General features: G+C 53.7%; 107 protein-coding genes, 1 tRNA gene and 1 other RNA gene (1 of these 109 cut by a window edge). 82 read left to right on the top strand and 27 right to left on the bottom strand.

The features are described from left to right. Nucleotides 1-295 precede the first annotated feature (295 nt). Nucleotides 296-1,576, bottom strand: a complete 1,281-nt coding sequence (locus MKY96_RS17870) for a histidine--tRNA ligase (RefSeq protein WP_340942040.1) — start codon at nt 1,574-1,576, stop codon at nt 296-298. 289 nt (nt 1,577-1,865) lie between these two features. On the opposite strand from MKY96_RS17870, the gene MKY96_RS17865 reads away from it, so the two are divergent. The 3 genes from MKY96_RS17865 (at nt 1,866) to catA (ending at nt 4,826) form a co-directional block, all read left to right on the top strand. Beyond that, nucleotides 1,866-2,519, top strand: a complete 654-nt coding sequence (locus tag MKY96_RS17865; protein ID WP_340942038.1) for an HD domain-containing protein — start codon at nt 1,866-1,868, stop codon at nt 2,517-2,519. Between the two features lie 90 nt (nt 2,520-2,609). Continuing rightward, entirely contained in the window at nt 2,610-4,061 is a 1,452-nt protein-coding gene (locus MKY96_RS17860; protein WP_340942037.1) for a DEAD/DEAH box helicase, read from the top strand. A 105-nt stretch (nt 4,062-4,166) separates the two neighbouring features. After that, complete coding sequence (gene catA, locus MKY96_RS17855) at nt 4,167-4,826, top strand: type A chloramphenicol O-acetyltransferase (protein ID WP_340942036.1); 660 nt, start codon at nt 4,167-4,169, stop codon at nt 4,824-4,826. A gap of 104 nt (nt 4,827-4,930) precedes the next feature. On the opposite strand, the gene MKY96_RS17850 is transcribed toward catA, so the two are convergent. Beyond that, nucleotides 4,931-6,646, bottom strand: coding sequence for an ABC transporter ATP-binding protein (locus MKY96_RS17850; protein WP_340942035.1), 1,716 nt, complete (start codon nt 6,644-6,646; stop codon nt 4,931-4,933). Nucleotides 6,647-6,866: 220 nt separating this feature from the next. Here MKY96_RS17850 and MKY96_RS17845 point away from each other — a divergent pair, with 220 nt between their 5' ends. The 20 genes from MKY96_RS17845 (at nt 6,867) to MKY96_RS17750 (ending at nt 27,876) form a co-directional block, all read left to right on the top strand. Beyond that, a complete protein-coding gene (locus MKY96_RS17845) occupies nt 6,867-6,971 on the top strand; it encodes a YjcZ family sporulation protein (RefSeq protein ID WP_340942033.1) in 105 nt (34 codons plus the stop codon). 192 nt (nt 6,972-7,163) lie between these two features. Beyond that, nucleotides 7,164-8,396 carry a CynX/NimT family MFS transporter gene (locus MKY96_RS17840; protein ID WP_340942031.1) on the top strand — a complete coding sequence of 411 codons (1,233 nt, stop codon included), beginning with the start codon at nt 7,164-7,166 and terminating at the stop codon, nt 8,394-8,396. A 157-nt stretch (nt 8,397-8,553) separates the two neighbouring features. Continuing rightward, complete coding sequence (locus MKY96_RS17835) at nt 8,554-9,564, top strand: ABC transporter substrate-binding protein (protein WP_340942030.1); 1,011 nt, start codon at nt 8,554-8,556, stop codon at nt 9,562-9,564. Nucleotides 9,565-9,688: 124 nt separating this feature from the next. Next, nucleotides 9,689-11,299, top strand: coding sequence for a helix-turn-helix domain-containing protein (locus MKY96_RS17830; RefSeq protein WP_340942028.1), 1,611 nt, complete (start codon nt 9,689-9,691; stop codon nt 11,297-11,299). Between the two features lie 99 nt (nt 11,300-11,398). Next, nucleotides 11,399-11,482: transfer RNA gene (locus tag MKY96_RS17825), tRNA-Leu, on the top strand. A 290-nt stretch (nt 11,483-11,772) separates the two neighbouring features. Continuing rightward, the gene (locus tag MKY96_RS17820; RefSeq protein ID WP_042238312.1) at nt 11,773-12,018 is read left to right on the top strand and encodes an acyl carrier protein; all 246 of its coding nucleotides are present in this window, start codon (nt 11,773-11,775) and stop codon (nt 12,016-12,018) included. A gap of 12 nt (nt 12,019-12,030) precedes the next feature. After that, nucleotides 12,031-13,359: a hypothetical protein gene (locus MKY96_RS17815; RefSeq protein ID WP_340942026.1), complete on the top strand. Its 1,329-nt coding sequence runs from the start codon at nt 12,031-12,033 to the stop codon at nt 13,357-13,359. A gap of 33 nt (nt 13,360-13,392) precedes the next feature. Beyond that, nucleotides 13,393-14,502, top strand: a complete 1,110-nt coding sequence (locus MKY96_RS17810) for a hypothetical protein (RefSeq protein WP_340942025.1) — start codon at nt 13,393-13,395, stop codon at nt 14,500-14,502. Next, the gene (locus MKY96_RS17805; RefSeq protein WP_340942023.1) at nt 14,456-15,634 is read left to right on the top strand and encodes a radical SAM protein; all 1,179 of its coding nucleotides are present in this window, start codon (nt 14,456-14,458) and stop codon (nt 15,632-15,634) included. Before MKY96_RS17810 ends, MKY96_RS17805 begins: the two co-directional genes overlap by 47 nt. Before the next feature lie 26 nt (nt 15,635-15,660). Next, nucleotides 15,661-16,521, top strand: a complete 861-nt coding sequence (locus tag MKY96_RS17800; protein ID WP_340942022.1) for a hypothetical protein — start codon at nt 15,661-15,663, stop codon at nt 16,519-16,521. Further along, complete coding sequence (locus MKY96_RS17795; protein ID WP_340942019.1) at nt 16,521-17,429, top strand: FkbM family methyltransferase; 909 nt, start codon at nt 16,521-16,523, stop codon at nt 17,427-17,429. Before MKY96_RS17800 ends, MKY96_RS17795 begins: the two co-directional genes overlap by 1 nt. A gap of 10 nt (nt 17,430-17,439) precedes the next feature. Continuing rightward, complete coding sequence (locus MKY96_RS17790; protein WP_340942018.1) at nt 17,440-18,423, top strand: ABC transporter ATP-binding protein; 984 nt, start codon at nt 17,440-17,442, stop codon at nt 18,421-18,423. Next, nucleotides 18,420-19,223, top strand: a complete 804-nt coding sequence (locus tag MKY96_RS17785) for an ABC transporter permease (protein WP_340942017.1) — start codon at nt 18,420-18,422, stop codon at nt 19,221-19,223. Before MKY96_RS17790 ends, MKY96_RS17785 begins: the two co-directional genes overlap by 4 nt. 90 nt (nt 19,224-19,313) lie before the next feature. Then, nucleotides 19,314-20,036, top strand: coding sequence for an ABC transporter permease (locus MKY96_RS17780; protein WP_340942016.1), 723 nt, complete (start codon nt 19,314-19,316; stop codon nt 20,034-20,036). Nucleotides 20,037-20,063: 27 nt separating this feature from the next. Then, nucleotides 20,064-21,122, top strand: coding sequence for a Gfo/Idh/MocA family protein (locus tag MKY96_RS17775; protein ID WP_340942015.1), 1,059 nt, complete (start codon nt 20,064-20,066; stop codon nt 21,120-21,122). Then, nucleotides 21,112-21,366 (top strand): acyl carrier protein, encoded by a 255-nt coding sequence (locus tag MKY96_RS17770; protein WP_340942014.1) that lies wholly within the window; start codon nt 21,112-21,114, stop codon nt 21,364-21,366. Before MKY96_RS17775 ends, MKY96_RS17770 begins: the two co-directional genes overlap by 11 nt. After that, on the top strand, nt 21,360-22,850 hold the full coding sequence (locus MKY96_RS17765) for a discoidin domain-containing protein (protein ID WP_340942012.1): 1,491 nt from the start codon (nt 21,360-21,362) through the stop codon (nt 22,848-22,850). The genes MKY96_RS17770 and MKY96_RS17765 overlap by 7 nt, the downstream gene beginning before the upstream one ends. A 116-nt stretch (nt 22,851-22,966) precedes the next feature. Further along, nucleotides 22,967-25,411: a glycoside hydrolase family 38 N-terminal domain-containing protein gene (locus MKY96_RS17760; protein ID WP_340942010.1), complete on the top strand. Its 2,445-nt coding sequence runs from the start codon at nt 22,967-22,969 to the stop codon at nt 25,409-25,411. Nucleotides 25,412-25,805: 394 nt separating this feature from the next. Then, a complete protein-coding gene (locus MKY96_RS17755; RefSeq protein WP_340942009.1) occupies nt 25,806-27,359 on the top strand; it encodes a response regulator transcription factor in 1,554 nt (517 codons plus the stop codon). A gap of 295 nt (nt 27,360-27,654) precedes the next feature. Then, nucleotides 27,655-27,876, top strand: coding sequence for a hypothetical protein (locus tag MKY96_RS17750; protein ID WP_340942007.1), 222 nt, complete (start codon nt 27,655-27,657; stop codon nt 27,874-27,876). 69 nt (nt 27,877-27,945) lie between these two features. Here the strand turns inward: MKY96_RS17750 and MKY96_RS17745 are convergent, their stop codons facing one another. From MKY96_RS17745 to MKY96_RS17735, 3 genes are all read right to left on the bottom strand, one after another. Next, nucleotides 27,946-28,899 (bottom strand): ROK family protein, encoded by a 954-nt coding sequence (locus MKY96_RS17745; protein ID WP_340942005.1) that lies wholly within the window; start codon nt 28,897-28,899, stop codon nt 27,946-27,948. After that, on the bottom strand, nt 28,889-30,715 hold the full coding sequence (locus MKY96_RS17740) for a class I mannose-6-phosphate isomerase (protein ID WP_340942004.1): 1,827 nt from the start codon (nt 30,713-30,715) through the stop codon (nt 28,889-28,891). Before MKY96_RS17740 ends, MKY96_RS17745 begins: the two co-directional genes overlap by 11 nt. Before the next feature lie 109 nt (nt 30,716-30,824). Further along, nucleotides 30,825-31,724: an AraC family transcriptional regulator gene (locus tag MKY96_RS17735; RefSeq protein WP_340942002.1), complete on the bottom strand. Its 900-nt coding sequence runs from the start codon at nt 31,722-31,724 to the stop codon at nt 30,825-30,827. Nucleotides 31,725-31,805: 81 nt separating this feature from the next. Here MKY96_RS17735 and MKY96_RS17730 point away from each other — a divergent pair, with 81 nt between their 5' ends. From MKY96_RS17730 to MKY96_RS17700, 7 genes are all read left to right on the top strand, one after another. Then, a complete protein-coding gene (locus tag MKY96_RS17730) occupies nt 31,806-33,338 on the top strand; it encodes a response regulator transcription factor (protein ID WP_340942000.1) in 1,533 nt (510 codons plus the stop codon). A gap of 156 nt (nt 33,339-33,494) precedes the next feature. Next, nucleotides 33,495-35,192 carry an extracellular solute-binding protein gene (locus MKY96_RS17725; RefSeq protein WP_340941997.1) on the top strand — a complete coding sequence of 566 codons (1,698 nt, stop codon included), beginning with the start codon at nt 33,495-33,497 and terminating at the stop codon, nt 35,190-35,192. Further along, nucleotides 35,189-36,079 carry an ABC transporter permease gene (locus MKY96_RS17720; RefSeq protein WP_340941995.1) on the top strand — a complete coding sequence of 297 codons (891 nt, stop codon included), beginning with the start codon at nt 35,189-35,191 and terminating at the stop codon, nt 36,077-36,079. Before MKY96_RS17725 ends, MKY96_RS17720 begins: the two co-directional genes overlap by 4 nt. Before the next feature lie 15 nt (nt 36,080-36,094). After that, nucleotides 36,095-36,976 (top strand): carbohydrate ABC transporter permease, encoded by an 882-nt coding sequence (locus MKY96_RS17715; protein WP_340941993.1) that lies wholly within the window; start codon nt 36,095-36,097, stop codon nt 36,974-36,976. A 64-nt stretch (nt 36,977-37,040) separates the two neighbouring features. Further along, a complete protein-coding gene (locus MKY96_RS17710) occupies nt 37,041-38,825 on the top strand; it encodes a sensor histidine kinase (protein ID WP_340941991.1) in 1,785 nt (594 codons plus the stop codon). Nucleotides 38,826-39,038: 213 nt separating this feature from the next. Further along, the gene (locus MKY96_RS17705; RefSeq protein WP_340941989.1) at nt 39,039-42,122 is read left to right on the top strand and encodes a PAS domain S-box protein; all 3,084 of its coding nucleotides are present in this window, start codon (nt 39,039-39,041) and stop codon (nt 42,120-42,122) included. Nucleotides 42,123-42,268: 146 nt separating this feature from the next. Further along, nucleotides 42,269-42,664, top strand: a complete 396-nt coding sequence (locus tag MKY96_RS17700; protein ID WP_340944619.1) for a NusG domain II-containing protein — start codon at nt 42,269-42,271, stop codon at nt 42,662-42,664. Here MKY96_RS17700 and MKY96_RS17695 read toward each other — a convergent pair whose 3' ends face one another. The 3 genes from MKY96_RS17695 to MKY96_RS17685 are packed head-to-tail and all read right to left on the bottom strand — an operon-like array spanning nt 42,665 to nt 45,618. After that, nucleotides 42,665-43,522: a TIGR03943 family putative permease subunit gene (locus MKY96_RS17695; RefSeq protein WP_340941986.1), complete on the bottom strand. Its 858-nt coding sequence runs from the start codon at nt 43,520-43,522 to the stop codon at nt 42,665-42,667. Between the two features lie 37 nt (nt 43,523-43,559). Continuing rightward, nucleotides 43,560-44,549: a permease gene (locus MKY96_RS17690; protein ID WP_340941984.1), complete on the bottom strand. Its 990-nt coding sequence runs from the start codon at nt 44,547-44,549 to the stop codon at nt 43,560-43,562. A 31-nt stretch (nt 44,550-44,580) separates the two neighbouring features. After that, nucleotides 44,581-45,618, bottom strand: coding sequence for a CobW family GTP-binding protein (locus MKY96_RS17685; protein ID WP_340941982.1), 1,038 nt, complete (start codon nt 45,616-45,618; stop codon nt 44,581-44,583). A 215-nt stretch (nt 45,619-45,833) separates the two neighbouring features. Between MKY96_RS17685 and rpmG the strand changes: the two genes are divergently transcribed. The 7 genes from rpmG (at nt 45,834) to MKY96_RS17650 (ending at nt 51,435) form a co-directional block, all read left to right on the top strand. Continuing rightward, the gene (rpmG, locus tag MKY96_RS17680) at nt 45,834-45,983 is read left to right on the top strand and encodes a 50S ribosomal protein L33 (RefSeq protein WP_036725285.1); all 150 of its coding nucleotides are present in this window, start codon (nt 45,834-45,836) and stop codon (nt 45,981-45,983) included. A gap of 48 nt (nt 45,984-46,031) precedes the next feature. Beyond that, the gene (locus MKY96_RS17675; protein WP_340941981.1) at nt 46,032-47,240 is read left to right on the top strand and encodes a GTP-binding protein; all 1,209 of its coding nucleotides are present in this window, start codon (nt 46,032-46,034) and stop codon (nt 47,238-47,240) included. 408 nt (nt 47,241-47,648) lie between these two features. Continuing rightward, complete coding sequence (locus tag MKY96_RS17670; RefSeq protein WP_340941980.1) at nt 47,649-48,356, top strand: metal ABC transporter ATP-binding protein; 708 nt, start codon at nt 47,649-47,651, stop codon at nt 48,354-48,356. Beyond that, entirely contained in the window at nt 48,308-49,168 is an 861-nt protein-coding gene (locus MKY96_RS17665) for a metal ABC transporter permease (RefSeq protein ID WP_445321994.1), read from the top strand. Before MKY96_RS17670 ends, MKY96_RS17665 begins: the two co-directional genes overlap by 49 nt. Continuing rightward, nucleotides 49,162-50,349: a metal ABC transporter substrate-binding protein gene (locus tag MKY96_RS17660; RefSeq protein ID WP_340941978.1), complete on the top strand. Its 1,188-nt coding sequence runs from the start codon at nt 49,162-49,164 to the stop codon at nt 50,347-50,349. The genes MKY96_RS17665 and MKY96_RS17660 overlap by 7 nt, the downstream gene beginning before the upstream one ends. Before the next feature lie 21 nt (nt 50,350-50,370). Beyond that, on the top strand, nt 50,371-50,640 hold the full coding sequence (gene rpsN / locus MKY96_RS17655) for a 30S ribosomal protein S14 (RefSeq protein ID WP_340941977.1): 270 nt from the start codon (nt 50,371-50,373) through the stop codon (nt 50,638-50,640). 171 nt (nt 50,641-50,811) lie between these two features. After that, complete coding sequence (locus tag MKY96_RS17650; RefSeq protein WP_340941975.1) at nt 50,812-51,435, top strand: class I SAM-dependent methyltransferase; 624 nt, start codon at nt 50,812-50,814, stop codon at nt 51,433-51,435. 115 nt (nt 51,436-51,550) lie between these two features. On the opposite strand, the gene MKY96_RS17645 is transcribed toward MKY96_RS17650, so the two are convergent. Next, on the bottom strand, nt 51,551-52,135 hold the full coding sequence (locus MKY96_RS17645; RefSeq protein ID WP_036702276.1) for a helix-turn-helix domain-containing protein: 585 nt from the start codon (nt 52,133-52,135) through the stop codon (nt 51,551-51,553). 199 nt (nt 52,136-52,334) lie between these two features. On the opposite strand from MKY96_RS17645, the gene MKY96_RS17640 reads away from it, so the two are divergent. The 6 genes from MKY96_RS17640 to MKY96_RS17615 all read left to right on the top strand — a co-directional run bounded on the left by MKY96_RS17640 (nt 52,335) and on the right by MKY96_RS17615 (nt 57,053). After that, nucleotides 52,335-52,622 carry a Dabb family protein gene (locus tag MKY96_RS17640; RefSeq protein ID WP_340941973.1) on the top strand — a complete coding sequence of 96 codons (288 nt, stop codon included), beginning with the start codon at nt 52,335-52,337 and terminating at the stop codon, nt 52,620-52,622. A 219-nt stretch (nt 52,623-52,841) separates the two neighbouring features. Further along, nucleotides 52,842-53,282: a DUF86 domain-containing protein gene (locus MKY96_RS17635; protein WP_340941971.1), complete on the top strand. Its 441-nt coding sequence runs from the start codon at nt 52,842-52,844 to the stop codon at nt 53,280-53,282. 43 nt (nt 53,283-53,325) lie between these two features. After that, nucleotides 53,326-53,991: a helix-turn-helix transcriptional regulator gene (locus MKY96_RS17630; RefSeq protein WP_340941969.1), complete on the top strand. Its 666-nt coding sequence runs from the start codon at nt 53,326-53,328 to the stop codon at nt 53,989-53,991. Between the two features lie 99 nt (nt 53,992-54,090). Beyond that, nucleotides 54,091-54,570 carry a YtxH domain-containing protein gene (locus tag MKY96_RS17625; RefSeq protein WP_340941967.1) on the top strand — a complete coding sequence of 160 codons (480 nt, stop codon included), beginning with the start codon at nt 54,091-54,093 and terminating at the stop codon, nt 54,568-54,570. A gap of 202 nt (nt 54,571-54,772) precedes the next feature. Beyond that, a complete protein-coding gene (gene racE, locus MKY96_RS17620; protein ID WP_340941965.1) occupies nt 54,773-55,579 on the top strand; it encodes a glutamate racemase in 807 nt (268 codons plus the stop codon). 265 nt (nt 55,580-55,844) lie between these two features. Beyond that, nucleotides 55,845-57,053, top strand: coding sequence for a M14 family metallopeptidase (locus MKY96_RS17615; RefSeq protein ID WP_340941964.1), 1,209 nt, complete (start codon nt 55,845-55,847; stop codon nt 57,051-57,053). Nucleotides 57,054-57,580: 527 nt separating this feature from the next. Here MKY96_RS17615 and MKY96_RS17610 read toward each other — a convergent pair. Then, nucleotides 57,581-57,919: a hypothetical protein gene (locus MKY96_RS17610; RefSeq protein WP_340941962.1), complete on the bottom strand. Its 339-nt coding sequence runs from the start codon at nt 57,917-57,919 to the stop codon at nt 57,581-57,583. A 259-nt stretch (nt 57,920-58,178) separates the two neighbouring features. Here MKY96_RS17610 and MKY96_RS17605 point away from each other — a divergent pair, with 259 nt between their 5' ends. The 11 genes from MKY96_RS17605 to MKY96_RS17555 all read left to right on the top strand — a co-directional run bounded on the left by MKY96_RS17605 (nt 58,179) and on the right by MKY96_RS17555 (nt 70,968). Beyond that, nucleotides 58,179-59,537: an FAD-dependent oxidoreductase gene (locus MKY96_RS17605; RefSeq protein ID WP_340941959.1), complete on the top strand. Its 1,359-nt coding sequence runs from the start codon at nt 58,179-58,181 to the stop codon at nt 59,535-59,537. Further along, nucleotides 59,534-60,472 (top strand): carbohydrate ABC transporter permease, encoded by a 939-nt coding sequence (locus MKY96_RS17600; RefSeq protein WP_340754807.1) that lies wholly within the window; start codon nt 59,534-59,536, stop codon nt 60,470-60,472. The genes MKY96_RS17605 and MKY96_RS17600 overlap by 4 nt, the downstream gene beginning before the upstream one ends. A 25-nt stretch (nt 60,473-60,497) precedes the next feature. Next, on the top strand, nt 60,498-61,334 hold the full coding sequence (locus tag MKY96_RS17595; RefSeq protein ID WP_036702263.1) for a carbohydrate ABC transporter permease: 837 nt from the start codon (nt 60,498-60,500) through the stop codon (nt 61,332-61,334). Between the two features lie 102 nt (nt 61,335-61,436). Then, nucleotides 61,437-62,801 (top strand): ABC transporter substrate-binding protein, encoded by a 1,365-nt coding sequence (locus tag MKY96_RS17590; RefSeq protein ID WP_340941957.1) that lies wholly within the window; start codon nt 61,437-61,439, stop codon nt 62,799-62,801. 82 nt (nt 62,802-62,883) lie between these two features. Further along, nucleotides 62,884-64,632 carry a sensor histidine kinase gene (locus MKY96_RS17585; protein WP_340941956.1) on the top strand — a complete coding sequence of 583 codons (1,749 nt, stop codon included), beginning with the start codon at nt 62,884-62,886 and terminating at the stop codon, nt 64,630-64,632. Further along, nucleotides 64,613-66,235, top strand: a complete 1,623-nt coding sequence (locus tag MKY96_RS17580) for a response regulator transcription factor (RefSeq protein ID WP_340944615.1) — start codon at nt 64,613-64,615, stop codon at nt 66,233-66,235. The genes MKY96_RS17585 and MKY96_RS17580 overlap by 20 nt, the downstream gene beginning before the upstream one ends. A 107-nt stretch (nt 66,236-66,342) precedes the next feature. After that, complete coding sequence (locus tag MKY96_RS17575; RefSeq protein WP_340941953.1) at nt 66,343-67,695, top strand: FAD-dependent oxidoreductase; 1,353 nt, start codon at nt 66,343-66,345, stop codon at nt 67,693-67,695. Nucleotides 67,696-67,719: 24 nt separating this feature from the next. Further along, nucleotides 67,720-69,840 (top strand): family 16 glycoside hydrolase, encoded by a 2,121-nt coding sequence (locus MKY96_RS17570; RefSeq protein WP_340941952.1) that lies wholly within the window; start codon nt 67,720-67,722, stop codon nt 69,838-69,840. A gap of 166 nt (nt 69,841-70,006) precedes the next feature. Beyond that, nucleotides 70,007-70,258, top strand: a complete 252-nt coding sequence (locus MKY96_RS17565; RefSeq protein ID WP_340941951.1) for a hypothetical protein — start codon at nt 70,007-70,009, stop codon at nt 70,256-70,258. Nucleotides 70,259-70,383: 125 nt separating this feature from the next. Next, entirely contained in the window at nt 70,384-70,686 is a 303-nt protein-coding gene (locus tag MKY96_RS17560) for a HesB/IscA family protein (protein ID WP_036702251.1), read from the top strand. A gap of 42 nt (nt 70,687-70,728) precedes the next feature. Further along, nucleotides 70,729-70,968: a DUF1450 domain-containing protein gene (locus MKY96_RS17555; protein ID WP_036725257.1), complete on the top strand. Its 240-nt coding sequence runs from the start codon at nt 70,729-70,731 to the stop codon at nt 70,966-70,968. Nucleotides 70,969-71,405: 437 nt separating this feature from the next. Here MKY96_RS17555 and MKY96_RS17550 read toward each other — a convergent pair whose 3' ends face one another. Beyond that, the gene (locus MKY96_RS17550; RefSeq protein WP_209874315.1) at nt 71,406-72,539 is read right to left on the bottom strand and encodes a THUMP domain-containing class I SAM-dependent RNA methyltransferase; all 1,134 of its coding nucleotides are present in this window, start codon (nt 72,537-72,539) and stop codon (nt 71,406-71,408) included. Between the two features lie 170 nt (nt 72,540-72,709). Here MKY96_RS17550 and MKY96_RS17545 point away from each other — a divergent pair, with 170 nt between their 5' ends. Then, the gene (locus tag MKY96_RS17545; RefSeq protein WP_036725254.1) at nt 72,710-73,339 is read left to right on the top strand and encodes an O-methyltransferase; all 630 of its coding nucleotides are present in this window, start codon (nt 72,710-72,712) and stop codon (nt 73,337-73,339) included. An 88-nt stretch (nt 73,340-73,427) separates the two neighbouring features. Here the strand turns inward: MKY96_RS17545 and MKY96_RS17540 are convergent, their stop codons facing one another. Beyond that, complete coding sequence (locus MKY96_RS17540; protein ID WP_036725253.1) at nt 73,428-74,648, bottom strand: MFS transporter; 1,221 nt, start codon at nt 74,646-74,648, stop codon at nt 73,428-73,430. A 229-nt stretch (nt 74,649-74,877) separates the two neighbouring features. On the opposite strand from MKY96_RS17540, the gene hemE reads away from it, so the two are divergent. The 11 genes from hemE to MKY96_RS17485 all read left to right on the top strand — a co-directional run bounded on the left by hemE (nt 74,878) and on the right by MKY96_RS17485 (nt 85,803). Continuing rightward, the gene (gene hemE, locus MKY96_RS17535; RefSeq protein WP_340941947.1) at nt 74,878-75,939 is read left to right on the top strand and encodes a uroporphyrinogen decarboxylase; all 1,062 of its coding nucleotides are present in this window, start codon (nt 74,878-74,880) and stop codon (nt 75,937-75,939) included. Nucleotides 75,940-76,025: 86 nt separating this feature from the next. Further along, a complete protein-coding gene (gene hemH, locus MKY96_RS17530) occupies nt 76,026-76,970 on the top strand; it encodes a ferrochelatase (protein ID WP_340941946.1) in 945 nt (314 codons plus the stop codon). After that, nucleotides 76,967-78,427: a protoporphyrinogen oxidase gene (hemG, locus tag MKY96_RS17525; protein WP_340941945.1), complete on the top strand. Its 1,461-nt coding sequence runs from the start codon at nt 76,967-76,969 to the stop codon at nt 78,425-78,427. The genes hemH and hemG overlap by 4 nt, the downstream gene beginning before the upstream one ends. A gap of 296 nt (nt 78,428-78,723) precedes the next feature. After that, nucleotides 78,724-80,046: a CapA family protein gene (locus tag MKY96_RS17520; RefSeq protein WP_340941943.1), complete on the top strand. Its 1,323-nt coding sequence runs from the start codon at nt 78,724-78,726 to the stop codon at nt 80,044-80,046. Between the two features lie 18 nt (nt 80,047-80,064). Then, nucleotides 80,065-80,796 (top strand): glycerophosphodiester phosphodiesterase, encoded by a 732-nt coding sequence (locus tag MKY96_RS17515; RefSeq protein WP_340944614.1) that lies wholly within the window; start codon nt 80,065-80,067, stop codon nt 80,794-80,796. A gap of 60 nt (nt 80,797-80,856) precedes the next feature. Then, nucleotides 80,857-81,480 (top strand): fumarylacetoacetate hydrolase family protein, encoded by a 624-nt coding sequence (locus MKY96_RS17510; RefSeq protein WP_340941942.1) that lies wholly within the window; start codon nt 80,857-80,859, stop codon nt 81,478-81,480. A gap of 25 nt (nt 81,481-81,505) precedes the next feature. After that, entirely contained in the window at nt 81,506-82,318 is an 813-nt protein-coding gene (locus tag MKY96_RS17505; protein WP_340944612.1) for a DUF92 domain-containing protein, read from the top strand. Between the two features lie 76 nt (nt 82,319-82,394). Then, nucleotides 82,395-83,006 (top strand): TetR/AcrR family transcriptional regulator, encoded by a 612-nt coding sequence (locus tag MKY96_RS17500; RefSeq protein ID WP_340941940.1) that lies wholly within the window; start codon nt 82,395-82,397, stop codon nt 83,004-83,006. 51 nt (nt 83,007-83,057) lie between these two features. Continuing rightward, nucleotides 83,058-85,010 carry an ABC-F family ATP-binding cassette domain-containing protein gene (locus MKY96_RS17495; protein WP_340941939.1) on the top strand — a complete coding sequence of 651 codons (1,953 nt, stop codon included), beginning with the start codon at nt 83,058-83,060 and terminating at the stop codon, nt 85,008-85,010. Between the two features lie 36 nt (nt 85,011-85,046). Then, nucleotides 85,047-85,541, top strand: a complete 495-nt coding sequence (locus MKY96_RS17490; RefSeq protein WP_340941938.1) for a tetratricopeptide repeat protein — start codon at nt 85,047-85,049, stop codon at nt 85,539-85,541. Between the two features lie 7 nt (nt 85,542-85,548). After that, nucleotides 85,549-85,803 carry a hypothetical protein gene (locus tag MKY96_RS17485; RefSeq protein WP_340941937.1) on the top strand — a complete coding sequence of 85 codons (255 nt, stop codon included), beginning with the start codon at nt 85,549-85,551 and terminating at the stop codon, nt 85,801-85,803. Between the two features lie 122 nt (nt 85,804-85,925). Here MKY96_RS17485 and MKY96_RS17480 read toward each other — a convergent pair whose 3' ends face one another. The 5 genes from MKY96_RS17480 to MKY96_RS17460 form a co-directional block, all read right to left on the bottom strand. Further along, nucleotides 85,926-86,969 carry a M42 family metallopeptidase gene (locus tag MKY96_RS17480; RefSeq protein WP_340941936.1) on the bottom strand — a complete coding sequence of 348 codons (1,044 nt, stop codon included), beginning with the start codon at nt 86,967-86,969 and terminating at the stop codon, nt 85,926-85,928. A gap of 27 nt (nt 86,970-86,996) precedes the next feature. Further along, nucleotides 86,997-87,320 (bottom strand): LapA family protein, encoded by a 324-nt coding sequence (locus MKY96_RS17475; RefSeq protein ID WP_340941935.1) that lies wholly within the window; start codon nt 87,318-87,320, stop codon nt 86,997-86,999. 84 nt (nt 87,321-87,404) lie between these two features. Then, nucleotides 87,405-89,195, bottom strand: a complete 1,791-nt coding sequence (pepF, locus tag MKY96_RS17470) for an oligoendopeptidase F (protein WP_340941933.1) — start codon at nt 89,193-89,195, stop codon at nt 87,405-87,407. Between the two features lie 206 nt (nt 89,196-89,401). Further along, on the bottom strand, nt 89,402-89,572 hold the full coding sequence (locus tag MKY96_RS17465) for a hypothetical protein (protein WP_209874284.1): 171 nt from the start codon (nt 89,570-89,572) through the stop codon (nt 89,402-89,404). Between the two features lie 6 nt (nt 89,573-89,578). Continuing rightward, the gene (locus MKY96_RS17460) at nt 89,579-89,812 is read right to left on the bottom strand and encodes a hypothetical protein (RefSeq protein WP_036702226.1); all 234 of its coding nucleotides are present in this window, start codon (nt 89,810-89,812) and stop codon (nt 89,579-89,581) included. A gap of 172 nt (nt 89,813-89,984) precedes the next feature. On the opposite strand from MKY96_RS17460, the gene MKY96_RS17455 reads away from it, so the two are divergent. After that, the gene (locus MKY96_RS17455) at nt 89,985-90,182 is read left to right on the top strand and encodes a cold shock domain-containing protein (RefSeq protein ID WP_036725228.1); all 198 of its coding nucleotides are present in this window, start codon (nt 89,985-89,987) and stop codon (nt 90,180-90,182) included. A gap of 185 nt (nt 90,183-90,367) precedes the next feature. On the opposite strand, the gene MKY96_RS17450 is transcribed toward MKY96_RS17455, so the two are convergent. Further along, nucleotides 90,368-91,612 carry an MFS transporter gene (locus MKY96_RS17450; RefSeq protein ID WP_340941932.1) on the bottom strand — a complete coding sequence of 415 codons (1,245 nt, stop codon included), beginning with the start codon at nt 91,610-91,612 and terminating at the stop codon, nt 90,368-90,370. Nucleotides 91,613-91,805: 193 nt separating this feature from the next. Between MKY96_RS17450 and MKY96_RS17445 the strand changes: the two genes are divergently transcribed. From MKY96_RS17445 to MKY96_RS17430, 4 genes are all read left to right on the top strand, one after another. Further along, complete coding sequence (locus MKY96_RS17445; protein ID WP_340941930.1) at nt 91,806-92,888, top strand: tetraprenyl-beta-curcumene synthase family protein; 1,083 nt, start codon at nt 91,806-91,808, stop codon at nt 92,886-92,888. A gap of 64 nt (nt 92,889-92,952) precedes the next feature. Continuing rightward, complete coding sequence (pfkA, locus tag MKY96_RS17440) at nt 92,953-93,924, top strand: 6-phosphofructokinase (protein ID WP_036725223.1); 972 nt, start codon at nt 92,953-92,955, stop codon at nt 93,922-93,924. Between the two features lie 147 nt (nt 93,925-94,071). Beyond that, on the top strand, nt 94,072-96,558 hold the full coding sequence (locus MKY96_RS17435; protein WP_340941927.1) for a CoA-disulfide reductase: 2,487 nt from the start codon (nt 94,072-94,074) through the stop codon (nt 96,556-96,558). Between the two features lie 16 nt (nt 96,559-96,574). Beyond that, nucleotides 96,575-96,835 carry a metal-sensitive transcriptional regulator gene (locus MKY96_RS17430; RefSeq protein ID WP_340941926.1) on the top strand — a complete coding sequence of 87 codons (261 nt, stop codon included), beginning with the start codon at nt 96,575-96,577 and terminating at the stop codon, nt 96,833-96,835. A gap of 57 nt (nt 96,836-96,892) precedes the next feature. Here MKY96_RS17430 and MKY96_RS17425 read toward each other — a convergent pair whose 3' ends face one another. The 4 genes from MKY96_RS17425 to MKY96_RS17410 all read right to left on the bottom strand — a co-directional run bounded on the left by MKY96_RS17425 (nt 96,893) and on the right by MKY96_RS17410 (nt 101,045). Beyond that, nucleotides 96,893-98,248, bottom strand: coding sequence for an MATE family efflux transporter (locus tag MKY96_RS17425; RefSeq protein ID WP_340941925.1), 1,356 nt, complete (start codon nt 98,246-98,248; stop codon nt 96,893-96,895). A gap of 134 nt (nt 98,249-98,382) precedes the next feature. After that, entirely contained in the window at nt 98,383-99,612 is a 1,230-nt protein-coding gene (locus tag MKY96_RS17420) for a putative glycoside hydrolase (RefSeq protein ID WP_340941924.1), read from the bottom strand. A gap of 241 nt (nt 99,613-99,853) precedes the next feature. Beyond that, nucleotides 99,854-100,042, bottom strand: a complete 189-nt coding sequence (locus MKY96_RS17415; protein WP_171718441.1) for a hypothetical protein — start codon at nt 100,040-100,042, stop codon at nt 99,854-99,856. 175 nt (nt 100,043-100,217) lie between these two features. After that, complete coding sequence (locus MKY96_RS17410; RefSeq protein WP_340941923.1) at nt 100,218-101,045, bottom strand: YitT family protein; 828 nt, start codon at nt 101,043-101,045, stop codon at nt 100,218-100,220. Between the two features lie 326 nt (nt 101,046-101,371). On the opposite strand from MKY96_RS17410, the gene MKY96_RS17405 reads away from it, so the two are divergent. Next, nucleotides 101,372-103,039 (top strand): DEAD/DEAH box helicase, encoded by a 1,668-nt coding sequence (locus MKY96_RS17405; RefSeq protein ID WP_036725212.1) that lies wholly within the window; start codon nt 101,372-101,374, stop codon nt 103,037-103,039. Between the two features lie 74 nt (nt 103,040-103,113). On the opposite strand, the gene MKY96_RS17400 is transcribed toward MKY96_RS17405, so the two are convergent. After that, entirely contained in the window at nt 103,114-103,209 is a 96-nt protein-coding gene (locus MKY96_RS17400; RefSeq protein ID WP_036702210.1) for a hypothetical protein, read from the bottom strand. Nucleotides 103,210-103,388: 179 nt separating this feature from the next. Here MKY96_RS17400 and MKY96_RS17395 point away from each other — a divergent pair, with 179 nt between their 5' ends. The 3 genes from MKY96_RS17395 (at nt 103,389) to MKY96_RS17385 (ending at nt 105,072) form a co-directional block, all read left to right on the top strand. Further along, nucleotides 103,389-104,237: a YesL family protein gene (locus MKY96_RS17395; protein WP_340941922.1), complete on the top strand. Its 849-nt coding sequence runs from the start codon at nt 103,389-103,391 to the stop codon at nt 104,235-104,237. Between the two features lie 104 nt (nt 104,238-104,341). Next, a non-coding RNA gene (gene ssrS, locus MKY96_RS17390) (6S RNA) lies at nt 104,342-104,533 on the top strand. A gap of 149 nt (nt 104,534-104,682) precedes the next feature. Then, nucleotides 104,683-105,072 (top strand): DUF1499 domain-containing protein, encoded by a 390-nt coding sequence (locus tag MKY96_RS17385; protein ID WP_036725209.1) that lies wholly within the window; start codon nt 104,683-104,685, stop codon nt 105,070-105,072. 194 nt (nt 105,073-105,266) lie between these two features. On the opposite strand, the gene tpx is transcribed toward MKY96_RS17385, so the two are convergent. Continuing rightward, the gene (gene tpx, locus MKY96_RS17380) at nt 105,267-105,785 is read right to left on the bottom strand and encodes a thiol peroxidase (RefSeq protein WP_036725207.1); all 519 of its coding nucleotides are present in this window, start codon (nt 105,783-105,785) and stop codon (nt 105,267-105,269) included. 112 nt (nt 105,786-105,897) lie between these two features. On the opposite strand from tpx, the gene MKY96_RS17375 reads away from it, so the two are divergent. Both MKY96_RS17375 and MKY96_RS17370 read left to right on the top strand, forming a co-directional pair. Then, the gene (locus MKY96_RS17375; protein ID WP_340941921.1) at nt 105,898-106,524 is read left to right on the top strand and encodes a rhomboid family intramembrane serine protease; all 627 of its coding nucleotides are present in this window, start codon (nt 105,898-105,900) and stop codon (nt 106,522-106,524) included. A gap of 14 nt (nt 106,525-106,538) precedes the next feature. Beyond that, complete coding sequence (locus MKY96_RS17370; RefSeq protein ID WP_340941920.1) at nt 106,539-107,456, top strand: LysR family transcriptional regulator; 918 nt, start codon at nt 106,539-106,541, stop codon at nt 107,454-107,456. A gap of 35 nt (nt 107,457-107,491) precedes the next feature. Here MKY96_RS17370 and MKY96_RS17365 read toward each other — a convergent pair whose 3' ends face one another. Then, a complete protein-coding gene (locus MKY96_RS17365) occupies nt 107,492-108,169 on the bottom strand; it encodes a zinc metallopeptidase (RefSeq protein ID WP_445321996.1) in 678 nt (225 codons plus the stop codon). A gap of 34 nt (nt 108,170-108,203) precedes the next feature. Next, entirely contained in the window at nt 108,204-108,635 is a 432-nt protein-coding gene (locus tag MKY96_RS17360; RefSeq protein ID WP_036725200.1) for a MerR family transcriptional regulator, read from the bottom strand. Between the two features lie 563 nt (nt 108,636-109,198). Between MKY96_RS17360 and MKY96_RS17355 the strand changes: the two genes are divergently transcribed. The 4 genes from MKY96_RS17355 (at nt 109,199) to MKY96_RS17340 (ending at nt 113,387) form a co-directional block, all read left to right on the top strand. Further along, entirely contained in the window at nt 109,199-110,593 is a 1,395-nt protein-coding gene (locus tag MKY96_RS17355; protein ID WP_036725199.1) for an ammonium transporter, read from the top strand. Nucleotides 110,594-110,632: 39 nt separating this feature from the next. Then, entirely contained in the window at nt 110,633-111,706 is a 1,074-nt protein-coding gene (locus MKY96_RS17350) for a DUF294 nucleotidyltransferase-like domain-containing protein (RefSeq protein ID WP_340944609.1), read from the top strand. Continuing rightward, on the top strand, nt 111,703-112,452 hold the full coding sequence (locus MKY96_RS17345) for an exonuclease domain-containing protein (protein ID WP_036725197.1): 750 nt from the start codon (nt 111,703-111,705) through the stop codon (nt 112,450-112,452). Before MKY96_RS17350 ends, MKY96_RS17345 begins: the two co-directional genes overlap by 4 nt. Before the next feature lie 374 nt (nt 112,453-112,826). Further along, nucleotides 112,827-113,387 (top strand): TlpA family protein disulfide reductase, encoded by a 561-nt coding sequence (locus tag MKY96_RS17340; RefSeq protein ID WP_036725194.1) that lies wholly within the window; start codon nt 112,827-112,829, stop codon nt 113,385-113,387. 95 nt (nt 113,388-113,482) lie between these two features. On the opposite strand, the gene cimA is transcribed toward MKY96_RS17340, so the two are convergent. Beyond that, nucleotides 113,483-115,102: a citramalate synthase gene (gene cimA, locus MKY96_RS17335; RefSeq protein ID WP_340941917.1), complete on the bottom strand. Its 1,620-nt coding sequence runs from the start codon at nt 115,100-115,102 to the stop codon at nt 113,483-113,485. 195 nt (nt 115,103-115,297) lie between these two features. Between cimA and MKY96_RS17330 the strand changes: the two genes are divergently transcribed. Then, nucleotides 115,298-115,343, top strand: partial view of a DNA polymerase IV gene (locus MKY96_RS17330; RefSeq protein ID WP_340941915.1) — the 5' portion only. The gene runs 1,253 nt beyond the window's last position; 46 of the gene's 1,299 nt are visible here — the first part of the coding sequence; the start codon lies at nt 115,298-115,300; its stop codon lies off the right edge, out of view.

Here is a 115,343-nt window from a genome sequence, read left to right as displayed (position 1 = left end):
ATGGTGCATAAATTGCAACAATGTGTGTTAACCTGGGGCCTAGCTGACAGAAATCCTGCACAATTTACAACAATGTGCGCTCAGCAGGAGCTAATTTGAGAGGAATCCTGCAATAAATGCAACAATCCGCGTTATCTGGAGCCGGACTGACGGGAATCCTGCAATTAATACAACAATCAGCTATCGGTATCCGTAATCCGAAACTGGCGAGGGAGCATGCATGACCACACTCGCCTGTCCGGTGAGAAGCCGGGCCTGGAGCCAGTGTGTTAGCCCGGGGCTGTCTCATCCAGAATCACAACGCAATCGAACGAACCGCCTCCTCCGTTGTAACCAGCTGCTCGCTCCCCAGCTCCATATCCTTCAGCCGCAGCTTACCCTCCGCCGCCTCGCTCTCACCGACCATAATGACATACCGGATGCCTTTGGCGCTGGCTGTTGCCAGCGTTTTTTTGAGCTTGCGCGTGCCCGTGTCCACCGTGGTCCGGATACCTGCGGACCGCAGGCTAGCTGCGGCAACCAGAGCCTGAGGCAAATACCCGCCAATGGGAATGATCAGCACGCCGGAACGCTCCGCCGCTGCCTGCTCCCGGCGTTCGCCGAGCAGGGCCATGATCGATTCCATCCCGAAGGATATGCCGACGGTTGGATACTCTATATCGTCGCGCCCCACGAGCTTGCCGATGATCGCGTCATATCGCCCGCCGCCGCCGAGACTTGAGGGATAGCCGCCGGAAGCATCGAAGATTTCATAGACTGTCCCCGTATAGAATGACAGCCCGCGTGACAGAAATGGATCGAAGACGCACATGTCCGCAAGTCCAACCGCATCAATCAGCTGCTGCAAGGCCTGCACTTCGAGCGTCCCCGGCAGTCCTTCAAGCTTATACCGCTCCACCAGTTCCTCGAATCCCGGGTTCGTCAGCTCCAGGAGCTCCGAGATCAGTGTAACCGTCTGAGCGGTTAGCTGCTTGTTCGTCAGCTCGGCCAGCACCCCGCCGCTGCCGATCTTAGCCAGCTTGTCGAGGGTCAGCATGACGGAGAGCTGTTCCTCCGGCGGAACAAAGGCCGCCCCCAGAATCTCGCCCAGGAAACGGCGGTTGTTCCACTTCAGCACCACCGGAATATCCAGTCGGCGGAAGGCTTCCGCTGCCAGCTGCATCAGCTCCGCTTCTGCCTGCGGTCCGGCAATGCCGGCGACATCGGCGTCACATTGCAGGAATTCGCGCAGGCGGCCTTTTTTGACCGGACCATCGCGGAACACCTTGCCGATCTCATACCGCCGGTAGGGGAATTCAATTCCCGGATTTAAGGCAATCACCTTGGCAAAAGGGATCGTCAGATCGTAACGCAGCCCCAGCCTGCGCCCGCCCTGATCGGCCAGCTGGTACATCTCGCGCAGAATCTCATCGCCCCCGGCGTATTTGGAGGTCAGCAGCTCCAGCTCATTCAGCAGGGTCGTATCCATCGGCTCGAAGCCGTACAGCTCAAACAGCTCCTGAAGCGTAGTCCGCACCTTCTGGCGGATGGCCTGCTCCCGGCCGAAATAATCATAAGTTCCTTTAATATTCTGCATCCTTGTCAGCTCCTTTGTTCAATAGTTTGCAGTAAAATAAAAAACGCGCCGGACCCCGTGGTCCCGCGCGCTTATCTATGCCGCAGGGAGGTCAAACGCGAAATGCGTTAGCCCTCCCTGAATGAATTCAGGTGTGTGCTAACGCTGCTTGTGATGATGAAGTTGATTCGTTATGATGGACAAGCGGTTCATATGAATCAATTCCCTTCCGGCTGGATTACAGCACATTATAGCGGATCAGGAGCAACCGCGCAAGACCTGCATTATTTTCCATAAAGGAGCAATCATAATGAATCATACAGAGCTGATTACAGCAGCAGAGAACTTCGCGAAGGAGCAACTCGGCCAGGATACCACCGGCCATGACTGGTTCCATACTAACCGGGTGCGGAATACTGCGGCGCTGATCGCAAGAATGGAAGGGGCGAGTGTGGTCATCTGCACGGTCGCTGCCCTGCTGCATGATGTAGCAGACGAGAAGCTGAACCCCTCCAAGGAGGCGGGGCTGCTCAAAGTACAAACTTGGCTCACCGCACATCTGCCGGATGAAGCTGCGTGCAGGCATATTATGGAGATCATCGGGACAATGTCGTTCAGTGGCGGCGGGGGGGAGCCCATGTCAACGCTGGAAGGGCAGGTGGTCCAGGATGCGGACCGTCTGGATGCGCTCGGGGCCATCGGCATTACGCGGACCATGGTCTTTTCGGGAGCCAAGGGCCGTCCGGTCTATGATCCGGAGATTCCACCGCGTGATGAATCGCTGCAGAAGGAATACCGTGATTACTCCAAGGGCACGGCGGTCAATCATTTTTATGAGAAGCTGCTTAAGCTAAAGGACCTCATGAACACCCCGTATGGCAAGCAGCTCGCGGAGGAGCGGCATCAGTTTATGCTGATTTTTCTGGAGCAATTCGATAAGGAATGGAATCAGGGGGCAGAGTAGGTGTTATAATGGAATAATGCGCAAGATGGATGGAACGCGGGAGACCCCGCCTGAACCGGAACAATCAGCATAGAAGAGGTTGAGTATATAATGAGTGAAGAACAAGTGAAGTTTAGTGATTATGGTCTGGATGAAGAGATTATCCGCGCGCTGGAGGTTCTGAAGTATGTGGACCCCACCGAGGTGCAGCGGAAGGTGATTCCTGTGGCGCTGAAGGCGCAGGATATGATCGTCAAGTCGCAGACCGGCAGCGGTAAGACCGCAGCCTTCGCCATCCCGCTCTGCGAGCTGGCCGATTGGGCGGAGAACAAACCCCAGGCGCTGGTGCTGACCCCCACCCGGGAGCTGGCCCAGCAGGTGAGAGAGGATATTACGAACATCGGGCGCTTCAAGCGGATCAAGGCGGTAGCGCTGTTCGGCAAGCAGCCTTTTGCCCCGCAGAAGCTGGAGCTGACCCAGAAGACGCATGTGGTCGTAGGCACGCCGGGCCGTGTATTTGACCATATTGAGCGCGGAACGCTGAATCTCAGCCGGATACAATATCTGGTGATCGACGAAGCGGACGAAATGCTCAGCATGGGCTTCATCGAGCAGATCGAGAAGATCATTAAGCAGCTGCCTAAGGAACGTGTAACGATGCTGTTCTCAGCGACGCTGCCTGAGATCATTAAGAATCTGTGCCGCAAGTATATGACGGAGCCGGTGGATATCGAGATCGAAGCGAGCGGAATAACGACGGCATCCATTGAGCATGCGCTGATTGAAGTCGTACAAGCTGCCAAGTTCGGGCTGCTCAGCGACCTGCTGACGGTGGAGAACCCGGATAGCTGTATTATTTTTTGCCGGACCCAGGAGCAGGTGAATGCCCTCTTCCGCGGGATGGCTGACCTCGAATATCCGGTGGACAAGATTCACGGCGGCATGGAGCAGGACGAGCGGTTTGAGGTGATGAATGCTTTTAAGCGGGGCCAGTTCCGTTATCTGATTGCCACCGACGTTGCTGCCAGAGGGATTGATATCGAGAACATTACCCATGTCATCAACTACGATATCCCGCTCGAAAAAGAGAGCTACGTCCACCGCACCGGCCGCACCGCCCGCGCCGGCAAAAGCGGCAAAGCCATCACCTTCGTGACGCCGAATGAACACAAATGGGTCAGAGAAATCGAAGGCTACATCGGCTTCAGCCTGCCGGAGATGAAGGCTCCTTCGGACGATGCCGTGGCCTATGCCAAACCTGCCTTCGATCTGAAGCTGGGCAAGCAGCAGGTCCGCAAAGCCGGCAAAACCGAGGTCATGAACCAGGACATCATGAAGCTGTACTTTAACGGCGGGAAGAAAAAGAAGCTTCGAGCGGTCGATTTCGTCGGCACCATTGCCAAGCTTGAGGGCATTTCGGCTGAGGACATCGGGATCATCACGATTCAGGATAACGTGACCTACGTCGATATTCTGAACGGTAAGGGCTCGCTTGTACTGCAAGCGATGAAAGAGACTACCGTGAAGGGCAAGCTGCTGAAGTGCCATATCGCGAAGAAATAAACTACAATAATAGGAACTCTTTTTAAAGGATGGGCTTCTAATGAAGAAAGCAGACAAGTCAGCCTCCTAAATTCAGTTTACACAACCATTTAGGAGGCATAGCCAATGAAATTTAATCCGATTGATATGGAGAACTGGAAGAGACAAGAGATCTTTAATCATTATCTGAACCAGGGCACGACCTTCAGCATGACGGCAGAAATTGAGATAAGCAGTTTATACCGGAAGATAAAGCAACAAGAATATAAGCTGTATCCTGCCCTTCTATTCTTAATGACCCGTGTGGTCAACTCCAATACAGCGTTCAGAATGGGGTACAATAGTGCGGGGGAATTAGGGTATTGGGACAAGGTTGACCCGCTGTATACGATTGCTGACAGTGTCTCGGAATCCTTCTCTGCAATTTGGACGGCTGGCACGGGTGAATTCAGAGCGTTCCATGATTCTTATCTGTCTGATGTGGAGAATTATAAGGATTCCGGGAGATTGTTCCCCAAGATGCCGATTCCTGAGCATACCTTTTCTGTATCTATGATTCCGTGGACGTCCTTTACCGGATTTAACCTGAATATCAGCAATAACGGAAATTACCTTCTGCCCATTATTACCGCAGGGAAATTTATGACCAGAGGCGATTCCATATACCTGCCGCTGTCGTTGCAAGTCCATCATGCGGTCTGTGACGGTTATCATGCAGGATGGTTCATGAACGAGGTTCAGGCCATGGCAGATCGTGCTGAGGAATGGATTGGCGGGGGTTGTTAATTTCTAAATAAAGAAACCTTCCGAGATGCGCCCTAGGCCGCATTCCGGAAGGTTTTTTATTGGAGTCCGCCAGACTTTGTTCGCTCCGGCATCAATAGAAGCCACTAAGCATTATACTGCGCCTGATACAGGCGGCTGTAAGTACCTCCGGCGTTCACCAGCTCCTCGTGGCGGCCTTCCTCGGAGATGCCGTCCTCGCTTACAACAACGATCCGGTCGGCGTTCTTGATCGTCGTCAGGCGGTGGGCAATGACCAGCGTGGTGCGGCCCACCGACAGGTCAGCCAGTGACTGCTGGATCGCTGCTTCTGTCTCGGTGTCGAGCGCAGAGGTCGCTTCATCCAGGATCAGAATCGGCGGATTCTTCAGGAACATCCGGGCGATGGCCAGGCGCTGCTTCTGTCCGCCGGACAGCTTGACGCCGCGTTCGCCGATCACAGTGTCCATGCCATCCGGCAGGCTGTTAATCAGCTCCTCCAGGCGGGCCTGACGGGCAGCCTGCCAAATTTCCGGCAGCCCTGCATCAAGCTTGCCGTAGGCAATATTCTCACGGATCGTGCCGGAGAAGAGGAACACATCCTGCTGCACGATTCCGATCTGCTTGCGCAGCGAGCTGAGCTTCAACTCACGGATGTCGATCCCGTCGATGGAGATCGAGCCGCCGGTCACATCGTAGAACCGGGGGAGCAGGCTGCAGATGGTTGTTTTACCTGCACCGGAGGGTCCCACGAAGGCGATAGTTTCACCGGCGTTAACCTCCAGGCTAATATCCTCCAGCACCTTCCGGTCCGCTTCGTAGCCGAAGCTGACATGGCTGAAAGAGATATCTCCGCGAAGCGGGCCTGCCTCTACGGCATCCGGTTTGTCGGCAATGTCCGGTTCAGTGTCGATGACTTCCAGATAACGTTTGAAGCCGGCAATCCCCTTCGGATAACTCTCGATTACAGCATTAATCTTCTCAATCGGCCGGAAGAAGACGTTGGACAGCAGAATGAAAGCGACGAATTCCCCGATTTCCAGCTCTCCCTGAATGAAGAACCACGCCCCGCAGACCATCACGACAATGGTGATCAGACGGGTCATCATATAGCTGACCGAGGAGCTTTTGGCCATCAGCTTGTACGCCATCAGCTTGGTCTCACGGAACTTCTGGTTGTCCACCGCGAACAGCTCTTTCTCGAATTCTTCATTGGCAAAAGACTGGACCACACGGATGCCGCCGACATTATCCTCAATCCGGGCATTGAAGTTCCCTACGTTGCCGAATAGACGGTGATAGGTTTCAGTCATGCTGCGTCCGAAATGGATAATGACCCAGGCCATAATCGGCACGATGATGAACGTAATCACAGCCAGCTGGAGATTGATATCGGCCATCAGCACAAATGCGCCGACCAGCGTCATGACCGCAATGAACACATCCTCCGGCCCGTGATGCGCGACTTCCCCGATATCGTTCAGGTCATTGGTTATTCTGCCGAGCAGGTGACCTGTTTTGTTGTTGTCGAAGAACCGGAAGCTGAGCTTCTGGATATGATCGAACATTTTTTTACGCATATTGGTTTCAATATTAATGCCCAGCATATGCCCCCAATAGGTAACGACATAGTTCATTGCTGTATTGAGCGCATAAATCCCGAGCAGGGCAACGCAGGCAATCAGAATCAGCGGCCAATCCTGACCCGGCAGCAGATCATCAATGAATTTATTGACAGCCACCGGAAAAGCAAGCTCCAGCAGACCGGCACCCACCGCACAGGTGAAATCAAGGATAAACAGCTTCTTGTAAGGACGGTAATAGGAGAAAAAACGACGCAGCATCTCTTGTTCACTCTTTTCTGTAATATGTTATGTATCTGGTTATTGAGATTGATTCTCAACTGAACCTTATGTTTAGGATACTAAAGCGGGTTACACGTTTTGTCAACGGTGAGAACATTTAAATTAGAAATATACTGCGGAATTCATTGCCGTTTAACCCATACCGAAAGGCGATTTCATACATATTTTAACAGCATCCAGGCATAAAGGAGGAGTTAACATGAGCGAAAATATTGGGGGATACGGCGGAGCTTTCACTTCGACTGGAGCGATTCTGGTTCTGTTCATCCTGCTCGTAATTATCTCTAAATCCCTCTGGGTGTAATTCGGGTTCACCTGCTCTGCTGCCGCTGGTCACTTGACCGGCGGTTGTCTTCTGTCCAGGAGGCTGCTCCATCAAGCGATATGGTATAATGAAATAATGCGCCTTGGTTGAAGGGCGTAATACATATAGCGGCTGTATTCCCTGACAAGCTCCGGGCTTGACGGGTGCTTTGCTGCGACCTGGAGGTACAACATGAAGCTCGGCCGTGAAAATCACAAGAGGACAAGCCCGGCCTTGTCCTCATCTGCTGCGGATATCCGCAGCAGATGGATGCTCGTCACCGGAATCATCTGTGTGGCCGCTGCCCTGCGCGCCCCGTTCACTTCCGTCGGACCTCTGCTGGAGATGATCCGGGATGACCTGGGGTTATCTAATACTCTGGCGGGAGCGATTACGACTTTGCCTTTACTGGCGTTTGCCCTGCTGTCACCGTTTGCGCCCCGGCTTGCCCGCAAGCTGGGACTGCCCAATATCCTGGTGCTGGCCATGCTTACCCTGTCCATGGGAATTCTGGTCCGTTCGGCTTCCGGCACGTTAACCTTCTTCGCAGGTACGGCGATGATCGGTCTGTCGATTGCCGTCTGTAATGTGCTGCTGCCGGGACTGATCAAGGGTAAATTTCCGCACCGCATCGGTCTGATGACCGGAATCTATACCGTGTCCATGAACATATGTGCAGCGGCGGCTTCGGGGCTGAGTGTTCCCTTGGCCACCCGTGCGGGGCTGGGGTGGAGAGGGACGCTGGCGCTCTGGTTCATGATTGCTGCACTGGCTACGATCTTCTGGATTCCGCAGCTGAAGAGTCTGGGCGCGGGACAGGCAGACACTGCCTCCTCTTCAGCGGCACGGGTTTGGCGCTCCCCGCTAGCCTGGCAGGTTACGCTGTTCATGGGGCTGCAATCCCTGCTCTATTATGTGCTGATCGCCTGGTTCTCGGTGATCCTAGGTGAGCGGGGGATGTCTGCCGGCCATGCCGGCTGGATTCTCTCGCTGATGCAGCTGGCCCAGCTGCCGTTCACCTTCTTCGTGCCGCTCTGGGTGGGAAGGATGAAGAACCAGCGGCTGCCGGTGGTGATCACTTCGGTTCTGTTTATCACTGGCATCCTTGGCGTCTGGCTGGGCAGTACCGCACTGATGGCATTATGGGCTATCTGCATAGGGATTGCCGGAGGCTTCGCCTTCGGTCTGGCGATGATGTTCTTCAGCCTGCGCACTCGGACAGCGCAGGAGGCCAGCGAGCTGTCAGGGATGGCCCAGTCTGCAGGATATTTGCTGGCGGCGGCGGGACCTGCACTGTTTGGCCTGCTGCATGATGCTGCGGGGAGCTGGAATGTACCGCTTGCGCTGCTTGTCTTAGCAAGCGTACTGCTGTTCGCAGCCGGTATGGGGGCCGGACGCGACAGATATGTGGGAGACCGGTTATAAACGATGGGCCCGTCAGCTTGGCGGGGTCAAACGATAAGTTTGTATAAGATTTTCGCTGAGAAAGTGCATTGTAAGCTGATCACGGCATGCTACTATTGTGTTTAAGATCATCTGAGAATGATTATCAATGAAATTAGACACAGGAGTGAAGAGAGACATGAACAATTGGGGCCGGAAAATCATTTGGACCGCTGTACTTATCCTGGCAATGTCCGCTATCGCGGCGTGCGGAAATAATAATAAGGCTGCGGACAGCAAGGATGTGCAGACAGGGAATGCGGTAGCTGCCACCGCAGCTCCTGCGGAGACTGGCGGAGCGGCAGCTTCAGAAGGGGCGACACGGACGGTTACCGGAGAATTCGGGGAGGTGGAGATTCCGGCGAACCCTAAGCGGATCGCGGGAATCTATGTTGAGGATTACCTGAAGGCGCTCGGCGTTACCCCGGTGGTGCAATGGTATCATCCCAGCTGGGGCAAGCAGGATTATCTGAATCTGGATGTGCCGGAATACGATATCAGCGGCAGCATGGAAGCCCTGCTTGAGAAAAATCCGGATCTGATCATTACCGATGGTGGTGTAGATGCCGCTAAGTATGAGCAGTATGCCCTGGTAGCTCCAACCTTCCGCCTGCCGGAGAGCGTATTGCAGGATTCAAGGCTAATCCTTACAACGGTCGCAGACGCGCTGGGTATTCCTGAGAAAGGGAAGGCTGTACTGGCAGAATATGACCAGAAGGTGGCAGCTGGCAAAGCCGCGTTGCAACAGGCACTGGGACAGGAGAAGGTGGCTGTGATCCGGCTTAATGTGGCAGACAAAACCGTTGCTCTTTTTGGAGTCAAAAACCGCTTTACTGGTGTGCTCTATAATCAATTCGGTCTGACACCTGTTCCTATGGCCGCTGAGATGACGGAATTCCAGTCGATCATCTCCGAGGAAGTGATACCGGAGCTTGGGGCGGACCATATCATTATCTTCCCTGACAACGGCGGATGGGACAGTGAAGCCAATCAAGAAGCCATCAAGATGCTGGATGGACCCCTCTGGAAGAACCTGCCTGCGGTCAAGAACGGCAATATCTACCGGATGGAGCGTTCCCACTGGCAATCCGGGGGGATTACCGCCAACCAGATGAAGCTGGATGATCTGCTTAAGGCAATGGTGAAGTAATTCAGCGTTAAGAGGCCGTGAGTCTATGAGTGAGAAGAAGGTCTATCCGCAAGGTTGATAGATCTTCTTTTTTGTTTTACACTGGAGTCTATGATAATGATTCTCAGTCAGGAGGGGCGGCAGAATGACCGAACAGTTGCAGGAACACACCAGGAGAAGGCTGCTCCACAGCCTGATAAATATAGAAGCGGTTACACGCTCCCCGTCCGGGAAGGATCAGACCGAAGTCTATCAGGAGCATACTCTAATCATTGTGTCCGAAGGGCAGGGGTGGCTGAAGGCAGAGGACAGAAGGTACTTTTTGGACAAAGGGGCCGGGTTCCTGATCGAAGCCGGATCACTGAACCGGATTCAGGCCGGCGAGCAGGGGATCAGCTGGTACCGGATGGAGTTCGCGCTGATTCCCGCAGGGCCTGTTAAGCTTGGCACCGGAGATAAGGGGCAGGAGGAACATGAAGAATATTTGCTCAGCCCGGGATATCTGGACTGCCGGCCGTTCTCACAGTGTGCTCTGCTGCTCGATTCCATCTATTATAGCTTCCGGCGCCCGGAGAATATTGAATGGTTCACGGCTCAGACCCGGTTCCAGGAGCTGCTGCTGTTGATTATGCGGGCGAATACTCCGGTACTGAAGGCTAAGGATGACCGTGAGGCCGTGGAAGCCTCAATCCGCTATATGGAAGAGCATTGCAGTGAACCGTTATCTGTCGATCAGCTGGCTGAGATTGCAGGGATCGGGCGTGCGCGTTATACGCAGATGTTCAAAGAAATTACCGGCCGGATGCCCTTGGAGCACCTGAACGGGCTGCGTATTGAACGGGCACAGCAGCAGCTTCTGCTGACCCGGGACCGGCTGCACGAGGTTGCCCTGGCTGCAGGCTACAGCAATGAGTATTATTTCAACCGGCGCTTCAAAAGAACAGTAGGGGTGACTCCCGGACAATACAGAAGCCTCCATCAGGAGGGCGTCCGGGTATTTGCCCCTTTTCTGGAGGATTATCTGCTGGCGCTCGGCATTACTCCGGTCGTGCAGTATTGCCATGCCAAGTGGGGCAAGCAGGAATACCTCGGGCTGGATCAGGTTCCGGCGTTCGATATCTCCAGCGGAGACTGGCAAGGACTCAGCCGTTACAGTCCTGAGCTGATTATGCTGGATGACGGCTTCCAGCGCTGGCAGCTTGGAGAGTGCCGCCAGGTGGCTCCATTATTCCGGCTCCCGTTCCATCAGGAAGACTGGAGGGCCACGCTCCGCAGCGCAGGTGCAGTCTTCGGGAGAACGGGTCGGGTGCAGGAGGTCATCAGCGAATATGAACAACAAGCCCGTCAGGCCAGGCGGCTGCTCAGCCGCAGCGTCCAGGGGCAGACAGTGGCATTGCTGCGGATTTCTGCCCATGGTGTTGCCCTGTATGGCAGTGAGAATCTGGGGTACTCAGCCCATGTTCTGCATGAAGATCTGGGGCTGCAGCGGCATCCTGCTGTCCAGCGTCTTACCCGGGGACAGAAGCGTGTCAATCTGACCAATGAAGAGCTGTCAGGGGTGACCGCAGATCATTTGTTCATCACGTTTGACCTTCAGGAAGGGGAGAGCCGGGAGCTGCTGGAGACACAGCTCTGGAGAAGCCTGCCTGCTGTACGCAACCACTGCGTGTACGAGGTGGATTTCATGGCCTGGATGAATTACGGTGTCCTGTCGCATCAGCGGAAGATCGCGGATGTGATGAAGGTATTGGCTTGAAGAAGACCTCTGTGCAGTAAAATAAAAAATGCTTGCAATTCCGCTCCAAAGAGAGTATATTCTTAATTACGGTGATTGAATCACTGCAATACATAATATGCGGTCATGGCGGAATTGGCAGACGCGCTGGCTTCAGGTGCCAGTGATAGCAATATCGTGGAGGTTCGAGTCCTCTTGACCGCATCATATCTTACAATACAGGTTCTTGCTTGGCATTTATGCCGGCAGGGACCTGTTTTTGTTTGGGTATTTTAATGATTATTTCTATCCCCGCTTAAACATCGGTCCGTTCGCGGAGCGTCCATCCAAGTGCCCAAGCTGATCCTACTCAAAATCTTTTAAAGTGTAATCATTCCAATAAAAATCCTATACATATCATAAAAATGTGAGTTAGATGCCGGAACCCTGAGGCTGTATCATAACTAGTAAGCAATTCGTTTATTTAAAATTCATGATGCGAGGAGAACGGTGATATGCAGGATACCATTGTGCGGATCTTGAGTGAAATTAAGAACAATCCAGAGCTGTTGCTCACGGCCACTGAAGCCACCGATATTGTGAATGATGTAGGTCTGGATTCCCTGCAGATGATTAATTTCATTCTCCGGATTGAAGACGAATTTGAAATTGAGTTTGATTTTGATCATTTTGCCTATGAGGATTTCCAGTCGATCGGGGATTTCATGGGGTTCATCACAGCCACACAAACCGCTTCTTAAGGGGGCTTCATTATGAAGTCAACCGTGGTTCTAGGCACCTTTGATTCCGAGGCGTGGTGGCGGAGTCCGAATAGATCTATGCTTCCTTCTATGAGCAGCAGCCAAGCTGTGACGATGGGCATGGATGAATTGTTGTTTCCGTTATGCAAGGAGCAGGACATTCTGTTCACCCGGCAGCCCATGGACGAGCAGCTTAGAAGCTATTTATCGCAGCTCGGCTATACCTTCACCCATGTTCATTGCAGAAATCCCGTTCATGCGGATGACTACACGCTGCATGTGTTTGATCTTCTAATGGCTGATGCAAGCTACTACCAGCAGCTCCTTCCTACAGAGGCTCTGATCTCTCCCTATTCTATACTGTCCGATACCAGTGAGTTAGTGCGCAGGTTCAATTCCGGTAATCAGTTTCCCTCCTTAGATACAGTTCGAGCAGTGAATTCAAAGATTTATTCTCATGAACTAAGACAACGATTGGGCACTCGCAATAGTTCCTCTATAGCTGACAGTTCGGAGGAACTGCTGACCCTGGGCTCGGAGCTGCTACAGACCGGACAAGTGCTGGTGAAGGACCCGCTGGGTGTCTCAGGCCGGGGCAATATGTTAATTTCGGGAGAGCGAATGCTGAAGAGAATTGCGGCCTATCTGCAAGAGCAAGAGAATCGAGGCAAACAAACACAGTTCATTATCGAACCCCTGCTTGATAAAACGGAGGATTTCTCCTGTCAGCTGTTCATTACAGCGCAGGGGGATGTGCAATACTTCTCTGTTCAAAAGATGGTAAACGACGCCTTCTCTTATTCAGGCTCCTATCCTGCCGATGCCGGGTTTATCGAGGCGCTCTGGAACAATCATTATTTCAGCATCATGGAAGAAGCCTGCAAGGATTTATTTAAGACAGGCTATCACGGGGATGTATGTATAGATTCCATGCTGCTGGCAAGCGGTGAGCTGGTGCCCATCGTTGAGATTAACGCCAGAAAGTCCATGGGGCTGATTAATCATCATGTCAATCAATATGTCCGGCAGTATTCCATGTTCAGCTTTTTGACCTTTATCTCGGCAGGCTGCTCTACGGAAGTTACCATGCTGCATATTCTCGAGGCTCTAGGTGCCAACAAATTGTTGTTTACGAAAGAGAACAGGCAAGGAATCATTCCGCTGGGGGCAAATACGCTGTTCGGCTCAGGTAATACAGCATTCGCTGAGGCGGAGTCTGAATGGCGGAAGGGGAAGCTTTATGTAGCTGCTCCCTATACCACTGATGTGAGTGAAGCATTCACTCTAGTCCAGCGGGTGAAGGACATCTTGAAGTCTCTGGCCATTAAGCTTTATAACTGACCAGTCTTTATTGTACAACGAGGGAGCTGACAAATGATTACCATTTTATGCTCATCTGTCGCATTGGGGGTATATACGCCCGCGGTCCTGTTACGTGAAGAGCTAAGCGGGTACTATGAGGCCGATCTGGAAGTGCTGGAAAGCCTGTATCCGCCCGGGACAAGACTGAAATTAACCGAAAACAAAAAGGTTTTCTCTGAGAGGTTTGAAGTAGCCAAGCTGGGCCACAGAATGATCAGGGATATCACACCGAATCTGGACCCGCATCGGGTAACCCGGCTTTTAGGCAAGTGGGCTGAAGAGAACCGGAGGGTGTTTATGGTTTTCTCGGGGTTTTGGATGCCCATTCTTGAAGAGTACGCGAAGAGTTACCGCAAGGATGTGCATGTGGAGCTGATTCATATGGATGCGGTCATATCCCCTTCGTGGAAGCTGTATTCCAACAATATCCGGAATGATCTATTTACGGTGAATGATGTCTGGTTTTTTGACGGGGCGGCTGAGCGGGTGAATTATACTATTTCCATGGGTCTTGCTGCCCCTAAGGATTATAAGGAACGTGACAACCGGCTCGTTATCCATGGCGGCGGCTGGGGAATGGGAACCTACAAGGAAACGGCAGCAGAGCTGAACCACTCCCTGGATTTGAACGTTGTTATTCATGAGCTCACGGATGATCAGGCCTATGGAGCCGGCCACCGTTACTATATGGTGAAGCCGGGCTGGTCGCCCTGGATGAAGAACGAAGAGAATAAATATACCCTGCCGCCGTTCGGTGAAGTGATCCATCAGTGCTTCAACGAGGATACGAGGGTGAAGCATAGCTTCTATCAGCTGATCTGTAACTCGAAGGCTATTATCAGCAAGCCGGGGGGAGGAACCCTGCTGGATTCGCTGGAATCCTTCACCCCGGTTATTTTCCTGGAGCCGCTGGGTGAGCATGAAGCCTGCAACGCTGAGCTATGGGAGCGGCTGGGTTTTGGCATAAGGTATGAGCAATGGATGAGTATGGGTTGTCCGCTTGAGATTTTGGAGGCATGCAGTGAGAACTTAAGAAGCTATAAGGCTCAGGTGTTAAATTATGGGAGGTGCTTTCATGAGACAGCCGCAAACATCCGTAGTGCTGGACCGGGATTCCTTTGAACGGTTAAAGAAAACCATCAAGCATATGTCGGTCACGCACAAACAGGTTCACCTTAACCCTACGTATTCTACGAATCTTCCGGTCGAGGTCGGGCTTAAATTAACCAATGGCTGTAATCTGCGCTGCAAGCATTGCTTTGAATGGAACGCTGAGGGGTATCACAGGGATTTGGGCAGAGCCGAGCAGAGAGAAGAGCTGGATTTCGCTGTGATTGAGAAAGTATTCCGGCAGACCAAAGAAACGAACGCCAATATGTTCCTGTGGGGAGGAGAACCTCTGTACTACAGCCGGTTCAATGAACTGGCCGACCTGCTGGAGCAGGACCCCAGATGGACGGTGTTATGCACCAACGGAATTCAAATCATCGAGAAGCTGGATTCTATCCTCAAGATGTCCAAAAGTCTGGTCTGTCTGATCAGTCTGGAAGGCTTCGAAGCGGAGAATGATGCGATCCGGGGAAAAGGTACCTTCAAGAAGGTGATGGCAGGTATTGATAAGCTGCTGGAGCTGGAGAAGGAGGGCATCTACCAGGGGAAAATCTCTATCCATCTGACGATCAGTGATGTCATGATTGATAAGCTGTATGATTTTGTGGAGTTTTTTGAGAATAAGGGAATTGACTCGGTATATATTACCTTCCCGTGGTATTTGCCGGATGAGGTCTCGAGTAATATGGACCGCTATTTCAACGAGCATTTCAAGTGGCTGGCGGACGATCTGGAGGAAGGGCACCGCAACAGCTGGCATTCGTTCAAATATCGAATCTCACCCGATAGGATTGATTCGCTGCTTGCACAGATGGAGAGGATTAACCAGCGAACCTGGAATTTAAGAACACGTTATCAGCCCGCGCTCGAACTGGATGAAGTACGGGACTTTGTATTGGGTTCAGAGAAGCCTGCCCAGAACAAAACGCAATGCCTGTCGATCCGCACCAGACTGGATGTGCTGGCTGACGGTGAAGTCAGTGCCTGCAAATTATTTCCGGAGTTCTCCCTGGGGAATCTGGCCGACCAGGATCTCAAAGAGATATGGGATGGCGACAATTTTGAAAGGGTCCGGGAAACCCTGCAGTGCGGCCTGATGCCGGTATGCTCCAAATGCATTCTGCTGTATCTTCACGGAAAATAAGGATGGAGGCTATAACGAATTCCGCTGTGAGCCGCAAGCTGACGGATTGGGCGGTTCCCTTTGGCCCCTATGATTGTTTATTGAATGCGGTTACATTATGGCTGTCTGTTCATCATGCCGATCCGAAGCCGCTGTACAGGTATAATTTCTCCATTAATTATTATGCAGGCTATGACTGGTTCGACAGTACGGTGCCGGTGAATGAGCTGTTTAGCTTCATCCGGCGTGCTTATGGGGTTGAAGGGAAGCCTTGCCGTTTAGACTCGTTGGATCGCGGAGCGATGTATCTGCTGCCGGTGGACGCCTATTATGTGCCCTACATGAAGGAATTTTACGGGAAGGGCCATATGCTGCATTATGTGCTGGCTGAAGCGGCAGACGATCAGAGCTTGAGAATTACAGATCCTTATTTTGCAACAAACCTATTGGCAGAACGGACTTGCGTGGAGCAGGCCTGGCGCACCTTCAGTGAACCGGTTATGGAAATCAGCCCGCCTCTCAGCCTGAATCCTGACCTGAATGCTATCCGGCCTTACTTAACTACACAGCCCTATGAAGAGTTACTCACCAGTACCTTTGCCCAAATTGCGGAACGGATCATGGATGTTGGAGCTTATAGAAGGCCGGAGAATTTAATGGATAACCCTGTGTTCAAACAACGGTTTGGCTGCATCCGTACGATTGCTCTATCGCGGTTCAGGCATTTCGGCACCTGCAGCACCATGGATGTTGCTCACCTCGGCTCAGCCTGGAGGAAGCTTGAAGTGAGCTTTATGAAGATGACGATAAGCGTGGACAGAGGGGTAACGGCTACCGTGAAGCAGCTGAAGCAGCTTGCGGAGGATGAGCTGGCTTATTTACATTCCTATGCAACAGGAGGCCGATGATGCCGGAAGAAACCAGGTACGAGCAGATCCAGCGGATGTTCTGGGAGAAGAGGGTCGAGGCTGTCCAATTGCTTAGACGGGCGCTGAAAGAGCAGGTGGAGCAGATTGAGATTCATAAGGATGAGACCCGGATCAGGCTTACAGATGGGAGACGGTTTCTCTGGGATCTCGGGCACTTGAACAGTCTAGGTTTTCTCATGCGGGATGGATTTGTGGAGCGCGAGGAGAGCCGGTTGTTGTCCATACTGATCCGTGAAGGATTTGAAGTGTTTGATATCGGGGCGAATTATGGATGGTATTCCACGTTATTCGCACAAGCGGTGGGGCAGAAGGGCAGAGTTCATAGCTTTGAGCCGGTAAGCCCCACCTTCTCTGAACTGGCAAGAAACATCCAATTAAATAACCTGCAGAACGTCGTTCTTAATCAGCTTGCGCTGTCTGACTATAACGGGGAAGCGGAGATCTATCTGCCTGTAGTAAGCGGGTCGGAGGATGCTGCGTTAATTATTGACCCGGCCTTGCAGCATGAAACCTACCGTTGCCGGGTGCAGACGCTGGATACGTACATTGAACAGCAGCATATCAGCCATATTGACCTGATCAAAATCGATATTGAAGGCGGCGAATTAAAAGCATTACAGGGATTGGAGCAGTATTTGCAGCATCATGAGAAGCCCATGCTCATGCTGGAAGCGACGGAAGTTCTGGCTTTACGGTTCGGGAATTCGATCAGTGATCTCTTCCGGTTCTTGAAGGGATATCAGTATCAGCTCTTTCAACTGTCCGCAGAGGAGCTTGTTGAGCTGGATAGCGCTGCGGAAGTGCAGGCACAGAATATATTTGGTCTGCAGCCGGAGCATATCCGGAGGTACAGCCCGTTCATCAGATTGATAACCATTGCAAAGTAGGGATGCCGGTATGGTCATTCATGTGGATCAATTGAGCAAGTCCTTTGACTACTACAAAAAAGAAACGGGAATCCGAAACTCGGTCAAGAATTTGTTCCACCGGGAGAAATTAACCAAGGATGCCGTGAACAAGGTCTCGTTTGATATTAACGAAGGCGAGATGGTTGCGTTTCTGGGTCCGAACGGAGCAGGCAAAACCACCACTTTGAAAATGCTCTCCGGCATTCTGTATCCGACTGATGGCAGTGCGGAGGTGCTGGGCTACACGCCCTGGGAGAGAAAAAATGACTTCAAGAAGCAATTTTCCATTGTTATGGGCCAAAAAAACCAGCTGTGGCTGGATCTGCCGGCAAGCGATTCCCTGTACTTAAACAAATGCATTTATGAAATCAGCGATCAGAAGTATAAGGATACCCTTGACGAGTTAGTGACGCTGATGGATGTAGGGCACCTGCTGCATGTACAGGTCCGAAGACTGTCCCTGGGTGAACGGATGAAGATGGAACTGATCGCAGCTTTGCTGCACCGGCCCCGGATTATTTTTCTGGATGAGCCGACGATTGGCCTGGATCTGGTGTCACAGAAGAACATCCGCGAGTTCCTCAAGGCTTACAATCATGAATTCCGCACGACCCTGCTGCTTACGAGCCACTATATGAAGGATATTGAAGACCTGTGTAAGCGGACCATCGTGATCAATCAGGGCAAGCTGGTGTATGACGGGGAGATCCGCAAAATCAACGAGGTCATGAATGAGAAAAAACGGATGAAGCTGACCTTCTCGGCCATCGTCGAGCGGAAGGATCTGGCCGTTATGGGTTCGATTAAAGAATATAACGGACATGATGTCATTCTCGAAGTGGAGCGTGCGAAGTTCAAGGAGTATTCCAGAATGGCCATGGATCACTTTCCCGTCATTGATCTGAATCTGGAGGATATTCCCCTGGAAGAAGCCATTGCACGTTTATATGAACAGCCGGAGCCGCGCAGATGAACAATAAATTTGCCGTCAGCTTTTCGCTGGGAATCCAGAACTCCATGGAATACCGCTTTAACTTTTTTATGGGTTTTGCCAGTCTCTTCTTCCCGATCTTCATCCAGCTCTTCCTGTGGAAGGCGGTATACAGCCATGCCTCCAATATGAACTTATATGGCTATACCTACCAGCAGATGATCGTCTACACCATCGTAGCTGCCCTGATCTCGCGGCTGGTGGCTACGGGTCTGGAATATGACATTAACCATGATATCAAGAGCGGGGGGCTCAATAAATATCTGGTGCGGCCGGTCGGTTATTTTCCTTATAAAATATGTGTCTACCTTGGCGGGAAGGTCCTCTCGTTTGCCATTACGTTAATCATGCTGCTGGGCGTGGTGCTGTTCATGGTTTATTACTTCAAAGCGCCAATCAGCGTATCGCGTATCCTGGTTTTTGGTGTCGTGCTTATGCTTGCGGTTGTGCTTAATTTCATGATCTCCTTCTCGGTCAGCGCGATTGCCTTCTGGTTAACCGATGTCTCTTATTTTTTTCATGTTACAGCGTTATTAATTCAAATTTTTAGCGGCGGGATCTTCCCGCTCGATATTTTTGGGGCGACATGGCTGGCGGTCTTCGATTTCCTGCCGTTCAAGTATACGATCTACATGCCGGTGAATGTAATCAACGGCAAGCTGACCCTGCTTCAGGCGTTGCATGTGATAGAGCTTCAACTATTATGGATTGGACTCCTTCTGTTGCTTACGCGCTATATCTGGAAAGTGGCGATCAAGAAATATATTGCTGTAGGGGGTTAAGGGAACCCGATGCTCAGATCACTCCGAAAGTACGGTTTCATATACAGCTTGTTCATCAAAAATTCCCTGATGTCCCAAATGGAGTATCGAGTGAATTTCCTGATGGGCCTGCTGGTGGAGACCTCCTATCTGTTCGCCAAATTCCTGTATGTGATTATTGTCTATGAGGCCGGTTTGACGCTGGATGGCGTGCCCATTGATGCGATATTGCTGTTTATTGGCACCTATACCTTGATGACGGGGTTGTATTGGGGACTGTTTGCCATCAACTTCGTGCAGATCCCGGAGCATGTAAGAACGGGGTCACTCGATCTTTTGTTAACGAAGCCGATTTCCCTGCAATTTATGATGACGTTACGGAATGTGGACTTTGGCCTGGCGATTCCGAATGTGCTGGGCGGCGTGACCATGATTGTGGTGGGCTGGAGAAGACTGGGGCTTCCGGCCGATGCCGCTTCAATAGGCGGGTTCATCTGCTTCCTCGTGCTGGGGCTGTTCGTGACCTACACCCTGTTCCTGATCCCGCAGTTATTATCGTTCTGGTTTATTCAGATTGCTGCTGTCAATGACATCTCCAACGGGCTGTTCGAGCTGAATAACATGCCCATGATGATTTACTCCAAATGGATTCAGCGGATAGGGGTATTTATTATTCCTGTTCTATTGATTACTAACTTCTCACCATTGTTCGTGCTGGACCGGTTACATCCGGGCCTCTTCCTCTGGGCCATTCTGTCTCCCATCCTGCTGCTGGGAATCACGAGATGGATCTGGTCCACAGCGATTCGTAATTACAACAGCTCAGGCGGCTAGATATCCGGAATCACAGGAGGTAAGGATATGAATACTCAGAAGCCATATCGGATTGGAATTTTGGGCTGCTCCACAATCGCTCCATTCTCGATCATTAACCCGGTCAAGGAGCTTGATCAATTTGTAACGTATGGTGTAGCGTCGCGTGATTTGGACCGGTCTGCAGCCTATGCGCTGAAGCATCAGATTCCGCATGTTTTTGACAGCTACGATAAGCTGCTGGCGTCGGCGGACATTGATGTGGTCTATATTCCGTTATCCAATTTCCTGCATAAGGAATGGACGCTGAGGGCGATTGAGGCGGGCAAGCATGTCTTGATTGAAAAACCGATAGCCTTACATGCCGATGAGGTGCTGTTCATCAATGAACGGGCCAGGCAGCAGGGTGTGCATGTCCTTGAAGCGCTAATGGTCCAGCATCATTCGTGGCAGCAGGATATAACAGACATGATCACTGCTGAAACCTACGGCAAACTGAAAAAAATCAAAACCCGGATCTCCTTTGAAATTCTGCAAAGCAACTATAGCGCGGATAATTACCGGTTCAAGCCGGAGTTCGGCGGCGGCTGTTTCATCGACGAATGCTCGTACTGGCTGCAGTTTATCCAAAAGGTTATCGGCCTAACGCCGCAGACATTGGACGGATTCTCGACATTCTCAGGCATTAATCAATGCGACTGGACCTTTCATGCGGCGCTGCAATATGAGGGGGGCGTCGAGGCAGAGTTCCTGGGTTCGTTTGAAATGCCGAACAATGCCACCCACTGGCTGGAGTTTGAGCGGGCCAAGGTAAGGATCAGCGGCTTTTTTAAGCCTTGCTATGGGGATTATAAGATCATTATTCAGGTTGAACATACGGAAGAGGGAACAACAGACAAGCTTGTATACTCTCCGCAAAATTACTATGTGAACCAGCTCAGGTTCTTGGCTGAGGTTCTTGGGGGCACCAGAGAGAACATTCCCTTATCTGAATCCTATGAACGGGTGGCAACCATGAACACCATCTATGAGATTGCCAGGAAGAAGCATGCCGGGCAGCCTCCCCTGGAAGATAGACCGGACGGGGAGGCTGTGAATGTTGGATAACCGAGAACAGGAGCTGCGTAAGCTGCTCGCTCAATTGCCCGGCGGTTCTCCCCGTCTGAAGAATGCAGGTATGGACGCGGATTTGCGAGGTTATGGCATGGATTCTTTGCTGTTTATTCATTTTGCGGTGGTCCTGGAAGAGCATTTCTCAATAGAGGTGAGCCCGGAATTTCTCGATATAGATAAACTATACAGTCTTCAGAAGTGGAGAGAATATATTGATTCACAGGATCTCGTATGTTAGTAGCCCTGGAGATGGACTATTACAGCGAGGGCTACCGGACCATGCACTCCAATTGTGTGGATTTGCCTATGGCGGGTGCCGCAGGCTTTCATCAGTATGAGAATTATTTCTACTATACCTTTTTGTATGCAGTCATGATGAATTGGGGAGAGGCAGCGGGCGGGGACTGGGTGGCCTCCAGGTGCACTATTCTTAACAAGCTGGGACTAACCCTTAAGGTAACTGAGGTCTCGGATGCTGCTGAGCTTCTGCCGGCGATTCGCATGAACATTGATCAGCAGTGCCCGGTCGTGATGATTGCCAACTACAGCTACCTGTTTTTTTTGAGCCAATACGGGACGGTCATTGATGATCATGCCTTTCTAATCACGGAATATGATTCTGCCAGAAGGCTGTTTGTGATCCGGGAGAATCAGCTGAACAAGGAGGTCACCTTGAATGTGATGAAGGGGGAGCCTTTCTTCAAGCTGCAGCTGACCGAGGAATTGATAGCGGATATCTGGAGTAAATCCAATGCTTCTTTTAAGGAAATCAGGAACTATTGTTATAACAAGCTGTTCAGCGTAGCGAAAATAGGCAAACCGGAGGTTCACAGCTATCTGGAGCTGGTTGAGGATTTCACACAGTGCTATGAGAACCGTTCTAATCATTTGATCGAAGCGGTGAATCGTTTCAATGACAATGTCTCTCTTATGGAGGGGCTTAATGACGCAAGTGCCATTGCGGTTGAATTTGAAACCATGCGCAGGAGCTTTCATGGCTCGGCGATCATTATGTTCGATATCTTTGAGAAGGCGCTGCCCTGGTTATCCTCTCATGAAGAATGGCGGCAGATCTTCGGCGGGTTCCGGGATCGATATATCAAATTCAGATACCAGCTCATCTCTGGTTGGCATGCGGATACGCTGAGACGGAAGCTGATGCCGCCGGGTAGAGTGCTTCAGCTTAAAGAGGAGATTAGACAACTGGATACGGAGCTGTTCTCTCTGCTGGGCAAGCTGCTCGCCTATCACCATAAGGAGCAAGAGGCGCACCATGCCGCACAGGCTTGGACGAATTATGCGGCTTGTGCTGCGGTGTCGGCGGATAGTGAGTACAGCCTTGACCCGGCGACCGTCTGTCAAGCCAGCCAGGCGGTGAACGGCAAATGGGAGAATTGGGTCACGGATTCCTGGCATTCGGACACCGCCCAGCCCGTCCATTGGCTGCTGCTGGATCTGCTTAAGCCCAGAGAGATTAGGAAAGTTGTGATCAGGCATTCGCCTGCCCCCGGTTATATCACGATGGATTATGAGCTTCAGGGAAGCAACGACACAGAGCAGTGGGAGGAGATAGCGGCTGTACGGAATAATGAGTCTGTCTTAACCGTGCATGAGGCTGACGGCTGTTCGTTCAGATATATCAGACTATATATTACTTATCCGGCCCAGAATGATTTTCAGGCGCGGATCTTTGAGCTTGAAGTGTGGGGCCTGCCTGTATAATCCAACCCTCAAGAATCTGATATGTTTCAAAAAAAAGTAGGATATCCTTCCATTTGGCCTGCTGGATATAATGGAAATGTGAAAAATAAAATGCCATATTGATTGGAGAATCAAGCATGAACAACAAGAAGAAATGGACGATTTATGTGATTCATCATTCCCATACGGATATTGGCTACACCGAGCGGCAAGAGAAGATCGAGCAATATCACGTGGACTTTATCAGGCAGGCCATTGCGATCTGTGAGGCGGCTCAGACGGAGGACCGTAAGGAATGGGCGGGCTTTAAATGGACCTGCGAAACCTTCTGGGCCGTGGAGAAGTTTCTGGAGGAAGCCACGGAAGCAGAGAAGGAACAATTTGCAGCCGCGCTCAGACGCGGGGATATTGAGTTATCGGGCACCTACTTGAATATGACGGAACTGATTAATTTCGAGCTGCTGGGCAGTATGCTTGCACGGGCTGGGCAATTCGCCCAGCCGCTGGGGCTTCAAGTGAAGTCGGCCATGACTGCGGATGTTAACGGATACAGCTGGGGCTATGCACAGGCTTTGGCAGACGCAGGAGTCGAGAATTTGCTGTCCAGTATCCACACGCATCATGGAATGTTTGCCATCGGGCGCAAGCAATTCCCCTTTTATTGGGAGACGCCCAAAGGCGACCGCCTGCTGGTGTGGAGCGGTGAGCATTACATGATGGGGAATGATCTGGGGATCAATCCGGATGGGGCATTATCTTATACCATCAAAGACGAAGACCCGGTATGGGGGATCTCCAAGGATCACTGGAAGCTGGCCGAGACCCGCATTGCCCGCTATCTGGATCAGCTGGAGAAGGAGCAGTATCCCTACGATTTCGTATTGGTGAACGTCATGGGGCTGCTGCGGGATAATTCGGCGCCGAATCCCGGAATCATGACCTTCATCAAGGAATGGAATCAGAAGCACGGGGACCGTGTTGAGATTGAAATGACAACGCTTAACCGGTACTTCGACCTGTTGCGGCAGCAGGAGGCCGAGATTCCTGTCTATAGCGGTGACTGGCCGGACTGGTGGTCCGATGGTGTGGCTTCAACCGCGATGCACACCCAGATCTTCAGGAATGCCCAGCGAACCCTGGACGTCGTCAAGCGGCTGGACCCGGAGCGCAAGCTGGTGGCGTCAAGCGATATTGCCCAGGCAGAGCAGCAATTAATGATGTATGCCGAGCATACCTGGGGATATCACTCCTCCATCTCGGAGCCCTGGCACATCATGGTGCAGGAGCTTGCCGTCCGCAAAGAGGCGTATGCCGCCAATGCCAGCAGACGGGTTCATGCCTCGCTGGATACGGTTCTGAAGGCGCGGGGCGATGTGCTGCTGCGGGCAGACCGGGCATTCACCTATAAAGTAATCAATTCCTTCGATTACCCCGTAGAGGATCTGGCTCATTTCTATCTGGAGGAGCAGTGGGAAGCGGATTATTTCCGGCAGGGGCTTGAGGTGGTCGATGAGCAGAGCGGAGAAGTGGTCCACCATCAGCAGGAGAAGGTCAGCAGAGGATACCAGATTGCGGTCATGGTCAAGCTGGGGGCGAAGGAAGAGAAGCGGTTCAGTATCCGGGAGGCCTCGAAGACCGTCCCGGTGACGACGAGCAGCACCCGCTTGCGGGGAGCCGACCGGATTCATGATATCCGGGATATCTTCCCTCCTGTGCAGAAGGAGGCCCCTCGGCTGTTCATCACGGAAAACCACATAGAATCGCCTTACGTACGAATTGCGTGGAGAGCCGGAGAAGGCATCGTCTCCTGGATGGATACACAAACCGGCCAGGAATTCATTGATCCCCGTCAGGCTCACGGAGCCTTCACTCCGGTGTATGAAGTGACCCCCGGCGGCGGTGACGACCAGATGACCGTTCGGAGAATCATGGGCAGGAACCGCAAAGGCATGAATGTGGAGCGTTCGGAGGGTGTCCTCTCAGGCGTGAAGGAAATAACGAACGGCCCGGTGTACGGCATCATTGAATTGAAGTATCAGGTTCAAGGGATGAGCCACTATTCATTATTCCTGAAGGTGTTCAAGGACCAGAAACGAGTCGATGTCTCCGTCCGCATCCACAAGGATAGCGTGTGGGACCCGGAGAATGTGTACGTCGCCCTCCCCTTTAGTGCAGGCGGCAGCAGTGAGCTGTGGTTCGAGAAGGCCGGGGCTGTCCTAAGGCCGGGAGTAGATCAGATCCCGGGCACCTGTACGGATTTCTATTGTATTCAGGAAGGGCTTGCGGTGATATCCCCTCAAGGCGGGCTGTCCATTGCGACCCCGGATACGCCGCTGATGCAGACCGGACCTCTGGAATACGGCCCAAGACTGGTTCAGGGCCAACAGGAAGAGGGCGCTCACAAGTCGTTATATGCCTGGGTACTGACCAATTACTGGGAGACGAACTTCAAGGCCACCCTCGGGGGCTTCTACGAATTCCGCTATATGCTGCAATGGGGAAGCGAAGCGGATACGGCAGAGCAAGCTATTCTGTTGTGCCACAGTGCCAATGCAGGCACGGTTGCGTTTAGAACCATATAAATCCGGCGGGCAGAAGAAGGGCTGAATCTTTTATAGAGAAGCCCTTTTTTTGTCTAATTTATAGGCTTCAAGCTATGTAAGAAGCACTAAAAGAAATTAACAAAAAGCAAAAGAAGCGAAGGGGAAATTTGGAACTGTAGGAGCGGTAGCGACCGCCTTTGTCACCGGATTTCCACCGCGAAGAGCGGAAAAAATCAAGAAATCTGGGGACAACAGCGGCCGGAAGTCCAAATGTTCACCGCAGTGACGATGAAGCTTCAAGTTCATATCTTAAGGGCGTTTTATTTATAGATTGAACTTGAAAATATACGGACAGGGGAAAGTGACGGAGAAGAATTTTGGCACTACACTCTATATAGAAATGAGCCTTGTGTAAAAAAGGGAGGCGTGCGCTGTGTACCGTATTCTGATTGTGGATGACGAACGCATTGAGAGAGAGGGCATTCAGCAATTAATACAGGAACACTATCCGGAGGTGGAGACCATCCTGGCGGCGAATGGCGAGATTGCGCTGGAGATCATCGGGAAGCACAGGATTGATATTCTGATTACGGATATCAAAATGCCCTTTATGGACGGGCTGGAGTTGTCGGAGAAGGTTAGCAGCCTGGGTCTGGATATTGAAATGATCATCTTCAGCGCTTACCATGAGTTTGAATATGCGAGAAGAGCCTTGCGGACCAACATATCGAATTATTTGCTCAAGCCGGTTCATATCCCGGAGTTTCTCAGTGTGGTGAACGAGGCGGTTCAGGCCTGTGAAAACAAAGCGGCAGAGAAATTGCGGAACGAACAACTGGTGGAGGGATATAACCGGGGGCTTGCGTATGAGAAGGAAAAAATGCTGCTGGACTCCCTAAACGGAGTGAAAATAAATACGGAGGCATGGATGTCCCCCGAACTGCTGGAATATGTCCAACACAAGCATTGGCTGCATATGATTCTGGTGGATTGCCGCCGGAAGTTTTTTGATATTCACAACGATGAATTCATTAGGCTGTTACACGATAACCTCAGCTACGCCTTCGATTATGTCAACTTGAGCGAGCATCAGAGTATGCTGTTCGTCAAGCACCCCCGTCCTCTCCCCAAAGAGACGCTGCGAATGCTTGGAGATGGGATTATCCGCGCCGCCGCCGGGAGCCTGGAGCTGAATGTGGGTCTGGTGATCGGCAGAGCGGTGAATCAGCCGCAGCAGTTATATGATGCCTATACCGGGATGGAGCAGATGCTGGAATTCAAGTTTTTCATGGATGAGTATACCCTTCTATTTGCCGATGAACCCTTTGAGCAAGCGGGCTTTGACGAGATCGAATTGAATCCGATTCTGGATAAGGTCTACCAGTGTCTGGAGTATAACGATTTTACCGGTGCGAAATACAGTATAGAGCTGCTGTTCACCTACCTGAGAACCAAAGGGCAATTCTCGTCCCTGTACACCAAGTTCATCTGTTCGGAAATTATGAAAAAGGTGGTGACGAGAGAGAAAAACCATGAGCCTGCGGAAATGAATCTTTACTTGGACCAAATTCATAAAACCGTATCTCTTCAGGATCTGAAGGATCATATGTTTGCGATCCTGTCCCTCATGGAAACCGGCAGCGGAGCCAGCCCAAAAAGGTCCGCCAATCTCAAGCTGATCCGGACCATTACAGATGTAATCGACAAGGAGTACGATCAGGATCTCTCTTTGGAGGGCATTGCGGAGAGGGTCTATTTGACACCCAGTTACCTCAGTTATTTGTTCAAGAAGGAGACAGGTCAAAGTCTCATCCGGTACATCACGCAGGTGAGAATGGACAAAGCCGTCGAGCTGCTGAATACAACGAATATGAAGATTGTTGATATCTATAAGAAGCTGGGCTACAGAAGCTCTACCTATTTTATCCAGACGTTTCGTAATTACCATGGAGTCACTCCGGCCAGGTTCAGGGAAGGCTCTCCTTAGGGTTCACTCCGTCAGTTTCATCAATCATTAGCGGTTGCCGGAAAAGCTCCAACTATTTCTGTTTGTAACGGATACGGGGAATAGTTGGAGTATGTACATTATTGTAGTATCAGATGTAATTCTGTGAATACGGGCAAATCTCTGTGGTTTCATATAACGAAGCTGCACCGGCCGTTTGAGGTTGCTCCTAACGGACCTGAGAGACCCTATTCCCGGGAAAAGGCCACCATTTACGGGTTAGCGGACTGAGGAGCCTTTATCGTCTCTCGATGAGAGGTCTAGGAGTGTAAATTCCATGAATAAGACCCATGGGGTCCGTTACTTTCAACAAGGGGTGCCTTCATCCGGAATAAGCGCGCCTCAGTCCGTTACGCTGGGTCAAATGCCCTTAAGGAACAACTTCCGTCTTCATCTGGGAATGGTGGAGGAGCTGGCCGCCTGGGAATGGCAGAAAAAGTTACCTGAAGAGGTTGGCTCCACTCCTTGGCTCCACTCCTGTGTCCTTCAGGCAGCATAGCGCCTCATCCATTAGTTTAAATCTGACGCTCTACCAGGGTGCATTAACGAAACGTGATGATGCCCCCGTCTATCCCTCGCTGAACATCCGGGCAATGCCCCGGAAGGTATAGGCGAGAACATGCTCTGCCGTGCGGACGGTCAAGGCGGGGGAGGAAGGCCTCCGCAGGCGGTTCAGCAGAGCAGGCCCGAACAGGTCATGGCTTCGGGAGATTTGCCCGCCCAGCATGATGAAGTCCGGCCGGTAGCCGTCTACGTAAGGCTGGAGCAGCTCCCCGAGCCGGGCTCCGAATTCGGTGAATACCCCGCGCGCGGCAGCATTCCCCTCTCTGGCTTCATGGGCAAGCTCCTTCACATCCATGTCTGCTCCCGGAAGCCCCGCCTCCCCAATCCCGGCTTCACGGGCCAGCTTCAGGATGCCTCTTCTGGAGAACCAATCATCCGCCCTGCCGTCAAGATAAGGCTGGTCATACAGCCAGCCGTCCGGCGGGATGCCCGGCCCGGATTCCATGATCCGGGAGCTGTCGATGAAGGCGGAACCGAGGCCGGTTCCTAGCGTCAAGGCCATGAACCGCTCACGCGGGAATTCGGCGCTGACTCCCAGCGCAAACAGGCGGGCGTCATTCTGAAAACGGATATCCATATCCGGCAGTGTGCCAGCCTCCCCGGAGCTTCCAGTGTGCCAGCGTGCGCGTAAAGCTTGGCCCAGATTCAGCCCGTAGATCGCCTCGAATTTGGCAAGCCCCCGGATCAGGCAGATGCCCTGCCTGTAATCGAACGGACCGGGAAAAGCCATCCCGATATGATAGCGGCAGTCCGTTACAGCATCCCGGCGCCGGTGCTGATACAGGTCGTACTGGGCTTGAAAAATAGATAGGAAATGGTCAAGGATCGTTTCCCGGTCCCGGTCAGCCAGGGCGGGGAATTCCATGTCACTGCCTTGCAGCGAAAGGCCGTCCTCCAGCACGCAGGTCTTAATAAAGGTTCCGCCCACATCCAGCGCGAGTACGATATTACGGCTCAAGGAGACTCACATCCCATGCTGCGGAGACACCGGCCTTGATTAGCTTGCAGGGGCCGGAACCGGTATTGACGATGGTGTATTCCCCTAGTACAGCCGGGAGAATATACGATTCCGCATAATGCAGCTCCACATACACCGCCTCGTCCTCAGCAGACACAATCCGCACGCCCTCTCCTTCAACGAGGTTATACATGGTCATTTCGCCGCGTGTATCGTCTTTCCAGGTATCCTTCAAGTGCACACGGTGTACATAGAACAGCAGATCATCGCGCTGTCCCAGCACATACTCTTCATTCTCCCCTTGCTGCTGCAGAAGCACCGGCGAAGGCATAAGCTGATCTTCAACCCGGGCGGTCTTCTGAGTGAAGTCAATATTGTCGAAGGCGAAGTCGATGTTGATCGGCCGGGGTTTGCCGTCCAGATCCTTGCGCAGAAAATCATAGATTTTGAAGGTGAACCACCAGGTGGTCGAGGAAATCTCCAGCACCAGATTGTCTTTGCCTGCGGAATGAACGGTTCCGGGCGGGATCAGGAACAGCTCGCCCTTCCGGGACGCATAACGGTTGACATAATCGGTCAGCGGCAGCGGGATGCCTGTCTCCTGAGCCTTCTTCACCTCATGGCGGAACTGCTCAGGTGTGCAGTCTTCAGTCAGTCCCAGATAGACCCCGGAATCCCCCTGCTGCTCCATGATGTAATAGGATTCCTGCTGGGCCATGAATTCATTGAACCGGCTGCGGATATAGTCCTGGGTAGGGTGGACCTGGCAGGACAGATTGTCTCCGTCCATCGTGTCCAGATAGTTGAAGCGGATCGGGAAATAATCTCCGAATAAGCCGGTCAGACGTTCCCCCAGAATCGCTGGATGCTCCTGCTGCATGACCAGCAGAAACGGAATTTCCATCTCTTTGCCTTCATACCCTACAAGAATGGAATTCTCGGGGGCAATCGGCTCGAAGCTCCAGGCGCAGTTCACCCAATCCTCCGGCAGATCGGCCAGCTGTTTGAGGAATTGTCCGCCCCACACCCCCGGTGCATAAAAAGGCTTCACCCGCAGCGGCGACCCGGCAATATCCGAGATCATCCGGCGCAGGGACGGCACGGCAGTCATGACCGGCTGTTGCGGCTGATTCAGGTCGATATAGTAATCCATTTGGTCCAGGATGTGTTTGCGGTAGGTTTCGAGAATAGGCCATTCCACGAACAGGGCGATTTTATATTTCTCCACGGCATCCCGGTTCCAGTTGAGGCCGAAACTCAGCAGCTCCTGCCGGTGGCCGGCCTGCTGGTATTCACGCGAGACATCCAGATAGAAGGAAAGATCGAACCGCCCCTCTCCAAGCCAGTATGCCCCCGGGCCAAAAACGATACAGAATGCAGCCGAATCCGCACCCGGCTCTGCCTCATCCAGTCTGCGGGCGGCTTCTTCCCTGGCCCCGGCCCGGAAATAATCCTCTATACTACCATCAGTGAAATAGCCGAAGGCGCGGTTATCCGTAATATTGGCGGCAAAAAACTCCCGCAGCTCTTCGCCTGACTTGAGATAGCTGCCCGAGCCGATGAGGGACACGGAATGACCCGCTTGCTCAAGCGCTTCCACTGCCCGCTGCAGAACGGTTTGAAACGGGGCGCCGTGGGTTCCGTCAAAAGCAACATACAGCGTGCCGTTTCCCTTCACACTGGCGAGCTGAAGCAGGGAAGCGGTAATCGCAGAATAGCCTTCCCGGAGCACTGCGGGAGGAGCAGCCAAGGGTATGCCGTTCTGAGGAACAGAAATGGGGCTGCGTACAAGGTTGACCGGTCGTTTAACAAACATGGGGAAACTCACTCCTTCTAAGGGTCTACCACCATTGTAAGGAGTCCGTGCGGGATTATCTTTGAATACGGTGTCTGATTTTTTGTACAATCCGGACATTTGGTGATGATTAGCTCAGGTTCTGTCTTCCGTCTGCAAACTGCGACCTGCGGAACCGGGCGGGGGAGACACCAAGCTGCTTGGTGAATACGCGGGTGAAATAGTGCACAGACTCGAAGCCGCAGCGCTCGGCGATGTCTTTGATGGGCAAATCAGTGTGCAGCAGCCAATCCTTGGCTTGTTGGATTCTTCGTTCCTGAATATAATGGACGAAAGTCTGGCCCAGGCAGGCCTGGAAAATCCTCGACAGATGACGCGGAGAGATATCCAGTTCCAGGGCCACTTGGGCCATGTGCAGCGGGGAGGACAAATTGTCGCGGATATAGCGCCTCGCCCGTTCCAAATGGCGGTGCTCCCCGCTGTCCTCCTTCATCGCCCCGGCCTGCAGATGGGGTTCGGGGGAGAACGCCTGCGGGAAGGAATGCAGCAGGGCAAGCGCCAGATGGTTCATCGGCAGCCGGGACACCGCCGCTTCGCTCTCGGCAAGGCTGAAGAGAGTCCGCCAGATTCGGGCAGAGAATGCGGCGGCCTCATGCGGGGCTATGGCCTGCCCTCCGGCGGCGAGATCCTGAAACGGCTTGCGGCCGGCCGCAGAGCTTAGAGCTTCGTCGATTTCAAAGGCAATGAAGAACAGGACCAGCCCCTGCTCACTGCGGATCTGGTGCCAGATGCCCGGACGCGAGCAGAACAGGGTTCCCGGCTCCAGGGGGAAGAGCGCATCGTCATCCTGGTAAGAGCCGGTGCCTTGCTGGACATAACAGACTTCAAAAAAAGAATGGCGGTGCAGGGAATTATTATAATGATTCGGCATGAAGCCCCAGTAATGAATATGAAATGAGGTTTGTCCGTCACTGACATTTGAGATATGCTGATTCAAAAGTGCATTGGCTTTGCGGTACGCCAGGCGCATGGCGGGACCTCCTCATGGTGTAGGCTTCAATGAATGGATAACGTTTGCTTATGATTCTATCAGACATCAGGAGGGAACTCTATGTTTACCATATTGATCGTGGATGATGAGAAAATTGAACGGGACGGCATCCGGGGACTGATCGCTGACATGAACTACGAGCTGCGTGTTATCGAAGCGGAGAACGGGGAGAAGGCGCTGGAGTCTCTTCGTCTGAACCCGGTGGACATCCTGCTCACAGATATCAAAATGCCCTTCATGGGCGGTCTGGAGCTGGCGGAGCAGGCCAGCCTGGCGCAGCCCTCTCTGGAAATCATTATCTACAGTGCTTACGGGGAATTTGACTATGCCCGCCGGGCGCTCTATACCAATGCTTCCAGTTACCTGCTGAAGCCGATTGATATCGAGGAATTCGCCGGGGTGATGTCAAGCGTGATACAGAAATGCGCAGATAAGGCCACCCAGCAGCGCCGCACTGCCGAGATGATGCAGGGGTATCACAAGGGCCTGGAGTATGAGAGGGAGAAGTGGCTGACCGATGTGCTGAACGGGGTTCAGGTGATCGCGGATGCTGCTGCTCTGCCGTTCGGAGGGCAGCCGGCCGCTCTGCTGCTGATTGATTTCAAGGAGCGTTTCTTTGACCGCAGCTACGAGGCATTTGAGCAAGCGGCAGAGCAGCTTACAGCCGGTGAATATGAGCTGCTGAACCTGAATGAATATCAAAGTGTGCTTATGGTCCCTTGCCCAGGCAGCGGCGGACAGAAGAGGATCAGGGAGATGGGTGAAGCGCTGGCGGAGCGGATCGCGGAACGCTTTTACCGGCATTGCTGCATCGTATACAGCCCCGTGTTCTCCGATTGGCAGGGGATTTCAGCGTGTTATGAGCAGATGGAGCAGACGCTGGACTACAAATTCTTTTTTGAGGATACGGTGGTGCTGTTTGCCGGAGATGAACTGGCAGGCCGTGTCCCGGAGCTTGTCAGCACCGAGATGCTGATGGCCGATATCAACCAATTCATTCACCATGGGGAATATGCAGGTGCTGCCAAAAGCATTGAGCTTCTGTTCAGCCACTTGAGCCGGAACGGCGGATCTTCTGCAATCTATGTCAAGTATCTCTGTTCGGACCTGGTGCGGAATGCGTTTGAACAATCGTCACGCAGGCAGAAGGCGGATTTCCAGCGAACGGTAGAGCGTATCTTCAAAAGCGATTCGATTCAAGAGGTCAAGCAAGTGCTGCTGCAGGCGCTCTCGGAAATAGAACCGGACAACGGCCCTCCCGATGAGAGCAAACGTCATATTGTCCAGCAGGTCATCCGGATTGTGGAGAAGGATTTCAGGGAGGATATCAGTCTGGAGGTTATAGCCGGGCGCGTATCGCTCAATCCCAGCTACCTGAGCCATTTGTTCAAGAAAGAAACCGGGCAGAGCCTGATCAAATTCATCACTCAGCAGCGTCTGGAACGGGCACGGCATCTACTGGACAGCACCAATATGAAAATCGTCGATATCGCTGAACATGCCGGCTACTGGAGCTCCTCCTACTTCTGCCAGACCTTTAAAAAATATTACGGCATCAGTCCGCAGAAATATCGTGAAATACTGAACGGATAATAGTACGGCTTCTTGGAGAGCACCTGCGGGTGCTTTTTACTTCCAAATTAATTGACGCGTATCCAAAGAATTTGGGATTTCGCTCCCTTCCACGCTAATCTACAATTTAACTGTAAGCATGAAAGCGTTTTATAACAAAGTTTGGGAGGGGCATCTATGAGATTGAAGAAAATTCGTGTTATGGCAGTGCTGCTGTCCATGGTGATGATGCTGGGAGTGCTGGTAGCCTGCGGCAGCAGTTCTAAGGAGGAGAAGGTTGCTGCGCCCGCCGGCAGTGAATCCACGAATGCCGGAGGCAATGAACCATCCGCCGCCGCCAAGGAGGACGATGGACCCTTCAGCAAATATGAAGAACCCGTTACCGTGTCTCTGGGGAGACAGGGGGTATCGGGGAACAACCTGCCGGCAGGAGATACGCTGGAGAATAACAAGTATCTGAAATATGTTGAGGACCGCCTGAACGTAAAGGTGAAATACGATTTCTCGGTGGAAGACCAGGATGCGTATAACCAGAAGGTTACCCTGGCGATCTCAAGCAATTCCCTGCCTGACATTCTGGTGGTGGATGAACAGCAGTTCAAGAGAATGGCCAAAGCGGGTATGCTGGCCGATCTGACCGAAGTATTCGATCAATATGCCTCGCCGCTGATTAAGGATTATTACAACTCCTACACGGGAGACCGGGTGCTGAACACCGGAAGAATCGACGGCAAGCTGATGGCGCTGCCCAATACCAACATCGACGGCAATTATCAGCTCCTGTGGATACGCCAGGACTGGCTGAACAAGCTGAAGCTTGAGACCCCCCGTACCATGGATGAAGTGAAGACTGTGATTAAGGCGTTCAAGGAGCAGGACCCTGACGGTAACGGGAAAGCGGATACCGTTGGTCTGCTGGGCGACAAAAGTGTGGTCGCAGACGGCGGCTTCTTCACCTTCGATCCGATCTTCAATGCCAATCATGCCTATCCGAAGAACTGGTTCAAGGATGAGGGAGGAAACATCTTCTACGGCTCCACGACTCCAGAGACCAAGCAGGCGCTCTCTGAGCTGAGAGCGATGTACGCGGACGGATTGATTGACAAAGAGTTCTTGACCCGGAAATACGAGGATAATGCCGGGCTGGTGTCAAGCGGCCGGGCCGGTATCCTGTTTGCCCCCTGGTTCGGAGGCTGGGCGTTGTCTGATGCGGTGAAGGCCAACCCGGAAGCGGATTGGGTGCCGCTGGCTGTGCCGCTGGACGGAGACGGCAAACGGAATATCGTACCATCCACGCCGTCGGGAACCTTCATGGTGGTGAACAAGAAGGCGGAGCATCCCGAGGCCGCCTTGAAAATGCTCAGTGTGGAGTATGAAGGCATCCGCCTGATTGATCCGGCAGCACAGGAGCTGTACAAGGATCTGGGGGTAGGCTGGCTCAATTATCCGATTAATGTACAGCTGGATTATCAGGATTCCCTGGCACGTGATGTGCCGATCTATGAGAAGGCGATTAAGGATAAGAAGCTGGACGATCTGCCGGCCCGCATCCTGCCGAGAGTCAAGGCGGTCTTGAGGAATAATGAAAATCCGAAAAAGGATATTCCCGCTTATGCCGATTCACTGGCCTTCTATACTGCCGCCTCCATCACCGGAGCGAAAGAAATTGTGAAGGTGGAGCCTGTGTTCTACGGCAAAACAGAAGCGATGCTTAAAAAGGGAGCCAATCTGGAAAAACTCGAAAACGAGACCTTTTTGAAAATCATTACCGGCACTTCTCCCCTTGAAGAATTCGACAAGTTCGTGGAGACCTGGAAGAGCATCGGAGGGGAAGAAATCACCAAAGAGGTTGCTGAGGCAGTTGAGTCACCATGAGAAGCAGAGCTTCCATCTGGAATTACCACCTGATGCTGCTCCCCGGCATATTGCTGCTTATAGCATTCAGTGTAGTTCCGATGTTCGGAATTGTGATTGCCTTTCAGGACTTTCAGCCTACGCTGGGCATCTTCCACTCTGAATGGGTGGGCTGGGAGAATTTCGAGTATATGTTCAGCCTGCCGGACAGCAGGCTGATTCTCGGCAACACCCTGAGCATTGCACTGATGAAGATCATTGCCGGACTGACCGTTCCCTTTGTATTTGCACTGCTGTTCCATGAAGTGGCGAATATTAAATTCAAGCGCACCATCCAAACGATTGTGTACCTGCCCCATTTCATGTCCTGGGTCATTCTCTCAGGAGTGCTGATTAACCTGCTTAGTCTGGACGGCATTATCAATCAGATGATCCAGTGGTTCGGCGGCGATCCGGTTATGTTCCTCCAGAGCAATCACTGGTTCCGCTTTGTGATCGTATCGAGTGATGTATGGAAGGAATTCGGCTTCAATACGATCATCTATATCGCTGCCCTGACTTCCATCAACACCAATCTGTACGAAGCTGCCGCCATTGATGGAGCGAACCGGTTCCAGCGGTTAACCAATATTACGATTCCGGGCCTGATGACCACGGTGATTCTGCTGGCGACCTTAAGCCTCGGCAATGTGCTGAATGCGGGCTTCGAGCAGATTCTCAACCTGTATAATCCGATTGTCTATGAGTCGGGGGATATCATTGATACTTATGTATACCGTTCAGGATTGCTTGAAATCCAGTATGGACTGGCAACAGCGGTAGGCCTGCTCAAATCGGTCGTAAGCTTTGTGCTGATTGCCGCTTCCTATGGTCTGGCTGCCCGGTTTGCCAACTACCGTATTTTCTGACAGAGGTGATTTGCTGTGATCCGAGGAACCAGCCGGACTGTTGATATTGTGATTTATTCTATTCTAACCGTGATTGCTTTTCTCTCCTTGGCCCCCGTACTGAATACCCTGGCTATTTCGTTCAGCGGCAAGGTGGCGGCCATGTCGGGGCAGGTCTTCTTCTGGCCGGTTGATTTCAATCTGGAGGCCTATAAGTCGGTCATCAGTGACCGGAGCTTCTTCACTTCCTTTGGCGTATCTGTACAAAGGGTACTGCTCGGAGGAGCCATCAATCTGCTGGTTACGGTGCTGATGGCCTATCCTTTATCGAAATCGAACAAACATTTTCCGGGCAGAAATATCTATATGTGGTTCGTGATCTTCTGCATGCTGTTCAACGGCGGGCTGATCCCGTGGTATATGACGATCAATACGTACGGGCTGCTCGATTCCATCTGGGCGCTTGTGCTGCCTACCGCCGTTCCGGTATTTAATGTGATTCTGCTGATGAACTTCTTCAAGGGCGTTCCGAAGGAGCTGGAGGAGGCTGCCGGGATGGATGGGGCGGGGGCGTGGAGAACGCTGGTGACGATTTTTATCCCCATCTCCCTGCCCTCACTGGCGACAGTCACCCTGTTCTCGGTCGTCGGCCACTGGAATGCGTTTTTTGACGGGATGATCCTGATGAACCACAAGGAGAATTGGCCGCTGCAAACGTATATCCAGCAATTGATTATCAGCGTGAATTCGATCATGAACACTACCGACCCGGAAGAGATCAAGCGTCTGTCGAATATGTCGAGCCAGCTGCTCAATGCGGCCAAGGTGATGGTCTCGATGATCCCGATCATGCTGATCTATCCGTTTCTGCAGCGGTATTTCGTCAGCGGAATCGTGCTCGGCGCCGTCAAAGAGTAAGCGTAAACTGCATGGAAGCGGGTGTCCCGTAAGCCGGAAACGGCTGGGGACACCCCTTTGCTATTTGGGGGCAGAACTCATGCGGCGGACCGCTGCTTTTACCGATTGTTATTTGCCGGGGGCAATGCTACGTTATAAGGACAAGAGGCTTAAGACAGGAGGGGTAGATCTGGAGCGTCCAGGCCGGTTCATCAGGAATTTAAGAATTAAGCATAAGCTGTTTGTCTCTTATTTGCTCGTTATCATTATTCCGCTCAGTGTGCTTGGCTGGTATTCGTATGATCAATCCAGGAGTCTGCTCGTTCAGCAGGCCCGGCTGACCTTAACCGACAATGTGTCGGAGATCGCCGCCAATCTGGATTATAAGTTCGGCAAGCTCAATGCCGCGCTGGACTCGTTCACCTTCAACTCCAGTGTAGTGTCCGTCTTCAACAATGATTACTCGGACAATTATTACTATATGTACAATGATCTGAACACCATCGTGGAGCCGCTGTTCAATACGCTTCTGTTCCTGAACGAAGAGATCCGCCAGCTGACGGTGTATACAGGGAACAACATCACGGAGCGGAAGAATACGATTCTGCCGATTAGCAGCGTATCCGGGAAGCCATGGTATGAAGCGGCGATGGCCAGCGGCCAGACGCATTGGATCAAGGAGGGAACGGCCTTATCCGCGGTGCGGAGAATGGTGGGCGGCTCGGGAACGCAATATGACAACCTGATCTACTTAGGCTTTGACAGCAAGGATATGTTTGCGGGTCTGACCAATGTGGTCTCCGGTGAGTACGGCGTTCTGGTCGAGAATGGAGCGGAGGAGCCTGTGTATGACTATCACAACGGGCTGCCGTCCTTCGAATCAGCTAAGGAAGCGGAAGAGCACGCGAGCGATTTCATCGTGATCTCCCAGACGCTTGGCGTGACGGGGTGGAAGCTTGTCTTTTATATGCCCAAGAACTCGATCGGTGTTGATGCCAAGACGATTCTCCGCGCCACCATGCTCACGGTCGGGATTTGCCTGCTGATTCTGGTGCCTGCGGTCTGGCTGTTGTCGAATGCATTCGTGAGAAGGATCTACCGTCTGAACCGCACGATGAAAAGGGTGACCCGAGGGGACCTGCATGTGGATATTGTGGTCGATTCCAATGACGAGATCGGCGAGCTGACCTTACGGTTCAAGGATATGCTGCAAAGTCTGAATGAGCTGTTCAATGAAGTCTACCGCAGCAAGGTTGTGCAGAAGGACGCGGAGCTGAAGGCGCTGCAGGCCCAGATCAATCCGCATTTTCTCTATAACTCTCTGTCGCTGATCAACTGGAAGGCTATAAGCATTAAAGCGTATGACATCAGTAAAATCACCACAACCCTCTCGAAATTCTACCGGACGACCCTGAACAGGGGGCAGGATGTCATCAGCGTCCAGGATGAACTGGAGAATACGAAATCTTATATTGATCTGCAGCTGATTATGCATGACCACAGCTTCGATGTAGTGTACGAGGTGGACCCGGAGGTGCTGGGCTATCACATGATCAAGCTGATTATGCAGCCTATTGTAGAGAATGCGATTGAGCACGGCGTGGACAACAAGCGGGAGGGGCGCGGCAGGATCAGCCTGCGGGCTGGCTTCGAGGAAGATACGATTGTATTCAGCATTGAAGACAACGGTCCGGGAATGACTCAGGAGACGATGGATACGGTATTAAGCAGGCAATCCAAATCGTATGGACTGTTCAACGCCCAGGAGAGAATCCGGATTTATTTTGGCGAGGCGTACGGGATCACGATCCACAGCGAAATCGGCCAGGGCACAACAGTGGTGGTGAGAATTCCCAGAAGGGCCAAGTAACGAATTCAGGAGACTGGATTAACCCATAATCAACGCCTTGATGTCATGAAAGTGACCAGGGCGTTATTTTGTGTGCGGATATGAATGTTTCCAGCGGCAAGCTTGCCCTCTGTATCTTCATTTGCGGGACTTTAGGTCTGGAGCATAAATTCCGAAAAAAAGGTATAATGTTACTAAATTATGTCCCCCATTTTCTCAGAGGAGGCTCTAGCTTTGTCCGACACACTATTTAAGCACTTGTACATGCGGTCCTCAATAGGATATGCGGCAGTATCCATTACGGATGGAACTATGCTCATGGCCAACCCTGCGCTTTGCGGGATGTTTGGATACACCGAGACCGAACTCAAGGAGCTGCGTTACCAGGATATCGTTTTTCCGGATGAAGGGTCTACCCTGGATCACGGGCAGATTGTGAACTATTTAATAAGCAGCCCGGATATGGCTGTAGATACCGAAAAGCGGTTCGTACATAAGAATGGCGAGATGCTCTGGGTTGCCCTGCATCTTTTTCTGATCATTGATGAACAGACCGGCCCTCCCTCCCATCTGGTTGCGGAGATGACTGATATTACCGCACGCAAGATGGCGGAGAAGAAGATAGAGGAGGACCACCAGCTCTTCGAGCTGATTACGGAGCACACCCCGGATATGATTTCATTCGCCGATCCCGACGGAACGCTGCGCTACGTCTCCCCGTCAGTCGAAACGCTGCTCGGTTATACGGCAAGCGAAATGATCGGCCGCAACAAAACGGAATATTATCATGAAGCGGATGCGCTGGAAATGACCGAGCCGGGGAAGCTCTACTCCGACAGTGACACCTTTACACGCCGGGTCAGGCATAAGGACGGCCATTATCTTTGGACCCAGAGCTCCTTCCAGGTGGTGCGGAATCGTGAAGGCGAAGTGCGGCAGATCCTGACGATTGCCCATGACATCACCGAGCGGAAGAAGGTTGAAGATATGCTGGCTGCCGCGCAGGAACTGGGGCAAATGGGCTCCTGGGAGTGGAATTCCGTATATGAGCAGCTGATCGTCTCCAGCCAGCTGATGGCCATCTTTGAATTAGGCGGGAACTGCGGAAATCATACCGTGGTCCATTATACTCAATTGCTTGAGTGTGTAGTGCCGGAGGACCTGGACAGATTGCGCGAAGAGCTGCGTTATACGCTGAAGTCCGGGGCTAAGGGCGAGGCGATTTTCAGAGTGAAGGGCAGCGAGGAACGTAAGTCTATCTATGCACACTGGGAGGTGATCCTGGATGCCTCCGGCAAGGTTCAGCTGATCCGCGGGATGGTGCAGGATGTGACCGAGCGCGAACGGATGGAGGAGCAACTGCGTGAGAGCGAGAACCGGTACAAGTCGCTTTTCGAATATAACCCGTCTGCCATCAGTGCCATGGATCTGCAGGGGTACATACAGTCAATGAATGCCAGTCTGGAGCAGCTGACAGGATACAGCAGGGAGACCCTGATGCATTCAAGTTACTGCGAGATTATTGAAGAGGATGAGCTGGAGCATGTGAATATGCGGTTTCTGGCGGCAGCCGGAGGCATGGCCCAGACCTTCGACACCCGGGTGATCCGTCACGACGGGGAGAGGGTGGAGGTAGGGATGATTTATGTCCCTATGCTCATTGATTCTGAAGTGGTCGGCGTATTCGCCATTACTAGTGATATTACAGAGCCTAAGCGGTATCTGGAGCAGATTGAGAAGCTTAGCTATGAGCATGCGCTGATCCTGAACTCTGTATCTGAGGGGATATTTGGCATGAATCTGGAGGGGGAGACGGTATTTATCAATCCCGCTGCGTCTGTCATGCTCGGATATAACCCTGGAGAGCTGGCTGGCAATATCAAGCTGCATACGATAGCGCAGACCTGGATGGACGGCGAGCTGTATCCCGGAGGACACCGGACGCTGGCGGAGCTGCTGAAGACCAACCTCTCTTATGAGCAGGAGCAGGAAGGGATCTTCTGGCGTCAGGACGGCTCCAGCTTCCTGGTCAAATACCGGATGACGGCATTATATGATAACGGAGAGCACAAGGGGGCGGTGGTTGTTTTCCGGGATATCACCGAGGAGAAGGCTGTGGAGCGCGCCAAGGAATCTGCGGAGAAGGCTGACCGGGCCAAGTCGGAGTTCCTGGCGATTATGAGCCACGAGCTGCGTACGCCGATGAATGGAATTATCGGGATGGCCGATCTCCTGTCGGGAACAGAGCTTACGGAGGAACAGCAGTATTACACCCAGATTATCAATAAAAGCGGTGCCGCGCTGGTACATATTCTCAACGAGGTGCTGGATTTCAGCAAGATTGAATCCGGCATGATGACGCTGGATCTGCAGCCGGTGGATATCCGGCAGGTCGTACAGAACGTCTGTGAGCTGTTCTATCCCCGTATCCAGGAGAAAGGGCTGGTTCTGCGCAGCCATATTGAGCCCGATATTCCGGCTGTTGTCATCACCGACGAAACCAGGCTGAGGCAGGTGCTGGTGAATCTCGTCGGCAATGCGGTCAAGTTCACGGAAGAAGGCGAGGTCGGCGTCTCAGTGAAGCTGGAGGCTGCCGGGGAGCCGGGCTCGCTGATTCTGAGGTTCTCGGTAACCGATACCGGTATAGGCATTCCGCAGGGCAGCCAGAACCTGTTATTCCAGTCCTTTTCCCAGCTGGACCCTTCGATCAACCGCAAGTACGGCGGGACGGGACTGGGTCTGGCGATCAGCAAGAAGCTGGTGGAGCTGCTGGATGGCGCGATCGGTGTGAACAGCGTCGAAGGAGAAGGCTCGGAGTTCTACTTCACCATCGGCGTGATGTATTCGGTGGAGGAACCGGGCCAGGCGCAACTGGCAGGAACTGCTGCCACTCAGGAGTATAAGGGCGGAATCTTCAATCTGGATTATCCCGAGGGTCAATACGGGCCGTTGTCCATTCTTGTCGCGGAGGATCATCCGGTGAATCAGCAGATCCTGCAGACTTTTCTCAAAAAGCGCGGCTACACCTCTGACCTGGCAGTGAACGGCGAGCAGGCGGTAGAAGCTGTACGGTCCCGGCATTATGATCTGGTGTTCATGGATATTCAGATGCCGGGCATGGACGGGATTGAAGCCACCCGGCAGATCCGCGAGGCGATGGGGCTGTCCCCGGTGATTATTGCCGCCACTGCCTTTGCCCGCAAGGAAGATGAAGAGATGTGCCTCCGGGCAGGGATGCAGGACTTTATTCCCAAGCCGATCCGTGGAGATGAGCTGGACAGAGTGCTGAGGGAATGGTCCGGCAGCATCCGCAGATAGTCTAGTAATATAAAAGGCCGGATAGCTGGCAGGCAAAGCTAGCGCTATTCACGTTGACAGCTTTCCCTTGTCTGCATTACTATTATATAAATCGTAAACATTACGAATATATAACGGTAAGCGAAAGGGTCAATAGAGTGAAAACGATGAAGCGCGGAGATTTCCTGCTGATTCTCATTGTATTGCTGGCCGCTGGTTCCATCTACGGCTACAAGTGGTTCTCTAACCACAATCATCCGTATAAGCAAGGGGAGCTGGAGGCCGTAATCACCGTGAACGGCAAAGCCTACAAGACTGTACAGCTGACCAAGGAAGAGCAGATTATTGATATCCGCACCAGATATGGTCATAACACGCTGAAGGTATTCGATTATGGTATTCAGATGACCTATTCGGATGCTCCGCTGACCATTGCGCTGGACATGGGATTCATCTCCCGGCCGAAGCAGCAGATTATCTGTATTCCGGCTCGTCTCCTGGTGGAAATCTCGAACCCGGAGTCTTCGCTGGAGGATGACGACGCGCTGGATGCGGTCATCTAGTCAAGGCTGCAGCTCTGTCCATGCCGCTGCGGCATCGGCGTTCGTGTATACATAAGGTGTGGACGGTGCTGCCACTGCGGTTATGCTCTGCGGAGCGATCTGCAGAGTCTCTACGCCCTCATGGGACGTCACATGAAGCTTGCCCCGAACCTCAATCCAGGTATCGGCGGGCAGGCTTATTTGTGTACCCGGCTCTAGGAGAATGCCAAAAGGAGTGGCATCTGCCGTACAGCACTGGACCAGGAAGCGGCTGACTGCGTAACCGGATTGGCCGGACCCTTGCGGCTCACGGTACAGGAAGCCTGATACAGAGATCTCCTTACCCTCGAATTGCGATTTGTACAGGTTAAGGGCGCCCAGCGTTTCCGAGAAAATCTCAGGGAACACAGGGATGACGGGCTGCCTGTAGAGCTGGGCGGCCAGCTCTGCAAATTCAGCCTCATAAGGGTTGGCCGGAGTGAACCTTCCCCCGTTGCCGGACTCAACGGCAGTGTAAGACAGGGCAAGGCCCTTCTTGGCCGCTGCGGCACTGCCGAGTGCCCGGTCGGGCAGCAGGAACCCGAGCAACAACGGGAGCAGGAACAGGCTGTACAGCGCAGAGCTGCCCAGGAATGAACGGGGCAGGCGGTGCTCGCAGTCGCACAGGGCAGAGCTTCTGCCAAGCACAGCTTGGAGCCCGAGGCTGAGCGCCATCAGGGAGAGCGGAACCGGGCATAATCTGATCCAGCGGGCCAGCTTGGGAGCAACATAATAATGGAGGGCATCCTGCTGGACCAGATGTCCGATATAGAGAGCGAAGGCGAGCAGAATAACCGCCCTGAGTACATAGTGAAACCGGATGCTTCCGGAGCTATTCATGCAGATCCTCCTCCAGTTATTCGGAATTTCAGGGCAGCTACAGCCAGAATGAAGCGAGCACGGAGCCGGTGAAGACGGCCGCGGCAATGAGGAAGAACAGGTACAGGGCGAATCGGGTTTTGAACAGCGCGAGCAGCATCAGGGCGTTCTTGAAATCGAGCATCGGTCCCAGCACCATGAAGGCGAGCAGCGCCCCGGCCGGGAAGGTATGCAGGAAGGTGGACGCAACGAAGGCGTCGGAGGTAGAGCAGAGCGAGAGTGCGAAGGCCAGTCCCATCATGAACACGTAGGAGCCGAGCGGACGGTCACCAATGGCGGACAGGCTGCTCTGATTCATGAAGGTCTGGATTCCCGCAGTCAGCAGACAGCCGATGATCAGGAATTTGCCCATCTCAAAAAATTCATCCGACGTATGCACCAGGACCGCCGCCGCCCGTCCCCCGCGTAGTGTGCCATGCTGCTCTTCGCTTCCCTCCCGGCGGATGGACAGGCGCAGCGGCGATCTGCGGACAGTCCCGTAGATGATCAGGCCAATGCATGCCGCTACGGCAAAAGCCAGTCCCATCCGGGTGTAGGCCAGCTCCGGATGGGAGCGGAAGGCTGTCAGGGTTGCTCCGTAGACGACCGGATTGAGGATCGGACCGGACAGAATGAAGACGATGGCAACGTAGAGCGGCATCCCTTTGTGCATGAGGCGGCGGACCAGCGGAATCATCCCGCATTCACAGACGGGGAAGAGTATCCCGAGCAGGCAGCCGAAGAGAATCGCCGGAAGCGCGCGGCGCGGAATCCAGCGTGAGATCAGCTCGTCCGGCACGAAGACGCGGAGCAGGGAAGAGAGCAGCGCGCCCAGCAGGACAAACGGCAAGGCCTCCAGCAGGATGCCGAGGAATGCGGTTTTGAACGTGTCAACATAGCCGTTGTCCAGCAGGCTTAGATGCCCGGGCAGCCACAGACTGCCCGCTGTGAGCAGAAAAGCGGCGGAAAAGAGCAGCGGCAATATTTTAAACGGCGTAAGGGTTGTCAAGGGTTCATCGGCTCCTTCCCGCACAGGGTTCTTAGCTGAATAACGACGCCCAGCTGCGGCTGATTGCCTTCTCGTCCAGATTCAGACCGATGCAGACGATATAAGGCTGGCCCGGGTAGCTTGATGCCTCCCAGGAAATACGGTTACCCGCCAGCTGCACCAATTGCACGGACTCCCGGCCTGCCAGCCGTACATGGCCCTTGGCCCGGAGCAGACTGTAGCCCCATTGCCGCAAAAATTGCTCCAGCTCCTCCTGACGGAGGCTCCCGGTCCATGCCGGGGGAACGGTTAACGTCACTGCTGCCACTTGGGAAAAAGAGCCGTCTGTTTCGGATTCAGGCTCATGTACTGCCGCCATGCTGCCGCCGCTCCTACTGCCCGTGTTCATCCGCTGGAGGGTGGCGCCGCTGATATTGCCGGGACCGCGCCGGGGAGCAGAGCCCTTAAATCCGCGTACAGCGATGCCTGTCAGCAGCGGGGCGAGATTAATCTGGCTGTAGTGGGTGAATACAATCTCGGATTCCGAATTTTGCTTGCAGACCATCTTCTCAATCTTCCACAGAGTCTCCGGTTCTACCAGATCGCTTTTGTTGACGATGATGAGATCAGCGGTGGTGATCTGCTTGCGCAGGGTGCGGACGAGCTGCTTGTCGGACGAGAAGCGGCTGCTGTACTCCAGTGCATTCTCGGCATCCAGCAGTGTAATGGCGTGGTGCAGCTGCAGCCGGTCTGCCAGCGCCGGTGCCAGCAGCGACTTCGCGATCTCGTCCGGGTCAGCTACCCCTGTAAGCTCGATGTAGATGATATCCGGGCGGCGCATTAGCAGGGCGGTCAGGCTGCGCGGCAGCTCCTCCTTGCGGCTGCAGCAGATACAGCCGTCCAGCAGCTTTTCCACACTTGTGCCGGTACTCTCCTGCAGGATATAGCCGTCCACATCCTTTGCGCCCAGCTCATTCATGATAACCCCCGGGTTCAGCCCTCTCCGTTGGCTCTCCTTCAGCAGACTCAGCAGCAGGGTTGTCTTTCCGCTCCCCAGAAATCCGCTCAGTATAATCACAGGTATCTTCATGGCTCACTCTCCCGCTCCAATAGTACCGTCCCCATAAGAAGGCGGCCAAGCCGCTTCCGCTTGTAATTCCATCTATACGTCAAGCTTATTCAGGAAAGAACACTAATCTAAGAGAGTTCAAATGTTCCTGGACAGCTGTTGACAGCGGAGGGCGGGAGCGTGTAGAATGTGTAAATCGTAATAATTACGATTAAACAGAAGGGAGCTTGATTGAAATGAGAGTAATCGTTACCTTAGCCTGTACGGAGACGGGCGACCGCAACTACACCACTACGAAGAATAAGAGAACGACACCAGAACGCCTGGAGATGAGAAAATATTGCCCGCGCCTGAAGCGTGTCACCCTGCACCGGGAGACCCGCTAAGCTGCGGAGTGTTTCTAGCATGAAAATATAAAGTACAAGGAGACTACAATGGACAAAATTCCTGTAACAGTGCTAAGCGGATATCTTGGCTCCGGCAAGACTACACTGCTCAATCATATTTTGCATAACCGTGAGGGCCTGAAGGTTGCTGTTATCGTCAATGATATGAGTGAAGTGAATGTGGACGCGAATCTGGTGAAATCCGGCAGCAGCCTCTCCCGCACCGAGGAGAAGCTGGTCGAGATGTCCAATGGCTGCATCTGCTGCACCCTCCGCGATGACCTGCTGCGCGAAGTGAATCATCTCGCCTCGGAGGGGCGCTTCGATTACATTCTGATCGAATCCTCCGGGATCAGCGAGCCGGTCCCGGTGGCCCAGACCTTCACTTACCCGAACCCGGAGCTGGATATCGACCTGACAGAGCTGGCCCGGCTGGACACGATGGTTACGGTGGTCGATGCCAATCGCTTCTGGCATGATTTCGCCTCGGGCGACAGTCTGCTGGACCGCAATATGACGGCGGGCGAAGACGACTTCCGGGATATCGTCGATCTGCTGATTGATCAGATCGAGACCTGTGATGTGCTGCTGCTCAACAAGTGTGATCTCGTGGAGGAGGCAGAGCTGAACAAGCTGGAGGCCGTTCTGCGCAGTCTTCAGCCGCGCGCGAAGATCATCCGTACGGTGAACGCACAAGTGGAGCTATCCGAGATTCTGAATACGGGATTATTCGATTTCGAACAGACCAGCCAGTCGTCCGGCTGGATCGCAGAGCTTGCCAAGGAGGAACACACACCGGAGACTGAGGAATACGGCATCACCTCCTTCGTCTACCGCCGGAGAGCACCATTCCACCCGCAGCGGCTGAGCTTCTTCTTCAGTAACTGGCCCTCTGAGGTTGTCCGGGCAAAAGGGTTGGTCTGGCTGGCAGCCAGCGGTGATCTGGCAGCGACCATCAGCCAGGCAGGGCCGTCGATCCAGTTCGGTCCCGCCGGTTATTGGCTGGCTACCCTGCCGGAGGAGCAGCAGCAGGAAGTGCTGGCTGCGGAACCGGATGTGCTGGCGAAGTGGGACGGGCAGTGGGGAGACCGGCTGAATGAGATCGTCTTCATCGGAGTTCAGATGAACCGTGAGGATATCGAAGCCCGCCTGGACCGCTGCCTGCTGACCGCAGAGGAGATGAAGCAGGACTGGACGGCATTCAACAACCCGCTTCCTTGGCCTGTCGAGGAGCTGCTTGCTGCCGGACAGGAATAGCTGCTTCTGTAAATGATAGTCTGCAAAGCCGGAATCCTTTGTGCGGATTCCGGCTTTGTGCTGAATAGGGATTACGCGCAACGAAGGCGCGTGGGCAAAGGCGAATGTATGCGAAAAACTCGGATCGAATAAGGTTAATCAGTGCGATTACGATTAATTTATGGTTTTGGGTTTACAAATCGTAATGATTACGATAATATCAATGAAGTTGAAACATAATCGTAAATATTACGAATAATAATTAATACTTCATTTGTTTAATCCGTGGAACAGGGTTGGGCCGAATTACAAGTGTCTAACAATAGACGCGGCAGTAGCTACGCCAGCAGCCGTAAGACCAAGCACGGAATCAGGTACGGGAGCGTGATGGCAGCGCCACGGCGTGCCGGAAAGAAAGGGGGAGGAACGATGATTTTGTCATCCATCAGGGATGTGGTGTTCGGTTACGGGGATGAGCCGGTCATTGACCGCTTGTCGCTGGATCTGGAGGCCGGACAGTTCATTGGGATTACCGGACCGAACGGGGCAGCGAAGACCACGCTGCTGAAGCTGATGCTGGGCCTGCTGAAGCCTTGGAGCGGAACGGTTACGCTGAACCGGGAAATTACCGGAGGGGGCAGGCTTACAATCGGGTATGTGCCGCAGCAGGTAGCCTCCTTCAATGCCGGATTTCCGAGCAAGGTGATTGAGCTGGTCCGTTCCGGCTGCTATTCGGGGCTGGGGTTGTTCCGCCGCTTCACTAAGGAACAGGAGGCGCTCGTCGAGAGCAGCCTGCGGCAGGTGGAGATGTGGGAGTACCGTAACCGGAGAATCGGTGAGCTGTCCGGCGGGCAGAAGCAGCGGATCTGCATCGCCCGCGCGCTGGCCCAGCAGCCGCAGGTGCTGGTACTGGATGAGCCGGTAACCGGGATGGATGCTGCCAGCCGCACCGGATTCTATGAGCTGATGCGGCATTATGTCAGCAGCCACGGCCGGACCGTCATTATGGTTACACACGGCCTGGAAGAGACAAGTTCCTATCTGGATACCGTGATTACGCTGGAACGCAAGGAGCAGGAGGGCTGGACATGCTTGGTTACGAATTCATGCAACGCGCATTTTGGGCAGGAGGCCTGATCGGGCTGATTGGACCCTTGCTGGGAGTCTACCTGATGCTGCGCAGGCAGGTACTGATGGCCGATACGCTGTCGCATGTCTCCCTTGCCGGAGTAGCACTGGGTTCCGTACTGGGATGGAATCCTGCTCTGAGCGGATTCGCTGTAGCTGTAGCAGGAGGGCTGATTATTGAACAGCTGCGCCGCTCTTACCGTACATACAGCGAGCTTCCGGTTGCTATTATTATGACCTCCGGCCTGGCGCTGGCCGTCGTGCTGATGAGCCTGAAGCAGAATCTGACCAAGAGCTTCAGCTCCTATCTGTTCGGCTCCATCGTTGCCGTAAGTGATACTCAGCTTAAGCTGATCGCCGTGGTGGCCGCAGCCGGTCTTCTCTACTTCATCATTCTGCGCCGCCCATTGTACAGCCTGACCTTCGACGAAGAGACGGCCGCTATCAGCGGTGTCCGTACCGGGTGGTTGTCCTTCTCGTTCGCCGTCCTAACCGGCATGACCGTTGCCGCAGCTATGCCGGTGGTGGGTGTGCTGCTCGTATCCGCTCTGATTGTGCTGCCCGCTTCTATAGCGCTGCGGATTGCATCGGGCTTCACGGCAGCCATAATGATCTCCGTCGGTGTGGGGCTGACCGGTGTGTTCAGCGGACTTACAGCTTCCTACTATATTAACACGCCTCCAGGAGGCACGATTGCACTCATTCTGCTGGTATTTCTGCTAGCTGCCATTACCGTACAGAAGCTGATCCGGCTGCAAAGCCGCCGGAGCCTGTATTCCTCCAAAGCCAATGAAGAAAAGGGGTCTCACAACATATGTTAAAATTCAACACCAATGCAAAATCCGCTTCGGCTGCACAGTCCACATTCAGCATCCGTCATCTTGCCGCCTTGTCCCTGACCGCCATGCTGGTGATCTCCGGCTGCGGCAACAACACTGCAACGAAAGCCGCGTCTACCGGTAGTCCGGCGGCTTCACCATCGGCTGCAGTTGAAGCCTCACCAGTACCGGCAGCAGATAAATTGAACATTAAGGTTAGCTTTTATCCGATGTATGAATTTACGAAAAGCATTACCGGTGACCTCGCCAATGTGGAGGTGCTGGTCCCGCCCGGAGTCGAGCCGCATGACTGGGAGCCAACGGCGAAGGATATGGCCGATATTACGGATGCAGATGTGCTTGTCTATAATGGCGCAGGCATGGAGGGCTGGGCGCAGCAGATTGTGGACGGTGCTGCCGGAAGTGATCTGATTACGATAGAGGCGAGTAAAGGACTCCAGATTATCGAAGGAACAGAGCATGAACATGAGCACGAGCATGAGCACAGCCATGAAGAGGGAGCTGCGGGAGAAGCTGACCACGACCATGATCATGACCACCATCATGATGAATCCGCAACAGAAGGAAGCGGCCATGACCATTCCCATAATGATTCCTCTGCCGGTGAAGCAGACCATGATCATGACCACGACCATGGCGGTCTCGATCCGCATGTCTGGCTGGACCCGGTGATGGCTATCAAGGAGGTCCGCACCATTGAAGCAGCACTCTCCGCAGCTTTTCCAGGGAATGCAGCCGCCTTCCACGCTAACAGCGATGCTTACATCGCCAAGCTGGAGAAGCTGGATCAGGATTTCAGAGCCGGGCTTCAGAACACGAAGCGTAAGGACTTTATTACCCAGCATGCCGCCTTTGGTTATCTGGCACAGCAATATGGCTTGACTCAGGTGCCGATTGTCGGGTTGTCGCCCGAGCAGGAGCCGTCTGCTGCACAGATGGCCAAGATCGTGGAGTTCGCCAAGGCGAATAAGGTGACTACGATCTTTTTTGAAACCTTGGTCTCCTCCAGTGTCGCCGATACTATTGCCCAGGAAATAGGAGCCAAGACCGCCGTGCTGAACCCAATCGAAGGATTAACAGAGGAAGACGCTGCCCGTAATCTCGATTATCTGAGTCTGATGCGGCAGAATCTTGAAGCGCTAATCCAGGCGTTAAACGAATAAGAACGAAGGAGCTGATCTATAGTGGCCAAGAAGTCAAAGGTTGTAAAGGAACAGAAGCGGCAGGAACTGGTGGCGAAGTACGCTGACAAACGCAGAGAGCTGAAGGCGGCGGGCGATGTGATGGCACTGCAGAAGCTGCCCCGGGATTCCTCAGCCACCCGTCAAAAAAACAGATGCAGCATTTCCGGCAGACCGCGCGGCTATCTGAGTACATTCAAGATATCCCGGATCGTCTTCCGGGAGCTGGCGCACAAGGGACAAATTCCGGGCGTTACCAAGTCCAGCTGGTAGGCTGTTAACTTCATAGATGCTATAACGTTAAGACGGCTGATCTCTCTGGTCTACAGGAGCCAGCCGTTTTGCTGTGTTCATAGACTTTGCCGGATCTGGCAGAGTGGACTATGATAGAGAAGAGGGAACAGCTATATAGATACATAATCTGAACAGGAAAGAAGGAGCTGCATGACCGGGTATTGGAGTAAGAGATTTGCGCAGGAGGGAATGATCTGGGGCAGTGAGCCAAGCCCGTCGGCAGAATGGGCGAAGCGGAAATTCCAGGAGGCAGGAGTATCCACTGTACTCGTTCCGGGTGCCGGGTATGGGCGGAATACCAAGGTATTCTCTGCTGATTTTACTGTATACGGGATAGAATTAAGTGAACCGGCGCTTGAGCTGGCCGCAGCATGGGACCCGGGAACTAGCTTTATTGCAGGCTCGGCACTGGAGCCGCAGCTGGGGCAGCCTGTAGATGCCGTCTACTGCTACGATGTTCTGCATTTATTCCTCGCCGGGGACCGCCGCAGGCTGATTGAGGCCAGTCTCAGTCAGGTCAGGACGGGAGGACTGCTCTATTTCACCAGCTTCTCCGATGAAGACCCCCATAACGGCTGCGGACGAGAGCTGGAGCCGGGCACTTTTGAATATAAAGAGAATAAATATGCCCACTTCTTCAGCGATGCCGATTTGCGGGAGCATTTTGCCGGGACGGAGATTCTGGAGACAGGTTCATTTACCGAGTCGTTGCAGAACCCGCAGGGCGGGACTCATGAATACATACTAAGAACGATCCTTGCGATCAAACGGTAACTGCCTTCTGCGAAAGAAACGCCAACATGGCCCCTCCCTGCGGCGAGAAGGACCTTACTGTGAACCTGATGCGTGCGTGTTCCCGCTTCTTCCTGCAGCTTCCTATTAATGAAGGTTAATGCAGCTCGCAGTCGGCGAACAGGATATGCCGCGGAATGCGGAAGAAATTCTCGGCCTTCTCCTGCAGGGCCAGGGTAGGCAGATGGCAGTGGTGCAGCCACTTGCGGAAGGTGCCGGGATGGACGCCGATCCAGATGCTGACATCGGTTACCGAGAAATCATATACCATGCAGAGTCCGGTCAGAATCGCGTTGTGCTGCGGTGAATGGGCGAGCGTTCTTTTCATGAAACGGGATGGGGTCGGCTGGCACACAATCGGACTTTGCCGCAGAAGAGCTTCATTGAACAGGATATGGGGCGGATAGCCTAAATGGCGGCAGACCTTGTCCAGATTGGTTCTGGAGGGAATGCGTCCTTCATATACCCATGCGCTTACGCTGCGTGAGGAGACGGAGAGCTCTTCTGCGAGCCGGGAGAGCTTCATGTCCTTGGCCATCAGGATGGCCAGCAGAACGCGGTTGCGGATCTGGCTGCGTTTGGGGCGGCGAAATCTTTTGACCCGTACGCCTTGTCCAAGATATTTGCGGTTGATCAGAGACCAGGCCTGAATTTTATGTGTTTCTTGCTGATTTTTAGCCATAATACCTCCGGGTGTACTGATTTAATGAAGTGACGGATCATCTAGTTTAGCTGTTATGACTTTACCATTTCATCACGGCATTCGTCCAGAGTGCAAAGCTCCTGTTTTGGCCATGAACCAAGATTGTTTCAGTAATGCTGCAGTTTATGATATATTTTGAGTAATCAATTTCACATTAATCAGGCTGGGAGCGGGATAGATGATCAAGCATATTGTTTTCTTCAAATTAAAGGACCGGTCCCCGGACAAGGTCGCAGAGACTATTGCAGTCCTCCGTAATATGGAAGGAAGAATTCCGCAGCTGCTGTCCATTGAAGTCGGGGCCGATCTGATTCACTCGGAGCGTTCGTTCGATATCGCCCTGGTCACGGTTGTGGCCTCGATGGAGGATTTGCAGGCGTATCAGGTGCATCCGGCCCACAAGGAAGTCATTGCCCATATCAACGAGGTCAAGGAGTTGTCGGTAGCGGTCGATTACGAGATCTGAGACTGTACGTACTTGCAAGGCTGGAACCCATTAAGCACGGAAAGCGGTGAGCGGAATGCGTGAGCTTGAGTATCCGATGGAAGCATTGACGTATCTGATTGTTTTTATGGCGGCGTGTGTCGTGATGGTGTTCTGGCTGAAGCGCCGGGGCAGGCGGGGGAAATAACGGCAGTTCATGTTAAGGAAGATCACTAAATACCGCAGGGTGGAGGGTCAGCTGTGTATTATGTCAACCGGAAGCAAATAGAAGTTATTCTTGAACAGATCCCTGATCTTAAGCGAGGTCTAGCACATGCAGCTTCTTCCTGGGACGGCAGTACGCTCTTGGGTCTGGTGCAGGAACGGTGCTTACATCTGGCCGTTGAAGTCGTGACGGATGTGGGCAGCTGTCTGATTGACGGGTTCATTATGCGTGATGCCGGAAGCTACGAGGATATTATATCTATTATCCATGAGGAAAAGGTGCTGGGAGACAGCGGGATCTACGAGGATCTGACCTCGCTGGTCGCCTTGCGCAAGCCGCTGGTTCAGGATTATTTCGTGTGGGAACGCAAAGAGCTGCACCCCATGACCCGGACGCTGCCGGATATTCTGGAGAAGTTCGCCTGCGAGGTGCGCAGGTATCTGGATCAGGAGCTGGGCAGCGGGGTCACGGGCTAGCTGAGCCGGGGCTGTGTGCATACAGACAGAAAGGAGGTCCTTTATGGCGAAGAAAAGTCAGGAGAGCGGTTCAACCCGGCGGATGATTATGACGCTGCTGAAGATGAGAGGTCCGCTGACGATCAGCGCTCTTGCTGAGGAATTGGGAATTACCGAGATGGGAGTCCGCCGCCATGTGCTTCAGCTGGAGCAGGAGTCGCTTGTAAGGACCAAGGTTGTGCGCCAGGCCATGGGACGTCCGATGCATGTATATTCGCTTACCGAGCGGGCGGAGGATCATTTTCCCAAAAGCTATCACAATCTGGCGCTGGAGCTGCTGCGGGAGCTGGACCTCGGAAGCGGAGTGGATGCGGTCAATATGCTGTTCGAAGGCCGCAAGCGGCGGATGCTTGCCCAGTACAGCAAGGTGATGCAGAGCCGTGAGCTGGAGGAGCGGGTTGCGGAGCTGACAACCATTCAGAATGCCGGGGGCTATATGGCGGAGTGGGGCAGGGAAGAGGACGGCTCTTACACACTGCGGGAGTATAATTGTCCCATCCGTCAGGTGGCTACCCAGTACCGCAAGGCTTGCCAGTGCGAGCAGCATTTGTTCGAGGAGCTGCTGGAGGCGAAGGTGACGCGCAGTGAGTGTATGGCGGAAGGCGGCCAATGCTGCCGGTATGCAATTACGCCGATTCCCAAGCAGAAAACTTCCGAAATCAAGGGCTGAACAGTCACAGGACATCCTCTCTATGCTTATGATATAGCAGAAATAGGCGATCGCCCGGGTGGCCGGGCAGAGGCACAATAGAATCCAAAGGAGAGATTGATGATGAAAAAAGATAACAAAAACTTGCTCTGGGGCGTACTTGCCGGCAGTATTGTAGGATCGGTGACAGCGCTGCTGTTTGCCCCTAAACCGGGTAAGGAGCTGCGTAAGGATATTGCCGAAGGCACAACGGATGCGGTGGATAAGGTTCAGGTTATTGCCGGCCAGGCCAGCGAGAAAACTACAGAGATCTACGGTAAGGCCAAAGAAGCAGTAGTCTCCGTAGTAAGCGAAGTTAAGGATTGGAGCAAATCCGTCAAGGATGCGGTGGAAGAAGCAGATGTAGCTACTGTTAGCGGCATTGCGGAGCAGGCTGTGGAAGTTACCGATGCAGTGGAAGCTGTACGCGACGAGGTGGCTGCATATGAGGCTGCTGAGGAAGCGGCAGTGGTGGAGGCTGAGATCGAAGCTGTGACCGGTACAGATGCAGCTGTAGCGGAAGCTATCGAGGACGGCAAGACCGCAGGAAAGCTGTCCTAAGCTTGAGGTAAAAGGTATGGAGCCGTTTTCCGCTGCACAGGCGGGAGGCGGCTTTTGCGTGTGGTTAGGGCTCCGCTTATCTTCCCTACTTGAACTGAACCGGCAAATGGGGTAATATCTGCAATTGGGGCTGAAATCCTGGTACACATTATTCCAGCCTTACATAAGCTACACAAAACGAGTTAAAGGATGCGGTGTGTTCGTGCAGCAGGCAATAGCAATATTAGACTCAGGCGTAGGAGGATTGACCGTAGTCAAGGAAGTGATGCGACAGCTCCCCCGGGAGAAAATCATCTATTTCGGCGATACGGCAAGAGCCCCGTACGGACCCCGTTCCACTGAGGAAGTGAAATTGTTCACTGAACAAATCGTGGACTATTTAATTCAATTTAATCCTAAAATGATCGTCATTGCTTGCAACACAGCAACAGCAGCAGCGCTTGATTATATCTCCGCCAAGGTAGCCATTCCTGTGATCGGAGTCATTCACCCCGGTGCCCGCGCCGCCATCAGCGCATCCAAGACCGGACAGGTCGGCGTGATCGGGACCATCGGCACGATTACAAGCGGTGCCTATACGGCGGCGCTGAAGCAGCTGTCTCCCTTTGTTCAGGTGGTCAGCCAAGCCTGCCCGGCGCTTGTGCCCTACGTGGAGCAGGGGTTATTCCGCTCGGAGGAGAGCCATCTGGCAGTGGCCAAGTCACTGAACGGGATCAAGTATGAGCCGATCGATACGCTGATTCTCGGCTGCACCCATTATCCGTTCCTGGTCGAGCCGATCAGCAAGGTGATGGGACCCGGCGTCAAGCTGATCAGCTCGGCGGATGAGACGGCCCGGGAGATCAGCACCATCCTCTACGATAAAGGCCAGCTGGCGCGCGGGGATGAGAGTCCGATTCACCAGTTCTTCTGCAGTGGAGATGCGGAGATCTTCCAGCGGATCGCCCGGGACTGGCTGGGCGAGCAGATCAGCCGGACGCCAGTAGTCTGGCAAGTATCTACTATGTAGGCTTGGGAGCATTACAGCGGCGAACTGAATAGGGACAAACCCTTTGCGGGAATGTCCGGAGGATGAGACCGGGAGGGCTTCCCGGTCTTTTGCTGCCGGATTCTTCGTGGACAGCTCTGCACAGATCAGATCCGGGTTCCGGGTTACTACATTTCCACATGACCCGCTGCTGCTGCTCATATACTAGGCATGAGGGCCGGTTCCCGCATGTCATCACGGAGGATGTTAGGGACGCCGGCACAAGAGGGCCGGGAGGATGAGACCTATGCAGCAATACATTGCCCGCAGGGGAGATACCGTAAGCCGTATCGCCGCAAGACACGGATTGACACCGGAGCATGTCATACAGGGGAATCCATGGGCTGGCAGCCAGCCGTATTTATATCCGGGGCAGGTGCTGTTCCTGCCATCTGCCCCGCGCAAGCGGTATGCGGTGCAGGCGGGGGACGATGCGCAGAGCATCGCGTCCTTGTTCGGGGTTGGCATAGATGAGCTGGAGATGCTGAATCCCGGGGTAAGCTCGGGACGTATCTGCCTGCCGGGCAAGGTGCTGGTGATTCCGGCGGCCACCCGGGGGACAGAGGTTTATCTGCACGGGGAATACGGGCCGGCTGAGGTGGAGGCGGATGCTGCAAGACTTGCAGACCGCTATTCTTGTGTCAGCAGCGAAGTAATAGGCCACAGTGTGCTCGGCAAGCCGCTCCGTCTGCTGCGGATCGGCAGCGGCCCGCGCCACCTGCATGTGAATGCCGCGCTGCATGCCAACGAGTGGCTGACGTCCCCGTGTCTGATGCGCTTCCTTGAAGAATATGCGGCTGCCTATGCGTCAGGTGCGGACTGGCACGGGCGTGAGCCTGCGGACTGGCACCGGGACTGGACGCTCTGGGCTGTGCCGATGGCGAATCCCGACGGCGTCGAGCTGGTGCAGGAAGGGGCGATGGCGGACCATCCCCATTATGCGGAGCTGATGAGGTGGAACTGCGGCAGGCGCAGCTTCCGGCACTGGAAGGCGAACATCCGCGGTGTCGATCTTGGAGACCAGTTCCCCGCACACTGGGAGGAGGAACGCGACAGGAGGCAGGTGCCCGGCCCGGCGCCGCGCGATTACAGCGGCCCTGCGCCGCTCAGTGAGCCGGAGGCGGCGGCACTGGCGGCGCTGGCCGAGCGGGTTCCGGGCGATGCCGCCGTATCCCTGCACAGCCAGGGGGCTGAGATCTACTGGAACTACCGGGGCTATGAGCCGCCGGAGAGTAAGGAATGGTCGGCCCGGCTGGCAGCGGCCAGCGGCTACCGGGCGGTGGAGCTGACCGGCAGCGATGCCGGCTACAAGGACTGGTTCATCGAGCGCTTCCGCAAGCCGGGCTTCACCGTAGAGCTGGGAGTGGGCAAGAATCCGTTGCCTGTGGCTGATTTTGAGGATATGGCCCTGGACACAGGCCTGATTCTCAGTGCTATTCTGTCAAATTTGAAATAAAAATGAAACAATGTCTGCAAATTTGCGTAAGATAACAGCAAAGGGTACGGCCGCAATCCTGACCAAATGATGCTTTGCGGCTGTATCCTTTTTTGTGCGTGGGATAAAGGATAAATCCCTTAAAATCCCTCAAAAGTCGGCTGGGAGAGTAAATGAAGTGTATAAATCCCATTAAATTCCTCAAAAGTTAGCTGGCAGAGTAAATGAAGTGTATAAACCCCTTTAAATTCCTCAAAAGTCAGCTAGATGAGTAAATGAAGTGTATAAATCCCATTAAATACCTCAAAAGTTGGCTGGGAGAGTAAATGAAGTGTATAAGTCCCTTTAAATTCCTCAAAAGTTAGCTGGGAGAGTAAATGAAGTGTATAAATCCCTTTAAATTCCTCAAAAGTTAGCTGGGAGAGTAAATGAAGTGTATAAATCCCTTTAAATTCCTCAAAAGTTAGCTGGATGAGTAAATGAAGTGTATAAATCCCTTTAAATTCCTCAAAAGTCGGCTTGGAGAGTAAATGAAGTGTATAAATCCCTTAAAATTCCTCAAAAGTCGGCTGAGAGAGTAAATGAAGCGTATAAATCCCTTTAAATTCCTCAAAAGTCGGCTGGGAGAGTAAATGAAGTGTATAAATCCCTTTAAATTCCTCAAAAGTCGGCTTGGAGAGTAAATGAAGTGTATAAATCCCATTAAATACCTCAAAAGTTGGCTGGCAGAGTAAATGAAGTGTATAAATCCCTTTAAATTCCTCAAAAGTTAGCTGGGAGAGTAAATGAAGTGTATAAATCCCATTAAACTCCTCAAAAGTCGGCTGAGAGAGTAAATGAAGTGTATAAATCCCTTTAAATACCTCAAAAGTCGGCTTAGTGAGCAAATAAGATGCAGAGGTGTACCTGATCCTGCTGCTTCACCTGCCCCAGCCTAACCCTAACCCCAGCTAACCAGCATCCCCCGCCCCCGAGCCACCCGCCATCCCCCAAGGGTCAAAATAATACACATCAACCCGTATGAAAGCTATACCGTACTCCTCCGGGTCTCTTGCTAAAATTAGCGTATAGATGAGCGGCGGACGGCTTCACGGAAAGAGGACTATCCGCCGGGAAAGTGAGAGCCAAATGGAGAACGATACGTATATGCTGAAAAGTAAACCCATCCCGCTGAACGCCTCCTACGACGTAATTGTAGTCGGAGGCGGGCCCGCGGGCTGCACCGCCGCAGCGGCGGCGGCCAGGGAAGGGGCGCGGACACTGCTGGTCGAAGCGACCGGGAGCCTTGGCGGAATGGGAACCTCCGGCCTGGTGCCGGCCTGGTGCCCATTCTCGGACAAAGAGAAGATGGTCTACCGTGGTCTCGCGGCCAAGGTGTTCAATACCTTAAAGGCTCAAATGCCGCATGTGCCGGAGGATGCGATGGACTGGGTGCCGATCGAACCGGAGAAGCTCAAGCGGGTCTATGACGATCTCGTAACGGAGTCGGGTGCCCATATCCTGTTCCTGACCGCGCTTGCGGATGTGGACAGGGACGATCACGGCAACATCACCACACTCCTCCTTCTCAATAAAAGCGGCCTGCAGGCCTTCCGGGCACCCGTGTATATCGATTGCACAGGAGATGGCGATGTTGCTGCATGGGCAGGTGCCGAGTACCAAATGGGAGACGAAGAGACCGGCGATCTTCAACCCGCCACCCATTGCTTCATCCTTGGCAACGTGGATGATTATGCTTATGTGAACGGGCCGAAGCTCCATGCGGAGAACCCGCACAGCCCGATCCATGAGGTGGTCCGCTCAGGAGAATATCCGGGCATTCCGGATACGCATCTGTGCAACAATATGGTAGCTCCGCGTGCCGTAGGCTTCAATGCCGGACATCTCTGGGGAATTGACAACACGAATGCCTTCTCCGTATCCGGGGCGCTGGTAGGGGGACGCAAGATGGCGGCCGCCTACCGGGACATGCTTGCTGCTGTTCACCCCGCAGCCTTCGGCAATGCGGTAGTGATGATCACTGGCACACTGATCGGCACGCGGGAATCCCGGCGGATTACCGGCGATTATATCCTGACGGCGGAGGATTACATCTCCCGCAGAAGCTTCGATGATGAGATCTGCCGCAACAGCTACTTCATTGATGTGCATGGCACACAGAAGGAGCAGCAGAGCGGCGCCGGATCCAGTCAAGCTATCACGCTCTACGGGCCGGGTGAATCGCACGGCATTCCGTACCGCTGCCTTACGCCGCGCGGACTGCGCAACGTTCTGGTCGCCGGTCGGTCCATCTCCTGTGACCGCAGGGTGCTCGGCAGCGTGCGAGTGATGCCGGTCTGCCTGGCGATGGGCGAAGCTGCCGGACTTGCTGCGGCACTGGCTGCCGCTCATACCGGCGGAGATGTTCATGCCGTGGATGTCCCCCGCCTTCGCGCCCGTCTCCGGGAAGAAGGCGGCTATCTGCCGGACAACCAAGCTGAAACTGTAGGGGAGAGAATGCAATGAGTCAATCTGCCGTTACCCGCAAGACCGTTAAGCCCGCAGCCCGAACCTACTGGACGCGCAAGAGACGGGAGCAGCTCGCCGGATGGCTGTTCATTGCGCCGGAGGTCATCGGGATGCTCGTCATCGCCGTGTTCCCGCTGCTGTTCAGCCTGTTCCTCAGCCTGACGGAGTGGAACCTCGTCGGCGGCTTGTCGGCGATTAACTTTGTCGGTCTGGATAACTTTATTGAACTGTTCAGGGACAACCGCTTCCTGCTGGCCCTGAAGAATAATGTGTTGTTTACGGTCGGCACGGTGCCGGTCACGATGCTGCTGGGGGTGGTGCTCTCGGCGCTGATCCATAAGAAGCTGTACGCGAAGACGTTCTTCAAGGTGGCTTTTTTCGTACCCTATATCTGTTCCACCGTGGCCATCGCCGCAGTCTGGCAAGCGCTCTACCATCCGTCCAAGGGGCCGGTCAATCAGATCCTGATGCAGCTTGGAGTATCCGAACCGCCGCGCTGGCTGGTCGATACCAGCTTCTCGCTGATTGCCATTATGATTATCTACGTCTGGCAGCTGCTGGGCTATCAGATGATTATTTTCCTGGCGGGGATGACGAATATTCCCGAGGAGCTGTATGAGGCGGCGACAATTGACGGAGCCAGCGGGATCGGACAATTCCGGCGGATTACGCTGCCGCTGCTGGGGCCGACCACCTTTTTCCTGGCGATAACGAGCACGATCTCTTCCTTCAAAATCTTCGATATGATCAAGTTCCTGACCGGCGGCGGGCCTAACTATTCCAGTACCGTTATCGTGTACCAGATCTACGAAGAAGGCTTCGAGCGCTTCAAAATGGGCTATGCCTCGGCGATGTCCTGGGTGCTGTTCCTGATTATTATGCTGGTGACCTCCATTACCTGGATAACCCAGAACCGCAAGGTCCATTACTAGTCCAAGGCGAAAGGAACGAAAGGCAATGACAATGAAAAAACTTAAGCCCGGCAATCTGATCTTCACGGTCCTGTTCGCCCTGTGCTCGGTATTCTTCCTGATGCCGCTGGTCTGGATGCTGTCGGCGGCCTCGAAGACGGAGAAGGAGGTCTGGACCTTCCCGATTCAGTGGATTCCCACCGACTGGAATCTGATCGCTAACTTCAAGGCCGTATGGATGGGTGATGTGGCATTCGGATTATTCTATATGAACTCGCTCAAAATCGCCCTGATCTCCACCCTGGCGACAATCGTAATCTCGGCCATGGCCGGGTATGCGCTCGCCAAGCTGGATTTCAAAGGCCGGGCGCTGATCTTCACCCTGATGCTGGCGTTCATGATGATCCCGGAGCAGGCAACACTCGTTCCGCGCTATATTATGATTAAAGAGCTGGGCCTTTACGACTCTCACGCCGCGCTCATCCTGATGGGGATGTTCTCCAGCTACTTCACCTTCCTGCTGCGCCAGTTCATGATCGGGATTCATAATGATATGCTGGAAGCGGCGGAGCTGGACGGCGCCGGGTTCTTACGGATTTTCTGGAGCGTGGTGCTGCCGCTGAGCCGCCCGATTCTGGCAACAGTGGGGATTATCAAGTTCATCTGGACCTGGAATGATTACCAGGGGCCGCTGATTATGCTGAATTCGACCAAGCTGTATACGATTCCGCTCGGGATGCAATTTTTCAAGGAGGAATTCGGTACACAGATCTCCGTCATGATGATGGCCTCCGTCGCCGCGATTCTGCCGCTGCTGGTGCTGTTCCTGATCCTCCAGAAGCAGGTCATTAACGGGATTGCTATCGGAGGCGTGAAAGGGTAAAGGTCAAAAAAGTGTACGCGCACACCGCATAGCTGTACACGGTGTGCGCAAAGCTTAGATTGTATAATGAGCCTGCAGACAACAAATCAAGGGGGAATTGCTTTGAAAAAACTACCATTAATGCTTGCCAGTATGCTCCTCATGCTCTCCGTCACCGCTTGCGGCGGGAATGGGGGCAACACCTCAGCAGCAACCGATGCACCAGCCTCGGCTGATCCGTCTGCCGGAACCGCCGGCACAGCCCAGCCCGCAGGCAAAGCCAAGATCAAATTCTACACCTTCAAGGCCGATAAGCCGGAAGAGCCGATCTACCAGGCCGTGCAGGCTTACAACGAAGCTCAGGATAAAGTCGAAGTGGAATATGAATCCCTGGTCCAGAACAGCGACAGTACGGATTTCATGAAGAAGCTGGATATTCTGGTCGCAGGCGGCGAAGTGGTCGATGTGTTCATGACCGGGAACGAGGATGAGCTGCTGGAGCGCGCTTCGCGGGGAGTTGTGGAACCGCTTAACTCCTTTTTTGAACAGGAGAGTATTAAACCCGAGGATGAATATTCCAAGCTGCTGAAGCTGGACGACAAGGTCTACGGCATTCTGCCCAGCTCCACGCAGTGGCTGACGGTCTTCAACAAGGATCATCTGGAAGCCGCCGGGCTGACCCTGCCGGAGATGGGCTGGACCTGGGATGATTTCCGTGAGTATGCCAAGAAGCTGACGACACCCGAGCACTTCGGAACGTACTTCCACACCTGGGGCGAATATCCGAACATTATCGCATACACCGAGAAGCCGCATCCGCAGCTTAGCGCAGACTTGAAGCCGATTTTTGACGATCCGTCCTTCGAATACTTCTTCAACCTCCGCCGTGCGATGGAGAAGGAAGATAAGAGCGCTGAGCCGTATGCCGATGTGCTGGCCTCGAACTACCATGTGCTGCAGCAGTTTTTTGCCGGAAATGCCAGTATGCTGGCCGTGCCAAGCTATGCTGTCCGGGCGGCGCTGAACCTGGAGAAATTCCCGCATGAGTTCCAGAGCATGTACGCTCCGCTGCCGCGTTCGGTGGACAGTAAGGAACTGGGGATGACGAATATCTCCGGCGGCGGCCTGGCCATGGGCGCGAAATCAGCGAATAAGGAAGCCTCGTATGACTTCATCCGCTGGATGTCCAAGGAAGCCTACAAGTTCACCAAGGAGATTCCTTCGTTCAAGGGCGTGGACGGGGCGGAGCTGATTAACGGCTTTTTCGGGGAAAATACAGATCTGATCGATACCGCTTCCCTCACCAAAACGCTGTTCGATCCAAATATTAAAATGCCGGACACCTTCAGCGTGCCGTACGGCAGTGAACTGAAAGCGATTGTGGAGAACGGCTTCGCCAGCTTCATTCTGGATAACCGCAGCTTCGATGAGGTCAAGAGTGAGATGACAGCGGAAGTCGAGAAGGTAGTTTCTGCCAATCAGAAATAACGGATGAAGTGCAAAGGCAGCAGGGATTTTGGATTATAATAGGGACGTTGAAGCTTTCATTACAGTGCGGGGTGGAATTCTTATGAAATGGTTAAGCCGTTTTTCCTTCCATCGCAGACTGCAATACACGTTCCTGATCCTGATCCTGCTGCCTTTTGTTGTCGTTACGTTCTGGTCGTATACCTCTGTGCGGGAGAATGTGAGTGAGAAGATCGCCCGTTCGAATGAGGAGACACTGAAGGTCATCGGCAGTCAAATGGAAAAAACGGTGGACAGCATCTCGTTTGTCTCGGTGTATTTCTCTGAGGCTTATGATCCGGCCGTGCTGGAGAGTCTGCGTTATCTCAAAAATACGGGAAGCTTCGGAAATTACGGAGTGTATACCCATTACAACAAGCTCAAGACTACGGCCAATATCCTGTCGGTGCAGTCGCTCGATGCTGATCTTCAGATCATGCTGGTCAACCGGGAGAACCGGATACTGATCGGCAACCAGAATATTCCGGTGTTCTCTGTGCTGCCTGAGAAGCTTCTTAAGGAGAGCAGCAGGCTGGATGAGCGGGAAAAAGTGTCGCTGCAATGGTTCCCCTACGGCGGCACCCCCGCTGCACCGGATTATTATTATGCGGTACGGTTCATTACCGACCCGCTGAACCAGGACAAGCTGGCCACGCTGTACGTGGGCATTCCGAGCCACTACTTCCGCAGCCTGCTCGATACGGGCAATGCGGTAAGCAGGCTCGCGCTTGTTGACCAGAAGGGGAGAAGCATTGCTGTCACAGGAGAAGCCTCTCCTGCGGATGAAGGCCCGCTGCTGGCCAGTGAGGTCCGTATTCCCAAGGTCGGCTGGCTGCTTACCAGCAAGACGCCCCGCAGCTCCATCGACAGCCATATCAACCGGGAGTTTTTGGTCTCCATCTCGCTGATCGGACTGTTCTTCCTGGCGTTCCTGGTCCTGTCCATGCTGTGGGCCGGATATATGAACAAGCCGATCAGCCTGCTGCGGGCCAGCGTCAAGCAGTACGTCGGCGGCAACCGCGCGGTTCGGATACCCGTCAAGGGCAAGGATGAGGTGGCGGTGCTGTCGGCGGCTTTTAATCAGATGCTGGAGGATATGAACGGGCTGCTGCAGCAGGTCGAGAGTGAACAGGAGGAGAAAAGGCGGCTGGAGCTTCAGGCGCTGGCGGCGCAGATCCGGCCTCATTTTCTGCTGAATACGCTCAATTCCATCAAGGTGGATCTGCTGCTCAGCGGTGACCCGGCGCATGGCGCTATGATCGATGCGCTCATGAAGCTGCTGCGTGTGTATGTGCATGTGGATAAGCCGCTGGAGCTGGCGGAGGAGTGCAGGGTGCTGGGCAGCTATGTGCAGGTGATGCAGATCCGCAACCGTCTGGATATCGTCTGGGAATGCGAGGTGGGCGAGGAAGAAGGTGCGGTGATGCTGCCCCGGCTTCTGCTTCAGCCTATTGTCGAGAATGCCATCAGCCACGGCTTCTCCGCCCGTCCGGACCATCCGGCGATCCGGCTCGAAGCGGCGTTCGAGTCCGATCTGCTGCGGATCAGCATCAGCGATAACGGCCGCGGCATGCCGGAGGATAAGCTCCAGCGCCTGAACCGGCGTCTGCAAGGAAGTGAAGACACTGCGCTCTGGCCGGAAAAAGGGGTCGGGCTGGTCAACACAGCACGCCGTCTGCAGGTATTGTACGGATATCGCGCACGGCTGAGCGCACAGGCAAGAGAAGACGAGGAAGGCATGACGTTCACCCTATATATCCCCGTGACCCGGGAGAAGGAGGCGGTTCCCCTTGATGACCCTGATGCTGATTGACGATGATGTCCCGATGCTGGAATACGTGGAATATCTGCTCGGGTCCTTGGGGCTGGACCTGCAGCTGGTGGCTTCGGCGTATAGCAGCGAGGATGCGCTGGAGCAGTTCCATACCGCACTGCCCGATATTGTGATTGTGGACATCGGCCTGCCGGGGATGGACGGGCTGGAGCTGGCGGATGCTTTCCGGATCACGAAGCCGGAGGTCCGCCTGATTTTCCTGACTTGCTATGAGGATTTCCATTACTCGAAGCGGGCGATCCAGCTGGAGGCGGATGATTATCTGATTAAGGATGAGCTGTCGCCCGAGCAGCTTAAGAGCAGTCTCGCCAAAGCGATGAGCCGCTTCAAGAGCCGCGAGGAGCTGCTGGAGCGCTACTCCTTCCGCCAAGCGATTGAGCGCAATAAGGAAGTGCTGAAGCAGAGCTTCCTGAAGCAGCTGCTGTCGGGTGCGGCGGGCCAGGAGAACACCCTGGAGTTCGGTGAACGGCTGGGCATCTCCTGGAAGCACCCCTTTCTGCGTCATGGATTCCTTCATATGGATGCCGCATCGGTCACCGAGCGTTACCGCTACAAGGATATTCCGCTGATCCATTCAGCCGTGAACAATATTGCGCTGGAGCTGTCTGCGGCAGAGGCTTCCATTACACCGATTATGAGCAGGGACGCCGATATTTATCTGGTCTGGAATGTGGCGGACCCCGGCGTTACAGAGAACAAGCTGGCTGAATTCATGCAGGCGGTACAGGATAAGGTGGAGCAGTATCTGAAGATTAGCCTGCGGGGGTTCTATTCGGAGTCCTGTGCACCGGTCCGCAGCTTCGATGTGTTATACAAGACTCTCACCGATTGCCGGGAAAATAACTTCTATCAGTCCGTGAAGCCTGTGTCTCTGCTTGAGAAGCACGCGGATTTCGGGGGGGCGTTGGAACGGCGCGGGGAAAAGGAACGCGGTATGCTGTCGTTGGCGCTTGCAGACCAGCATGCCGCCTGGATTGATCTGGCCGTGAATCAGTGGACGCAGCTGGCATCGGCGGAGCGGCTGCTGCCCCGGCTGGTGAAGGAGACCTGCGGGAATCTCGTGCGCCAGCTGGCCTTCGAAGCCGGCGGGCTGGCTAAGGAGGACTTCTTCACGCAACTCGAGCAGACGGTTCATATCGAGGAAGCGGCCAGCCTGACCAAGCGGGAGCTGAGGCATCTGTGGCGGCAGTTTGCACTGGCCCCCGCAGCCGCTGAGGAGAAGGATGTCCGGCTTCAGGCGGTGGATGAGTTTCTGGAGGAGCATGTGGACCGGATGGTCACCTCTACCGACATGGCGGAGCATCTGCATCTGAACGCCAGCTACTTCTCCCGCTATTTCAAGAAGCTGTCCGGCGTGAACTTCACCGATTACGTCAACCAGTACAAGATGAATATGGCCATCACGATGCTGGCCCGCCCGCACGAGACCGTGGAGAATGTCGCCTACACGCTCGGCTTCTCCGACCGGGCCTACTTCTCCAAGGTGTTCAAGAAATACAACGGCCGGAATCCCAGCGAATTCAAGGCAGGTCCGGTGGAAGAGCAGGGCAGAGAGCCATCCACGGATGACCCGAAGCCATAAAGGTCAAAACTGTCCACTGCAACAGGCAATCAGTCTGCACGCTGTTGCAGCTTCCGCCTTCTTATAATGGTGAGGAGTACTAAGTATAGCTTCAAGGAGGAAGAACGATGAACAGAACTGTATTTACCTTGCCAGCGGAGGAGATTGAGGTATCCCGTGAGGTGGATGTGCTGGTTGCAGGCGGCGGGCCTGCCGGTGTGGCAGCGGCGATAGCTGCGGCCCGCAGCGGGGCGCGGACGCTGCTGATTGAGCAGCGCGGCTTCCTGGGCGGCATGGGCACCGTTGCCCTGGTGCCAGCCTTCTGTCCTTACAGCGACGGGGAGAAGGCCGTCGTGCGCGGTATTGGCTTAGAGCTGCTTGACCGGATGAAGGCCGGATGTGAGCCGGAGTTCCGCGAGCGCTTCGGGGCGGAGCTGGATTGGGTGCCCATCGACCCGGAGGTGCTGAAGCGTGTATACGACGAGGCTGCCACCGAGAGCGGAGCAGAAGTGCTGCTCCATACCGTGGCGAGCCAGACGGTGATGGATGAGACCGGCCGAAGCATTGAGGGCGTGGTGATCGTCAACAAGTCAGGCCGGAGTCTGGTCCGCGCCCGGACCGTTATTGATACGACCGGAGACGCCGATCTGGCCGCCCTGGCGGGAGCGCCGTTCCATAAGGGCGGAGAGTCCGGCGAGCTTCAAGCCGCGACAATGTGCTACCTGCTGGCGAATGTGGACCGGCAGCGTTTTGAAGAATACCGGAATGAAAGCGGTGACACGGATCAGATCCATCAGGCCGTCCAGCAGGCGCAGGTTGACGGGAAGCTGCCGCAGGGCCGGGACTCCGTCTCAGGCCTGGCTTGGATTGCCGATTATCTGGTCGGTGTGAATTTCGGCCATGTGTTCGGCATTGACGGCTCCCGTGCAGAGGATCTGACCCGGGGCGCCATAGAGGGACGCCAGCTGGTTCACCGTCAGCTGGAATTCTTCAGGGCTTATGTACCCGGATTTGAACAGGCCCATCTGGTGTCCACCGGGGAGCAGATCGGTATCCGCGAGACGCGGCGGATTGTGGGCGATTACGTGCTGACCCAGGAGGATTTCATGAATATGGCTTCCTTCCCGGATGATATTGCTCGCAACAGCTACTTCATCGATATTCATATGGCCCGCAGCAGCGGGGCGATGCATATTCACCATCTTCCGCCGGGGAAGTCGCATGGTGTCCCTTACCGCTGCATGCTGCCGGTAGGACTGGACAATGTATGGGTGGCGGGGCGCGCCGCCTCCTCGGACCGTGTCGTGCAAGGCTCACTGCGGGTGATGCCGAACTGCTTCGCCATGGGGCAGGCGGCGGGTATGGCGGCGGCGATGGCGGCCGAAGCGGAGGGACAGAGCCGGAAGGTGGATCTCGCCAAGCTTCAGAACGGGCTGGTGCAGCAGGGAGCCTGGCTGGGTGAGGCCTTGGCTGCTTTATAACTATTCTGCGGGAGCGTGATCCGAATGACAAGGTATCGTATGAAGCATAGATCAAGACAAGGCAGGCCGGGCAGGCTGACCTTGCTTGGTATCATCGGCTTTCTGCTGTTCAGTCTTATCTCAGGAATATCGGGTCCGGTAGCAGAGGCGGCAGGCACCACGTATTACGTTGATGCTGCCCAGGGCAGCGACAATAGCTCCGGCACCAGTGAAGCGGCAGCCTGGAAGACGCTGGGCAAAGTCAACAGCGTGACCTTCAGCCCGGGGGACCGGATTTTGCTCAAGGCAGGCAGTATATGGAAGGACCAGTATCTGGATCTCAAGGGCTCAGGCGCAGAGGGGAATCCGATTACGGTAGACCGCTACGGGAGCGGAGCCAAGCCGCTGATTGATTTCGGCAACACCGCCGTGGGCGGTGAAGGCTTCGGGGTCAGATTGCGCAATGTCTCTTACTGGGAGATCAATAATCTGGAGATTACAAGCGGACAGCAGCCTACAGATATGCGCAGAAACGGCGTGCTGGTCGTAGGCGAAGGAGCAGGGGCTGGGAACTTCCGGCATATGTATATCCGCAATCTCGACATCCACGATATCTTTGGCACAGACCGCCGCACAGGCGGCATCAACTTTCATGCCCGGGGAGCCAATACAGCACTTGAGAGCACCTGGGAAGATATTTTGATCGAGAATAATACGGTCATTAACGTGGCGGACACGGGGATACAGACGATGACGGATGCTTTTTTCAACAATGCTTGGACACATAAGTTCGACGCCTTCCGGGGTGTGGTCATCCGGGGCAATGTGGTGGAGAAGATCCACCGGGACGGCATCCTGGTCAGAGCCAGTGCCTCGCCGCTGATCGAATACAACAAGACGAGATCCATCGGGGAAGCCTGCGAGGTGAATACATCCATCGTCAATTATCTTGAGGATATCACTGTCGTTGCGGCGCAGTGGGCCTATTACACCAAAGGGGCTATTTTCCAATATAATGAAGCTTCCGATACCCGGATGCTGGGTGGAGACGGCCAGCCCTGGGACTTCGACATCGAGGTGCACGACAGCATCTACCAGTACAATTTCAGCTATGACAATGAGGGCGGCACCCTGCTGGTGATGAACAACACGAACAATAATATTTTCCGCTATAATATCAGCCAGAACGATAAGGACGCTAACGGGGTGTTCCATCTGGTGAACGGCGGCGGCAATCTCTATGTCTACAACAACATTATCTACCGTTCGGGAACGCAGAATAAGGCGCTGACCCATGCGAGCAACACAGGAATGGCCTATTACACTAACAACATCTTTTATAATGCAGCCAGCGGACAATATACGAACAGCCCCAGAATGACGTATGATCACAACAGCTTCTACGGGCTGAATTCAAGTGTTCCGAACGATCCCAATAAAATCACAGGCAACCCCGGATTCGTAAGTCCCGGCACGGCCACAGGACGCGATTCGGCAGACGGCTATAAGCTGGCGCTCTCCTCTCCGCTGCTGGGTGCCGGGGCGGTGGTTGCAGGCAACGGAGGACAGGACTTCTTCGGGAATCCGCTGTATAACGGAGTGCCGGATATCGGTGTATTTGAGTTCCAGGGTACGATTACACCGCCGGTTACGCTGTTCCAGGATGATTTCGAGGATGGTAATTCCAGCGGCTGGACAACCTCGGGCGGGTCATGGAGTGTGACAGATGACGGGACGAAAGCTTTGACGCAGACATCAATGTCAGGGGAAGCACTGGCCTATACAGGCGATGCCACTTGGAGAAACTACACGTATTCGGCCAAAATAAAGCTGCTGAACGCCTTCGGCAACGCCGGGCTGCTGTTCCGTTATGCAGACGCTTCCAATTATTATATGTTCCGGCTGAATGATTCAGGCGACAAGGCGGAGCTGTTCAAAAAAACCGCCGGCACGCTCACGATGGTGAGCAGCGCAAGCTTTGCGGTTACGCCCGGCCAGTGGACGGAGCTGAAGGTCACTGTCAGCGGCAGTACGGTTACCGCCTACGCCGGCGGTGTCCAGCTGCTTCAGTGGACGGATACGGCGGCACAGCCGGCCGGAGGGAAGATCGGTCTGCGGATGCATTCCAGCACCGCACAGATCGACGATGTTAAGGTGACGGAGTGAACGTTGGTCCGCTTCGGGAGGATTCGATAAAATTTTACCTGAAAGCGAAACGAATCCTGCGCATTCGCGTAAGATAACAGCAAAGGGCACAGCCGCAATCCTTTTACAGGTGCTTAGCGGCGGTGTCCTTTACTGCTTACACAGATTACACAGGGAGGCATAACTCATGAAATTCAGAAAACTGTTGTCGCTCAAACAATGGTCTCATATATTCCGCAGCTCCTGGCATTATATCGTTTCGCCTAATGTGGCTATGGCCGACAAGCTGCTGTTCACTATTCCGGCGCTGCTGTACTGGGTGCTGCCCGACTTCATGCCGTTTATACCGATTGACGATATAGGTGTAACGATGCTGCTGATGGGCTGGTTCGTTACACGGATGGACCGTAAATACGCAGCGCTGCACAGCGGAAGATGACATTTTAGCGACGATTGCACCTTTAAGTGTGGATGTCCATCTCCTAATGGTTGCTTTATCTTCCCATATTCCTTAAAATGAATTATTGAGTATTTAAAATATAGAGGCTTGGGAGATGGAATCGAATGAACGTCAAAATTACCCGCAACGCGGCTAAAGTGATAAAGAAAACCATGGAACTTGAAGGCAACAGCGAGCTTAAGCTTCGTGTAGCGATTACACATGCCCATGGCGACCATGCCCACTACGGACTGGATCTGGACACGCCTAAGGAGAACGATGTAGTGGTTTCCACCGATAAGGATATCGATGTCATTCTTGATCCGAACCAGCCGCTGCTGGACGGGGTGAAGATTGATTATCTCTACTTGCCGGAAGAAGGCTTTGTGATTACTAATCCGTCTAAAGGAAATCATGGCGATCACTAGTTGATCCGCCCGTATTTTACGGACATAAAGAAGGGTTGCTTCATGGCTAACGATATAAGATTATGTGACGAGTGCAATCATATTAAAATGAAAAGCATCGTGCCCAAGCTGCTAAAGATGGCACCGGATGCCGAGATCAAGACAGGCTGCATCTCCTACTGCGGACCGTGCGGCAAACGCCCGTTTGTCTACATCAACGGCCGCTACATCAGCGGACCGACGGAAGATGAGGTGCTGGCCAAAGCGGAAGCCTTCGTCAAACGGCCGGTGGAGAAGAAGTAATTCAGATCTGCTGCGCCAGCAGCATCGTACAGCCCCCGCGTTATTTGCGGGGGTTGTTTTGGTGTGCGCGGGTGTAGTCGTAAAAACCGAACACAATAGGCGGGTGAGAGGGTGCGTGGGGCGGATGTATGCCGAAAACAACATACAATGTGCATCTGCGGGGGTGAGCGGGGCGAATGTATGTGGAAAACAACATACAATTTGCAATGAGAGGGTGAGTGGGGCAAATGTATGTGGAAAACAACATACAAAGTGCAGGTATGAGGGTGAGCGGAGCAACTGTGTTCGAAATTGATGCAGCATCAGCAGCTTATTGAGAACAAAAAGCCTTAAGTCCATAGCACAGAGTGCTTCATGTGACTTAAGGCGCTTTAGTGATTAAGGCTTATTAGGGATAGTTACTTAACTGCAAAACTGCTTAACCCGCGCTGTTCCTGCTATTTCCGCGGAGGCAGCGGCCCCAGGTATTGATAGTATTGGCATTCGATCCGGCCGTTGTAGAGCTTGCGGCGCTTGTCCGCCTTGCGTCCGTAGTATTGCTCGAACTCTTTGTACGGGCTGATGGCGAAGAAGGACCAGGTGGGCAGATAGAGCATCATCTCGCCGAACTGGCGGGTCAGCTTCTCCACTTCCTTGTCATTACTGATCCGCTCGCCGTAAGGCGGGTTGGTGATGATGCAGCCGTATTCGCCTTCCGGCCGGGCCTTCGCAGCGGCCATATGCTTGAACGTAATCTCACCGGAGAGTCCGGCGCTCTTCGCCGCCGCCTCGGCGATCTCAATTGCTGCCGGATCGATATCCGTTCCGGTCAGCTGCAGCGGGTAATCGTCACGCACCGCATCGAAGGCTTCCTCGCGGGCTTCCTCCCACAGACGCTGCGGAATCTCCGGCCAGTGCTCGGACGGGAAGGAGCGGCGCAGGCCTGGCGCGATATTCCAGGCGATCATCGCTGCTTCGATCAGAATCGTGCCTGATCCGCAGCAAGGATCATAGAGCGGACGATGGCCGTTCCAGCGGCTGAGCTGGATCAGAGCCGCAGCCATCGTCTCCTTCAGCGGCGCTTCCGTAGCCTGGCGGCGGTAGCCTCGCTTGTGCAGGGCCGGGCCGGTGGTATCCAGGGTGATCAGCGCGATATCATTCAGCAGGATCACTTCTACCACGTACCGGGGTCCGTTCTCCGGGAACCATTCGGTGTGGTACGACAGCTTCAGCTTCTCGACAATGGCCTTCTTCACAATCCCTTGACAGGCAGGTACGCTGGTCAGCTGAGATTTATGCGAACGGCCCTCTACCGGGAATTCGCCGTTCTCGGGAATCCAGTCCTCCCAATTTATCGCCTTCACTCCTTCGAACAGCTCATCGAAGGTCCGGGCCGGGAACTGGCCCATCTTAACCAGTACACGGTCCGAGGTACGCAGCCACAGATTACAGCGGCAGATGTCGATGTAATCCCCGCTGAACAGGACCCGTCCGTTCTCGACCGTGGTCTCATAACCCAGCTCGTTTAATTCGCGTGCTACTACAGCCTCCAGCCCCATGGGGGCGGTGGCGATCAATTGTAATTTGCCCAAATGCGCTCAACTCCGTTTAACTTGTGGATAAATACGTATAGCCAGTACAATAAGAGTAACTGGTTTGTCATCTGAACCTGCAGAACGTTCAGCTTACAGTATAGGGTAAGGAAGAGTTCTGCACAATGCCTGTCCGCAGGCACACACACCCATTCAAGAGGAGAATACATATGCAGAATCAGGAAGAGTACAGCGAACAGCTATATACAGAAGACGAATTATTGCTCCAAGTCAAAGCAGCCATCGCAGCCAAAGGCATGCCGGAGGTGTCCATTGCCCCGGGCTACGGCAGACTGCTGACGATGCTGGTGACCCTCTCCCGCTCGGCAAACCTGCTGGAGATCGGGGCGCTTGGCGGCTACAGCGGAATCTGTCTGTGCCGGGGACTTACGCAGGAAGGCCGTCTCACCTCTTTGGAGCTTAAGGCTGAATATGCAGAGCTGGCACAGAGCCATCTGCAGCAGGCGGGCTTCGGAGACCGGGTGGAATACCGGACCGGCCCTGCACTGGACAGCCTGAAGCTGCTCGAAGCACAGGGGAACAGGTATGATTTCTTCTTCATCGATGCCGATAAGGAGAACTATCCGAATTATCTGGAATATGCGATCCGGCTTGCTTCACCGGGGGCGATTATTGCCGGGGATAATATTTTCCTGCGCGGCCGCACGCTTAATACGGAGAAGAACGGACCGGCTGTCCAGGCCATGCGCCGCTTCAATGAGATGATCGCAGGCGATCCCCGCCTGACCAGCACACTGCTGCCTGCCTATGACGGCCTGGCGCTGGCGATGGTGAAATAGCCTGGACCGCACCGGCCATACCGTTCATGCCACTCATACCGCTCGTACCGCACACACCAGTTATACCGCCCATAAGAGAAGCAGCCTGTTAACGGAATAGCCGGGGTTCAGTCTTCTTGTACAGCTTGATCCGCACCCAGACCGTATTGATCAGCAGGAATGCACCGGAGACAATGAACAGGCCTTCAATCCCGATATAACCGGACAGGAATCCGCCGATCACCGCACCGAGCATATTGCCGAGCGCGAGCGTACTGCTGTTGAAGCCAAACGCCCGGCTCTCCTTGCCGTCAGGCGTATAGGAGCGGATCAGGGCGTTGACGCTAGGCAGCAGGCCGCCCATGAAGACGCCCATCAGGAAGCGGACGAGGATCAGCTGCCAGACACTGGTCACGAACGCCTGCGGGATCAGGAACAGAGCGGCGCCGATCAGCGCAAAGGTCAGTATCCGGTGCGCCCCCACCTTGTCGCTGAGCTTGCCGAGCAGCGGCGAAGCGAGCATATTCGAGATACCGGTGACTGCGCTGACCATACCTGCCCAGAAGGCAAGGTCCACGGTGGTGCCGTGCAGCTTCTCTACATAGAGCGGCAGCAGCGACATTGGGCTGACCATAGCGAACTGCAGCAGGAAGGTCACGCCGAACAGTGCGGGAAGCTGCGGCACCTTCGCCAGTTCCTTTAAGCCTTCCAGCACGGATACCTGAGGCACCTGTGCTGCTTCTGCCCGGTCGAATTTCTCTTTGACGAGGAATAACGCCAGCAATGAAGCAACGAACAGCAGCGCGCCGACCACATAGAAGATCGGGCGGAACCCGATCCAGTCGGCCAGTAAGCCGCCCATCAGCGGCCCCAGAATCGTTCCGGCTACCGCGCCGGATTGCATCAGGCCCATCGCGAAGCCCATCTTCGGTTTCGGTGTGGTGCCTGAGACCAGCGCGACAGAGGCGGGGTTGAAGCCGGAGATGGTTCCGTTCAGCAGCCGGAGCAGCAGCAGCTGCATCGGGGACTGGGCGAAGCCCATCAGCACAATAACAATCGCCATGCCGAAGCTGGAGCGCAGGAGCATAATTTTGCGTCCGTATTTGTCGGCAAGCTTGCCCCAGAGCGGCTGGAAGATGAACGAGGTCAAGAAGTTGGCGGCAAAAATAAGCCCGGCCCACATCCCGATCGCGCGGTCGCCGGTCACCCCCAGATCTTTGGCGAGATAAAGTGACAGAAACGGGGTAATCATAGTCATGCCTGCATTCACCAGAAACTGGCCGAACCAAAGCACCATGAGGTTGACTTTCCAGGTCTCCCAATTCTTCAAAGTGCTTTCACTTCCTTTCAGGGGATTCATTGATACAGAGTTCACGAAAAATTGACATTATATCAGTATATCATAGATTTTCAGCCGGACAATGCAACACATGTCATAGTAATGTCATGGGATTGTCATTCCCTTTCGGGTCAGGCGGTTGTTAGCCGCTTACAAAAGGGGCATAATAATGATATGTGTTTTTTCACAGTATTCTATCAAATCTAATGGAGATCTTATCATGACCTACAACGACACTTTTATCCGTGCCTGCAGACAGCAGAACACGGAGTACACCCCCGTATGGTACATGCGGCAGGCCGGCCGGTATGATCCCGACTACCGTACGATCAAGGAGAAATATTCGCTGCTTGAGATCTGCAAGCAGCCTGAGCTTGCGGCTGAGGTAACTCTGATGCCTGTGCGCAAGCTGGGCGTGGACGCAGCGATTCTGTATTCCGACATCATGAATCCGGTGGCCTCCCTCGGTGTGGATTTTGACATTGTGAAGAACATCGGGCCGGTGATCGAGAATCCGATCCGCTCTGCAAGCGATGTGGAGCGGCTGAAGCCGATCGATGTGGAGGGCGATCTGGGCCATATTCTGGAGACCATCGCCATACTGGACAAGGAGCTGGACGTTCCGCTGATTACCTTCGCCGGAGCTCCGTTCACCATCGCCAGTTATCTCATCGAAGGCAGACCGTCCAAGACGTATCACCGCACCAAGGAGCTGATGTTCAGCCAGCCGCAGGTGTGGGAGAAGCTGATGGAGAAGCTGGGCGATATGGTTATCGTCTATCTGCGCGCCCATGTCGCCAGCGGCGGGAAGGCGTTCCAGTTGTTCGACAGCTGGGTCGGGGCGTTGGCTCCGCGTGATTTTGAGCAGTATGTGCTGCCGACGATCACCCGGATTTTTGCGGAGTTGTCTGATCTGGAGGTTCCGAAGATCTACTTCCCGGGTGTCAGCTCAGGGGAGCTGCTCCCCAGCTTGACCAAGCTGCAGGCCGATGTGATCGGACTGGACTGGCGGGTAAGCATCACCGAAGGACGGCGCAGACTGGGCGGAGGCTATGCGGTTCAAGGCAATCTGGATCCATACCTGCTGACCGCGCCGATGGATATGCTCAAAGCCCGGGCCAAGGAACTGATGGATGAAGGCATCATGCAGCCGGGGTATATTTTTAACCTGGGACATGGATTATTCCCTGAAGCTTCACTCGATACGCTCAAGGAATTAACGGATTATGTGCATGAGTATTCAGCAGCGGCAATGAAACAGGCGGCACCGCCGCTGGCATAGTTGAAGAAATAGCATCTGATGGCAGCAGCCTTTGCTGCTCTCTTTGCTGTATAGGACGTTAATTATTGTAAAAGGGGATGGAATCCGTGGCCAACAAAATTGGAGTACTCGTGATGTCGTACGGCACGCCTGAGAGTCTTGAGGATGTAGAGGCTTATTATACGCATATCCGCCGGGGGAACGCTCCTTCAGCTGAGCAGCTCAAAGAGCTGACTGACCGCTATAAGGCGATTGTCGGCGGGGTTTTTCCGCTTAGGGAGAATACGGACCGTCAGGTGGAAGCCTTGCAGGCCAAGCTGAACAGCGGGCAGATCCAGTATGTCTGCTACCAGGGTCTCAAGCATGCCAGACCGTTCATCGAGGATGGTGTCGAGGCTATGGTCCGGGACGGTATTACCCAGGCGATTGGCATCGTGCTGGCTCCGCATTACTCTGTGATGAGTGTAGGAACCTATATCAAGCGCGCCAAGGAAAAAGCCGAAGCCTGCGGTATTCATATGGAGTTCGTAGAGAGCTACCATATGCATCCCGAGCTGATCGATGTGCTTAGCCGGAGAGTGACTGCCAAGCTGGACGAGTTCGAAGAGACCGGCGCGTCGCGCGAGGAAGTGCGCGTGCTGTTCAGTGCACATAGTCTTCCTGAACGTATTCTGGCGATGGGCGATCCGTACCGTGACCAGCTGCTGGAGACCTCTCAGGCGATTGCCGCACAGGCAGGCGTAGAATCCTGGCAGTTCACCTGGCAAAGTGCGGGCCGGACGGCGGAGCCTTGGCTGGGCCCGGATATTCTCGATACGCTGCGTGAGCTGGCCGAGAGTCAGGTGAAATACGTGCTGTCAGCCCCGATCGGCTTCGTCTCCGACCATCTGGAGGTGCTGTACGATCTGGATATTGAAGCACAGCAGCTTGTCTCCGAGCTGGATATGCGTCTCTTGCGGATTGACTCGCTGAACAGTGATCCGGCCTATATGTCGGTGTTAAGTGATGTGGTGCGAACGAAGGCGAACCAGTTGAAGGTGAATCTGCCATGACCGCATCACCCCGCAAGGTAGTTATTATCGGCGGAGGACTTAGCGGCCTCAGCGCCGCATTCTATATCCGCAAGTTCTACCGTGAAGCGGCAGTACAGCCGGAGATTACCTTAATCGAGAAGGACAAGGTCCTTGGCGGCAAAATCGAGACACTGCACCGTGACGGCTTCGTGATTGAGAAGGGCCCGGATTCCTTCCTGGCCCGTAAGACGGCGATGGTCGATCTGGCCAGGGAGCTGGAGCTGGACCACGAGCTGGTAAGCACGAATCCGAATGCCAAGAAGACCTACATCCTGCAGCGGGGCAAGCTTCATCCGATGCCTGCCGGTCTTGTGCTGGGCATTCCGACAGAGCTGAAGCCCTTCCTGAAGAGCGGTCTGGTCTCCTTCGGCGGCAAAATGCGGGCGATGATGGATTTCGTACTTCCGCCCCGCCGCAGTGCTGAGGATGAGTCGCTTGGCGATCTGATTGAGCGCCGTCTGGGTACAGAGGTGCTGGAGAATATGACGGAGCCGCTGCTGGCAGGGATCTATGCCGGGGATATGCGCAAGATCAGCCTTCAGGCGACCTTTCCGCAGTTCGGTGAGGTCGAGCGCCAGTACGGCAGCCTGATCCGGGGAATGACGACCGGCAGGAAGCCGGTGGAGACCCATACCGGGACGAAGAAAAGTGCTTTTCTCACCTTCCGGCAAGGATTGCAGAGTCTTGTGCATGCGCTCATCCATGAGCTGCAGGATGTCCGGCAAATCACCGGGACAGGAGCGAAGTCCATCCGGGTGCTGGGAGGCGCCGGTTCTTCCGGCGCTGCCCGTTACGAGGTGGAGCTTGAGACAGGTGAGTTGTTGGAAGCAGACGACATCTATGTTACGGTGCAGAACTTCGCAGCCGCAGAGCTGCTGCGTCCCCATGTGGATGTGTCGGCGCTGGATGCAGTGAACTATGTATCGGTAGCTAATGTTGTTCTGGCGTTCACCCGGCAAGATATCGTTACCGAGTACGATGGTTCGGGCTTCCTTGTTCCGCGTAAGGAAGGGCGGAACATCACCGCCTGCACCTGGACCTCTACGAAATGGCTGCATACCAGCCCTGACGATAAGGTGCTGCTGCGCTGCTACGTGGGACGCTCGGGGGATGAACAGAATGTGGAGCTGCCGGACGACGCGCTGGCAGAGCTGGTCCGCAAGGACCTGAAGGAGATTATGGGGATCACCGCAGCGCCGCTGTTCACAGAGATTACCCGGCTGAGGTCGTCTATGCCGCAGTATCCGGTCGGCCATCCCGGCCGGATTGCCGGCCTGCGCAGCGAGCTGGCACAGAAGCTGCCCGGCGTCTATGCCTTCGGCGCAGGCTATGACGGCATCGGAATGCCGGACTGCATCAAGCAGGCGAAGCTTACGGCAGAGACTGCCGCAGCCAGCCTCACGAAGCTGCCGGAGCCGGCGGGAGCTACAGTCTAAAAGGAACGGTGGAGCGGAGCAGTGGCGCTCCACCTTTTTTTAGAAAGATAAGAATTTATATGTGTTGGGGCCCCCGCAAAGTACCTGAGTCATCATCGAAGCTAAAGCCTCACTTTGTGGGGTGATTTAGTAACAGGCTCCGTTCCCGGCTTGGAGCGGCAGCTGATAGATATGCTATAATAGAAACACTTTAAGGGTAAAGGAGATTACTTGGACTCATGTATCCGCCGAGATCAGGCAATAGACAAGGCAAGAGACAACATAGCAGGCGACGGCGCAGAAGGATATGGGCGTGGGTGAATGTGGCGTTGCTGCTGATGATTACCGCTGCGCTCGCATATTCATTCATGGACGGCAAGGACCCGCAGGGCTCTGCTGCTCCGCCAGCGGCGCTCGTTACCACCCCTTCGCCGGAAGCTGCTGCAACGGCGGCAGCCCCTACGGAAGCCGTCCCTACAGAAGAAGACCCCGAGGCAGAGGCTACAGCCACTGCGGAGCCTGCTCCGGAGGAGACACCGGAGGCTTCTTCAGTGCCTGCGGCGACCACGGAAGCTTCGGCTACGCCTGCACCGTCACCAGCGGATCAGGCAACCCCTACGGATGCGCCGCAGGCAACAACAGGAAGTAGCAGCGGACTGGTCGCAGGCTTACCGGAGAACACCACCGGCAAGACGGTGAAGCTGAGCTTCGCCGGAGATATCATCTTCAGCGGGAAGGCAGGTGCGCTGCTGGAGCAGAAGGGCTACGATTATTCCTACAGCGCGCTGGATGGAATGTTCAAGAAGGATGACCTCACGGTAGTCAATCTGGAAACGCCGATTACTACACGCGGGGTTGGGGCCAAGAATAAGCAATTTGTGTTCAAGGGCCCGCCGAAGGCACTGGACGCGCTCAAAGCCGCCGGTGTGGATGCCGTCAATCTGGCTAACAACCACACGCTGGATCAAGGGGAGGAAGGTCTGCTGGACACCCTGAAGCATCTGGGTGAGCGCGGAATCCCTCATGTGGGGGCAGGACGGAATAGCCAGGAGGCCTATTCGGCGCAATATTTTGAACGTAATGGAATTAAGATTGCCCTGCTGGGCTTCACGCGGGTGATGCCGGTGATTGAATGGAAGGCGGAAGCGGGCAAGCCCGGCCTTGCCTCGGTGTATGACAGTGCGGAAGGTCTCAAGGCGATTGCCGCAGCCAAACAAAAGGCCGATGTTGTCGTTGTCGTCGTCCATTGGGGACGGGAGCGGATGGAGCAGTATGACAAGACCCAGCAGGCGCTTGGGCATAGCTTCATTGATGCCGGAGCCGATCTCGTGATGGGCGGCCATCCGCATGTGCTGCAGGGCATTGAGCCGTATAAGGGCAAATGGATCGCCTACAGCACAGGCAACTTTATTTTTACACGCGGCTCCATCCCGGCTACTTGGGAGACGGCGGTATTCCAGGCGGAATGCAGCAAGCAGGGGCAATGTGCGCTTAAGCTGAAGCCGATGGATGCCGAGCTGGCGCAGCCGGTACCGATGAATGATGCCGACGGGCAGCTGCTGCTGCACAGAATACAGTCTATTTCTTCCGGCCTGATCAAGGTTCGCAATGACGGCACTGTGATCCAAGCGGTGAAATAGCCGGAGGTGCGTATAATGATGAACAATATGTGTGTAGCCCACCGCGGATTTTCCGGTAAGGCCCCCGAGAATACGCTGGCCGCGGTGCGGATGGCGATTGCACTGCCTTATGTACGCTGGATGGAGATTGATGTGCAGCTGACGAAGGACGGGGTGCCTGTGGTCATCCATGATTATTCCCTGGACCGCACGACTAATGGACACGGCAAGGTGAAAAATATGGATTATGAACACATGCGGCGGCTGGATGCCGGGAGCTGGAAAGGGCGTGCTTTTCGCGGAGAGCGGGTGCCTTCTCTGGAAGAGGTGCTTGCTCTGGCATCAGGCCGGCTGCGGCTGAATATTGAACTGAAGACGGTGGGGGATATGTATCCCGGTCTTGCGCAGGCAGTCATTGATCTGGTGAATGCCAAGGGAATGCGCGAGGAAGTGGTGCTGACCTCGTTCGATGCCGGTGTATTGCGGCGGATCAAGGAGCTGGACGCGCGGTTCCATACAGGGCTGATCTATGACTCCAGATCCGGTAATCCTGCGGGGAAGCTTGATGAGCTGGGCTGCTCTTTCTTATCCATCAGCTATGACCGGCTTAGCCCGGTTCTGGCCAAATCCCTGATTGAACGCGGGGTGCAGGTGATGGCCTGGACCTTGAATAAGGGCAAGGAAATGCGCCGCCTGTCGGAGATTCATTCCGATATTATGATCTGTACGAACCGTCCGGATATCTGGGGCGAACTCTTTTTGAAGGCCTAATAAGGATTGCAGCATTGCAGTATGAATTCCAATTCATAGAGGAAGAGAGCTGACGGAACAATGAGCAGTGCGATCAATAATGTATACTGTGTAGGACGCAACTATCAATTACATGCGGAGGAGCTGGGCAACAAGGTGCCTGCCGAGCCGCTGATCTTCCTGAAGCCGTCTCATGCTGCCGTGGCCCTGGATAAAGCGATCATCCATCTACCCAAGGACGCCGGACTGATTCATTACGAGGGGGAGCTGGTGCTGCGCATTGCGCGTGATTACGTGCCGGGGATGAGCGTGCAGGAGCTGGTGGATGTGATGGCGCTGGGCCTCGACTTCACGCTCCGTGATGTGCATAATGATCTGCAGAAGAAGGGCCTGCCCTGGACGGCCGCCAAGGGCTTCAAGAATGCGGCTCCGCTGACCCCTTACATGGCATTGCCTGAGGAAGAGGAACTGGAGGCCACCGACTTCACCGTCCGCAAGAACGGAATTGAAGTTCAGCGCGGGAACGTGAAGAACATGATTTTCTCCCTGCAAAAAATCGTTGAATTCATTGCCGCCCGCTACGGGCTGGGCAAAGACGATATTATCTTCACCGGAACCCCCGCCGGAGTAGGTCCGGCAGTGGCGGGCGATTCGTTCGAGCTGTTCTGGGGTGACACCCTCATGGGCACCTGCCTGATCGGTTAAGGCGATGCTCTCAGGACTTGAAGTGCTGCAATGGCTGATCGGGGCCTGTGGTGCGCTGCTGGTTGCCGGGGCTGCCTACTGGAAGCAGTCGCTTAGCTTCTCAGGGATGGTGGCGGCAGTCGTCATGGGGACGATCTATTTCGGTGCGGGGAATCTGTTCTGGTTCGGTATCCTGCTCGTGTTCTTCATTTCCTCAACCCTGCTGTCGAAGCTGCATCATGAGAATAAGGCCGAGCTGGAGGCCACGTATGACAAAACCGGACGCCGCGACGCGGGTCAGGTCTTCGCCAACGGCGGACTCGGGATGCTGGCCGTTCTGCTGAACGCGGTCTATCCGCTGGAGCTCTGGGGCTTCCTGTTCATCGGGGTGATGGCTACCGTAACCTCGGATACATGGGCGACAGAGATCGGCACGCTGGCCCGGAAGCCTCCCCGGTCGGTGCTGACCGGGAAGGTGCTGCAGGCAGGTACCTCCGGCGGCGTATCCCTGCCCGGGACGCTGGCTGCGGCGGCGGGAGGGGCACTCATCGGCGCGGCCTCCTGGGTGCTGCGGGCGGCCTCCGGCATGACGCCCCATGCCTTCTGGCTGCTGGTGCTGGCCGGACTGCTGGGCGGGCTCGCAGGAGCTTTTGCCGACTCCGTTCTGGGGGCTACTGTGCAACGGATGAACCGCTGCACGGTCTGCGGCCGCGAGGTCGAGGCCTCTATGCACTGCGGGAAGCCTACGGAATACGCCAGGGGCTGGCGCTGGATGGACAATGATACTGTAAATGCTGTAAGTTCTATAATAGGCGGTGCTGTAGCGCTGCTGGTCAGTTATATCAGTTACATAGGATAAGGGCGGACCTGAGGGTTAAGCCGGCCGTTGCGTTATCCGGTAACATACAGGATTCTATGGGTTGGGAGGTGAACCGTTGAGCAGTGCATCCGTAGACAAACATGCAGCTATTCTGGATGCCGCTTATGAGCTTTTCGGTTCAGGCGGCTTTTATGAGACCAAGATGTCGGAAGTGGCCGAACGTGCAGGCATTGCCAAGGGTACGGTCTATTTATATTTTAAAAGCAAAGAGGAGCTCTTCATGGCGGTTACCCGCCGCGATTGTGAAGGCTTCCTTGAGCAGCTTGAGGGCAAGCTGAGGACCCGCTCCGCATTGACAGACAAGCTCTCCGTGATTGCAGAGCATCATCTGTTCTATTACTATGAGCGCAAGCAGCATACGAAGCTGTTCTTCCGTGCGCCTAACAATAACCCTGAGCTGGTGGCGTATATGGCACAGTTCATGGAAGCCTATATGCAGGCTGTGGTGAAGGTGCTGCTGGAAGGCGGGGCTACCGAGCCGGAGCTGATGGCGCAGTCGTACATCGGGATTCTGGACCGTCTGAAGATGGATATCCTGTTCGACCCTGAGTTTGCCGAGGCAGATGCGGATAAGCGGGCGAAGTTTGCGGCCAGGCTCTTTATCACTGGGGCACTGGGCAGCCTGGATTCGGCAATGGGCGACTTCCCTGCTGAAGCTGAATCTTAAGAGAGTACAGCCAATTCCGGTTTCAAAATATAAGGCAAGCGAGGACAACTGATGAATATTATGACAGTGGAACATCTCTCCAAGAGCTACGGGGAGAAAACCCTGTTCCGTGATGCCTCCTTTGGCATGGACGACAGGGATAAGATAGGCGTAATTGGCGTCAATGGCACGGGAAAATCAACCTTCCTGAAGATTATCGCCGGGCTCGATACAGCAGATGAGGGGCAGATTAGCATCGGCAATGATGTGCGGGTGCAGTTCCTGGCCCAGAATCCGCCTTATGAGCCTGGAAATACGGTCTTGCAGCAGGTATTTGCCGGAGAGGACCCGGAGCTTGCGACGATGCGGGAATACATGGAGGTGATGTCTCTTCTGGAGCAGAATCCGGGAGACTCAGGGCTGGAGAGCAGGCTTGTCCGGATTGGACAGGCCATCGACGCCGCCGGCACCTGGCAGCTGGAGAGTGAGGCCAAGACGGTCCTCACGAAGCTGGGCATTACCCGCTTCGATGCGCGGATGGAGAGCCTGTCGGGCGGACAGCGCAAGCGCGTAGCGCTGGCGGCGGCACTGATTACACCGTCGGAGCTGCTGATTTTGGATGAGCCTACCAACCATATTGATACGGATTCCGTAGCCTGGCTGGAGCAGTATCTGCAGAAGCGGCGCGGGGCGCTGCTGATGGTAACGCATGACCGTTATTTCCTGGAACGGGTAGCCAGTGTAATGCTTGAGCTGGACGGCGGGAATCTGTACCGGTATGAAGCGAACTATTCGCGGTTCCTGGAGCTGAAGGCAGACCGTGAAGAACGGGAGGCTTCGGCCGAGCAGAAGCGCAAGAATCTGCTGCGCACCGAGCTGGCCTGGATTCGCCGCGGGGCTAAGGCCCGCTCCACGAAGCAGAAGGCGCGGATCGACCGCTTCGAGAAGCTCAAGGAGAGTACGGGAGGCGCATCGGCGTCATCTATGGATATCTCTGTAGCCTCCACCAGACTGGGCCGCAAAATCATTGAGATTCAGGATCTCACCAAATCAATGGATGGCCGGACCTTAATCAAGGATCTGAATTATATTGCTGTGCCGCAGGACCGCGTGGGGATTGTCGGCAAGAACGGCAGCGGCAAGTCCACGCTGCTTAACCTGATTGCCGGTAAGCTTACCCCGGACAGCGGTGAGGTGCAGCTCGGGACAACCGTGAAGCTGGGCTATTTCACCCAGGAGCATCAGGACATGGATCTCAGCCTGCGGGCGATCGAGTATGTGAAGGAAGAAGCCGAGATCATCAAGACCGCAGACGGCAGTGTCATCACCGCCGGGCAAATGCTGGAGCGCTTCCTGTTCCCGCCTGCGATGCAGTGGACGCCAATCTCCAAGCTGTCCGGCGGCGAGAAAAGACGTCTCTACCTGCTGCGTGTCCTCATGGGAGCGCCGAACGTGCTGCTGCTCGATGAGCCGACGAATGATCTGGACATCGGTACACTCGCTGTGCTGGAGGATTACCTCGATGAATTCCCTGGCGTAGTCTTCACGGTATCGCATGACCGTTACTTCCTGGACCGCACCGTGGATAAGCTGATTGCCTTCGAGGATGGGGGCATCCGCCTGCATGTCGGCGACTATAGCGAATATGAAGAGTGGCTGGCGAAGAACGTCCCTTCGGGCAGCGGGAACTCCGGCAAGGCAGAAGGCGGCTCCGGCCGCAGCGCCAGCGGGACGGGTGCTGCCGCTGCTGAGCAGGGCGGGAATGCACAGGCCGGGTCAGCGCCGCGCGAGAAGCTGAAATTCACCTTCAAGGAGCAGCGTGAGTATGAGGGGATCGATGAGGCTATTGAACAGGCGGAGCAGCATCTGACGGACATCTCGGCACAGATGGAAGCGGCTTTCGCTGACTCCGGCAGACTCCAGGAGCTGGTGGAGAAGCAGCGGCAGGGCGAGGCAGAGCTGGAGCGCCTGATGGAGCGCTGGACGTATCTGAGTGAGCTGGCGGAGAAGATCGCGGGTAAGTAGGTAAGCAGCAACGCTTAGAAAGGGGCCGGTGACCCAGTGACTGTGACTCATACGATAGAAGAAGCCGTGCAGCTGCGCTCCTCTGGCCAAGCTGAAGAAGCGAGGAACATGCTGCTACAGCTACTCTCAGAGGGCGACAGTACTGCTGAGCTGCATTATCAGCTGGCATGGACGCATGATGTGCTGGGCTTGGAGCGTGAGGCGGGAGCTTATTACGAGCAGAGTCTTGCCTTAGGTCTTCCAGATGCGGAGCAGAAGGCAGGCGCGATGCTGGGTCTGGGCAGTACGTACCGGACGCTCGGGCAGTATGCGGAGTCCCGTGCGCTGCTGGAGCAAGGTGTGCTTGAATTCCCGCAGCGGGCGGAATTCAAGGCTTTTCTGGCCATGACGCTGCATAATCTCGGTGCACACACCGAAGCGATGGAGCTGCTGCTTACCTTGCTTGCCGATACATCGGCTGATCCCGGTATCCGGGATTACCATAAGGCCATCAAGTATTATGCGGACAAGCTGGAGCAGGTATGGCCTTAACCGGGGGATGCAACATCTCACGTGTCATCGCAGCTCTAATCCTCAAGTTCAGAAGGTTTATGCGAAAATCCTGCCCAAAATGCAACCTCTCACTCGTTATCTCAGCTCTAATCCGCAAATGCTGCACAAAATGCAGGATAAATCCTCCCTGGAGCCGGTGGGCGGGGGAATTGTTGCAATTTATGCAGGAATCCCTGCAAACGTCCAGTTATGGGCGGGCCAGGTTGCAATAGTTGCAACATTTCGGCCTGGTCAAGATTAATATAGTCTACTAAAAAGGCAGCACCAGCTATTTACATGAGCTGGTGCTGCCTTTTTGTACTTGTTTACTAATATCCGCGTCGTGTTGCTATAGAAAGTGACCCGCCGTGGCGAGCAGCCCGATCAGTTCGCCCCTACATAAGCCGCCAGCAGCTTAGCCGTATTCAGCACAGCCTGCTTGTGGGTACGCTCCATGGAGTGCGAGGCGTGTACGCCCGGTCCGATCAGTGCGGCCCGGATGTTATTTCCGCCGCGCAGCGCAGCAGAGGCGTCGGAGCCGTATTGCGGATAGATATCGACCGCGAATGGAATCGCCAGACCGTTCGCCAGCTCGATCATGCGGCTGGTCATGGCATAGTCATACGGGCCGGAGGAATCCTTGGCGCAGATGGAGACATCCGTCTCCTTGCAGCTGAGGTCATCGCCCATCGCACCCATGTCCACAGCGATCATCTCATTGATCTCCCCTGGAATCCAGGCAGCGCCGTGACCTACCTCTTCATAGTTGGAGATGAGCAGGGACAGGTTATGCAGCGGCTTCCAGCCTTCGCGCCGGATGCTCTCCAGCAGCCCGAATAAGGCGGCAACGCTGGCTTTGTCGTCCAGATGACGGGATTTGATATATCCGCTGGGAGTGAGCACCGCCCGTGCATCGAACGAAATAAAGTCGCCGACTGAAATCCCCAGCTTCAGCACATCATCCTTGGTGGAGACCAGCTCATCAATCCGGATCTCCATATTCTCTTCTGAACGTTTGAAATCACGGGCATCCGCATACACATGCACAGAAGGATGGCTTGTCAGGATCGTACCGGTATAAGTTAAGCCGCTGCGGGTATGGATGATGCAATATTCATTCTCAATGCTGTTCATGCTGAATCCGCCCACAGAGGTTAAACGGAGGGTACCATTAGACTTAATGGAGCGGACCATGGCACCGAGCGTATCCACATGGGCGCTGATGCCGATTGTGCGCGTAGGGTCAAGGCCAGGTACGGTGAGCATCGCGCCGCCTTTTTCATTCCAGGTAAGCGGGATATTCAGTGCCGCCGCTTCTTCAGCCACCAGCGCCATTACCTGGGCGGTGAAGCCGCTGGGGCTTGGGGTGTCGAGCAGTTTTTTGAGCAGAGTCAGAATATATTCTTCATTGGGCTGGATGTTAAGCAAGGATAGTTCCTCCTATTCGTCTATATGTTATAGCTGGGATGATCCTTCTGGAGTAAACGGAGCACTCTCAGCAGGGATAGGTTCCATATTGATACTGTTAGCGTCACGCAGTTTGGCCAGCTCAGCATTCAGGCTCTTGATCTGCTTCTGCAGCTTATACTGGCGGAAAATCCCGTACGACCCCACAACCACGCCACCGATCAGCGCACAGCCGAGAATAACAAGAATAAGCGGGATGCTGACAAAGTCGAAGCCGAAATTCACCGGAACCGTATCGACATTCATTACGGCGAATACAGCTGTCAGCAGTGCAAAAAATAAACCTAATATAAGTGACCATTGAAATTTCATATATCTTCCTCCTCAGGATCTATGACAATACAAATCCCCTGCCCGCAGAGGGCAAGGGATTACTGTAATACTAAGCTTTCTGCCTCATTTGGTCAACTGCTCCATCTGTTCGATCACACTTTCGAATACACTCATCGCTTCGCGGATCGGTTCAGGAGAGGACATGTCAACCCCTGCCTTGGATAAAATGTTGATTGAATAATCACTGCCGCCGCTCTTCAGGAAGCCGAGGTAACGGTCAACCGCCGGTTTGCCTTCCTCCAGAATCTGTTTGGCGAAGCTCGTCGCCGCCGAGAAGCCGGTAGCATATTTATAGACGTAGAAGCTGTTATAGAAATGCGGAATCCGTGCCCACTCCATTTCAATATCCTGATCGATCACCATATCCTTGCCGTAATACTTGACATTAAGATCGTAGTAGATGGCAGAGAGATCCTGCGGTGTGAGCGATTCGCCTTCTTCGGCACGCTGGTGAATGATTTTTTCGAATTCAGCGAACATCGTCTGCCGGAATACCGTTGTGCGGAACTGGTCGGCATAATAGGTGAGCAGGTACATTTTTTCCTTTGGATCTGTGGATTTGTTCAGCAGGTAATCCATCAGCAGCGCCTCATTGGTAGTAGAAGCAACCTCCGCCAGGAAAATAGTGTACTGCGCATCCCGGTATTTCAGCGCTGTGTCCGAATAGTAGGAGTGCAGGGCGTGACCCATCTCATGTGCCAGTGTGAACATGCTGTTCAGATTGTCATTGTGGTTCAGCAGCACGTAAGGGTGGGTGCCGTAAGCCCCCCAGCTGTATGCGCCGGAGCGTTTGTTCTCGTTCTCGTAGACATCGATCCAGCCTTTGTCATAGCCTTCCTGCAGAACACTAAGGTAGTCCTCGCCAAGCGGCTTCAGGCCTTCCTTGGTAATCTTCTTGGCTTCGTCAAAAGTAATATCCAGCTTATATTCGTCCACAAGCGGAGCGAACAAGTCATACATATGTAGCTCATCTACCCCAAGCAGCTTCTGGCGCAGCTTCATATAACGGTGCATCAGCGGCAGACTCTCGTGAATCGTATCGATCAGATTCGTGTAGACTTCCTTCGGAATATTGTCGCCGTACAAGGACATTTCCAGCACGGAAGGATATTTGCGCACACGGGAGTAAAAGACATTCTTATTCACATTCGCGCTCAGCGTGGCGGCAATCGTGTTCTTTTGCTTGCCGTAAGTTTCATAGACCGCTTTGAAGGCGTTCTTGCGCACCTCACGGTCCGGGCTTTCGAGGAATTGAATATAGCTTCCGTGGGTCAGCTCAACTTCCTTGCCTTCTTCGTTCTTAATCTTCGGGAACTTCAGATCCGCATTATTCAGCATGCTGAATACGGTTTGCGGGGCCTGGGCGATCGTGCTGACCTGAGCGAGCAGCGCTTCTTCCGCCTTGGACAGGACATGGGCCTTCTCACGCTTCATTTCAGTCAAAGTGAAGGTGTAGTCGGAGAGCGAAGGGTCGGCGATGAACTGGTCCAGTGTCGCGTCAGGCAGGGCCAGAATCTCAGGTGTGACAAAAGAAAGAGCTTCACCCGCTTCAACGCCCAACTTCTTGGCCTTGGAGGAGAGAGCCTGGTACTTCGGAGCCGCTGTATCCTCGTCCTGGCGCATATGCGCATAGACATAGAGGCGTTCAGTCAGCAGGGACAGCTTATCGTCCAGCTCGAAGCACTTCTTCAGGGCATCCGGAGAATCCAGCTTCCCCTGGAAGGAGGCAGCGCTTGTAATCAGCGCCTTCACTTCCTTATATTCGGCATCCCATTGCTCCTCTGAAGCAAACATATCTTCAAGCTTCCAGCGGTTCTCGGCGGGTACTTCACTTCTCTTAGGTAATTGTTCCATAGAAATCCTCCTCGGTAGATGGGATGCGGCTGGGCTGCTCTCCGCCTGCGGGAGCGCTGAGGACAGATTTCCCTGCAGCAGGCTGAGCGCAAGCAGGAGCGGGAGTGATTTGGCGGTAACGGACATGACAGCAGCCTCCTGATTCTCAAAGTCTGCTTAGTATGCCCTGCCAATTCATGTTTATTAAATCTTGCTTACAGATGAAGTTATGTGAGCAGGCTATAAATAATGAAGACAAAAGCCAGCGCAATCATAATGACTGCGGTCAATGCCATCCCGCGCTTCAAGCGCGGGGGCATTTTGTCCTTGCTCATAATCAGTACGGCACCCAGGCACAGGACGACAATGACATAAATGACAAGACTCTCATTATCCATGCCGGACTAGACCTGTTTGAAGGCTGCGATGATATTCTTGTACTCTTCTTCATTATCCTTGTAGGATTCTTTATTGAAGCGGTTGTTCACCCACTGCATCATAGCGGGACGGCTCATGAAGGTATGCGTTTCTTCTCCCCATTGGTCGGAGATTTCACGAAGGATAATGTAACGTCCCTGAACCTCCACCGTCATCATGTTCCATTTGTCTGTTTTGTATATTTCATGTTTTTTGATCATTATCATTACCACCCTGGCGATTTTTGGCTTTTGGGTCAATGATAACGCACCGGAGAAGGGAAAAGCAAATTAAATCATGAAATCAGGGAAAAGATGGATTGCTTTACAAGTATAGAAAGAGTATAATGTAAGCATACGCCATATATGGCGGTATTTTTAGGAGGTTGTTCATTTGAAAGGTACAGTAAAATGGTTTAACGCAGAAAAAGGTTATGGTTTCCTTCAAGTTGAAGGCGGCGAAGATGTATTCGTTCACTTCTCAGCGATTCAAGGCGACGGATTCAAGACTTTGGACGAAGGCCAAGCGGTAGAATTCGATGTTACGGACGGTAACCGTGGTCCACAGGCAGCGAACGTAGTTAAATTATAAAATACGGCCAAGGCAGAGCTTCTGTCAGCCGCAATATATATATTTGATCTAGCACGCACTGGCATAAGTAGCATCAGGCAGCTTGAGCAGCACAGTTCCTCCGGGAGCTGTGTTTTTTTATTGGTTTGGTTAGGAAATTATGATTTACGTCCGCTGTGGATATATCCTTCCCCGCCCATAATCAGTCAGAGCGGGGTCTTGCTCTTACGCCGCAGCGGACGGTCTGTGCCGCCCCCGAGGTCCATCAGATGCTTGGACAGGAAGCCGATGAAGGCCAGAACCGAGAAGCCGGTAGCGACCAGATAGAATACAATCCGGCCGGCATCCTGATAGATCAGTCCGCCGAAGGTGCCGCTGAGCAGACCTGCGCCGCTGGACCATACGACGGTGAAGAGCGCCATTCCGGTTGCCCGCAGATGATCAGGGATGATCCGGGTGATGTAGCGGACCGCAGTTACATAATAAATGCCGAACGAAATGCTGTGCATGGCCTGAATGGCAACCACGGTACCCGGCTCCTGGGCCAGCGACATGAACAGAAAGCGCAGCGTGAACATGAGGCTGGCAAAAGCAAGCAGCGGCAGCTCCTTGAACTTGTCGCCATATCTGCTGAGCAGGAAGAAGATGGGGATCTCACTGAGCGCTGAAGCCAGCAGCGCCCAGCCCACGATCTCATCTCCTGCATTCATGCCCTTGAGGCTGATCGTCAGGAAGGCCTCGTTCATCCGGTAGCCGATGGCGAGCAGGAATACAGAGCCGAAGAACCACAGCACTTCCTTTTGCAGGAGAATCTCGCGGAGTCCGGCGCCCTTCAGCGGTTTGTCCGCAGACTCCTTGTCTACAGAGAGCGGAGCCGCTTCGGTTCGCTTCACATCCTTCAGCCCAATCGTAATCAGCAGCGCGGTTACAACAATCACAATACAAATCGCTACGCTGTACTGAGGTCCCAGCGTTCGGAGTACATAGCCGATTGTAAGGGCGAAGAAGGAGTAACCGAGCGAGCCGAATACACGGATGGCAATGAAATTCCGCCCGTGGCGCTGGGCAATTTTGATCGCCATAGTATCTGCAAGTGGAAAAACTGGGTAATAGAAGAAATAGAAAAAGGATAAGATAAGCATGACACTTGAGAAATCGGTGGCTCTGGCCAGAATAATGGCGGTAATCAGCTGGCCTCCAAGCAGGAGGGCCATAATCTTACGGACGGTACCCAGCCGGTCGCTCATCATACTCCAGAACAGATTAGAGAGAATTGAGATTAGCGGTCCTACTGAGTAGAGCAGACCCATTTGCGGACTGCTGAAGCCCAGGTGGGCATAAAATAACGGGAAATAAGAAACAACCAGCACACTGGTGCCGTACAGCGTAAACATAAAGGATCGCAGCCAGTTTTGATCACTGTATTGGCCGCCGCTCCGCCTCGCATTCATGATTGTGCACTCCTTCGGGGTATAGAAAAGTATAGTATAGCATAAAGCGGAGAGGCCGGGGGATTCGTATAATATCGATTTTCTGAATCTTTCAAGAGTTTGCGAAAGTGATTTTGTTGTTTGTACAAATCCGCTCTGCATATTATAATAATCATGATTTGGATAAGGAGACAACAATGTGGAGGCACTGTCATTGAATGAATTTGAGCAAGGCCGTAACCGTAGTCCGCGCGGTCCTATTGGACTCATGAAGAGAGTCTATAAGTACGTGCTGCCGGAAGTGCGATCATGTCTCGATTCCTGGCGCAAGGATGCAGAAGGAATTCCCGATCCCGAGCTCCGCAAGCAAGCGCTTGCCAGCATTGAAACGAAGCAGTTTCATTGCGAAGGCGGCGGAATCTATGCCGCCGGCAATTTGTCGATGAGACATATACTGATTCCGCTAATTGTTGCTTATCAGACGATCAGTGATTATTTGGACAACCTGTGTGACCGCAGTACTTCGCTTGACCCGGCCGATTTCCGGTTGCTGCATAAGTCCATGCTGGATGCGGTTACCCCCGGCGCGGAGCCTGTGAATTACTACGCGCTGCGCACGGAACAGAATGACGGCGGATACCTGCACAGACTGGTCCGCAAATGCCAGGAGATGACCTCCCGGCTACCCGGCTACGGTGCCGCTGCTGAAGAGGTCTACAATCTGGCTGTACTGTACACCGATCTTCAGGTCTATAAGCACATTCACCCGGAGCTTAGAGAAGCTGCCCTCAAGGAATGGTGGGAGAAGGAGGGGTACCGCGCGCCTCATCTCCAGTGGAATGAATTTGCGGCCGCAACCGGTTCAACTCTGGGTGTATTCATGCTTTTTCTGGCATCCTGTGATCCTAAGCTAAGCACAGTGGCATCATCATCCATTCGTGCTGCTTATTTTCCGCATGTGTGCGGTCTGCATATCATGCTGGATTATCTGATTGACCAGGATGAAGACCGGGCCGGCGGTGATCTCAATTTCTGCAATTATTATGAGAATACGGATATGATGCTGAACCGGATCGCTTCCATTGTGGAGTGGGCCCGCAAGGATGTCCGGGGTCTTCCTGATAACTCCATGCACCGTATGATCATCGAAGGACTGCTTGCCCTGTATTTATCCGATCCCAAGGTTAGTGAGCAACGCGAGGTCCGTTCGGTATCCCGGAGGCTGATGAAGAATAGTCCGCTGACCAGACTCTTCTTCTTCGTCAACAGCCGCTGGATACGCAAACACATGTATTAGATGCTGCCGGATCTTCTCCGGGTAAGGGGAGAAACTGGCACAAATTTAAGGAGGAACTAACAGAATGTCTAACGTAAAAAAAATCGCAGTATTAACCAGCGGTGGAGACTCCCAGGGGATGAACGCCGCAGTGCGTGCGGTTGTCCGCAGCGCGATCTACTTCGGAATTGAAGTATTCGGCATTCAGCGCGGGTACCAGGGCCTGCTGAACCGCGACATTTTCCCGATGGATCTGCGCAGTGTCGGAGATATCATCCAGCGCGGAGGTACGGTTCTGCAGTCTGCACGCTGTCTGGAGTTCATGAAGCCGGAAGGCCAGCAGAAAGGTGCTGACATTCTGAATGAGCTCGGCATCGACGGTCTGGTTGTTATCGGCGGAGACGGCTCTTACCATGGCGCTAACAAGCTCAGCAAGCTTGGAATCAAGACGATGGCTCTGCCGGGTACCATTGATAATGATATATCGTTCACAGACTACACTATTGGATTCGATACTGCCGTTGGCGTGGTAGTGGATGCGATCAATAAATTGCGCGACACCATGTCATCCCATGAGCGTTCCTCCATCGTAGAGGTTATGGGGCGTCACTGCGGAGATATCGCTCTGCATGCAGGCCTTGCTTCCGGGGCGGAGACGATTCTGGTGCCGGAAATGCCTTATGACCTGAATGAGGTAGCTGACCGGATGAAGGATAATTTCGCACGCGGCAAACGTCACAGTATCGTCATTGTAGCTGAAGGCGTCGGCAAGGGTGAGGATGTTGCTCAGGCACTCAAAGACCGCCATGCTTCCCTGGATGCCCGTGTTACAGTACTGGGACACATTCAGCGCGGAGGTACTCCAACACCAGGAGACCGCAACCTCGCCAGCCGTCTGGCTGATTTCGCGGTTCGTAAGCTGATCGAAGGCGAATCGGACAAGGCATGCGGAATCATTAAAGGGGAATTGACCCTGACCGATATCGATAAGGTAGTGAATACGAAGAAGGATTTCAATATCGAGCTGTATGAGCTGGCTTCCCGTTTGTCCCAGTAAAAGCAGCAGAATTTATAGGATCATCAACTCTCAGCGGAGCAGCAAGCCTTCCATCACCGGAAGGGGCTGCTCTTTTTTGAGTTGACAGTATACCCCCACCCGTATAATATCATACCCATAGGGGTATACAATTAGGAGGGAATAAGAATGAGCAGAACTATAGTCATTATCGGCGGAGTTGCCGGAGGGGCATCCGCTGCGGCACGCCTAAGAAGACTGAACGAAGAAGACAACATTATCATGCTTGAGCGGGGAGAGCATGTTTCTTTTGCCAATTGCGGGCTGCCTTATTATATTGGGGAGAGTATTGATTCCCGGGACAAGCTGTTTCTGCAGACACCGGCTGGAATCCGGGCACGCTTCAATATTGATGTGAGAATCTTTACCGAGGCGACAGAGATTGACCGTGAACGTAAGCAGGTACACTGCCGCAATGTTACAACAGGCGAGACACTGCAGATTCCATATGATATCGTAGTACTCTCACCGGGAGCAAAGCCGATCGTTCCCCCGATTCCGGGCATTTCAGAGGCTGAGAACCTGTTCACCTTAAGGAATATTCCTGATACAGACCGTATCAAGGCCTATGTGGACAGCCGTCAGCCAAGACATGCCACTGTAATCGGTGCAGGGTTCATCGGTCTTGAGATGGCTGAGAATCTGCGGGAGCGGGGGCTTGAGGTCACTGTGATTGACCGGGGGGAGCAGATTCTGAACCCGCTTGACCTGGAGATGGTTCGTCCGCTGGAAGAGCATATGCGTTTGCACGGGGTGGAACTGCGGATGAATGAGGGTGTAGAGGCTATTGAACAGCAAGGCAGCCTGCTCCGTCTCTCCTCCGGCGGGGAGCTTAGAACGGATATGGTTATCTTGGCGATTGGGGTCAGTCCTGAGAATGACCTGGCACGGAGCTGCGGGCTGGAGCTGGGCGTCCGGGGATCGGTTAAGGTCAACGCCTCATTGCAGACCAGTGATCCGGCTATCTATGCTGTTGGAGATGTCATTGAAGTGAAGGACCGTGTTCAGGGGTTCGATACCATGGTATCCCTTGCCTGGGGTGCCAACCGTCAGGGGCGTCTGGCCGCTGATCATATCAATGGGCGGCAAGCCTCGTATACGGGAGCATTAGGTACTGCGATTATCAAAATCTTCGATATGACTGCTGCGCTGACCGGGAATAACGAGAAGACGCTTAAGTCGCTTGGGGTACCTTATGAAGCTGTGCATATCCACCCGAATTCCCACGCCGGTTACTACCCCGGTGCTGCACCGGTAGCGCTTAAGCTGCTGTTCAACCCGCAGACAGGAGAGATTTATGGAGCACAAGCGGCCGGAAGTGCCGGAGTGGACAAAAGAATAGATGTCATTGCCACCGCGATCCGCAGCAAGCTTAAGGCAGATGAGCTGGCCGATCTGGAGCTGGCGTATGCGCCGCCGTATTCCTCGGCCAAAGATCCGGTCAATATGGCGGGCTATGTTGCCTCCAATCTGATGGAGGGACTCGTCCGTAATCTGCAATGGCATGAAGTGGATGAATTCACACGTAGTGGCGGCCTCATCATTGATGTCAGAGACGAAGCGGAGCGTTTAGCCGGTTTCATTCCGGGTTCCATCAACATTCCGCTGGCTGAGCTGAGAGGCCGGCTCACAGAGATTCCCGGGGATCGGGAGATCGCCGTGTCCTGCCAGGTAGGGCTTCGCGGCTACATTGCTGTCCGCATGTTAATCCAATACGGATATGCAGTACGAAACGTTGACGGAGGGTACAAAACATACGCAGCGATGGCAAGGGAGAATAACGCTGAGATTTCCGGGAAGAGAGAGACACCGGCTTTAAAAGTGAATGCCCCGTCTCCCGCCAGTATAGTCCATAGCCACGAACAGCTCAGCCGTAAGCCTCAGCTCCTGCTGGATGCTTGCGGATTACAGTGCCCCGGCCCTATACTCAAAGTATATGAGACTATAAGCTCAATGGAGGAAGGCCAGCGGGTTGAGATTACTGCAACGGATTTCGGTTTTGCCACTGATATCAGGCAGTGGTGCAGCAAGACAAGGAACACACTGGAATCAGTGGATGTATCCGGGGGCAAGGTTCAGGCGTTGATACGTAAGGGAGTAGATCCGGCAGACAGAGCCGTAGTTCCGGCGGAACAGTCAGCGGTCTCTGAAGGTACAACAATGATTGTCTTCAGCGGGGATCTGGACAAAACCATTGCTTCCTTCATTATTGCAACAGGCGCCGCAGCGATGGGCAAGCAGGTAACGATGTTCTTTACCTTCTGGGGGCTTAATATCCTGCGCCGGGGGCAGTCTCCGCAGGTGAAGAAGAATGCTCTAGACCGGATGTTTGGCATGATGATGCCGAAGGGAACGCGGAAGCTACCCTTATCCCGCATGAACATGGGCGGGCTTGGGTCGAAGCTGATCCGCTATACTATGGGACGCAAGAATGTGGAATCCCTGGAGAATCTGATGCAAGGCGCACTGAATGCCGGGGTTAAGCTGATGGCCTGCACCATGAGCATGGACATCATGGGCATCAAGCAGGAGGAATTAATTGAAGGTGTAGACTTCGGCGGTGTTGCCAGCTATCTTGGAGCTGCCGAGGATTCCGGCGTGAACTTATTCATCTAGAGGGGGCTAAATGACAGTGGAGTATGATAAAGCTATTACCAACCGGTTGAAGCGGATCGAAGGTCAGGTAAGGGGAGTACTCGGAATGCTGGAGGAAGGCAAGGATTGCCGTGAGATTGTAACTCAGCTGACAGCAATCCGAACAGCCGTAGACCGCTCTATTGGTGCCGTGATCGGAGACAATCTGGAGCACTGCATTCAAGAGGAGCTGGCGCAGGGGAATTCACCCGATAAAGTCATTAAAGAAGCTGTAGAGCTGCTTGTCAAAAGCCGGTAAGCGAATAACAGCCACAGACGAGGGAGCGCAACACTCCCTGCCTGTGGCTGTTGTCAATTATACCTTTCCGGGGGCGAATCTGCGCTGCACCCTGACGAGCCGGGCCAGCAACAGAATTGCGCCGATTCCAAGGCCGGTAATGAGTCCGATCCAGTAGCCGTAAGCCCCAAGCTCAGTATAAGTAGCAAGCAGGTATCCGACGGGCAGGCCGATCACCCAATAAGCAATGAAGCAGATGACGAACGCAGGATTAACATCCTTATATCCCCGCAGCACACCTTGAGTCGGGGTTGCGATGGCATCGGAGATCTGGAAGAAAATCGCGTAGATCAGGAAATGCTGGATCAGCGAGATCACCTCATGGTCATCCGAATACAGTCCGGCGACATGATTCCCGGCGAAGAGCAGCACCAGCGCTGTGAGCAGGGAGAGGACAGCCGCCGTACCAATGCCCATAATGCCATACTGGCGCGCATCCTTCAGCCGGCCGGAGCCGCTCTCGAAGCCGACGAGAATTGTCAGACTCATGCAGATGCTCAGCGGAATCATATAGAGGGTGGAGGCGAAGTTAATGGCGGCCTGATGGGCAGCGATTGTAATGGTATCGAAGCGGCTCATCAGCAGGGTTACAGCCGAGAACACCGCCGTCTCGAAGAAGATCGAAAAGCCGATAGGCACACCAATCTTCAGCAGCTCCTTGAGACTTACCAGGGACACCGCGTGAAATTTACGGAAAATCTGCAGATTGCGGAAAGGCTCAGCCCGGTAGACAAAGATTAGGGCAATCAGAAAAATGACCCAATACGTGATCGCAGAGGCTACGCCTGCGCCAACTCCGCCAAGGCGGGGGAAGCCGAAGTTACCGAAGATCAGCAGATAGTTAAGCCCCACATTGACCGGCAGGGCAATCAGGGTGATGAACATGGAGACACGGGTCTGACCCAGGGCATCAATACAGCTGCGGACAACGGTATAGCCGAACAGCGGGATAATGCCGAAGGAGATGGCGCCGAGGAAGCGGAAGGCAATATCCCGTACCGCAGGCTCCAGATTCATGAAATTCAGGATCGGTGTGAGCGCGAGGCTGCCAAGAATCAGCACGAGCACGGATACGATCAGGGAGAGCCAAATGCCCTGCATCACCTGGTTAGCCACATCCTTACCCCGCTTGCTGCCGAGGAGATGAGACACAATGGGTGTAATCCCCATAAGAATACCGCTAAGGCCTGTCTGGATCGGAATCCACAGGCTTGTGCCGATGGCTACGCCGGCCAGATCATTCGTGCCGAATTTGCCGGACATATTGGTGTCGAAGAAGGTAATGGCCGACAATGCAATCTGAGTAATCAGAATCGGAAGCAATATATGCAGGAATTGCCCGGCCTTTTGTTTAATGGAAGTTGTCTGTTTCATAATCATCAATGCCCCGTTATCTTTATTTTAAATACTTATATTCCCAGTGAAAATATTCCCAGTAAAAAGCCCGGCAGCTGCCGGGCTCTCTAATATCATGCGGCTATGGATACATCTGGATAATTGCAGAAAGCTTATTGGTCGTACTTCACATCGGCCGTATAGCGGTTGTTGGCATTCCAGAGCAGGAATTCGTCAATATTCTGATCCTTCAAGGCGCGGATCTGATCTTCAACCTGCTTCTTGCCGTATTTGACATAATGCCCGCTGCCCAGCCAGCTGGCGGTGAAATCCTGAATCCATGGGCGGATTACCGGTTTGAAGCTGCCTAGCGGATTCAGCTTCTTGTGTGTATCGACCATTGAGCCCTTAATGGTAGCATAAGGGTCTTTGTCCGGGTCCTTCACATCGAACCAGCCAGTGGAATAATGGCTCGGATAGACCATCGGGCTGATGACATCGACATTCTTGGAGATCTTCACGAAATCCTGGCCGATACCTTCTGCGGCAGGTACCGAGGCGGCATAGCCGAAGATATCCACAGAGATCCGAACTCCCAGCGGTGCCAGCTCAGCTTTGGCATACTTAACAAAGTCAGCGATAATTTCCACGCGCGGTCTGTCGCTCTTCGTGTATTTCAGAGTGTCCGCACGCTTCTCGAAGCCTTCAGGGAAGCGCACATAGTCAAACTGGATTTCTTTGAACCCGAGCTTAACGGCCTCCTTGGCAATATCTACGTTATACTTCCATACATTTTCATTATAAGGATTGACGAAGCTGTCTCCGCCTTTGTTGGCCCAGACCGAGCCGTCTTTGTTCACGAAGGATAATTCCTTGTTCTTTTTGGCGAGCACAGAATCCTTGAATACTACGATCCGCGCAATCGGGTAGACATCATGCTCCTTCAGGCGGGTCATCAGCTTGTTGATATCACCTATGAACGGCTGTGGATGTCCCATTTGCTGAAGCTCAGCATTGTCCGTCTTGTAGGTGATGTATCCGGCATCATCCTTAATATCGATAACCATGGAGTTGAGCTCAGTCTTGTCCAGCAGGGCAAGCAGGGTCTCCATCCGTGCACCCCCGGCGCTGTAGGCAGTCACGTATATCCCTTTAACCTTGGGAGCATCCGGCTGCGGATCGGCAAGAAGTGCTGTCTCCGGCGATGCGCCTGGTGAAGGTGAAGGAGAGGCAGTACCGCCCCCGTTCGGTGATGCTGCTGCGTCCGGATTAGTGGTGTGTTCTGCGACGATGGGGGGATTCATGGCGCTCTGCAGTACTGCTGCCACATCGGCTTCATGTCCTTGATTCGGGACACCTACGCCTCCCAGGGCCATCATCAGTAAAGCCCAGGTGATATTCATTTCTTATTCGCTCCCTTTATGTACATTCCTTATAAAGTATAAGGTAACGGATGCACCCAAAAAGAACAGACTTGTAACAATACCCGTAATTTTTTGAGGTCATATTTCCGCTCTTGTTGTTTATAAACGGGATGTACAGATTTTGAACCGCTGATTATAAAAGTAAATGCCGCCCCGGACTGGCACGAAGGCCAATGACCAGGACGGCAACTATTACAACTTGCTCTTTAGGGCAGCTTGCTTAATGAAGATACGCAGAATTCTGATGCTCGCAAATGCTGTAATGGATGATATCCATGGCATCTGCCGGTTCCAGAATACTCAGACCGTCACGCAGTACGATTACAGAATTGAGTTCGTCCTGCTTCAGGAACGGTATCATATCCGGATACCACCTCATGACGATTGCTGACAGTTTTACCGTTTCCATTTCCACAAAAATCACCCTTTCCTTTTTCGAATCGAACTGAATCAGAATTCAGGGTCCACCCGGAAAAACGAAGTGCCTGGAAAAAAGAGGGTAAATCACAATCTTCATGAAATTGTTAAGGTCCTGCGTAGCTATAATATAACATAATTTGAACGGATAAGCATTTTCTTATGAATTACCGTTTGCGGAAAGAGCCCATTACACCGACAGTCTCAACAATATTTACAAAAGCCTGCGGGTCGCTTGTTTTAATAATGCGTTTCAGTTCTGCAAGCTCATACCGTGTGGTCACTGTCATTAGCATGTCCCGTTCTACATGAGAATAAGCACCTTCTGTCTTAAATTTTGTAACGCCGCGCTGAAGGCCCAGCAATTGCTGCAGCAGCTCGTCAGTCCGGTTGGTGATGATGTACACGGTAACTTTGATGTGGCTGATATGAATCAGGTCGACCACCTTGCCGGTGACGTAAATGGAGACCATCGAGGCAAGCGCCAGATTCCAGTTGTCGTCAAAATAAGCCGCAGCAAGAATGACGAGACCATTGAGGCCGACCAGCACACTGCCTACCGGGAAATCCCGGTACCGTGTTATAATGGAGCCCAGAATATCGAAGCCGCCCGAGGAGCCGCCTACCCGGAAGGACACACCAGCCCCGACACCTACGAGCACCCCTCCGAACACAGAGGCAAGCAGCATATCCGACGATACCTGAAAGACTGGTACCACTGTCATCATCCAGGTTGTTGCCCCTACAGAGACAATGCTCAGAATGATAAATCTCCGGCCGAGCTGGAACCAACCGGCAGCGAGCAGCGGGATATTGAAGAGTAAATAGAGTAAGCTGATGTTAAAAGGAGTGAAATAACCGGCCAGCATGGCGAGGCCGGATACGCCTCCGCTGAGCAGTCTGTGGGGGATCAGGAACAGATTAAAGCCGCTTGCGATCATCGCTGAACCGAAGAGAACGGCAAGAAAGCTCCCGAATAATCTTAGTTTAACCAAGCAAATTCACCTCTGAGTGTAGTGTGAGTGTCATGTAAGTAATGAAAGTAAGGAATACACTGGTATTCCTGATTGGGTTTGTGATATAATGTATAGGATATTCTTGAGTAGGACGTTACAATGGTATTTTTGCATTGCTTAGAATGCGAAGCTACAATTGTCAGGTGTATGTAGTGGCCTGATCATAGGACAGTTGTTTGTCCCAATACGCGCTAAACCATGCAGAAAATCCGGCATGATTGGACAGCCTATAAATGTGTTTACCGCTACTTAAGAATACAGACAAGCATGTGGAATGTCCACTGTATAGAAGGAGCATGAATAATTTGAAAACATTCGCAGAATTCGGCTTGGAGCCAAAAGTACTTCAAGCAATCACAGAGCTAGGATTTGAGGAAGCAACACCAATCCAGGAGCAGGCTATCCCGCTTGCTATGGCCGGATCGGATCTTATCGGACAGGCACAGACGGGTACAGGTAAGACCGCAGCCTTCGGGATTCCCCTCATCTCCAAGATCGCAAGAGAAGAAGAGAAGATTCTGGCACTGGTAATGACGCCAACACGTGAGCTGGCCATCCAGGTCGCTGAAGAAATCGGTAAGTTGACCCGCTTCAAAGGACTTCGTTCACTGGCAATCTACGGCGGGCAGGATATCGGCCGTCAGATCCGCGGACTGAAGAGAAAACCACAGATTATTATTGGTACACCAGGACGCCTCCTGGACCATATCAACCGCAAGACCATCCGCCTGGATGATGTTCAGACGATCGTACTGGATGAAGCCGATGAAATGCTAGATATGGGCTTCATGGAGGATATCCAGACCATCCTCAAGCTCGTTCCTGAAGAACGTCAGACCATGCTCTTCTCGGCTACTATGCCTCCTAACATTCAACGCCTTGCCCAGCAGTTCCTGAAGAACCCGCAGCATGTATCCGTAATTCCTAAACAGATTAGCGCACCGCTGATCGACCAGGCTTATGTTGAAGTGCCTGAACGCCAGAAATTCGAAGCGCTTAGCCGCTTGATTGACATGGAATCGCCAGATCTGGCCATTGTATTCGGCCGCACGAAGCGCCGGGTAGACGAGCTTGCAGAAGGCTTGCAGAAGCGCGGATATTCCGCTGACGGCCTGCATGGCGACTTGTCGCAGAACCAGCGCGATGCTGTAATGCGCAAATTCCGCGACGGCAGCATTGATGTACTGGTAGCTACAGACGTTGCTGCACGCGGTCTGGACGTATCCGGCGTAACGCACGTAATCAACTTTGACCTTCCGCAGGACCCGGAGAGCTATGTACACCGTATCGGCCGTACAGGCCGCGCCGGTAAAGAAGGTACTGCATGGTCCTTCGTGACTCCGCGCGAAATGGATCACCTGCACCTGATCGAGCGCGTGACCCGTCACCGCATTACCCGCAAACCGCTTCCAACAATGGCTGAGGCTATTGAAGGCAAACAACGCATTACAGCAGAACGTCTGCTGGCAATGGTTGAGGTTGGCGAACTGAACGAATACAAAGGAATTGCCATTCAATTGCTGGAGCAATATGATTCTGTTCAGCTGCTGTCCGCAGCTATGAAGCTTCTGACCGGCGATAACAAGGATGCGCAAATTGAGCTGACTCCTGAAGATCCGATCCGTGCCAAGCGCCGCGGCGGCAAGAACGATATCCGCAGCGGTCGTAAGCCTAACGGCGGCTATGGCGGCAACCGTTCCGGTTCCGGTTCTAGCTCCGGTGGCGGCTATCGCGGCAACCGGGACAATGCAAGCGGCGGCGGCTATCGCGGAAATCGTGACAACGCCAGCAGCGGCGGAAGCACCCGTGGCGGCTACAGCAGCGGCTATGGCGGCAACAGCGGAAGCGGCAGCAGCTACGGCGGCGGCTACAAAGGCAACCGTGATGGAGCGAGCCGTAACACAGACGGAAGACCGTCCTCGCGTCCGAGCAGCACAAGCACCCGCCCGGCCAAGCAGGATTTTGACGCTTAAGCTTTAGCAGGACACCTTGAAGAAGACGAGCAACCGTTACCGGTTCCCGTCTTCTTTTTTTGCGGTGGATTCACTTAGATGAAGGTACGGCTGATGATGACCAGCAGGATGAAGAGCACGAGAATTGTTCCGGTGGAAGTCCAGGGATTGCAGCAGCCAGGTGCAGACATGAGGTCAACCTCCTTTGAAAATGGGGGATTTGTTGTGGTTACAATGTAATATATGGACGTATTGCAGAGCTTGCTTAGACACTTACCTAGAACTTGTAAACTTGGGCGCTGGAAAAGTCCTGTACAAACAGGTATAGTTAAGATACGCAGTATGCACAAGATAGACAGGAGGAAGGGAATTGGAGTTTAAAGGAGCAATGGGCGGTATATACCGCATCACGGAATGGATCTCACGCATCGCCTTCAGCAATATTTTATGGGCATTGTGTTCGATACCGTTCCTGTTCGCAGGAATTATGAAGATCCTCATGCTGGGTTCAGGAGCAGGCGGACCGAATGAGCAGATTATGCTGAACTGGGTACTTGGCGTATTCGCGCCATTCACTGTATTTCCGGCTACGTCGGCGTTATTTACAGTGGTGCGCAAATGGGTAATGGGCAATACTGATGTAAGTACATTCCGCACTTTTTTTCAGGGATACAAAGAGAATTATCTGAAAAGCATGCTGGGAGGGCTTATCTACACCCTGCTGTTTGTCGTGATGTACGTTGATGTGACCGTATACATGACGCAAATGCCGAATTTCAAGATCGTCGGTATCCTGATGCTGGTGCTGATGATTATTTTGTTCGTATCGATGTTTAACTTCTTCTCCATCGTGGTTCACTACCAGATGACGTTCAAGGAAGTGGTAACCAATTCGATTCTGCTCACGATCGCCCGGCCGATCCGTGTGTTCTCGACGTTGATTGGTTCAGGCGTTCTTCTCTATATAGGTCTGCGTTATCCGGTGCTCTATGTGCTGTGTATTCCTACGCTGATTGCTATGCTCGCCTTCTTTAATTTCTTCGCTACATATAATAAGCTGCAACTACAGGTGGAGAAGAAGAAGCTGGCTGAAGAACAGGCCGCGCTGGAAGCAGCTGAGAATGAAGGTCTGCCAACCGATGATGATGACGATGAGGACGAAGACGAGGATGAAGACGACAGAGATAAGGACACCGGTAAGGATTTTAAGCGGACTTAACATTCCTGCGATCATCCGGGCAGTAATGTCAACGGAAAATGATCCCGGCGTTAAATAAAGCGCATACAGGTTTACTTTTTCGTCAAAACGCAATATAATGATTATAAATCCTGCGATGTACGTTATGGTTGCTCGTTGTTTTGAACCAATGATAATGTCTTGGGAGATCTACATGAAGCGCGGCTGAACAGCCCTGTCTATATGACCTGGGGAATTCAAAAACGACTTCTGCGGTCACCCACCTGCTCTAGCAGGTTCAGAAGACACTGCAGCCGGACGGCATAGGCGGGTTTTCTAATGGAATTGACAAGGCATCCTGTTACCTGCTCACCAGCGGGTAGAGGGTGCCTTTTTCAAGGTTAAAGTGAGCAATGCCCTTTTGTTCCGCGGACAAGAGTGTTACACTTAGGGTAGTGAACTTGGGATTTGAAGAGGGGGAAGAATTTTGTCGTTGAAAAGAACCTTGGTCGGTTTATTTCGCAGTCATGACGGAACAAGCGACCGTGCCAAAGATCCGGCATTGAAAACGCGTTATTACAATCTTTCAAGAGACAAGGCGTGGGATGAAGTATCCGCAACGCTGAAGAAAATTCCTGGTTATAAGGTCTTGCATGAAGTGCAGTCTGTAGGGGAGATTACCCTGGAGAAAAGAACGGCGTTAGGCCGCTCGCTGGATATTACCGTATCTGTGTTAAGCACCACGCCCGTACGCTGTGCCGTAGATATATATTCAGCATCCAGAGGGTCGCTTGGCGATCTGGGTGCCAATTACCGTGTCATTCAGCGTTTGTACCAGTCTCTGGATAAGAAGCTGGGCAAATATAAGGTGGATTAAGGACAGCATTCGGGCTTGTATTGCCGGGATTGTATGCGGTTTCCGCGAGTGGGACAGCCCGTTCCGGGCACGGATATCCTTATTGATCATCATACGCAAAAAGCGGAGAAGGATGACCTTCTGCCGCTTTTTTTCAAAAATGTACATTTATAGGCTTGGATGCTGTATAACATATCAGTGCTGTCCGTTTAAGCCTAGAGCAGAGCTTTAACTGCGGAAATCGCCGCTTCGTAGTCCGGGTGCTCAGCCATTTCACCGAGATACTCGACATAAGCCAAAGTGTCGTTCTTGTCTACAACGAAGATGGAGCGCATGTCGAGGCGGAATTCCTTAATCAGGACGCCGTAGGCTTGTCCGAAGGAAGTCTCTTTGTGGTCGGACAGGGTGATTACACTGTCGATGCCTGCGGCGCCGCACCAGCGGGCCTGGGCGAAAGGAAGATCTGTGCTGATGGTGAGGATGACCACATCATCGCCAAGACCGGCAGCTTCACTGTTGAAGCGGCGGGTCTGCGCATCGCACACACCGGTATCCAGGGAAGGTACAACGCTGATCAGCTTGATTTTGCCAGCGTAATCTGTAAGTGTAACATCTTCCAGAAGATTCTTGCTTACCGTGAATTGCGGCGCGGAATCTCCGGCTTTCAGCTGCGGGCCTACCAGAGTAATGGGGTTGCCCTTAAAAGTGGCTACGCCTGTTCTTTCTTGCGTCATGTCCTTGTTTCCTCCTTGAATTGCATTATTGGCATGTACCTGCCAGAATAAATTATAATCTTTTTAGAAGCTGGATGTCGAGCTGGACAACATACATAAAAGGATGGGTGTTATGATTTTTATAAGGTATGAGAAGTGGAGAAGCTATCTCCGGTATTATCCTGTAACCTGTGCGCTGATTCTGGCCAATGTGGTTATGTTCATCGTGCTGTCCCTGAATGGCGGCTCCACCAACCTGTATACACTTGTGGAGTACGGGGCTACGGTCAATGTGGGTGCTGAAACGGATGAGCTGTGGCGTTGCGTAACGGCGATGTTCCTTCACAACGGCTTCGCCCATTTGTTCTTCAACAGCTTCTCGCTGCTAGTGTTCGCCCCGCCGCTGGAGCGGCTGATGGGCTGGTGGCGTTATGCACTGCTGTATCTGGGCGGCGGCTTCATTGCTAATCTGCTTTGGGTTCTTATAAGCAGCCGCGGGAATGTGGAGATTGGAATTGTCTCTGTAGGGGCCTCGGGGGCGATCTACGCCGTCTATGGCGCATTCCTCTACATTGCGGTGTTCCAGAGGGCGATGATGGATGAGGGCTCGCGCAAGACGCTTTACGGACTTCTGGTGATGGGGATTATCGTATCCTTTGCTGCTCAAAATATCAACTATATCGCTCATATCGGCGGCCTGATCGCCGGATTCTTCATCTATGGGCTAATCATCCGTATATTCAAACGAAAACGGCGATAAGGAAGGGTGTAATCGTGGAGCTTAGACAGCTGCAGTATTTTCTGAAGGTTGCCCAGAAGGAACATGTCACCAGAGCGGCGGAGGAGCTGCATGTCGCACAATCTGCGGTAAGCCGCCAGATTCATCAGCTGGAGCAGGAGCTGGGAGTGGATCTGTTCATGCAGAAGGGAAGGAATTTGCAGCTTACGCCTGTAGGACAGCTCTTTTGCAAAAGAGTGGAGTCGGTGCTGAATGAACTCGACCGGTCGGTGGCGGAGGTGCATGAATTCCTTGACCCGGAGCGCGGCGAGATCCGCATCGGCTTCCCGCACAGCCTCGGGACCCATCTGATTCCTTCCATTGTGGCGGAGTTCCGCCGTCATTATCCCCATGTGAAATTCCGCTTCAAGCAGGGAGCCTATCCTTCCTTAATCAAGGATGTTATCTCTGGGGAGGTGGATCTGGCATTCATCTCGCCGTTCCCGGAGAATGTAGGGCATGTGGCCGGAGATATCGTAATGACCGAGGAGCTGTTCGCCATTCTGCCGCAGAATCATCCGCTTGCAAGCAGGGAAGTGATCCGGCTGGAGCAGCTGCGGGACGAGAAGTTCGTATTGTTCAGCCAAGGCTACTCGCTGCGGCCGATTGTGTGGCAGGCCTGCCTTGCGGCAGGGTTCAAGCCGCAGATTGCTTTTGAAGGCGGGGAGACCGATACGATCCGCGGTCTGGTAGCCGCCGGGATGGGGGTAAGCTTGCTGCCGGAGATGGCGCTCTACCAGACCAACCCGATGCAGCCTGCACAGGTCCGGGTGGTGGAGCCTACGATTACCAGAACCGTCGGGCTGATTCACCGGGCGGAAGGCAAGCTGCCGCTGGTCGCCCAGTCCTTCCGTAACTTCCTGCTTACCTATTTCAAAGACAGACACACAGACAATACCCCGGTCGGCTCATAGCCTACCGGGGTATTGTCTGTGTAGTGATATAGATCTTAATCGCGGTTACCGAGGAACATCAGGATCAGGCGGATCAGCTCGATCAGGGATACCAGTGCTGCTGCCACATAGGTGAGCGCTGCGGCATTCAGGACCTTGGCTACGCCGCGCTCTTCATCATTACGGATGAAGCCCTGCTGTACCATAATCTGGCGCGCGCGGCTGCTGGCGTTGAATTCAACGGGCAACGTGACGAGCTGGAAGGCTACTGCGGCAGAGAAGAAGATAATGCCGAGCCCGATAAGGTTGAACGAGCTGAAGATAAAGCCTGCCAGCAGCATGAAGGGGGCGACCCCGGAGGCGAAGTTCACGACCGGGAACATCCGGTGGCGGAGCGCCAGCATCGGATAATGCTCCTTGTGCTGAATTGCATGGCCGATCTCGTGACAAGCGACGGAGACTGCTGCGATGGAGCTTTCATAATATACAGGCTCCGACAGCCGCACAACGCGGTTAATCGGGTCGTAGTGGTCTGTAAGGGTTCCCTGAACCGGTTCAATGGGAACATCGTAGAGTCCGTTGGCATCCAGCATGCGCCGGGCAGCTTCATAACCTGTCAAGCCGTTCATGTTCGGCACCTTGGCCCATTTCTTGAAATTGCCCTTGACCCTGAACTGGGCCCATAGAGAAAAGATAAAAGCGACAGCTAACAATACATACATTAGTGGCATCATATGTGCTCATTCCTCCATTATAAATTACAAGCTGTTACATTGGCGGCCCCTGCGTCAGCAGAAGCCGGATCGCTTCCATACAGGCGACGCCCTGAGGAATCAGTGCTGCCAGTGCCCGGTTAGCCTGGCCCGGCTTCAAACCGCTTATCACGGGCTCCAGGGCCTTCACTTCCCGTTCCAGCTGCTGCATCTGAAGCTCAAGCTGGACCAGCTTGCCGGAGACCTCAGCCTCAGGTGTGGCTGCATTCCACTTGCCCATCAGGGATTTGATTTCTTCCAATGTATATTTCTCTTGCTTAAGCTGATTAATACGTTGCAGAACGACTAAGGTTTCATGACTGTAGAGCCGGTAATTCTTCATGCTCCTGGATTCCGGTGTTATCAGTCCAAGCTTCGTATAATAATCAATGGTACGTTCACTGATGCCGGCCGCCTTGGCCAGCTCTCCGATCCGGTAAAGGGTCATATCTCCAAGTTATCTCACCTCGCTATTTCCTGCGTAAAATAATCATATCAAATTGGAAACCGTACAGTCAAACGTGACGCTTACTTTAAAGTATATGCTGACTTTTCATAAAGATGCTGGGGAGGCAATCAAAGCGAAAATACCCCTTAGAGGATAAGAAGTCATGTTAAACATGACATGGCGTGTTACATAATTGAGCGCCCAGGTCATCTGTAAATCATCAGGATCGCGGTGGGCGGAGAGTGCGGAGTGGTGTGATCAAAGGATAATAAAAGGCATGTTTACTAATAGACATTAATAAAAATACAGTATGCAACCTAGGGGGAAAGCTCTGTTGACTGTATGCGTTTGCATAATAGGTACGTAAGGAAGCACGCTAGTCCTGGCGGGTTACCGGTAATCATGCTCGGGAGTGGTCCTTGAGTGAAGAATGGTACAGCTTCCAGAATTAAATTAGAGCATTCAAAAAAATAGTCTTGTCAATTTACCTGACTTCTGATTATAATGACATTAAGAGTTTCACGCTTTGTTAGAAAATATAACATTGGGGAGTGGGGTACACTATGAAAAAAAAGATGTTGATGATGTTCCTGGGTATGATTACACTAATGATCTATCCGGTCAGCGCCTTCGCGGCTGAGGGTCCGGCAGCACCGGATCTGCAGATTGGACTCGACACTGCATTTACGTTCCTGGCATTTATCCTTGTGTTCTTCATGCAATCAGGATTTGCATTACTTGAGGCGGGTTCGGTCCGGATGAAGAATGCCGGTCACGTGGCTGGTAAGACGGTACTGACACTGGCGATTGCAAGCTTGTGCTTCTGGGCACTGGGCTTTGGCCTTGGCTTCGGTAACGGCAACAGCTTCTTCGGAACTACAGGCTTCTTCTACGGCGGCGATTCAACAGCCTCTGCATTCGAATCCCTGGCCTTCTCCGATGTAACACTAAATACGAAATTCCTGTTCCAAATGGCATTTGCCGCAGTCTCCCTGGCGATTGTATCCGGCGGTATGGCTGAACGTGCTAAGCTTAGCGTATATATTATCTTCGGAATTCTCTTCTCGGTTGTAATTTATCCGGTTGTCGCTCACTGGGTATGGGGCGGCGGCTGGCTGGCAGAGCTGAGCATGCAGGATTATGCAGGTTCTACAGTAGTCCATCTTACAGGTGCAACGGCGGCTGTAGTGGCAACCATTCTCCTCAAGCCCCGTCTTGGCAAATTCAACAAAGAAGGCAAGCCGGTTATTATTCCGGGTCATAACCAGGTCTTCACTGTCCTTGGGGTTATCATTCTCTGGTTTGGCTGGTTCGGCTTCAACCCAGGCAGCGCGTTGTCCCCTATGGGCGGATTCTTCGGACACGTAGCGCTGACTACGAACATTGCAGCGGCAGCAGGCGGTCTGGCAGCACTGGCAGCTTCCTGGCTGTACTTCGGTAAATCCGATATTCCGGCCATGCTTAACGGCGTACTGGCAGCTCTGGTTGCCATCACCGGTGCCTGTGCCTTCGTAGAGCCTTGGGCAGCCATTATTATCGGTCTCATTGCCGGTGCCTTCACCTTCATGACCTCGCAGTGGCTGGAGCGTGCAGGATTGGATGATCCGATCTATGCTTTCTCTGTACATGGTATCGCCGGTATGTGGGGGGCGTTGTCTACAGGCCTCTTCGCAGCACCTGATCTGATTGAACAAGGCGCACTTGTAGGTAAAGCAGGTCTGTTCTACGGCGGCGGCTTCCATCAGCTCGGCGTGCAGGCACTGGGTGTAGTCGGAACCTTCGTGTTCGTAGCTGTGATGTCCTTCGTCATCCTGTATGTAATGAAGATGGTTATGGGTATCCGTGTAACGGAAGAAGAAGAATTGATGGGTCTGGATATCAGTGAGCATGGTACGTACGGTTATCCTGAGCAAATGAAGCTGATTAGTGAATCAGAATCCAAAACCCTCAAACACTAATATTTATACTCAGGCAGGGAGGCGGACCGAGTGGCTTCGATGGAGGCAGCAGATTGGAACGAAGAAGAAAGTTACTTGTCCATCGTAACAGCCGGTTCGCCGGAGGAGCTTAAGGCGAGGCGTACCGCATGCCAACAAGTGCTGCTGGAGCAGCTGAGTGTGATTCCCGTTCAGGAATGGATGCACCGGGTCAATGCGATGCATGACCAGCTTGCCGGGACGGCGGTACGCATATGTGAGGCGCAGATGAAGGAGGCGGGCTACGGCCTGCCTCCCTGCGCCTATTCCTTTATTGTATTCGGCAGTGCGGGCCGGCAGGAGGCTACGCTGTGGAGCGATCAGGATAACGGCTTAATTGTAGAGGAAGCGCTGGAGGGTGAGCGGAAAAGGTATTTCGAAGCTTTTGGCAGCATGCTGTCGGATATGCTTGAGGCGATTGGCTATGAGAAATGCGAGGGCAGGGTCATGTGCTCTGAGCCGCTCTGGCGGAAGTCACTGGCAGACTGGAAGCGCCAGTTGGCTGACTGGATGGAGCAACTCGAATGGGAGCCTGTCCGGTACCTGATTATTGCTTCGGATATGCGTCATGTAGCGGGAAGTGAGGCGCTGTCTGCGCAGTGGCGGGAAGCCCTGCATGCCGGATTCACAGATAACAGCAAATTGACGATGGCGGTACTGCGCAATACGGTGCGTCATAAAGCAACGCTGAATCTGCTGGGGCAGGTGCTCACGGAACGGTTCGGTGATAATGCCGGCGGCTTCGATGTCAAATACGGCCTCTACATTCCGCTTGTCAATATTGTCAGGCATTTGTCGCTGCTGCACGGAATCGAAGCAACTTCGACACTGAAGCGGCTGGATGAGCTGGCTAAGCTGGAGCAGTATCAGCATCTGGAAGAGATCAGGCGCGCTTGTCTGACGGCGCTCAGAATGCGGGTGAACACGCCGTTTACGGTGACGGACGGCCTGCTCGTGAGCAGTGATTATTATGCGGAGAATGATCTGAAGAATAAGCAGCTCCGGGCGGAGCTGCGGGAAAGCCTGCTGCTGATCCGGCGCCTGCATAAGGCGCTGCAGCGGCAGCTCCGGTCAGCGGAAAGGAGACAGCTATGAAGGAGCCGAGCAAAGGCGGAGGATTCTGGAATAATCTGCGGCAAGGCGGAATGCCCTCCGCCATCGCTTCCATGAGAGGCGGAGAATCGGCGCAGCAGACAGCCCAGCAAATGGCCTTTATCCGTTCTCTGATGCGCGAGAAACGGCGTCCCGAGGTGCTGCATACTCCGCTGTCTGAACTGGAGACGGTGATATTCGATCTGGAGACTACGGGCTTCTCCCACCAGGGCGGGGATGAGATTATGTCCATCGGCGCAATCCGGGTGGTCGGGGAAGAGATCAAGGCAGAGGAATGCTTCTATACACTGGTGAACTGTGGGGCAACGATTCCGGACAATATTACGAGACTGACCGGAATCTCAGCAGAGATGACCTCCTCTGCTCCGCCGCTGATGGACGGCCTGCATAACTTCATGTCCTTCGTCGGCCAGCGGGTGCTGGTGGCGCACGGAAGTGCCCATGACAAGGCGTTCCTGAATGCCGCCCTATGGAAGACCTCCAAGGTGCAGTTAACCCACCGGGTGCTGGATACGATGATGCTGGCCCGCTGGCTGGAGCCGCACCGAAGCAATTACACGCTGGATGAGCTGCTGGCGGTTCATGAGATTCCCATTGAGGGCCGCCATCATGCGCTGGAGGATGCCAAGATGACGGCGAAGCTGTGGGTAGCTTACATCCGCCAGATCTTACAAAAGAATCAGGTAGATACGTTAGGCGACTTGTACGCCTATCTAAGCAGGACATGAGGGTTATTGTGTAAGACTGGCCGGATTGCAGTGCAAAGCGGGGACTAATTAAGGTATATCAGGAAGGCGGCGGGTCAGGCGCTACGTTGCGTATCGGCCTTAGGCCAATACACATGCCGCCCGCTGCGGCAGCGCCAGCAGCTGCCCGCAGGTCTCCTGCGGCAGCCGGGCAGCAGAAGCTTCCCCAGCCTCTGCTGTACGGATGAGTCCGGTCTGAACAGCCGGGGGCTTCCCTGGACCGCTGTCAGCTTTACCCCTCTCTCTTCATGGGATTTCGTCTTTGACGGAATCCTCTTTTTTTATGATTACGTTTGAAACTGGAGCAAGTGGGGGTACAATAGAGGAAAATCCTCCATGTAAAGGATCTGAACTCTATGAAAGCAGTCCATAAACGGAATGTAACGATTCTGGCCTTGATTGTTTTTCTGGCCGTTCTTGCCATAGAACATAAAGTAAAATCGGAGCCTAAGGCGGTTGCGGTCCTGCAGCAGACGGCGGAACCGGAGACTGGTGCATCTGCCGGACTCAAGGCGCCTCCTTTTACAGTGCAGGAAGGGGATAAGCAATATGGCGTCGATGGGGCAAGGGAGAAGCCGGTGATTCTTAACTTCTGGGCCTCCTGGTGCGATCCTTGCCGGCAGGAGGCTCCTGAGCTGAATAAGCTGGCTATGAAATACAGCAAGGTGCTGGATGTATATGGAATTAACGTGACCAGCCAGGATTACAAGCCCAATGCGGAACGCTTCGTCAAGAAGTACATGCTGACCTTTCCGGTGATGTATGATCTGAAGGGCCAGATCTTCGACAAGTATAACGGGGCGGTGTTCCCGACCAATGTATTGATTGATAAGAACGGGGTCATCAGCGAGATTATTCTTGGGGTCCTGAGCGCAGAGGAATTGGAGAAAAAAATTATTGCGCTGACCGGCTCTTAGCACCGGCGATCAGCCGCGTAGTGAAAAGCCCTCCTGCGCGGATTAAGTTCCGCAGCGGAGGGCTTTTTGGAGTGCATGGAGCGAAGCCAAGGAGGTCAGTGATTGACCAGACCTCTCGGTTCATTGCTGGTCTGGATGTCCTGCTCCAGTGAGATCTGTCCCAGAAGGGCATAACGCATGGAATCGACCAGGGCCTCCCAGCTCGCTTCGATCACATTGCTGGACACGCCTACCGTGTTCCAGGTGTCGCTATAATCCTTGGATTCAATCAGCACGCGCACCTTCGCGGCAGTCTGGTCCTGTTCATCCAGCACACGGACCTTGTAGTCGGAGAGGTGCATATCCTTGAGCTGCGGGAAGTAGGTCTGAAGCGCCTTGCGCAGTGCGTTATCCAGCGCGTTGACCGGTCCGTTGCCTTCGGCGGCGGTGTACAGGCTCTCGCCGCCGACCTTCAGCTTGACGAAGGCCTCGGAGACGACAGGGCGGCCGGCGGTCTTCTCAACCAGCATCTTGAACGACTCGAAGGTGAACAGCTCATTCATCTCGCCGGTCGCTTCCCGGAGCAGCAATTCAAGCGAAGCATCCGCGCCTTCGAACTGATACCCCTGGTGTTCAAGATTCTTGATCTTGTCAATCACCTTGCGCGCCTGCTCGCTGCTTGGATCAAGGCTGAGGCCCATCTCCTGCGCCTTGGACAGCACATTGCTCTGTCCGGCAAGCTCGGAGACCAGCACACGCTGCTTATTGCCGACCAGCTCAGGAGCGATATGCTCGTACGTCCGCGAATCACGCAAAATGGCAGATACGTGGATGCCGCCCTTGTGGGCGAAGGCGGCTGTGCCGACATAAGGCTGATTCACCGGCATATTCACATTGGCAACCTCGCTGATGAACCGGGCCGTGTTGGTTAACTGCGGCAGGGAATCGCCAGGGATGCAGTGATAGCCCATCTTAAGCTGAAGTGTGGGAATGATGGAACACAGGTTGGCATTGCCGCAGCGCTCACCGTAGCCGTTAATGGTCCCCTGAACCTGCCGGGCACCGGCGCCGATTGCGCTCAGGGTGTTGGCAACTGCAAGCTCACAATCGTTATGTGTATGAATACCGAGCGATGCTTCCGGGAGCAGCACACCGATGCTTGTCACAATATCATGAATCTCATGCGGCAGGGTGCCGCCGTTCGTATCGCACATCACCAGCCAGTCTGCTCCGGCCTCGCGGGCACGGGTGAGAACAGCGGCGGCGTATTCGGGGTTGTTCTTGAAGCCGTCGAAGAAATGCTCAGCATCGAAGATGACCTCAAGTCCCTTGTGCTTCAGATAAGAGATGGAGTCGCCGATCATGGCCAGGTTTTCTTCCAGGGTCGTTTGCAGGGCAGTGTGAACATGGAAATCCCACGATTTGCCCACCAGGGTAGCCGCCGGAACGCCAGCGTTAATCATCCGCTGCAGCCCTTCGTCCTGCTCGGTTACAGTGTTTTTGCGCCGGGTGCTGCCGAATGCGGTAATCTTGGCATTCAGATGAAGCTCCTGGACTCTTTTGAAAAATTCGATATCCTTGTTGTTGCTTCCCGGATTGCCGCCTTCGATATAATGGACACCCAGATCGTCGAGTTTCCTGGCAATCTTCAGCTTGTCATCCGCCGACAGACTGATCCCCTCGCCTTGTGTTCCGTCGCGCAGGGTAGTATCGAAGATGGAGATAGACTTAGACATGAGTGTCCTCCTAAAAGTGTTATTAGCCTTCGCAAAGGAAATTAATTTTTATATTATAGCATTTTTACGCGGGAAAGTAACAAAGAACTTTTCTCCCCGCTGTCACGAAGCGCCTCTCCGGCAAGTTGACCTCCCGCCGGGGTAGAGGTATGCTGACAATAACAATGGAACCCCGAAGATAAGAAGGTGGATGCCATGCAGAGTGTGGATCAATATTATCCGGCAAGCGGCAGGGTTATTC

It is taken from the genome of Paenibacillus sp. FSL R7-0302, from assembly GCF_038006885.1.
Lineage (GTDB): Bacteria > Bacillota > Bacilli > Paenibacillales > Paenibacillaceae > Paenibacillus_AQ.
Note: the sequence above shows the minus strand (reverse complement) of the source record. Positions and strands in the feature narration are given on the sequence as shown.

Coding starts and splice junctions, on each gene's coding strand:
- MKY96_RS17870 (WP_340942040.1), bottom strand. CDS start 1,576: ATGCAGAATATTAAAGGAACTTATGATTATTTCGGCCGGGAGCAGGCC.
- MKY96_RS17865 (WP_340942038.1), top strand. CDS start 1,866: ATGAATCATACAGAGCTGATTACAGCAGCAGAGAACTTCGCGAAGGAG.
- MKY96_RS17860 (WP_340942037.1), top strand. CDS start 2,610: ATGAGTGAAGAACAAGTGAAGTTTAGTGATTATGGTCTGGATGAAGAG.
- catA (WP_340942036.1), top strand. CDS start 4,167: ATGAAATTTAATCCGATTGATATGGAGAACTGGAAGAGACAAGAGATC.
- MKY96_RS17850 (WP_340942035.1), bottom strand. CDS start 6,646: ATGCTGCGTCGTTTTTTCTCCTATTACCGTCCTTACAAGAAGCTGTTT.
- MKY96_RS17845 (WP_340942033.1), top strand. CDS start 6,867: ATGAGCGAAAATATTGGGGGATACGGCGGAGCTTTCACTTCGACTGGA.
- MKY96_RS17840 (WP_340942031.1), top strand. CDS start 7,164: ATGAAGCTCGGCCGTGAAAATCACAAGAGGACAAGCCCGGCCTTGTCC.
- MKY96_RS17835 (WP_340942030.1), top strand. CDS start 8,554: ATGAACAATTGGGGCCGGAAAATCATTTGGACCGCTGTACTTATCCTG.
- MKY96_RS17830 (WP_340942028.1), top strand. CDS start 9,689: ATGACCGAACAGTTGCAGGAACACACCAGGAGAAGGCTGCTCCACAGC.
- MKY96_RS17820 (WP_042238312.1), top strand. CDS start 11,773: ATGCAGGATACCATTGTGCGGATCTTGAGTGAAATTAAGAACAATCCA.
- MKY96_RS17815 (WP_340942026.1), top strand. CDS start 12,031: ATGAAGTCAACCGTGGTTCTAGGCACCTTTGATTCCGAGGCGTGGTGG.
- MKY96_RS17810 (WP_340942025.1), top strand. CDS start 13,393: ATGATTACCATTTTATGCTCATCTGTCGCATTGGGGGTATATACGCCC.
- MKY96_RS17805 (WP_340942023.1), top strand. CDS start 14,456: ATGAGACAGCCGCAAACATCCGTAGTGCTGGACCGGGATTCCTTTGAA.
- MKY96_RS17795 (WP_340942019.1), top strand. CDS start 16,521: ATGCCGGAAGAAACCAGGTACGAGCAGATCCAGCGGATGTTCTGGGAG.
- MKY96_RS17790 (WP_340942018.1), top strand. CDS start 17,440: ATGGTCATTCATGTGGATCAATTGAGCAAGTCCTTTGACTACTACAAA.
- MKY96_RS17785 (WP_340942017.1), top strand. CDS start 18,420: ATGAACAATAAATTTGCCGTCAGCTTTTCGCTGGGAATCCAGAACTCC.
- MKY96_RS17775 (WP_340942015.1), top strand. CDS start 20,064: ATGAATACTCAGAAGCCATATCGGATTGGAATTTTGGGCTGCTCCACA.
- MKY96_RS17770 (WP_340942014.1), top strand. CDS start 21,112: ATGTTGGATAACCGAGAACAGGAGCTGCGTAAGCTGCTCGCTCAATTG.
- MKY96_RS17765 (WP_340942012.1), top strand. CDS start 21,360: ATGTTAGTAGCCCTGGAGATGGACTATTACAGCGAGGGCTACCGGACC.
- MKY96_RS17760 (WP_340942010.1), top strand. CDS start 22,967: ATGAACAACAAGAAGAAATGGACGATTTATGTGATTCATCATTCCCAT.
- MKY96_RS17750 (WP_340942007.1), top strand. CDS start 27,655: ATGAATAAGACCCATGGGGTCCGTTACTTTCAACAAGGGGTGCCTTCA.
- MKY96_RS17740 (WP_340942004.1), bottom strand. CDS start 30,715: ATGTTTGTTAAACGACCGGTCAACCTTGTACGCAGCCCCATTTCTGTT.
- MKY96_RS17735 (WP_340942002.1), bottom strand. CDS start 31,724: ATGCGCCTGGCGTACCGCAAAGCCAATGCACTTTTGAATCAGCATATC.
- MKY96_RS17730 (WP_340942000.1), top strand. CDS start 31,806: ATGTTTACCATATTGATCGTGGATGATGAGAAAATTGAACGGGACGGC.
- MKY96_RS17725 (WP_340941997.1), top strand. CDS start 33,495: ATGAGATTGAAGAAAATTCGTGTTATGGCAGTGCTGCTGTCCATGGTG.
- MKY96_RS17720 (WP_340941995.1), top strand. CDS start 35,189: ATGAGAAGCAGAGCTTCCATCTGGAATTACCACCTGATGCTGCTCCCC.
- MKY96_RS17700 (WP_340944619.1), top strand. CDS start 42,269: ATGAAGCGCGGAGATTTCCTGCTGATTCTCATTGTATTGCTGGCCGCT.
- MKY96_RS17695 (WP_340941986.1), bottom strand. CDS start 43,522: ATGAATAGCTCCGGAAGCATCCGGTTTCACTATGTACTCAGGGCGGTT.
- MKY96_RS17685 (WP_340941982.1), bottom strand. CDS start 45,618: ATGAAGATACCTGTGATTATACTGAGCGGATTTCTGGGGAGCGGAAAG.
- rpmG (WP_036725285.1), top strand. CDS start 45,834: ATGAGAGTAATCGTTACCTTAGCCTGTACGGAGACGGGCGACCGCAAC.
- MKY96_RS17675 (WP_340941981.1), top strand. CDS start 46,032: ATGGACAAAATTCCTGTAACAGTGCTAAGCGGATATCTTGGCTCCGGC.
- MKY96_RS17670 (WP_340941980.1), top strand. CDS start 47,649: ATGATTTTGTCATCCATCAGGGATGTGGTGTTCGGTTACGGGGATGAG.
- MKY96_RS17665 (WP_445321994.1), top strand. CDS start 48,308: ATGCTTGGTTACGAATTCATGCAACGCGCATTTTGGGCAGGAGGCCTG.
- MKY96_RS17660 (WP_340941978.1), top strand. CDS start 49,162: ATGTTAAAATTCAACACCAATGCAAAATCCGCTTCGGCTGCACAGTCC.
- MKY96_RS17650 (WP_340941975.1), top strand. CDS start 50,812: ATGACCGGGTATTGGAGTAAGAGATTTGCGCAGGAGGGAATGATCTGG.
- MKY96_RS17645 (WP_036702276.1), bottom strand. CDS start 52,135: ATGGCTAAAAATCAGCAAGAAACACATAAAATTCAGGCCTGGTCTCTG.
- MKY96_RS17640 (WP_340941973.1), top strand. CDS start 52,335: ATGATCAAGCATATTGTTTTCTTCAAATTAAAGGACCGGTCCCCGGAC.
- MKY96_RS17630 (WP_340941969.1), top strand. CDS start 53,326: ATGGCGAAGAAAAGTCAGGAGAGCGGTTCAACCCGGCGGATGATTATG.
- MKY96_RS17625 (WP_340941967.1), top strand. CDS start 54,091: ATGATGAAAAAAGATAACAAAAACTTGCTCTGGGGCGTACTTGCCGGC.
- MKY96_RS17615 (WP_340941964.1), top strand. CDS start 55,845: ATGCAGCAATACATTGCCCGCAGGGGAGATACCGTAAGCCGTATCGCC.
- MKY96_RS17605 (WP_340941959.1), top strand. CDS start 58,179: ATGCTGAAAAGTAAACCCATCCCGCTGAACGCCTCCTACGACGTAATT.
- MKY96_RS17600 (WP_340754807.1), top strand. CDS start 59,534: ATGAGTCAATCTGCCGTTACCCGCAAGACCGTTAAGCCCGCAGCCCGA.
- MKY96_RS17595 (WP_036702263.1), top strand. CDS start 60,498: ATGACAATGAAAAAACTTAAGCCCGGCAATCTGATCTTCACGGTCCTG.
- MKY96_RS17585 (WP_340941956.1), top strand. CDS start 62,884: ATGAAATGGTTAAGCCGTTTTTCCTTCCATCGCAGACTGCAATACACG.
- MKY96_RS17580 (WP_340944615.1), top strand. CDS start 64,613: ATGACCCTGATGCTGATTGACGATGATGTCCCGATGCTGGAATACGTG.
- MKY96_RS17575 (WP_340941953.1), top strand. CDS start 66,343: ATGAACAGAACTGTATTTACCTTGCCAGCGGAGGAGATTGAGGTATCC.
- MKY96_RS17570 (WP_340941952.1), top strand. CDS start 67,720: ATGACAAGGTATCGTATGAAGCATAGATCAAGACAAGGCAGGCCGGGC.
- MKY96_RS17565 (WP_340941951.1), top strand. CDS start 70,007: ATGAAATTCAGAAAACTGTTGTCGCTCAAACAATGGTCTCATATATTC.
- MKY96_RS17560 (WP_036702251.1), top strand. CDS start 70,384: ATGAACGTCAAAATTACCCGCAACGCGGCTAAAGTGATAAAGAAAACC.
- MKY96_RS17555 (WP_036725257.1), top strand. CDS start 70,729: ATGGCTAACGATATAAGATTATGTGACGAGTGCAATCATATTAAAATG.
- MKY96_RS17545 (WP_036725254.1), top strand. CDS start 72,710: ATGCAGAATCAGGAAGAGTACAGCGAACAGCTATATACAGAAGACGAA.
- hemE (WP_340941947.1), top strand. CDS start 74,878: ATGACCTACAACGACACTTTTATCCGTGCCTGCAGACAGCAGAACACG.
- hemG (WP_340941945.1), top strand. CDS start 76,967: ATGACCGCATCACCCCGCAAGGTAGTTATTATCGGCGGAGGACTTAGC.
- MKY96_RS17515 (WP_340944614.1), top strand. CDS start 80,065: ATGAACAATATGTGTGTAGCCCACCGCGGATTTTCCGGTAAGGCCCCC.
- MKY96_RS17510 (WP_340941942.1), top strand. CDS start 80,857: ATGAGCAGTGCGATCAATAATGTATACTGTGTAGGACGCAACTATCAA.
- MKY96_RS17495 (WP_340941939.1), top strand. CDS start 83,058: ATGAATATTATGACAGTGGAACATCTCTCCAAGAGCTACGGGGAGAAA.
- MKY96_RS17485 (WP_340941937.1), top strand. CDS start 85,549: ATGCAACATCTCACGTGTCATCGCAGCTCTAATCCTCAAGTTCAGAAG.
- MKY96_RS17475 (WP_340941935.1), bottom strand. CDS start 87,320: ATGAAATTTCAATGGTCACTTATATTAGGTTTATTTTTTGCACTGCTG.
- pepF (WP_340941933.1), bottom strand. CDS start 89,195: ATGGAACAATTACCTAAGAGAAGTGAAGTACCCGCCGAGAACCGCTGG.
- MKY96_RS17465 (WP_209874284.1), bottom strand. CDS start 89,572: ATGGATAATGAGAGTCTTGTCATTTATGTCATTGTCGTCCTGTGCCTG.
- MKY96_RS17460 (WP_036702226.1), bottom strand. CDS start 89,812: ATGATCAAAAAACATGAAATATACAAAACAGACAAATGGAACATGATG.
- MKY96_RS17450 (WP_340941932.1), bottom strand. CDS start 91,612: ATGAATGCGAGGCGGAGCGGCGGCCAATACAGTGATCAAAACTGGCTG.
- pfkA (WP_036725223.1), top strand. CDS start 92,953: ATGTCTAACGTAAAAAAAATCGCAGTATTAACCAGCGGTGGAGACTCC.
- MKY96_RS17435 (WP_340941927.1), top strand. CDS start 94,072: ATGAGCAGAACTATAGTCATTATCGGCGGAGTTGCCGGAGGGGCATCC.
- MKY96_RS17425 (WP_340941925.1), bottom strand. CDS start 98,248: ATGAAACAGACAACTTCCATTAAACAAAAGGCCGGGCAATTCCTGCAT.
- MKY96_RS17420 (WP_340941924.1), bottom strand. CDS start 99,612: ATGAATATCACCTGGGCTTTACTGATGATGGCCCTGGGAGGCGTAGGT.
- MKY96_RS17415 (WP_171718441.1), bottom strand. CDS start 100,042: ATGGAAACGGTAAAACTGTCAGCAATCGTCATGAGGTGGTATCCGGAT.
- MKY96_RS17400 (WP_036702210.1), bottom strand. CDS start 103,209: ATGTCTGCACCTGGCTGCTGCAATCCCTGGACTTCCACCGGAACAATT.
- tpx (WP_036725207.1), bottom strand. CDS start 105,785: ATGACGCAAGAAAGAACAGGCGTAGCCACTTTTAAGGGCAACCCCATT.
- MKY96_RS17375 (WP_340941921.1), top strand. CDS start 105,898: ATGATTTTTATAAGGTATGAGAAGTGGAGAAGCTATCTCCGGTATTAT.
- MKY96_RS17365 (WP_445321996.1), bottom strand. CDS start 108,169: ATGATGCCACTAATGTATGTATTGTTAGCTGTCGCTTTTATCTTTTCT.
- MKY96_RS17360 (WP_036725200.1), bottom strand. CDS start 108,635: ATGACCCTTTACCGGATCGGAGAGCTGGCCAAGGCGGCCGGCATCAGT.
- MKY96_RS17355 (WP_036725199.1), top strand. CDS start 109,199: ATGAAAAAAAAGATGTTGATGATGTTCCTGGGTATGATTACACTAATG.
- MKY96_RS17350 (WP_340944609.1), top strand. CDS start 110,633: ATGGAGGCAGCAGATTGGAACGAAGAAGAAAGTTACTTGTCCATCGTA.
- MKY96_RS17345 (WP_036725197.1), top strand. CDS start 111,703: ATGAAGGAGCCGAGCAAAGGCGGAGGATTCTGGAATAATCTGCGGCAA.
- MKY96_RS17340 (WP_036725194.1), top strand. CDS start 112,827: ATGAAAGCAGTCCATAAACGGAATGTAACGATTCTGGCCTTGATTGTT.
- cimA (WP_340941917.1), bottom strand. CDS start 115,102: ATGTCTAAGTCTATCTCCATCTTCGATACTACCCTGCGCGACGGAACA.